78 protein-coding genes and 1 riboswitch are annotated in these 95,322 nt (G+C 73.3%); of the genes, 66 read left to right on the forward strand and 12 right to left on the reverse strand.

The features are described 5' to 3' along the window. Positions 1-83: 83 nt before the first annotated feature. Together hrpA and ABD979_RS16225 are read left to right on the forward strand one after the other, a co-directional pair. Positions 84-4,088 carry an ATP-dependent RNA helicase HrpA gene (gene hrpA, locus ABD979_RS16220; protein WP_345508538.1) on the forward strand — a complete coding sequence of 1,335 codons (4,005 nt, stop codon included), beginning with the start codon at positions 84-86 and terminating at the stop codon, positions 4,086-4,088. A gap of 109 nt (positions 4,089-4,197) precedes the next feature. Beyond that, positions 4,198-5,130 carry a proteasome assembly chaperone family protein gene (locus tag ABD979_RS16225; protein ID WP_345508539.1) on the forward strand — a complete coding sequence of 311 codons (933 nt, stop codon included), beginning with the start codon at positions 4,198-4,200 and terminating at the stop codon, positions 5,128-5,130. 79 nt (positions 5,131-5,209) lie between these two features. Here the strand turns inward: ABD979_RS16225 and ABD979_RS16230 are convergent, their stop codons facing one another. After that, positions 5,210-6,961, reverse strand: a complete 1,752-nt coding sequence (locus tag ABD979_RS16230; RefSeq protein WP_345508540.1) for a DNA polymerase — start codon at positions 6,959-6,961, stop codon at positions 5,210-5,212. Next, entirely contained in the window at positions 6,954-8,117 is a 1,164-nt protein-coding gene (locus ABD979_RS16235) for a MalY/PatB family protein (RefSeq protein WP_345508541.1), read from the reverse strand. Before ABD979_RS16235 ends, ABD979_RS16230 begins: the two co-directional genes overlap by 8 nt. A 144-nt stretch (positions 8,118-8,261) precedes the next feature. Here ABD979_RS16235 and ABD979_RS16240 point away from each other — a divergent pair, with 144 nt between their 5' ends. The 6 genes from ABD979_RS16240 (at position 8,262) to ABD979_RS16265 (ending at position 14,980) form a co-directional block, all read left to right on the forward strand. Beyond that, the gene (locus ABD979_RS16240) at positions 8,262-8,975 is read left to right on the forward strand and encodes an EcsC family protein (protein ID WP_345508542.1); all 714 of its coding nucleotides are present in this window, start codon (positions 8,262-8,264) and stop codon (positions 8,973-8,975) included. Positions 8,976-8,985: 10 nt separating this feature from the next. Next, complete coding sequence (locus tag ABD979_RS16245) at positions 8,986-9,495, forward strand: DUF1232 domain-containing protein (protein WP_345508543.1); 510 nt, start codon at positions 8,986-8,988, stop codon at positions 9,493-9,495. A gap of 88 nt (positions 9,496-9,583) precedes the next feature. After that, on the forward strand, positions 9,584-11,068 hold the full coding sequence (locus tag ABD979_RS16250; RefSeq protein ID WP_345508544.1) for a DUF4192 family protein: 1,485 nt from the start codon (positions 9,584-9,586) through the stop codon (positions 11,066-11,068). 78 nt (positions 11,069-11,146) lie between these two features. Then, a riboswitch (SAM riboswitch) is annotated at positions 11,147-11,262 on the forward strand. 16 nt (positions 11,263-11,278) lie between these two features. Continuing rightward, positions 11,279-12,502, forward strand: a complete 1,224-nt coding sequence (metX, locus tag ABD979_RS16255; protein ID WP_345508545.1) for a homoserine O-acetyltransferase MetX — start codon at positions 11,279-11,281, stop codon at positions 12,500-12,502. Positions 12,503-12,600: 98 nt separating this feature from the next. After that, complete coding sequence (locus ABD979_RS16260) at positions 12,601-12,999, forward strand: universal stress protein (RefSeq protein WP_345508546.1); 399 nt, start codon at positions 12,601-12,603, stop codon at positions 12,997-12,999. 361 nt (positions 13,000-13,360) lie between these two features. Continuing rightward, positions 13,361-14,980, forward strand: a complete 1,620-nt coding sequence (locus tag ABD979_RS16265) for an RNA polymerase sigma factor (protein ID WP_425583995.1) — start codon at positions 13,361-13,363, stop codon at positions 14,978-14,980. 105 nt (positions 14,981-15,085) lie between these two features. On the opposite strand, the gene ABD979_RS16270 is transcribed toward ABD979_RS16265, so the two are convergent. Next, complete coding sequence (locus ABD979_RS16270) at positions 15,086-15,673, reverse strand: helix-turn-helix domain-containing protein (RefSeq protein WP_345508548.1); 588 nt, start codon at positions 15,671-15,673, stop codon at positions 15,086-15,088. A gap of 44 nt (positions 15,674-15,717) precedes the next feature. Continuing rightward, entirely contained in the window at positions 15,718-16,401 is a 684-nt protein-coding gene (locus ABD979_RS16275) for a cyclase family protein (protein WP_345508549.1), read from the reverse strand. Positions 16,402-16,490: 89 nt separating this feature from the next. Between ABD979_RS16275 and ABD979_RS16280 the strand changes: the two genes are divergently transcribed. The 4 genes from ABD979_RS16280 to ABD979_RS16295 are packed head-to-tail and all read left to right on the forward strand — an operon-like array spanning position 16,491 to position 20,833. Further along, a complete protein-coding gene (locus tag ABD979_RS16280) occupies positions 16,491-18,062 on the forward strand; it encodes a purine-cytosine permease family protein (protein WP_345508550.1) in 1,572 nt (523 codons plus the stop codon). A 20-nt stretch (positions 18,063-18,082) separates the two neighbouring features. After that, entirely contained in the window at positions 18,083-19,084 is a 1,002-nt protein-coding gene (gene speB, locus ABD979_RS16285; RefSeq protein WP_345508551.1) for an agmatinase, read from the forward strand. Then, positions 19,081-19,476, forward strand: a complete 396-nt coding sequence (locus tag ABD979_RS16290) for a YybH family protein (protein ID WP_345508552.1) — start codon at positions 19,081-19,083, stop codon at positions 19,474-19,476. Before speB ends, ABD979_RS16290 begins: the two co-directional genes overlap by 4 nt. Positions 19,477-19,492: 16 nt before the next feature. Continuing rightward, positions 19,493-20,833, forward strand: a complete 1,341-nt coding sequence (locus ABD979_RS16295) for an NAD-dependent succinate-semialdehyde dehydrogenase (RefSeq protein ID WP_345508553.1) — start codon at positions 19,493-19,495, stop codon at positions 20,831-20,833. Positions 20,834-20,840: 7 nt separating this feature from the next. Here ABD979_RS16295 and ABD979_RS16300 read toward each other — a convergent pair whose 3' ends face one another. The 3 genes from ABD979_RS16300 to ABD979_RS16310 are packed head-to-tail and all read right to left on the reverse strand — an operon-like array spanning position 20,841 to position 25,402. Beyond that, positions 20,841-23,150 (reverse strand): transglutaminase TgpA family protein, encoded by a 2,310-nt coding sequence (locus ABD979_RS16300; protein WP_345508554.1) that lies wholly within the window; start codon positions 23,148-23,150, stop codon positions 20,841-20,843. After that, the gene (locus ABD979_RS16305) at positions 23,147-24,391 is read right to left on the reverse strand and encodes a DUF58 domain-containing protein (protein WP_345508555.1); all 1,245 of its coding nucleotides are present in this window, start codon (positions 24,389-24,391) and stop codon (positions 23,147-23,149) included. Before ABD979_RS16305 ends, ABD979_RS16300 begins: the two co-directional genes overlap by 4 nt. A gap of 12 nt (positions 24,392-24,403) precedes the next feature. Next, positions 24,404-25,402, reverse strand: coding sequence for an AAA family ATPase (locus ABD979_RS16310; protein ID WP_345508556.1), 999 nt, complete (start codon positions 25,400-25,402; stop codon positions 24,404-24,406). A 451-nt stretch (positions 25,403-25,853) separates the two neighbouring features. Between ABD979_RS16310 and mraZ the strand changes: the two genes are divergently transcribed. The 18 genes from mraZ (at position 25,854) to ABD979_RS16400 (ending at position 46,130) form a co-directional block, all read left to right on the forward strand. Further along, positions 25,854-26,285 (forward strand): division/cell wall cluster transcriptional repressor MraZ, encoded by a 432-nt coding sequence (gene mraZ / locus ABD979_RS16315; RefSeq protein ID WP_345508557.1) that lies wholly within the window; start codon positions 25,854-25,856, stop codon positions 26,283-26,285. A 177-nt stretch (positions 26,286-26,462) separates the two neighbouring features. After that, positions 26,463-27,470 (forward strand): 16S rRNA (cytosine(1402)-N(4))-methyltransferase RsmH, encoded by a 1,008-nt coding sequence (rsmH, locus tag ABD979_RS16320; RefSeq protein ID WP_345508558.1) that lies wholly within the window; start codon positions 26,463-26,465, stop codon positions 27,468-27,470. Beyond that, positions 27,467-28,054: a cell division protein FtsL gene (ftsL, locus tag ABD979_RS16325; RefSeq protein WP_345508559.1), complete on the forward strand. Its 588-nt coding sequence runs from the start codon at positions 27,467-27,469 to the stop codon at positions 28,052-28,054. Before rsmH ends, ftsL begins: the two co-directional genes overlap by 4 nt. Positions 28,055-28,058: 4 nt before the next feature. Next, positions 28,059-30,356 carry a peptidoglycan D,D-transpeptidase FtsI family protein gene (locus ABD979_RS16330; RefSeq protein WP_345508560.1) on the forward strand — a complete coding sequence of 766 codons (2,298 nt, stop codon included), beginning with the start codon at positions 28,059-28,061 and terminating at the stop codon, positions 30,354-30,356. A 47-nt stretch (positions 30,357-30,403) separates the two neighbouring features. Beyond that, positions 30,404-31,993, forward strand: a complete 1,590-nt coding sequence (locus ABD979_RS16335) for a UDP-N-acetylmuramoyl-L-alanyl-D-glutamate--2,6-diaminopimelate ligase (RefSeq protein ID WP_345508561.1) — start codon at positions 30,404-30,406, stop codon at positions 31,991-31,993. After that, a complete protein-coding gene (locus ABD979_RS16340) occupies positions 31,990-33,402 on the forward strand; it encodes a UDP-N-acetylmuramoyl-tripeptide--D-alanyl-D-alanine ligase (RefSeq protein WP_345508562.1) in 1,413 nt (470 codons plus the stop codon). The genes ABD979_RS16335 and ABD979_RS16340 overlap by 4 nt, the downstream gene beginning before the upstream one ends. Further along, entirely contained in the window at positions 33,399-34,484 is a 1,086-nt protein-coding gene (gene mraY, locus ABD979_RS16345; protein ID WP_345508563.1) for a phospho-N-acetylmuramoyl-pentapeptide-transferase, read from the forward strand. Before ABD979_RS16340 ends, mraY begins: the two co-directional genes overlap by 4 nt. After that, the gene (gene murD, locus ABD979_RS16350; RefSeq protein ID WP_345508564.1) at positions 34,481-35,971 is read left to right on the forward strand and encodes a UDP-N-acetylmuramoyl-L-alanine--D-glutamate ligase; all 1,491 of its coding nucleotides are present in this window, start codon (positions 34,481-34,483) and stop codon (positions 35,969-35,971) included. Before mraY ends, murD begins: the two co-directional genes overlap by 4 nt. 19 nt (positions 35,972-35,990) lie before the next feature. Beyond that, positions 35,991-37,262 carry a putative lipid II flippase FtsW gene (gene ftsW / locus ABD979_RS16355; protein WP_345508565.1) on the forward strand — a complete coding sequence of 424 codons (1,272 nt, stop codon included), beginning with the start codon at positions 35,991-35,993 and terminating at the stop codon, positions 37,260-37,262. Further along, the gene (gene murG, locus ABD979_RS16360) at positions 37,259-38,374 is read left to right on the forward strand and encodes an undecaprenyldiphospho-muramoylpentapeptide beta-N-acetylglucosaminyltransferase (RefSeq protein ID WP_345508566.1); all 1,116 of its coding nucleotides are present in this window, start codon (positions 37,259-37,261) and stop codon (positions 38,372-38,374) included. The genes ftsW and murG overlap by 4 nt, the downstream gene beginning before the upstream one ends. Further along, positions 38,371-39,846, forward strand: a complete 1,476-nt coding sequence (gene murC / locus ABD979_RS16365) for a UDP-N-acetylmuramate--L-alanine ligase (protein WP_345508567.1) — start codon at positions 38,371-38,373, stop codon at positions 39,844-39,846. The genes murG and murC overlap by 4 nt, the downstream gene beginning before the upstream one ends. Next, entirely contained in the window at positions 39,843-40,619 is a 777-nt protein-coding gene (locus ABD979_RS16370; RefSeq protein ID WP_345508568.1) for a cell division protein FtsQ/DivIB, read from the forward strand. The genes murC and ABD979_RS16370 overlap by 4 nt, the downstream gene beginning before the upstream one ends. 326 nt (positions 40,620-40,945) lie before the next feature. Next, the gene (gene ftsZ / locus ABD979_RS16375) at positions 40,946-42,181 is read left to right on the forward strand and encodes a cell division protein FtsZ (RefSeq protein ID WP_345508569.1); all 1,236 of its coding nucleotides are present in this window, start codon (positions 40,946-40,948) and stop codon (positions 42,179-42,181) included. Positions 42,182-42,261: 80 nt separating this feature from the next. Further along, entirely contained in the window at positions 42,262-43,002 is a 741-nt protein-coding gene (pgeF, locus tag ABD979_RS16380) for a peptidoglycan editing factor PgeF (RefSeq protein WP_345508570.1), read from the forward strand. Then, positions 42,999-43,751 (forward strand): YggS family pyridoxal phosphate-dependent enzyme, encoded by a 753-nt coding sequence (locus ABD979_RS16385; RefSeq protein WP_425583996.1) that lies wholly within the window; start codon positions 42,999-43,001, stop codon positions 43,749-43,751. Before pgeF ends, ABD979_RS16385 begins: the two co-directional genes overlap by 4 nt. A gap of 40 nt (positions 43,752-43,791) precedes the next feature. Further along, entirely contained in the window at positions 43,792-44,274 is a 483-nt protein-coding gene (locus ABD979_RS16390) for a cell division protein SepF (RefSeq protein WP_345508571.1), read from the forward strand. 117 nt (positions 44,275-44,391) lie between these two features. Further along, positions 44,392-44,676 (forward strand): YggT family protein, encoded by a 285-nt coding sequence (locus ABD979_RS16395; RefSeq protein WP_345508572.1) that lies wholly within the window; start codon positions 44,392-44,394, stop codon positions 44,674-44,676. A 143-nt stretch (positions 44,677-44,819) separates the two neighbouring features. After that, positions 44,820-46,130: a DivIVA domain-containing protein gene (locus tag ABD979_RS16400; protein WP_345508573.1), complete on the forward strand. Its 1,311-nt coding sequence runs from the start codon at positions 44,820-44,822 to the stop codon at positions 46,128-46,130. A 151-nt stretch (positions 46,131-46,281) separates the two neighbouring features. Here the strand turns inward: ABD979_RS16400 and ABD979_RS16405 are convergent, their stop codons facing one another. Next, positions 46,282-46,851, reverse strand: a complete 570-nt coding sequence (locus ABD979_RS16405; RefSeq protein ID WP_345508574.1) for a hypothetical protein — start codon at positions 46,849-46,851, stop codon at positions 46,282-46,284. Between ABD979_RS16405 and ABD979_RS16410 the strand changes: the two genes are divergently transcribed. The 8 genes from ABD979_RS16410 to ABD979_RS16445 all read left to right on the forward strand — a co-directional run bounded on the left by ABD979_RS16410 (position 46,835) and on the right by ABD979_RS16445 (position 60,435). After that, on the forward strand, positions 46,835-47,320 hold the full coding sequence (locus tag ABD979_RS16410; RefSeq protein ID WP_345508575.1) for a TraR/DksA family transcriptional regulator: 486 nt from the start codon (positions 46,835-46,837) through the stop codon (positions 47,318-47,320). The genes ABD979_RS16405 and ABD979_RS16410 overlap by 17 nt on opposite strands. An 89-nt stretch (positions 47,321-47,409) precedes the next feature. Continuing rightward, a complete protein-coding gene (lspA, locus tag ABD979_RS16415) occupies positions 47,410-47,958 on the forward strand; it encodes a signal peptidase II (RefSeq protein WP_345508576.1) in 549 nt (182 codons plus the stop codon). Beyond that, positions 47,951-48,883, forward strand: a complete 933-nt coding sequence (locus ABD979_RS16420; RefSeq protein WP_345508577.1) for an RluA family pseudouridine synthase — start codon at positions 47,951-47,953, stop codon at positions 48,881-48,883. The genes lspA and ABD979_RS16420 overlap by 8 nt, the downstream gene beginning before the upstream one ends. Before the next feature lie 135 nt (positions 48,884-49,018). After that, positions 49,019-52,615, forward strand: a complete 3,597-nt coding sequence (dnaE, locus tag ABD979_RS16425) for a DNA polymerase III subunit alpha (RefSeq protein ID WP_345508578.1) — start codon at positions 49,019-49,021, stop codon at positions 52,613-52,615. Beyond that, a complete protein-coding gene (locus ABD979_RS16430; RefSeq protein ID WP_345508579.1) occupies positions 52,615-53,733 on the forward strand; it encodes a winged helix DNA-binding domain-containing protein in 1,119 nt (372 codons plus the stop codon). The genes dnaE and ABD979_RS16430 overlap by 1 nt, the downstream gene beginning before the upstream one ends. Before the next feature lies 1 nt (position 53,734). Continuing rightward, positions 53,735-54,679, forward strand: coding sequence for a pseudouridine synthase (locus tag ABD979_RS16435; protein WP_345508580.1), 945 nt, complete (start codon positions 53,735-53,737; stop codon positions 54,677-54,679). A gap of 135 nt (positions 54,680-54,814) precedes the next feature. After that, on the forward strand, positions 54,815-58,243 hold the full coding sequence (locus ABD979_RS16440; RefSeq protein ID WP_345508581.1) for an ExeM/NucH family extracellular endonuclease: 3,429 nt from the start codon (positions 54,815-54,817) through the stop codon (positions 58,241-58,243). Between the two features lie 92 nt (positions 58,244-58,335). Beyond that, the gene (locus tag ABD979_RS16445) at positions 58,336-60,435 is read left to right on the forward strand and encodes a S9 family peptidase (protein ID WP_345508582.1); all 2,100 of its coding nucleotides are present in this window, start codon (positions 58,336-58,338) and stop codon (positions 60,433-60,435) included. Between the two features lie 31 nt (positions 60,436-60,466). On the opposite strand, the gene ABD979_RS16450 is transcribed toward ABD979_RS16445, so the two are convergent. Next, positions 60,467-61,729, reverse strand: a complete 1,263-nt coding sequence (locus ABD979_RS16450) for an endonuclease (protein ID WP_345508583.1) — start codon at positions 61,727-61,729, stop codon at positions 60,467-60,469. A gap of 229 nt (positions 61,730-61,958) precedes the next feature. Here ABD979_RS16450 and hisD point away from each other — a divergent pair, with 229 nt between their 5' ends. From hisD to hisH, 4 genes are read left to right on the forward strand one after another with little or no spacing between them, the layout of a single operon-like run. Further along, on the forward strand, positions 61,959-63,326 hold the full coding sequence (hisD, locus tag ABD979_RS16455) for a histidinol dehydrogenase (RefSeq protein ID WP_345508584.1): 1,368 nt from the start codon (positions 61,959-61,961) through the stop codon (positions 63,324-63,326). Further along, positions 63,323-64,483, forward strand: a complete 1,161-nt coding sequence (locus ABD979_RS16460) for a histidinol-phosphate transaminase (protein WP_345508585.1) — start codon at positions 63,323-63,325, stop codon at positions 64,481-64,483. Before hisD ends, ABD979_RS16460 begins: the two co-directional genes overlap by 4 nt. Beyond that, positions 64,480-65,079 (forward strand): imidazoleglycerol-phosphate dehydratase HisB, encoded by a 600-nt coding sequence (gene hisB / locus ABD979_RS16465; RefSeq protein ID WP_345508586.1) that lies wholly within the window; start codon positions 64,480-64,482, stop codon positions 65,077-65,079. Before ABD979_RS16460 ends, hisB begins: the two co-directional genes overlap by 4 nt. Before the next feature lie 33 nt (positions 65,080-65,112). Next, complete coding sequence (gene hisH, locus ABD979_RS16470) at positions 65,113-65,751, forward strand: imidazole glycerol phosphate synthase subunit HisH (RefSeq protein ID WP_345508587.1); 639 nt, start codon at positions 65,113-65,115, stop codon at positions 65,749-65,751. Between the two features lie 26 nt (positions 65,752-65,777). Here hisH and ABD979_RS16475 read toward each other — a convergent pair whose 3' ends face one another. After that, on the reverse strand, positions 65,778-66,677 hold the full coding sequence (locus ABD979_RS16475) for a homocysteine S-methyltransferase family protein (RefSeq protein WP_345508588.1): 900 nt from the start codon (positions 66,675-66,677) through the stop codon (positions 65,778-65,780). A gap of 173 nt (positions 66,678-66,850) precedes the next feature. On the opposite strand from ABD979_RS16475, the gene priA reads away from it, so the two are divergent. From priA to ABD979_RS16490, 3 genes are read left to right on the forward strand one after another with little or no spacing between them, the layout of a single operon-like run. Further along, the gene (gene priA / locus ABD979_RS16480; RefSeq protein WP_345508589.1) at positions 66,851-67,594 is read left to right on the forward strand and encodes a bifunctional 1-(5-phosphoribosyl)-5-((5-phosphoribosylamino)methylideneamino)imidazole-4-carboxamide isomerase/phosphoribosylanthranilate isomerase PriA; all 744 of its coding nucleotides are present in this window, start codon (positions 66,851-66,853) and stop codon (positions 67,592-67,594) included. Beyond that, positions 67,591-68,412 carry an SseB family protein gene (locus ABD979_RS16485; RefSeq protein ID WP_345508590.1) on the forward strand — a complete coding sequence of 274 codons (822 nt, stop codon included), beginning with the start codon at positions 67,591-67,593 and terminating at the stop codon, positions 68,410-68,412. Before priA ends, ABD979_RS16485 begins: the two co-directional genes overlap by 4 nt. Positions 68,413-68,435: 23 nt before the next feature. Further along, positions 68,436-69,839, forward strand: a complete 1,404-nt coding sequence (locus ABD979_RS16490) for a DUF445 domain-containing protein (protein WP_345508591.1) — start codon at positions 68,436-68,438, stop codon at positions 69,837-69,839. Positions 69,840-69,851: 12 nt separating this feature from the next. Here the strand turns inward: ABD979_RS16490 and ABD979_RS16495 are convergent, their stop codons facing one another. Then, on the reverse strand, positions 69,852-70,313 hold the full coding sequence (locus ABD979_RS16495) for a MarR family winged helix-turn-helix transcriptional regulator (RefSeq protein WP_345508592.1): 462 nt from the start codon (positions 70,311-70,313) through the stop codon (positions 69,852-69,854). 64 nt (positions 70,314-70,377) lie between these two features. Here ABD979_RS16495 and ABD979_RS16500 point away from each other — a divergent pair, with 64 nt between their 5' ends. The 4 genes from ABD979_RS16500 to ABD979_RS16515 all read left to right on the forward strand — a co-directional run bounded on the left by ABD979_RS16500 (position 70,378) and on the right by ABD979_RS16515 (position 74,770). Beyond that, complete coding sequence (locus tag ABD979_RS16500) at positions 70,378-70,806, forward strand: organic hydroperoxide resistance protein (protein WP_345508593.1); 429 nt, start codon at positions 70,378-70,380, stop codon at positions 70,804-70,806. A gap of 99 nt (positions 70,807-70,905) precedes the next feature. Then, a complete protein-coding gene (locus tag ABD979_RS16505) occupies positions 70,906-71,907 on the forward strand; it encodes an NADP-dependent oxidoreductase (RefSeq protein WP_345508594.1) in 1,002 nt (333 codons plus the stop codon). A 470-nt stretch (positions 71,908-72,377) separates the two neighbouring features. Then, on the forward strand, positions 72,378-73,415 hold the full coding sequence (locus ABD979_RS16510) for a hypothetical protein (RefSeq protein ID WP_345508595.1): 1,038 nt from the start codon (positions 72,378-72,380) through the stop codon (positions 73,413-73,415). A gap of 29 nt (positions 73,416-73,444) precedes the next feature. Next, positions 73,445-74,770 (forward strand): hypothetical protein, encoded by a 1,326-nt coding sequence (locus ABD979_RS16515; protein WP_345508596.1) that lies wholly within the window; start codon positions 73,445-73,447, stop codon positions 74,768-74,770. Positions 74,771-74,784: 14 nt separating this feature from the next. On the opposite strand, the gene ABD979_RS16520 is transcribed toward ABD979_RS16515, so the two are convergent. Continuing rightward, a complete protein-coding gene (locus ABD979_RS16520; protein WP_345508597.1) occupies positions 74,785-76,860 on the reverse strand; it encodes an elongation factor G-like protein EF-G2 in 2,076 nt (691 codons plus the stop codon). A 126-nt stretch (positions 76,861-76,986) separates the two neighbouring features. Here ABD979_RS16520 and ABD979_RS16525 point away from each other — a divergent pair, with 126 nt between their 5' ends. The 17 genes from ABD979_RS16525 (at position 76,987) to tyrS (ending at position 95,092) form a co-directional block, all read left to right on the forward strand. After that, entirely contained in the window at positions 76,987-78,333 is a 1,347-nt protein-coding gene (locus ABD979_RS16525) for an MFS transporter (protein ID WP_345508598.1), read from the forward strand. A 325-nt stretch (positions 78,334-78,658) separates the two neighbouring features. Beyond that, positions 78,659-79,264 (forward strand): translation initiation factor IF-3, encoded by a 606-nt coding sequence (gene infC, locus ABD979_RS16530; RefSeq protein ID WP_425583997.1) that lies wholly within the window; start codon positions 78,659-78,661, stop codon positions 79,262-79,264. 91 nt (positions 79,265-79,355) lie between these two features. After that, complete coding sequence (rpmI, locus tag ABD979_RS16535) at positions 79,356-79,550, forward strand: 50S ribosomal protein L35 (protein ID WP_020144695.1); 195 nt, start codon at positions 79,356-79,358, stop codon at positions 79,548-79,550. Between the two features lie 96 nt (positions 79,551-79,646). Further along, positions 79,647-80,039 carry a 50S ribosomal protein L20 gene (gene rplT, locus ABD979_RS16540; RefSeq protein WP_345508599.1) on the forward strand — a complete coding sequence of 131 codons (393 nt, stop codon included), beginning with the start codon at positions 79,647-79,649 and terminating at the stop codon, positions 80,037-80,039. 47 nt (positions 80,040-80,086) lie between these two features. Further along, complete coding sequence (locus ABD979_RS16545) at positions 80,087-80,896, forward strand: TrmH family RNA methyltransferase (RefSeq protein ID WP_345508600.1); 810 nt, start codon at positions 80,087-80,089, stop codon at positions 80,894-80,896. Between the two features lie 37 nt (positions 80,897-80,933). Continuing rightward, complete coding sequence (locus tag ABD979_RS16550) at positions 80,934-82,124, forward strand: sensor histidine kinase (protein WP_345508601.1); 1,191 nt, start codon at positions 80,934-80,936, stop codon at positions 82,122-82,124. Positions 82,125-82,271: 147 nt separating this feature from the next. Next, complete coding sequence (gene pheS, locus ABD979_RS16555; RefSeq protein WP_345508602.1) at positions 82,272-83,372, forward strand: phenylalanine--tRNA ligase subunit alpha; 1,101 nt, start codon at positions 82,272-82,274, stop codon at positions 83,370-83,372. A 1-nt stretch (position 83,373) separates the two neighbouring features. Then, entirely contained in the window at positions 83,374-85,932 is a 2,559-nt protein-coding gene (gene pheT / locus ABD979_RS16560; RefSeq protein WP_345508603.1) for a phenylalanine--tRNA ligase subunit beta, read from the forward strand. Positions 85,933-85,971: 39 nt separating this feature from the next. Continuing rightward, positions 85,972-87,018, forward strand: coding sequence for an N-acetyl-gamma-glutamyl-phosphate reductase (argC, locus tag ABD979_RS16565; protein WP_425584000.1), 1,047 nt, complete (start codon positions 85,972-85,974; stop codon positions 87,016-87,018). Next, complete coding sequence (argJ, locus tag ABD979_RS16570) at positions 87,015-88,223, forward strand: bifunctional glutamate N-acetyltransferase/amino-acid acetyltransferase ArgJ (protein ID WP_345508605.1); 1,209 nt, start codon at positions 87,015-87,017, stop codon at positions 88,221-88,223. Before argC ends, argJ begins: the two co-directional genes overlap by 4 nt. After that, a complete protein-coding gene (argB, locus tag ABD979_RS16575) occupies positions 88,220-89,224 on the forward strand; it encodes an acetylglutamate kinase (protein WP_345508606.1) in 1,005 nt (334 codons plus the stop codon). The genes argJ and argB overlap by 4 nt, the downstream gene beginning before the upstream one ends. Next, a complete protein-coding gene (locus ABD979_RS16580; protein WP_345508607.1) occupies positions 89,221-90,417 on the forward strand; it encodes an acetylornithine transaminase in 1,197 nt (398 codons plus the stop codon). Before argB ends, ABD979_RS16580 begins: the two co-directional genes overlap by 4 nt. After that, positions 90,414-90,899, forward strand: a complete 486-nt coding sequence (gene argR, locus ABD979_RS16585) for an arginine repressor (protein ID WP_345508608.1) — start codon at positions 90,414-90,416, stop codon at positions 90,897-90,899. Before ABD979_RS16580 ends, argR begins: the two co-directional genes overlap by 4 nt. Positions 90,900-90,934: 35 nt before the next feature. Further along, entirely contained in the window at positions 90,935-92,416 is a 1,482-nt protein-coding gene (argH, locus tag ABD979_RS16590) for an argininosuccinate lyase (protein WP_345508609.1), read from the forward strand. A gap of 22 nt (positions 92,417-92,438) precedes the next feature. Next, positions 92,439-93,077 carry a DNA-3-methyladenine glycosylase gene (locus ABD979_RS16595; RefSeq protein ID WP_345508610.1) on the forward strand — a complete coding sequence of 213 codons (639 nt, stop codon included), beginning with the start codon at positions 92,439-92,441 and terminating at the stop codon, positions 93,075-93,077. Further along, entirely contained in the window at positions 93,074-93,679 is a 606-nt protein-coding gene (locus ABD979_RS16600; RefSeq protein ID WP_345508611.1) for a DNA-3-methyladenine glycosylase, read from the forward strand. Before ABD979_RS16595 ends, ABD979_RS16600 begins: the two co-directional genes overlap by 4 nt. Before the next feature lie 153 nt (positions 93,680-93,832). Continuing rightward, positions 93,833-95,092 carry a tyrosine--tRNA ligase gene (tyrS, locus tag ABD979_RS16605; RefSeq protein ID WP_345508612.1) on the forward strand — a complete coding sequence of 420 codons (1,260 nt, stop codon included), beginning with the start codon at positions 93,833-93,835 and terminating at the stop codon, positions 95,090-95,092. Positions 95,093-95,322 lie beyond the last annotated feature (230 nt).

The following is a 95,322-nucleotide window of genomic DNA, read 5'->3' on the forward strand; positions in this document are numbered from 1 at the left end:
CCGGCGTCGCGTTCCGGGTCCGCCGCGACCGGGCGGCCGATATCCATTCGGAGCCGCCGGGGGCCCCGCCTATCCTTTGCAGCATGCCCGAAGAGTCCGCGAACGCGCCCGCGCGCTCGCGGACCTCCCGCCGCCCCTCCCGGGGGCGCGGACGCCGGCGTCCCGGCACGGGTGAGCAGCCGGCCACTGGCCCGGCGACAGGCCCGGCCACGGCCACCGACCCGGGAAACCGGGAGCGCGACGCCCGCGCGGCGGCGCGACGAGCCGCCCGTGCCGCTGCGGTCCCGGAGATCACGTATCCCGAGCACCTGCCGGTCGTCGAGCGCCGCGACGACATCGCCGCCGCGATCCGCGACCACCAGGTCGTCGTCATCGCCGGCGAGACGGGCTCGGGCAAGACGACGCAGATCCCCAAGATCTGCCTCGAGCTGGGCCGCGGCGTCGACGGGGTCATCGGCCACACCCAGCCGCGCCGCATCGCGGCCCGGGCCGTGGCCGAGCGGCTCTCCGAGGAGCTCGCCGTCGAGCTCGGCACGGCCGTCGGCTACCAGGTGCGCTTCACCGACCAGAGCAGCCGCGACACGCTCGTCAAGGTGATGACCGACGGCATCCTGCTCGCGGAGATGCAGCGCGACCGCGAGCTGCGCCGCTACGACACGATCATCATCGACGAGGCCCACGAGCGCAGCCTCAACATCGACTTCATCCTCGGCTACCTCAAGCAGCTGCTGCCGCGCCGCCCCGACCTCAAGGTCGTCATCACGTCGGCGACGATCGACCCGCAGCGCTTCGCCGAGCACTTCGCCGACCCGGCCACCGGTGAGCCGGCGCCGATCATCGAGGTGTCGGGTCGCACCTTCCCCGTCGAGATCCGCTACCGCCCGCTCGTCGACCCCGACCGCCCCGACGCGGAGGAGCGCGACATGGTGCAGGGGGTCTGCGAGGCGGTCGAGGAGCTGTGGACCGAGCGGCACTCCGGCACGAGCAGCGACATCCTCGTCTTCTTCTCGGGGGAGCGCGAGATCCGCGACGCGGCCGACGCGCTCAACGGGATGAAACTGCCGGTCACCGAGGTCGTGCCGCTCTACGGCCGGCTGTCGGCGGCCGAGCAGCACCGCGTCTTCTCCTCGCACACCGGACGGCGGATCGTGTTGGCCACCAACGTCGCCGAGACGTCACTGACCGTGCCCGGCATCCGCTACGTCATCGACACCGGGACGGCGCGCATCAGCCGCTACAGCCAGCGCACCAAGGTGCAGCGCCTGCCGATCGAGCCGGTGAGCCAGGCCTCGGCCAACCAGCGCTCCGGCCGCTGCGGCCGCGTGGCCGACGGCATCGCGATCCGGCTCTACTCCGAGGACGACTTCGACAGCCGCCCCGAGTTCACCGACCCCGAGATCCTCCGGACCAACCTCGCCTCGGTCATCCTCCAGATGACGAGCCTCGGCCTCGGCGACATCGCGCGCTTCCCGTTCGTCGACCCGCCCGACAGCCGCCAGATCACCGACGGCGTCCGGCTGCTCGAGGAGCTGCAGGCGTTCTCGCCCGAGGACGCCGAGCCCGCGCCCGCCCGTGGGCGGCGACGTCCGGGACGCCGCCTCACGGCATACGGACGCACCATCGCCACCCTGCCGATCGACCCGCGTCACGCGCGCATGGTCATCGAGGCCGACAAGCGCGGTGTGCTGCGTGAGGTGCTCGTCATCGTGTCGGCGCTCTCGATCCAGGATCCTCGGGAGCGGCCGCAGGAGAAGCAGGAGCTCGCCAACGCCTCGCACAAGCGATTCGCCGACGAGACAAGCGATTTCGTCACCTGGTTGAACCTGTGGGCCTACCTCAAGGAGCAGCAGAGGGAGCTGAGCAGCAGCGCCTTCCGGCGGCTCTGCAAGAACGAGTTCCTCCACTACCTGCGCATCCGCGAGTGGCAGGACCTCCACACCCAGGTGCGGCAGGCGGCCAAGCAGGCGGGTCTCGACGTGAGCCGTGGCACCGTGCAGGTCGGCGAGGGTGAGATCGACGCCGACGCGATCCACCAGTCGCTCCTCGCCGGGCTGCTCTCGCACGTCGGGGTGCGCGACGAGCAGAAGCGTGAGTATGCCGGCGCCCGCGGCACGCGCTTCGGCATCAGTCCCGGCTCGGCGCTGTTCCGCAAGCAGCCGCAGTTCGTCATGGCCGAGGAGCTCGTCGAGACGAGCCGGCTCTGGGCCCGCGTCAACGCCCGCATCGACCCCGTGTGGGCCGAGCAGCTCGGGGAGCACCTCGTCAAGCGCCAGTACTCCGAGCCGCGGTGGTCCGGCAAGCGGGGGTCGGCCGTCGCGACGGAGCGCGTGACCCTCTACGGCGTGCCGCTCGTCGTCGGGCGCGTCGTCGGGCTCGGCAAGGTCGACCCGGAGCTCGCCCGCGACCTCTTCGTGCGGCACGCCCTCGTCGAGGGGGACTGGCAGACGGAGCACGCCTTCCGCACGGAGAACGCGGCCCTCGTCGAGCGTCTCTCGGAGCTCGAGGCGCGCACCCGCCGGCGCGACATCGTCGTCGACGACAGCACCTTGATCGCCTTCTACGACAAGCGCATTCCGGCTGAGGTCGTCTCGGGTCGGCACTTCGACTCGTGGTGGAAGAAGGCGCGCCGGCAGACGCCCGACCTGCTGACGTTCACCGAGGAGCTGCTCCTGCGCGAGAGCGCCGGCAGCATCGCCGACGAGGACCACCCGACGACGTGGACCCAGGGCGAGAACGTGCTCGAGGTGACGTACCAGTTCGAGCCCGGCTCCGCCCAGGACGGTGTCACCGTGCACATCCCCGTCGAGCGCCTCAACCAGGTGACCCCCGACGGCTTCGACTGGCAGGTGCCGGGCTTCCGCGAGGAGCTGCTCACCGCCCTGATCCGCAGCCTCCCCAAGGGCATCCGGCGCCTGCTCGTGCCGGCCCCCGACCACGCGCGGGCCGTGCTGCCCGAGCTCGACCCGAGGTCGGGACCGCTCCTGCCGGAGCTCGCGACGGTGCTGCGCCGCCGCGCCGGGGTGGCCGTCACCGCGGCCGACTTCGACGTCGAGCGCGTGCCGGCGCACCTCACCGTCACCTTCTCCGTCGACGGTCCCGACGGGCGCGCCGTCGCGGTGGGCAAGGACCTCGAGGCGGTGCGCGACGCCGCCGCGCCGCAGCTGAGGCGGCAGGTGAGCCGCGCCGGCTCGGGCATCGAGCGACGCGGGCTCACGGCCTTCCCCGACGCGGGGGTGCCCGAGACGTTCGAGGGCACGCAGGGCATCCAGGGCTTCCCCGCCCTCGTCGACGCCGGCTCGGCGGTCGACCTCCGGGTGCTGCCGACGCGGGCCGAGGCCGACGCCGAGCACCGCCTCGGGGTGCGTCGCCTGCTCCTGCTCGGCATCACCCCGCCGTGGAAGCAGATCCTCGCGCGCCTGACGAACGCGCAGAAGCTCGCGCTCGGCCACAACCCCCACGGCAGCGTGCCGGCCCTGCTCGACGACTGCCTCGCCGCGGCCGTCGACGCCATCCGCGACGACGCGGTCAGCGGACGTGGCTCGGGCGCCGACCACGCGGTGCGCAGCCGCGAGGACTTCGAGTGGGCGCTGTCGGCGGTGCGCACGCACACGACCGCGAAGGTCGTGCAGGTCGTCGGGCTCGTCGAGCCGATCCTCGCCAAGCACCTCGACCTGACGAACCGGCTCGCGGAGCTCGACCGGTCGAGCAGCTCCGCCATCCGGCCGATGCTCGCCGACGTGCGCGCCCAGCTGCGCGAGCTCGTGCGTCCCGGTTTCGTCGCCGACACCGGGATGCGGCGCCTGCCCGACCTCGACCGCTACCTGCGCGCCGTCGCGCACCGTCTCGAGAAGGCGCCGACGAACCTCGCGCGGGACGCGCAGGCGCTGGAGCAGGTCGACCTCGTCGAGGGTCGCTACGCCGACCTGCTCGACACGCTGCGTCCCGCGCAGCGCGGCTCCGCCGACGTCGTCGAGATCGGCTGGATGATCGAGGAGCTGCGGGTCTCGCTCTTCGCGCAGACGGTCGGCACGGCATACAGCGTGTCGCCGCAGCGCGTCCTCAAGGCGATCACCAAGGTCGGCGCCTGACCCGATCGTCGTCCGGACGAGGGTCCCCGCAGGGATGCCGTCGGTGGGGAATCATGGGCCGGGACGGGGCGTTGCACCCTTCGACCCCGGACGACGAAAGGCCAGACCCGTGCAGGACCCGACCGAGCTCTTCCAGTTCGAGAGCGACACGTCACCGAGCCAGCTCCAGGAGCTGCAGGCCTCGGTGCTCGTCGTCGCCCTCGGCGGATTCATCGACGCCGGCCACACCCAGCGACTCATGGCCGACCACCTCCTCGCGACCCACGAGTCGCGCGTCATCGCCTCCTTCGACGTCGACCAGCTGCTCGACTACCGCGGCCGGCGCCCCGTCATGGTCTTCGACCGCGACCACTGGAGCAGCTACGACGACCCGAGCCTGCTGCTCCACCGCGTCGTCGACCGGGAGGGCGTGCCCTTCCTGCTCCTCGTCGGCCCCGAGCCCGACTACCAGTGGAACCGGATGGTCGAGGCCACGACGACCCTGGTCAAGGCGTTCGGCGTCGACCTGACCGTCAGCGTGCACGGCATCCCGATGGCCGTGCCGCACACCCGCCCCCTCGGCGTCACGGCCCACGGCACGAACCCGAGCCTCGTCTCCGGCAACGAACCGGCCTTCGGCACGGTGCAGGTGCCCGCGAGCTTCTCCTCGCTGCTCGAGCTGCGGCTCGGCGAGGCCGGCCGCGACGCCATCGGCTTCGCCGTGCACGTGCCGCACTACCTCGGTCAGAGCGAGTTCGCCGACGCCGCCGTGCTCGGCCTCGAGCGCGTGCGCGCCGCGACCGGTCTCGACCTCGACCTGCGCGACCTCGCCGCGACGGCCGGGCTCAACCGCGCCGAGATCGCCCGCCAGATGGAGGAGTCCGACGAGATCACCGCCGTGGTGCGGGCCCTCGAGCAGCAGTACGACACCTTTCTCGAGGGGCGCAAGCAGCGCAGCCTGCTCGCCACGGATCTCTCGGACCTGCCGACCGCCGACGAGATCGGCGCCGAGTTCGAGGCCTTCCTCAAGGACGTCACCGACGACGAAGACGACCACCACTAACCGTCGAGAGGCCAGAGTTGGTGGCCTCTCGACATGCCGTGACTCGCGAAAACTGGCCTCTCGACGGTTGAGCGGGGGCCTAGGGCTTGGCTTCGCTCCAGCGGCGGATGACCGACGTGTCGGCCACGAAGCGCACCTCGTCCGTCCCGGCCCACGTGCGGGCGGCGGCCGTGAGGGTGTGCTCCACCGCCGCAGCGGCCTCGGCCGCGGCCTCCTGCGGCACGTGCACGAGCAGCTCGTCGTGCAGGCACAGCACGATGTGCCCGCCGAGGGGGCGCACGGCGTGGCGCACCGTCGCGGCCCAGGCCTTGAAGAGCTCGGCGGCCGACCCCTGGATGATCGCGTTGCGCGCGTAGCGACCCCGCGCCCCGTCGGCGCCGGTGGCCGAGAACTCGGCGCTGCCGGACGGCTCGGGAGCGCCCGGCTCGAGGGCCGCCGTCGGCACCCCGCCGAAACGGATGAGCCGACCGCCCCACGTGCGCACCGGGCGCCGGGCCACGCCGTCGGCATACGTCCGGTCGAGCAGGCCCATGGCCACGGGGTAGGCCCGCTCGAGGTCCTTGAGGGCCTCGCCGGCCGCGCCGGAGCGCTGGCCGTACATCGCGGCGAGCACGGCCACCTTGGCCCGGGGGCGGTCGGCCCCCAGCTTGGCCGCGACGGGTGCGTAGAGGTCGTCGGCGCGCGTGGCCTCCGCGAAGGCCCGGTCGCCGCTCACGACGGCGAGCACGCGCGGCTCGATCTGCCCGAGGTCGGCGCGCACGAACACGTGACCGGCCGCCGCGCACACGGCGGGGCGCAGGGGAGCGGGGAGGTTGTGCAGGCCGTTCTGGGCCGTCATCCGGCCGGCCGCACCGTCGCAGGCCGTCCAGCCGCCACGCAGCCGGTCGTCCGGCCCGACGTGCTCGTCGAGCCAGCGGTAGCCGTAGGTCGTCGCGATGCGCTCGTCCTTGCGCCAGCCGAGGAGGGCGTCGACGAGCGGGTGGGTGTGCCGATAGGGCTCGAGCACCCAGGCCCGGGTGTTCGGCACGTCGACGCCGACCGACTGCAGCAGCTCGCGGACCTGACCGGGGTTGCGCAGGTCGGTGCGCTCGCGCCCCGGGGCGTGCCGCAGCACGGCCGCGTCGCGCTCGCTGCGGATGCGGGCCGCGTCGGCCTCGTCGCGCGGGCGCGGGCCCGCCGACCCGCTGATGAGGTCCTCGGCGGCGAGCCGGTCGACCGGCAGCCCGTCGCGCTCGAGCTCGAGGCACAGCACCGCTGCGGCGGACTCCGACCAGACGGTGCGCTCGAGCCGGGCGACGTGCGGGCCACCGAGGCGGTCGAGCGCAGCGCCCTGCGCGTCGCGGCACTCGAGCGCGAGCACGGCCAGCCGGCGCAGCCGGTCGTCGTCGGTCGCCCAGCCCAGGGCGTCGGCGCGCAGGTGCCCCTCGGCGGTGAGCAGGGCCGTGTCGTCGCCGGCGGCGACGTCGAAGAGGTCGCCGTCGAAGCCGTGCAGGCGGTGGGCCCGTGGCGCCGGCACCGCCGCCTCGTCGAGGCCGCGGCACCCGGCGACGACGTGACCCGGCGTCGCCCACCAGCCGCCGTGCACGATGCGGTGGGCCTCGGCGAGGTCCCACGTGCGCGAGACGGGCAGTCGGGCCCCGACGACCTCGCGCAGGGTCGACGCCGCCGACCAGACGACCCAGCGCGGTTGGAGCCGCGCGCTCGTGTCGACGAAACGGCGCACGACGTCGGGGAGCGGCCACGCCTCGTCGACACCCGCGCCGACGGCATACGCCCCCGCGGGGCCGACCACGAGCGCGACGAACGGCGGGCCGGCGGCCTTGTCACTCAAGGGATCTCGCGATGCGCTCGATCGCGGTCCGGAGGACCTCGGGTGACGTGGCGAAGTTGAGCCGCGCGAAGCCCTCGCCGCCCGAGCCGAAGATGGGGCCGGCGGAGAGCGCCACACCGGCCCGGCGGGTGAGCTCGCCCGCCGGGTCGGTCCCGAGTCCCAGTCCGCCGAGGTCGACCCACGCGAGGTAGGTCGCCTCGGGCACGACGAGCTGCGCCCCCGGGAGGCGGGCGGCCACGAGCTCGGCGAGCAGCGTGCGGTTCTCGTCGAGCTCGCCGACGAGCCGGTGGAGCCAGTCGCGCCCGTCGCGGAAGGCGGCGGTCTGGGCGATGACCCCCAGCTGGCTGGCCCCGAAGGTCACGAACTCGTGCAGCCCGGCCACGTCGTCGACGGCATCGGCACCCGGGACGATGATCGCGGCCTTGAGCCCCGCGAGGTTCCACGCCTTGGAGGCCGACGTGACCGTGACCCCCCGTTCGGTGCCCGGCAGGGTCAGGTAGGGCGTGAACGTGCTCGTCGGCATGACGAGCGGCCCGTGGATCTCGTCGGCGACGACGCGCACGCCGTGCTCGTCGGCGAGCGCCGCCAGCGCCTGCAGCTCGGCCGGGGTGTGCACCGTTCCCGTCGGGTTGTGCGGGTTCGAGAGCAGGTATGCCGCCCGCACGCCTCCGCGCGTGACGCGGGCGAAGGTGTCGGCGAGGGCGTCGAGGTCGAGGCGGAGGTCCGCGCCGAGGGGCGCCTCGACGACCTCGCGGTCGCACGCCTCGATCACCTCGTAGAAGGCGTTGTAGACCGGCGGGCTCACGACGATCGGGCCGCCGGCGTCGGTGAGGAGGCGCAACAGGTGCGTGACGCCCGTGAGCACGTCGGCCACGCGCGTCGTCGCCGCGGCGTCGAACGTCCAGTTCCACTCGTCCGCGGCGAAGCCGGCGAAGGCGTCGGCATACTCCTGCGTCATCGCGTAGCCCGTGTCGCCCCGGCTCACGGCCGCCGTGACGGCCTCGACGACGGCCGGGCAGGGGGAGCAGTCCATCTCCGCGATCCACATCGGGATGACGCCGTCGCCGTGCACCCGCCACTTCACCGAGGTGCGGTCGCGGTGCAGCTCGGCCAGCGGCACGTCGAGGATGCGTCCGGAGCGCTCGGTCGGGGGCATGGGCCGACCCTACGAGACGTGACCGACCGCGCGCTCGGGGCGGTGCACCCGCGGGGGCACGCTCCGGCATACGGTGGCGTCCGACGGCCCCACGGGCCGGGTAGGTGCAGGGCGACGGTTTTCGATTGAGCTTCTGGAGTGGACATGGCAGGCAAGGGCAGGAACGCCGACGTGACGACGCGGGGCGGCGCAGCGCCGGACCGGGCGGGGCAGCCCGAGGGCGGGCTCAACGCCGCGGCCACCCGCTTCATCGAGCGCCTCATGGCCGTCGGGATCGACGGCCTGGGCCCCTTCGACTCGGCCCGCACCGTCGCGGCCGGCGCGCTCAAGCACGCCCGCGGCGACGACGAGCAGGCCCTGCGCGTGCTGGTGCGCGACCACCGCCAGCTCGGGGCGGTCGGCGGCTTCGCGACCGGCCTCGGCGGGTTCTTCACCATGCCGGTCTCGCTGCCCGCGAACGTGCTCGAGTTCTACCTGCTGGCCACGCGGCTCACCGCGGCGACCGCCGCGGTGCGCGGCTACGACGTCGACAAGCCGGAGGTGCGCTCCGCGGTGCTGCTCACGCTCGTCGGCGCGGACAGCGACGACCTGCTGAAGAAGGCCGGCCTCAAGACCCCCGGCGGCAAGCTCTCGTCGCTCGCGACCGACCGGCTGCCGGCACCCGCGCTCATGGTGCTCAACAAGGCCGTCGCCTTCCGCCTCGTGGGGCGCGTCGGCCAGAGCGCCTTCTCACGCCTCGGCCGCGCCGTGCCGGTCGTCGGCGGGCTCGTCGGCGCCGGCGTCGACGTCTACATGCTGAGCCGCATCGGTCGCCAGGCCGCGAAGGAGTTCCCGCCCCTCGCGCCGGGCGAGCGCTGACCGGGCTGCCGTGAAGACCGCCTCACGGCTCAAGATCGCGGCGACCGTCGCGTCGGTCGTGCGCGCGTCCACCCGGCCCGGCGCCCCCGCCCTCTCGGAGCGGGTGCAGGCGGTGCCGCGGCTCGTCCGTGCCACCCGCAGCGGGGCGTATGCCGGCACCACCCTCCGGCGCCTCGGGCTCGTCGCCGCTGCGGTGGCCTACGTCGCCTCGCCGGTCGACCTCGTGCCCGAGGCGGTGCTGCCCGTCGTCGGTGCGGCTGACGACGCCGTGGTCGTCGCGTGGGCCGTCCGGGCCTTCGTCGAGGAGACCGACCGCTACCTCGCGTGGGAGCGCGGCCAGGGCCTGAGGGCGGGCGCGCCCGACGGCGCGGGCTCGCCCGGTGACACGCTCGGTGACGCGGGACGGGCGCCGTGGGGTCGCGGTGCCGCGGGGCGCGAGCGTGCGCGGCTGCCGGAGGGGATGCGCCGGGCGGCGACCGACTACGCGATGGAGACCGTGCGCAGGCGCCTCGAGCGCTGAATCCACACCCCCCGCGGGCCAGGCGGGGTCGTCCACAGGTTGGGGACGGGGCCTGTCGCAGAGGCGGCGACGTGACGAGGCTCGTCGCATGCCGAAGATCTCCCTGGCCGGGCCGGCCGAGCTGCTGACCATCCTTCCCTACCACCTCGGGTTCCAGCCGATCCGGAGCGTCGTGGTCGCCTGCTTCCGCGGCGCCCGGCTCGGTCTCGTCGCCCGCCTGGACCTCGTCGGCCCGGAGCTGGCGCCCCTGGCCGCGGCCCGGTTGCTGCCGACGCTGCTGACGGAGGCGCCCACGGCGGTCGCGCTCGTGGCCTTCGAGGACGACCGCGACGAGGCGCTGCCACTGCTCGGCGCCCTCGCCGACGGGCTGGACGCCCACGACGTGGGCCTGCGCGAGCGCCTCGTCGTGCGCGAGGGGCGCTGGTGGGACCTGCACTCCGCACGGTGCCCGGAGCAGGGGTGGCCGGTGCCCGAGCTCGCCGACGTGCCGGCCGTCGCCAGCTACGTCGCGCTGGGGCACGCGGTGCTCCCGGACCGCAGCGAGCTCGCACGGCTCGTCGAGCCGCTCGCGCGCGACGCGCCGCGGCACGACCTCGCGCGCCGGTCCGTCGAGGACTGGCAGCGGCGCTACGCGAACGCGGGCGGGTGGTCGCGCCGCGGGAGGTCCGGTCGGCCGAGGACCGGCCGGCCGGGTGGTGCGCGGGGGAGCGGTCGGGGGCCCGGGGCGGGCCGGGCCCGCGGTGCGGCCCGGGCGGGAGCCCGGTTCGGTGTGCTGGACGACGACCTCACGCCCCTCGAGTTCCTCGTCGACGACGCGCTCGTGGCCTGGGGCGGCGTGCTGCGCGGCGACATCGTCGGCTACGGCATCGAGCACTGGCTGCCGGCTCTCGTGGGGCCGCTGCGCGACGCCTTCGTGCGCGACGCGGTCATCGCGTGGCTCTGCCCCGGCTCGAGCGTCTTCGGGCCGCCGCCGGACGTGCTCGCGCCGGCCCTCGAGCTGTTCCTCGGGCCGGGCCTGCGCCTGCTCGGGGCGGCGTCCCCGCAGGACCGGCTGCTCGGTGACGTCGTCGACCTCTCCGGTCCGGAGCAGCGCGCGGACGGCAGGGACGACGGCTCAGCAACGGAGGACGCCGGTGGTGCCGGTTCGGCCGGCGACGCCGGCGAGGCGGGCGGTGACGACGAGCTCCTCGGTGACGACGGTGGCGGGGGCGACGACCTCGAAGACCTCGAAGAACCGGGCGCCCTCGACGAGCAGGACGCCCTCGACGAGCTGGACGACGTCGACGACCTCGGCCTCCTCGACGACCTCGCCGGGGACGACTGGGACGCCTGGGAGGAGGCGACGCTGCCCCACGTGGTGCAGGCGCGGCTCGAGCAGGTCTGCCGGCTCACGCCCGCCGTCCACGCGGCGCCCCTGCTGTCGCTCGTGGCGGCGGTGGCGTGGTGGTGCGGCGACGGGGCCCGGGCCCGGGTCGCGGTCGACCGCGCGCTCGAGCTGGAGCCCGGGCACGTGCTGGCCGGGCTGCTGCGGGACGCGCTCGACGGCGGCCTGCGGCCGCACCGCTGCACGTGAGTCGCGCGTGGGATCCGGCGTCCACGACGTGGACGAGAGCCTCGGCCATCGGGCCGGGCTCCCGTAGGATCGTGGGCAGGTCATGAGTACCAGCGACAAGCCCCGGCTCGCTGGTCGGCAACCCTCCTTCGCGGTGGGGTGCCCCGGGTGAGGACCCGGCCGCATCCGTCCCCGGATGCGTGCAAGCGCGAGCGAGCAGGAGCAACCCCGATGACCGTCACCCACCGGCAGCACACGACGCGACGCCCGACGCCGGCCGCACGCCCGGGCCGGCCGCAGGCACCCGTGGCCCCGGTCGTCGGCCACGGTCCCGGGGCGTCCGAGGACGGCGCCTGGCGCACCGGCGACCCCGTCGGGCGACGCCGCTTCGCCGAGCTCGGCGAGGTCGAGCTCGAACGCGGGGGCGTGCTGCCCGACGTCCGCATCGCGTACGAGACGTGGGGGCGGCTCAACGAGGCCGGCGACAACGTCATCCTCGTCGAGCACGCGCTGACCGGCGACAGCCACGTCGTCGGCGAGGCCGGCGACGGTCACCCCTCGCCGGGCTGGTGGAACGCCCTCATCGGCGCGGGTCAGCCGGTCGACCCCGACGAGTGGTTCGTCATCGCGGCGAACGTGCTCGGCGGGTGCCAGGGCAGCACGGGCCCCGCGAGCCAGGCGCCGGACGAGCGGCCGTGGGGCAGCCGCTTCCCCTACGTCACCGTGCGCGACCAGGTCGCGGTCGAGCGCGCCCTGCTCGACCGCCTCGGCATCAGCCGGCTGGCCGCGGTGGTCGGCGGCTCGATGGGCGGCATGCGCGCCCTGGAGTGGGCGGTGACGCACCCCGACGACGTCGACCGGTGCGTCGTGCTCGCGTCGACGCCCTACGCCACGGCCGACCAGATCGCCTGGTGCCAGCCCCAGCTGCTCGCCATCCGGAGCGACCCGGACTTCGCGGGCGGCGACTACTACGACACCGACCGCCGCCCCGTCACGGGGCTCGGCCTGGCCCGACGCATCGCGCACGTCACCTACCGCACCGAGCTCGAGCTCGACGACCGCTTCGGCCGTCGCCCGCAGCTCGGCGAGGACCCCCTGCGGGCGGGGGAGCGCGGTCGCTTCGCCGTGGAGTCCTACCTCGACCACCACGCGGGCAAGCTCTCGCGACGCTTCGACGCCAACTCCTACGTCGTGCTCACCGAGGCGATGAACTCCCACGACGTCGGGCGCGACCGCGGCGGCCTCGAGGCGGCGCTCGCGCGCGTCGTCGCCGACTGCACGGTCGTCTCCGTCGACACCGACCGGCTCTACCCGCCGCGGCTCTCCGACCAGCTGCACGCCGCGCTGCCGCGCTCCACCCGGGCGCACATCACCTCGGCCTTCGGTCACGACGGCTTCCTCATCGAGGAGGAGCAGGTCGGGCGCATCCTGCGCGAGGCGCTGTCGCGCGGCTGAGGCCGCCCGGAGGTCGTCGCCGGGCGCCCCTCCCACACCCGGGTTTTCGGGTACGGTTCGACCAGCTGGGTGTTTCCGTCCCAAGGAGGTCCGGGAAAGTGGCCATTGTCGTTGGTTATGTCGCCACCAAAGAAGGTCGTGCGGCGCTCAAGAGAGCAGCGGAGGAATGCCTCCTGCGCGGGAGCAAGCTCGTCGTGATCAGCTCCCACCGGGGCGGCAAGGACTTCGACGCCAACGAGGCCCACCGGTTCGAGACCGAGCTGACGCGCGTGCAGACGCTGCTGGAGGAGAAGGGCCTGGAGCACGAGGTGCGCCAGCTCGTCCGCGGCAACGACCCCGCCGAGGACCTCATCAGCGTGGCCGAGGAGGAGAAGGCCGACTTCATCGTCATCGGCCTGCGCCGCCGCAGCCCCGTCGGCAAGCTCATCCTCGGCTCGAACGCGCAGCGCATCCTGCTCGACGCGAGCTGCCCGGTGCTGGCCGTCAAGGGCGACTGACCCCGCGACCGGTCCGGGCCGTGCCCGGCGGGCACGGCCGCGCACCCCTCTCGCACGGGGTCCGACGCGGGTTCTTCGAGGGGTTCGAGGTGTCGGCGCGCCGCACGCGTTTCGGCGTCCGTTCGCTCGGAGGCCGTGCGGCGTTTTATAATGTCTGTGTACCGGATCGCACCAGGCGCACCGAGAGCTCGATTCAGGGATCGACTCCAACAGACCACGCTGCCGGCACCACCCCCCATTCTCGCTCGTTGTGATGTCGCATGCCCGAACTCGGGCGACCGTCCGACGAGACCCGCGACGAAAGGCGACTGCATCCGTGCCCAAGGCAACAACCGCTGGAACCCCCAAGACCCTGCCTAAGGTGTTCCAGCACGAGGCGATCATGCAGCTCCTCGTGAAGGGCAGCACCGACGGCAGCATCACCGGCACGGAGATCGCGCGCGCCCAGGCCGAGGCCGACCTCGACCTCAAGCAGATGAAGCCGGTCCTCACGACGCTCGAGGCGCACGACATCGAGATCGTCGTCGACGCTCCGCACTCGAGCACGAAGAAGACCCGCACAGGGACCAAGGGAGGCAGTGTGGCCACCGCACGCAAGACGACCGCCGCGGCGACGAAGGCCGCGTCGCGGACGACGACCGCCGCCACGAAGACCGCCACGAAGACCACCGTGAAGAAGGCCGCCCCCGCCGCGGCCGACGAGGCAGCCGCGGAGAAGCCCGCCGCGCGGGCCGCCGTCAAGAAGGCGGCGACGAACGCCGGCGTCGCCAAGGCTGCCGCGAAGCCGGCCGCCAAGAAGGCCGCCACCGCCAAGACGGCGGCGAAGAAGACGGCCAAGATCGCCGCCGCCGGGGCCGACGGCGCCGACGAGACCGGCGACGAGCCCGAGGACGCCCCCGAGGGCGAACTCGAGGAGGTCGTCGTCGAGCCGGTGGACGTCGACGATGACGCGGAGGAGGGCGAGGCCCGCCCGGCCGCCGCGGCCAAGACCGAGGAGACGGAGGAGTCCGGCTTCGTCATCCGCGACGACGACGAGGACGACGCCCCGGCCCAGCAGGTCGTGACGGCCGGAGCGACGGCCGACCCGGTCAAGGACTACCTCAAGCAGATCGGCAGGGTCGCCCTCCTCAACGCCGAGCAGGAGGTCGAGCTCGCCAAGCGCATCGAGGCCGGCCTGTTCGCCGAGGAGAAGCTCAACTCGGGCGACAAGATCGAGATGAAGCTGAAGCGCGAGCTGTGGTGGATCGCCCAGGACGGCAAGAAGGCCAAGAACCACCTGCTCGAGGCCAACCTGCGTCTCGTCGTCTCGCTCGCCAAGCGCTACACGGGTCGCGGCATGCTCTTCCTCGACCTCATCCAGGAGGGCAACCTCGGCCTGATCCGTGCGGTCGAGAAGTTCGACTACACCAAGGGCTACAAGTTCTCGACCTACGCGACGTGGTGGATCCGCCAGGCGATCACCCGTGCCATGGCCGACCAGGCGCGCACCATCCGCATCCCGGTGCACATGGTCGAGGTCATCAACAAGCTCGCCCGCGTGCAGCGCCAGATGCTCCAGGACCTGGGCCGCGAGCCCACCCCGGAGGAGCTCGCCAAGGAGCTCGACATGACGCCCGAGAAGGTCGTCGAGGTGCAGAAGTACGGCCGTGAGCCGATCTCGCTGCACACCCCGCTCGGCGAGGACGGCGACAGCGAGTTCGGCGACCTCATCGAGGACTCCGAGGCGGTCGTCCCGGCCGACGCCGTGAGCTTCACGCTCCTGCAGGAGCAGCTGCACTCGGTGCTCGACACGCTCTCCGAGCGTGAGGCTGGCGTCGTCTCGATGCGCTTCGGCCTGACCGACGGCCAGCCGAAGACCCTCGACGAGATCGGCAAGGTCTACGGGGTGACGCGCGAGCGCATCCGCCAGATCGAGAGCAAGACGATGAGCAAGCTGCGTCACCCGAGCCGCAGCCAGGTGCTGCGCGACTACCTCGACTGACGTCGAGCCCGCAGACGCGTCGCCGCAGGTCAGGTGCCCACCGGGTGCCTGACCTGCGGCGTTCTCGCGTTGCGGGGCAGCGCCGGCCGGCCTTCCCGAGGCGTCTCAGGCGCTGCCGCTCCACGGCGCCGGTGTCAGCACCCAGACGATCTGCGCGCCCTGCGACGCGCTGGGGTTCTCCCAGGTGTGCGGCTCGGTCCCGCGCAGGGTGAGGGCGTCACCGGCGGCGAGCCGCTCGCGCCGGTCGGCGAAGACGACGTCGATGGTGCCCGTGAGGACGTAGGCGATCTCGATCTCGCAGTTGATCGTGTAGAGCTCGGGTCCGCCGGTGGCTCCGGGGTCGGCGCTCGTGTGGATGACCTGTACCCGAGGCTGTCCCCGAGGGGTCATCAGGCGCTCGCGCACGCCGGTGCCGCCGAGGTTGATGGCCGGTGCGGAGTCGCCGCGGACGAGCTCGACGTCGGGCGCGCTGAAGAGCGAGCCCGGGTTGATGCTGATCACCTCGCACAGCGTGACGAGCGAGGCGACGCTGAGCGAGGTCTCGTCCCGCTCCACGCGGCTGAGGAACCCCTTGGTCAGGCCGGCCGCGGTCGCGAGCTGCTCGAGGGTGTAGCCGTGGGCCTTGCGGGCGGCGCGCAGGCGGGCGCCGAGCCGTGCGCCCTCGGTGCTGGGCGAGACGGGTAGCGGTCGCATCGCGCTCCTCTCGGACCTCGGTCGGGTGGGGATCGCGCCCCAGACTAGTTCTCCGCCGACGGCTCGAGCTGCATCGCCACTGCCCGCACGGGGGCGCCGTCGGCCGACTCGAGCGCGATCGGGAAGCACGAGACCACGGGGTCGGGCCAGTCGACCGATCCGAGGTTGCGGAAGTTCTCACCGATGACGCCGCCGGCCCGCGCCACGAGGTGGTGCACGGGGAAGCCGTCCCCGGGATGGTCGTCGTCCGGGGTCTCGTCGAGGTTGATGGCGTCGATGCAGAGGGCGCGCACGCCGGTGTCGAGGATGCGGCGCGCGGCGTCGGCGTCGAGGAAGGGGTGCTCGAAGTAGGCCGGTGTGCCGTAGTGGGCGGACCAGCCGGTGCGCAGCAGCACGATCGTCCCCGGCCGCAGGCGGGCCGCGACGGGTTCGACGTGCGGCTCCCACGTGATGCGCCCGCGCGGGCCGAGGTCGGTGGCGTCGACGACCACCGCCGGGCCGAAGAAGCGCTCGAGGGGCAGCTCGTCGATGCGCGGCGTGGCCTCGTCGAAGTGGTAGGGCGCGTCGACGTGGGTGCCGGTCTGCGAGCCCATCGTCACGGAGAGGAGGTTGAAGCCGTCGCGCTCGATGGTCGAGTGCGGGTCGAGCCGGGGCTCGGGGTCCCCGGGGTAGACCACCGTGCCGGGGCCGACGGGAACCGACAGGTCGACGATGCGAGTGATCCTCATGGGCAACAACTATTGCATCCCATGCAACATCGTCGCTAGCCTCGGGCCCGTCCACGGCGCACCGACGCGCCTCAGGAGAGGAAGACCTCATGAGCGACCTGCACCACGACGCAGCGACGGGCGAGACACCGCCCGCCATCCGCCCCCGCGCCACCGAGGTGGAGCAGCACGGCATCGACACCATCCCGGCCGGGCACCGCCACTCACGCCCGCTCGACCTTTTCCGGATCCAGTTCGGCGGCGCCAACACCTTCGCCACGATCATCCTCGGCACCTTCCCGGTGCTGCTCGGGCTCTCGCTCTGGCAGGCCGTCGCGGCGACCGTCGTCGGCGTCGTCGTCGGGTCGCTGTTCCTCATGCCGATGGGCCTGTTCGGCCCGCTCACGGGGACGAACAACGCCGTGAGCTCCGGTGCCCACTTCGGCGTCCGCGGACGCGTCGTCGGGTCGTTCCTCTCGCTGCTGACCGCGATCGCGTTCTACTCCATCTCCGTGTGGGTCAGCGGTGACGCCGTCGTCGGCGCGCTCGTGCGCCTCACCGGGATCGGGGACTCCGACCTGCTGCGGGGCGTCGTCTACGCGGTCCTCGGCGGCATCGTCATCATCGTCGTCGTCTACGGCTACGCCTTCATGCTGCTCGTCAACAAGGTCGTCGTCTTCGGCAACACCGCGCTCATCCTGCTCGGGGCGCTGGCCTACACCGGCCAGGTGGACCTCGGCTACGACCCCGGGCCCCAGGCGTACGCCCTCGGCTCCTTCTGGCCGACGTTCGTGCTCTCCGCGCTCATCGTCATGGGCAACCCGATCTCGTTCGGTGCGTTCCTCGGCGACTGGTCCCGCTACATCCCCAGGCGCACGTCACCGGGCCGCCTCCTCGGTGCCACGTTCGCGGCCCAGCTCATGACGCTCGTGCCGTTCCTCTTCGGCGTCGTGACGGCCACGCTCGTGGCGGGCGACGCGGACTACGTCGTGGCGCTCATCAACCTCTCGCCCGCCTGGTACGCCGCGCTGCTCATCGTCGTGGCCTTCCTCGGTGGCCTCTCGACGGGCATCACCTCGCTCTACGGCACCGGTCTCGACTTCTCGTCGGTCTTCCCGCGCCTGTCGCGCGTGCAGGCCTCGCTCGTCATCGGCGCGCTCGCCTTCGTCTTCATCCTCGTCGGGCGCCTGGCGTTCGACCTCATCGCGAGCGTCAACGCCTTCATCGGGGCCATCGTCATCTGCACGACGCCCTGGATGGTCATCATGACGATCGGCTACGTCGTTCGACGCGGCTACTACAGCGAGACCGACCTGCAGGTGTTCAACCAGGGCCGGCTCGGTGGTGCCTACTGGTTCGACGCCGGCGTGAACTGGCGGGGCATGGCGGCCTGGATTCCCGCGGCGGTCCTCGGCCTGCTCTTCGCGAACTACCCGCCGCTCATCCAGGGGCCGTTCCGCGACGTCGCCGGCGGGATCGACCTCAGCCTCGTCGTCGCCATCGGCGTGGCGGCCGTCGCCTACGTCGTGCTCCTCCACGTCTTCCCCGAGCCGCGCTACGTGTTCGGGCCCGAGGGGCCGCGCGGCGTGCCCAGCTCGGACGTCCCGATGCCGCCGGTCGAGGACGACCACCGGGCGTCGGGGCACCGTGCCGAGAAGCGCACCACCGCGGTGCGGTCATGAGCGACGAAGGAGCACCGCGCGTGCGCACCCCTGCATCCGACCTGCCCCGGATCACCACCGGCGGACGCGTGGGGCAGGTCGACGCGACCGTCGTCCCACGGTTCGCCGGCCCCGCGACCTTCGCGCGGCTGCCCCGCATCGACGAGGTCTCCGACGTCGACGTCGCGGTCGTCGGGGTGCCGTTCGACTCGGGCGTCTCCTACCGCCCCGGAGCCCGGTTCGGCCCTGCCCACGTGCGTGAGTCCTCGCGCCTGCTCCGGCCCTACAACCCCGCAGCCGACGTCGAGCCGTTCGCGAGCCAGCAGGTCGTCGACGCCGGCGACATCCCCGTGAACTCGTTCGACATCGAGGACGCGATCGCCCAGGTCGAGGCCGGCGCGCGGGAGCTGCTCGAGCGTGCCGGTCGGCTCGTCACCATCGGGGGTGACCACACCATCGCCCTGCCGCTGCTGCGGGCGGTCGCCGCCAAGCACGGGCCGGTGGCCGTCGTCCACTTCGACGCGCACCTCGACACGTGGGACACCTACTTCGGCGCGGCGTACACCCACGGCACCCCGTTCCGGCGGGCCTCGGAGGAGGGGCTCGTCGACCGCAGCGGCTGCCTGCACGTCGGCACGAGGGGCCCGCTCTACTCGCGCCAGGACCTCGTCGACGACCGCGAGCTCGGCTTCCAGGTCGTGCCGAGCGTCGAGATGGACGACCTCGGGGTGCGGGGCGTCGTCGAGCGGATCAGGGACCGCGTCGGCGAGCGGCCGGTCTACCTCTCGGTCGACATCGACGTGCTCGACCCCGCGTTCGCGCCGGGCACCGGCACGCCGGAGGCGGGCGGTCTGACGAGCCGGGAGCTGCTCGCGGTGCTGCGCGGGTTCGCCGAGCTCGACCTCGTGGGGGCCGACCTCGTCGAGGTCGCACCGGTCTACGACCACGCCGAGGTGACCGGCATCGCGGCCTCGCACGTCGCCTACGAGATGCTGTCGGCGATGAGCCCCCGCACCACCCCGGCGCCGGAGGTCCGCCCGTGAGCGTGGCGGACGTGCTCGAGGCGGCGCGAGCGCTCGTGGCCGCCTTCGGGCGGCACGACACGGACGCGTACTTCGACGCCTTCGCCCCGGAGGCGACGTTCCTCTTCCACACCCACGGCACGCCCCTGCGTTCGCGGCTGGCGTACCGTGACCTGTGGACGTCCTGGGAGAGCGAGGGTTTCCACGTCCTCTCGTGTCGTTCGTCCGACCAGCACGTGCAGGGTCTCGGCGACGACACGGCGGTCTTCACCCACCGGGTCGAGACCGTCGTCCGCGCGGGAGGGGCCGAGGAGACGCTCGACGAGCGCGAGACGATCGTCTTCCGGCGCCTGCCCGACGGCCGCTGGGTCGCCGTGCACGAGCACCTCTCTCCCGCCCCGAACACCCCCTGACAGCAGAGGAGCCCAGATGAGCGAGTACGCAGTCGTCAACCCCGCCACCGGAGAGCGGGTCAAGGAGTACCCCACCTTCACCGACGAGCAGGTCGACGACGCCGTCGCCCGGGCCCACGCGACCTATCGCGACTGGTCCCGGGGCGCGAGCACCGCCGAGCGCGCCGCCCTGCTGGGTCGCGTCGCGCAGCTGCACACCGAGCGGCGCGAGGCGCTCGCCGACATCATCGTGCGGGAGATGGGCAAGCCGCTCGAGGACGCGCTGGGCGAGGTGGACTTCAGCGCCGCCATCTACGGCTACTACGCCGAGAACGCCGAGCGCTTCCTCGCCGACGAGCCGGTGGAGGTCCTCGAGGGCGAGGGCACCGCCGTCATCCAGCGGCGACCGGTCGGCGTCCTCCTCGGCATCATGCCGTGGAACTTCCCCTTCTACCAGGTGGCCCGCTTCGCCGGTCCCAACCTGGCTGCGGGCAACACGATCGTGCTCAAGCACGCCCCGCAGTGCCCGGAGTCGGCCGCGGCCCAGGAGCAGATCTTCCTCGACGCCGGCTTCCCCGCCGGGGCCTACGTCAACGTCTACGCGACGAACGAGCAGGTGGCGGACGTCATCGCCGACCCGCGCGTCCAGGGCGTCTCGCTCACCGGGTCGGAGCGGGCCGGTGCGGCCGTCGCCGAGATCGCCGGGCGGCACCTCAAGAAGGTCGTGCTCGAGCTCGGCGGCTCGGACCCGTTCATCGTCCTCAGCACCGACGACCTCGACGCCACGGTCGACGCCGCCGTCGCCGCCCGCCTCGACAACACCGGTCAGGCCTGCAACGCCGGCAAGCGCTTCATCGTCGACCACCGGCTGCACGACGACTTCGTCGCGCGCTTCACCGAGAAGATCCTCCAGACGCCCCCGGCGCCGCTGTCGTCCGTCGCCGCGGCCGAGCGGCTCGAGGGCCAGGTGGCCCAGGCCGTCGCCGACGGGGCCTCGCTCGCGACGAGCGGGGAGCGGAAGGGCGCGTGGTACCCGCCCGGCGTCCTCACCGGCGTGCGTCCGGAGCAGGAGACCTACCGCGAGGAGCTCTTCGGCCCGGTCGCGATGGTCTTCGAGGCCGCCGACGAGGCCGAGGCCGTGCGCATCGCCAACGACACCCCCTACGGTCTCGGCTCGTACGTCTTCACCACCGACCCCGACCAGGCGCGCCGGGTCGCGGACCAGATCGAGGCCGGCATGGTCTTCGTCAACGGCGTCGGCGCCGAGGGCGTCGAGCTGCCGTTCGGCGGGGTCAAGCGCTCCGGCTTCGGTCGCGAGCTCGGCCGCTTCGGCATCGAGGAGTTCGTCAACCGCAAGCTCGTGCGGACGGTGCGCTGAGCCTGCCTCAGCGGCGGCGGCCGGGCCGGGGGAGCCGGCCCGGCAGCCCGCGCCAGAAGCTGACGCCGGCCGCGGGCCAGAGGAACGAGCGCACCCGGGTCTGCCAGTCCCGGGTGCGCCCGACCTGGCGCCGGATCGAGCGGATGTCGTGGTGGAGGCGGATCGCCTCCTGCGGCGAGGTCCGCTCCGGCCGGTCGTAGCGGGCCTTCTCGAGGGTCGCCGTCACCCGGCGCATGGCCGAGGCGTTCTCCTCGTCGAGGTGGCCGTCGCCGACGTAGCGGTCGCGCAGCTGGCGCAGCGTGACCCCCTCGGGGGCCTGCAGTCCGAGGTCGCCCAGGTGCGAGGTGAGGTCGACCCACTCGGCCTCGATGAGGTCGCGCTGGCTCACGGCCGCCCGCCGTCGCCGCACCCGCAGCAGCCACGCGGTGATCGGCATGACGAAGATCGCGAGCAGGAGCACGAGCACGGTGAGAGCCGTGACGACGTGGCGCACCGTGAAGACCGACCCCACGGAGTCGAGGAGCGTCGGCTGCTGCGGCACGGCGACGGCCGTGGGGGTCGCCGAGGTCGACGCGCTCGCCGACGCCGTGCCACCCGTCTCGGAGTCGTCGACCGAGCGGCCACCACCGGTCGCCCCCGCGTCGGAGCCGAGCACGGCATACGGCGGCGGGGTGCCGGCGCGCACGCCGGGCGTCGGCTCGAAGCGCAGCCAGCCGTAGCCCTGGAAGTAGAGCTCGGGCCACGCGTGCGCGTCGCTCGCCCGCACGACGTAGCGCTCGCCGTCGAGGTCGCCCGGGAGGAAGCCGATGGCCATCCTCGCCGGGATGCCCTGCGCACGCGCCAGCATGATCATCGCGGTCGCGAACTGGACGCAGTAGCCGCGGCGGGTCTGGTAGAAGTTCTGGATCGGCTCGAGCAGGCGGCCCTCGGAGTCGCGGAGCGGCTCGCCGAGGTCGAGGGAGTACGTGTAGTCGCTGCCGCGCAGGTGGTCCTGGATCGCGATGGCCTTGTCGAGCGGGTTGTCCTCGCCCCGGGTCACCTCCTCGGACCAGCTGTCGATCAGCTCGCGCGAGCGGTCGGGGATGGAGAGGTCGTCGTCGGTGATGTCGGGGGAGTCGGGCGCGCCCGACTCGCGCAGCTCCGGGGGCGAGGGCGCCACGTCGGCGTACGTGATGCGGTAGTCGCTCACGGCCCGACCGACGCGCACGTCGCGGGTGACCGGGTCGATCGACCACGGCGTGCCCTCCATCGCCACCTTGACGACGGGGTAGGGCGCTGCGATGCGAGGGGCGGCGAGCGTGTTGTCCGACACGGTGATCTCGTACTCGCGCCGGCGCTCGGGCGGTGGCAGCGGGGCCGGGTCGCCGGACCCACTCCCCGAACCGGCGACGAGCCACTGCCCGCGGGAGTAGTAGGACGTGGCGAGCACCCGGAGCGGCGAGCGGGTGAACGCCGTCGTCGTGTAGCTGAGCACCGGCGTCTGGTCCTGATCGTTGAGGCTCCGGGAGAGGTCGAGGGTGTCGTTGAAGCCCACCGTGCCCTCCCCGCCGCCGCCGGTCGTGCGGCCGAGTCCCTCGGTGAGGTAGCGCGGCGGGAAGTGCGGGATCACCGTCGGCACGAGCACCGCGACGACGACGCCGACCGCGCCGAGCTTGAGCGCCCCGGCGGTGAACGAGCGCAGCGCGTCGCGGTCGTGCGCCGCCTCGTCGATCTCGCTGTCCTCGGACGCGCTGGCGGTGCCCCAGCGGCCGAACTGGGCCCGGGCCGTCGTGTGGAGCATGACGAGCCAGAACGCGACGGGCACGAGGAAGTAGCGCAGCTCGAGCGCGGCGTAGCCGTTCGCCGCCGTGATGAGGTAGGCGGTCAGCAGGGGCAGGCCGGCCGCCGCCGGGCTGCGCCACGTCGCGGCGGTCGCGTCGACGCAGATCGCGACCAGCCCGACCGCGACCGTGAGGCAGAAGGCGATGCCCTCGTTGAGCGGCGCCGGCGCCGAGTAGCGCTGCACCGTGTCGAGGGCCTGCAGCCCGAGGGAGTTCGCCGCTTCGAGCGTCGACGGCGTGGGCACGAGGAGCACGAACGAGTCGCCGGTGAAGCGCACCAGCACGACGTATGCCGTGACGAGCACCTGGACGAGCACGACGAGCAGGCGCGAGCGGGTGAGTCCGCGCGCCACGAGCCCGAGCCCGGCCACGAGGGCGATGACGAGCACGGCCTCGCCGAGCCACGACGCGTCGGAGAAGAGGCTCGTGATGGGGAAGACCGCGGCCAGCGTGGCGAGGGCGGCGAGCAGGGTGATCCGCCAACGGCGCCGGGTCATCGGCTGCCTCCCACGGTCGCGGCGGTCAGGACGGCCCAGGCCCGGGCGACCTCGTCGTCGCGGTGCACCGCGACGGCCCGCCAGCCGGAGAGGCGCAGGGCGTCGACGTGCGGCTCGACCTCCTCGGCGTCGCTCGTGCCGAAGCTGCGGGCGTCGAGCACGAGCGCGAGGCCGGTCGTGCCGGGCTGGCGCAGGCTGGCCACGCGCGAGGTGACGTCGCGGTGGTGCGGCCCGACGATCGTGACGAGGAAGCCGCCGGCGGCGGCGAGGGTCTGCCCGGCGCGGAGGATCTCGTCCTCGCCGGTGTCGTCGCGGGTGGCGGCGACGGCGAGCACGTCGAGGATCTCGTCGGGGGTCATCGTCTCGGCCGCCCGCGAGGTCTCGACCGTCTCGGCGCAGACGAGGTGGACGGCATACCCGGAGGAGCTGAGGTGCACGGCGATCGAGGCCGCGGCCGTGACGGCCCACTCGAAGGAGCTGCCGGCGCCGGAACCGCCGTGCGCCGACGGGCGCGGGTCGAGCAGCACGACGGCGCGCCGCTGCGCGGGTCGGTCCTCCTGGCGCACCATGAGGTCGCCGGTGCGGGCGGTGGCGGGCCAGTGGATGCGCCGGAGGTCGTCGCCGTCGCGGTACTCGCGGATCGTCACGTCGTCCTCGCCGTGCAGGGCGATGAGGTGGGCCTGCTCGCCCTCGGAGCCTACGCCCGCGCTGGGCTGGCGGTTCGACGAGAGCGGGTGCACGGCCGGGAGCACGACGAGGTCGGCGGTGCCCTCGAGCACCGCGTTGCGGTTCGCGAGGCCGAACGGGTCCTGCACCTGCACGCCGAGCGGCCCGAGGTGGTGGCGTCCGCGCAGGTGGGAGCGCACGGCATAGTCGATCGCGCGCACGCGCCCCGGGGGGATGCGCCCGACGACGAAGCGCGGCCGGTCGCCGAGCACGTAGTCGAGCCGCTCCTCGGCGAGGAAGATCGGGGTGGTCGACGTCGAGACGTTCTCGAAGGAGAGTGTCACGAACGCGTCCTGGCCCACGCTGATCCGTTCGGGGTGGGTGTGCCGCTCGATCCGCATCCGCGTCCGGCGCGTGCGCACCAGCACGGCACTGATGACCGGGAGCGCCACGAGCAGCACGCCGACCCGCGTGAGGTCGGGGAAGCCGAAGATGATCCCGGCGAGCACGAGGGTGGTGCCGGAGCCGACGAAGGCCCGGCCCCGGGTGGTGAGGACGCTGCGCAGCGCGCGCACGACGGCCGCGCCTCAGCGGGCGGCGGACGGCACCGGCACCTGGCGGAGCAGGTCGGTGACGACGTCGGCGGTGGTGCGGCGGGCGAGCTGGGTCTCGCTCGAGGGCATGAGGCGGTGCGCGAGCACCGGCCCCGCGAGGGTCTGCACGTCGTCGGGGATCACGTGGTCGCGGCCCTCGAGGGCGGCGTGTGCGCGCGAGGCCCGCAGCAGGTGCAGGGCGGCACGGGGCGAGGCGCCGAGCCGCAGCGCGCTCGTCGAGCGGGTGCGCGTGACGAGGTCGACGATGTACTGCCGCACGGCCGGGCTCGTGTGCACCCGGGTGACGGCCTGCACGACGCGGTTGATGGTGTCGGCGTCCGTGACGGCGCCGAGGCCCTCGAGCGGTGAGACGCCGCCGTGCGTCGCGAGCAGGTCGAGCTCGGCCGCGGGGGAGGGGTAGCCCATCGAGATGCGCGCCATGAAGCGGTCGCGCTGGGCCTCGGGCAGCGGGTAGGTGCCCTCCATCTCGATGGGGTTCTGCGTGGCCATGACGATGAACGGCGCCTGGAGCGGGTAGGTCGTGCCGTCGACGGTGACCTGGTGCTCCTCCATCGACTCGAGCAGGGCCGACTGGGTCTTGGGCGAGGCGCGGTTGATCTCGTCGCCGACGACGACGTTGGCGAAGATCGCGCCGGGGCGGAACTCGAAGCGACGCGCGTCCTGGTTGAAGATGCTGACCCCCGTCACGTCGCTCGGCAGCAGGTCGGGAGTGAACTGGATGCGGCGCACGGTGGCGTCGATCGAGCGCGCGAGCGTCTTGGCGAGCATCGTCTTGCCGACGCCGGGGACGTCCTCGATGAGCAGGTGCCCACCGGCGAACAGGACGGTCACGGTCGTGCGCACGACGTCGGGCTTGCCCTCGATGACGCTCGTCATCGCCCCGACGAGGCGGTCGGCCACGCCGTGGATGAGGTCGAGGTCGTCCGTGCCCGGTGCCGTCGTGGGCTCGAGCCCGGTGTCCGTCGTCGTCACACTGTCCTCCGCTGGTCGTCCCCATGTCGTCGCGCAGCCCTCAGGTGGGCGGGTCGCGCGACCCGTCAGGTGATCTTCTCCCAAGAACCGCCATGCCGGTAGGCCCCTCACGGTCGTGACCGGATGGAGACCTCGACGTGGCTGCTGATCGGATCGCACCACTTTCCCCCGCCGCAACGTCCGGGGAGCCCGATCGGTTCGCCCTGCGGTGCACGAACCGTCGGCTGCGTGCGTGGGCCCTCCCCGCCGACGGATGCCGGGTGCCTCGTCCCCGGGCCAGGGTGCGTCAGGCGCCCCACCCTGCTCCACCCGTCCTGACCTGCGAAAACGATGAAAAAGTTCCGACAAAACGGGCGAAACATCGTTGACCGTGGAGGAAAGTGGAGTACGGTGGTGCAACAAGGTAGGGAATGGCTGCACCCACGGGTCGACAAAGGGGAGGTGGCGAGCCATGTTTCTCGGCACGCACACGCCTCGGCTCGACGAGAAGGGCCGCCTCTTCCTGCCCGCCAAGTACCGCGAGCGCATGGCGGGCGGCCTCGTCGTCACGCGCGGCCAGGAGCGCAGCCTGTTCATCTACCCGATGGACGAGTTCGTCAAGGTCGCCGAGTCGATGCGCCAGGCACCGACGACGAGCCGGGCGGCGCGCGACTACATGCGTGTCTTCCTCTCCGGCGCCTCCGACGAGATCCCCGACAAGCAGGGCCGCTTCACCATCCCGGCGAACCTGCGCCAGTACGCCGGCCTCGACCGCGAGGTGACCGTCATCGGTGCCGGCTCGCGCCTCGAGGTCTGGGACAGCGCGGTCTGGAACGCCTACCTCGAGCAGACCGAGCAGAGCTTCGCCGACACGGCCGAGGAGGTCATCCCCGGCCTCTTCTGACCCACCTGGGCGCCGGCCTCCAGCCGCTCCGCTCCCGGAACGACTTCCCCCGTGCCGGGGGACGTGGCGGATGGGGACCAGCCCCCAGGTGGACCAGCAGCACGACCCGAACCACCGAGCACCAGCAGCACCCAGCAGCACGACCACCAGCAGCAGCACGAGCGCGAAGGACGCACCATGACCGACCGGGGACCGGCGCAGGGGAGACACGTCCCCGTCATGCGCGACCGGATCCTCGAGCTGCTGACGCCGGCGCTGGAGAAGCCCGGTGCGGTGCACGTCGACGCGACGCTCGGCATGGGCGGGCACGCCGAGGGCGTGCTCGACCGCTTCCCGGAGTGCACGGTCGTCGGCATCGACCGCGACCGGGAGGCCCTCGCGCTCGCCGGCGAGCGGCTCGCACGGTTCGGTGACCGGTTCCGCCCCGTGCACGCGGTCTACGACGAGATCCGTGACGTCGTGGCGGAGCAGGGCCGCACCGCCGTCGACGGCATCCTCTTCGACCTCGGGGTCAGCTCGCTGCAGCTCGACGAGGCCGACCGCGGCTTCGCCTACCGCGTCGACGCGCCCCTCGACATGCGGATGGACCAGTCCACCGGGCAGACCGCGGCCGACGTGCTCAACACGTATGCCGCCGCCGACCTCACGCGCATCCTGCGGGAGTACGGCGAGGAGCGGTTCGCCCGCAAGATCGCGGCGGCCGTCGTGCGCGAGCGGGAGGTGGAGCCGTTCACCGACTCCGCCCGCTTCGTCGAGCTGCTGCGCCGGGTGATCCCGATGGCCTCGCAGCGCTCGGGCGGCCACCCGGCCAAGCGCACCTTCCAGGCGCTGCGCATCGAGGTCAACGACGAGCTCGCCGTGTGGCAGCGGGCCATCACCGAGGCGATCGACGTCATCGCCGTGGGTGGCCGCCTCGCCGTGCTCTCCTACCACTCGCTGGAGGACCGCGCCGCCAAGCGCGCGTTCGCCGAGGGCGCGACCTCGAGCACCCCGCCCGGGCTGCCCGTCGAGCTGCCCGAGCACGCGGCATACCTGCGCCTCGTCACGCGCGGGGCCGAGGTGCCCCCCGACGACGAGGTGACCACCAACCCACGGGCGGCCTCGGCCCGGCTCCGCGTCGCCGAACGCGTGCGCGACACGACCCCACACCCCGCCAGCAGGACCACGAAGGGACCCACCCGATGAGCCAGATGACTGCCACGGCACGGCCGCTGCGCGCCCCTCGCCGGGTCACGGCGCCGACGCCGCTGCGGGCCATCCCGACGAGCATCGCGCAGAGCGGCAACGGCGTGTTCGCCGCGACGTGCATCGCGCTGCTGACGGCCGGCCTCATCGCCCTCCTCCTGCTCAACACGGCGCTCGCCCAGGGCTCGCTCGCGGTGGGTGACCTCCAGCGCGAGTCGGTGCGCCTCAGCGACACCGCCGGCAACCTGCAGGAGCAGATCGACCGTGCCTCTGCGACCGGCGCGCTCGCCCGCAGCGCCACCGACCTCGGCATGGTGCGGATGAACGCGCGCGGCTACATCGACCTGTCGAAGGGCACCGTCACCGGTGACCCCGAGCCGGCCACGAAGGACAACGCGTTCCCGATCGTCACGAGCCCGGTGCCGCCGGCGGTCGCGGACGAGGCGAAGAAGGTGCTCTCCTCGGCCACGAAGGCCGCCGGGCAGGCCGCCACGCCGAAGGCGCCGGGTGCCACGGCGGGGGACGCCGCAGCACCCACACTGGGCACGACGGGCGACGGCACGTCCCAGCAGACGACGAGGTGATTTCGTGACGCAGAACCGAGGCGCCGATCCAGGGCGGTCCGGTCGCGGCGCTGCGCCCACGAGAAGCCCCCGCCGCACGCCCGGCGGCGCTCCCGCGGCCGGCGGCGTCCCCACACCGGGCACGCCGAAGGCCGGTGCGCCCCGGGCGGGCGCCCCCAGGGCCGGCACGCCCAAGGCCGGCACGCCCAGGGCCGGCGGCACGGCGGCCGGCACGCCCAGGGCCGGCGGCACGGCGGCCCGTCCTTCCGGCGCGCCCCGTTCGTTTGGCGCGCCCCGCACCGGCACGCCCCGCACGGGCACGCCCCGCACCGGAGGTCGCGGACCGGCCCCGGCTCGCGGCACGGCCGCGCGCACGGCCGCGCGCCCGTCCGTGCGCTCGTCGGCGCGCCCGTCACGCCTCGCCCGGGCCACCGGCCCCGGCGACCCCCGTGGTCCGTTCGGGCCCCGCGGCCCGCAGGGCCCGGGCCGGCCGCTGCGCCTCTCGCGCGCCAACCCGCGCCGCCGCGCGCGGGTCATCTTCGTCGCGATCCTCTTCGTCTTCACGATCTTCGCCGGCCAGCTGCTGCGCATCCAGGCGTTCGACGCCTCCGCCACGCAGGAGGCCGCCCTCAGCAAGCGCACGGTGCGCACGCAGACGCCGGCCATGCGCGGCCAGATCCTCGACATGAACGGGCAGGTGCTCGCCGACTCGGTGGAGCGCTTCACCATCGCCGCCGACCCGAAGATCATCCCGGAGTACACGGCCAAGGTCGACGGCGTGCGCCGCAAGGTGGGCGTGACGCGGGCGGCCGCCGACCTCGCGCCGCTGCTCGGCATGAGCAGCTCGGCCCTCACCAAGCTCTTCACGCGCTCCGGCACGCGCTACGTCGTGATCAAGAAGGAGGTCAACCCGGCCGTCTACCGCGAGATCCGGGCCCTCGGCGTGCCCGGCATCACGGGGGAGCGCACCGCGCGGCGGATCTACCCGACCTCGATGGCCCTCGGCCAGCTCGTCGGCTTCGTGCGCCCCGACGACCAGACCGGCGCGGGCGGCATCGAGCAGATGCTCGACAAGACGCTCGCCGGCACGCCCGGCGTCAGCGTCGCGCAGCGCGCCCGTGACGGCTACGTCATCCCGGGCTCCCAGCGCGAGGACAAGCCCGTCGTCAACGGCCGCGACGTCAAGCTGACCATCGACGCCGACCTGCAGTGGTACGCCCAGAACGCCCTCGCCAAGCAGGTCACCGCCGTCGGCGCCGAGTCGGGCACCGCCGTCGTCCTCGAGGTCGCCACCGGCAAGGTGCGCGCGGCCGCGAGCTACCCGACCTTCGACCCCAACGACCTCGCCGACGCGAAGTCCTCCGCCCTCGGCAACTACGCCTTCAACGACGCCTTCGAGCCCGGGTCGACGGGCAAGCTCATGACGATGGCGGCCGCGCTCGAGCAGGGCGTCATCACGCCCGACACGGGGGTCATCGTGCCGTCGCGGCTGCCGCGGGCCGGCACGTCGTTCAAGGACAACGAGCCGCACGGCGTCGAGAACATGACGGCGACCGGTGTGCTCGCCAAGTCCTCGAACATGGGCACCATGCTCATCGGCGAGCGCGTGTCGCCGGCGATCATGGAGGCGTACTACCGCAAGTTCGGCATCGGCACGAAGACGCCCGTCGGCTTCCCCGGTGAGTCCGCAGGCCTGCTCGCGGGCGCCAAGGACTGGGTGTCGACGCGCCGCTACACGATCCTCTTCGGCCAGGGGTATGCCGTCACCGCCATCCAGCAGGCCGGCGTCTTCCAGACGGTCGCCAACAAGGGCGTGCGGGTGCCGCCCTCGCTCATCGAGGGCACCGTCAACGAGAGCGGCACGCTCATCCCGACCGCCCCGACGACGCCGAGCCGCGTCATCAAGACCGACACGGCCGTCAAGCTCTCGCGGATGCTCGAGGAGGTGACGGGCGAGAACGGCACGGCCAGCGCCGCCCGCATCAACGGCTACCGCGTGGCCGGCAAGACCGGCACCGCCGACCGTTACGACGAGAAGCTCGGCCGCTACAACGGCTTCACCGCCTCGTTTATCGGCTTCGCGCCGGCCGAGGCGCCGAAGTACGTCGTCGCCGTCTTCATCCAGAAGCCGAGCGCCGGCATGTTCGGTGGCGCGCTCGCCGGCCCCGTGTTCAACCAGGTCATGACCTACCTGCTCGAGCGCACGGGTGCGCCGCCCAGCACGAAGTCGACCCTGGACTACCACGTCTGGGCCGAGAAGCCCCTGTCGTCCGACGACCCCGCGGTGATCAGCAATGCGCGGGCGAAGCGGGATGGCCTGTAAGTTGGGATGACGTGTCACCTTCCCCCATTCGTCCCGCTCCGTCGGGCGTGCTCCTTCGCGACCTGACGACCCGGATCGGGGCCGGGACGCCCGTCGACGGCCCCGACGTCGTCGTCACCGGCGTGACGCTCGACAGCCGCGCCGTGCTCCCCGGCGACCTGTATGCGGCCCTGCCCGGCTTCAACGCCCATGGCGCCCGCTTCGCCGACCAGGCGGTGGCCGCCGGGGCCGCGGCCGTCCTGACGGATGCCGACGGGCGGGCCCTGCTGGCCGGCGCCGAGACGTCCGAGCCCTTCGAGGTGCCCGTCGTCGTCGTGGACGACCCCCGCGCCGTGCTCGGGACCGTCGCGGCGGAGGTCTACGGGCACCCCTCGGAGCACCTGACCACGGTCGGGATCACCGGCACGAACGGCAAGACGACGACCGCCTACCTCGTCGAGTCGGCCCTGCGCGCCCACGGCCGGCGCACCGGCCTCATCGGCACGGTCGAGACGCGCATCGGCGACGACACCGTCGAGTCCGAGCGCACGACGCCCGAGGCGACCGACCTGCACGCCCTGCTCGCCGTGATGCGCGAGCGCGGCGTCGACGCCTGCGTCATGGAGGTCTCGAGCCACGCGCTCGAGCTGCACCGCGTCGACGGCGTGGTCTACGACGTCGCGCTCTTCACCAACCTCAGCCAGGACCACCTCGACTTCCACGACTCGATGGACGACTACTTCGCGGCCAAGGCCTCGCTCTTCACCCCGGAGCGCTCGCGCGCGGCGGTCGTGTGCGTCGACGACGACTGGGGCCGGCGTCTCGCCGCCGAGGCCACCGTGCCGACGACGACGCTGGCCACGGGCCCCGCGGGAGGCACCGCGGCACCGGCCGCCGACTGGGTCGTCGAGGCCGCGGGGCCCTCCGGGCACGCCGGGCACTCCGAGGCCGGCGCCTTCACGCTGCGCGAGCCCGCCACCGGCGCCGCCCTGGCGCTCGTCTCGCACCTGCCCGGTCACTTCAACGTCGCCAACACGGCCCTCGCGGCCCTCGCCCTGCTGCGCCTCGGACTCGGCCCGCACGAGGTGGAGGCCGCCATGGCCGTGCCGCCGGCCGTGCCGGGCCGCATGGAGGTGGTGGCCCCGGGCGGCCCCGACGGACCGCGCTGCGTCGTCGACTTCGCGCACACCCCGGACGCCGTCGACGCGGCCCTCGCGGCGCTGCGCCCCTCGACGGCGGGCCGGCTCATCGCCGTGCTCGGCGCGGGCGGCGACCGCGACCGCGGCAAGCGGCCCGGCATGGGTGCGGCCGCCGCGCGGCGGGCCGACGTCGTCGTCGTGACGGACGACAACCCGCGCTCCGAGGAGCCGGCCGCCATCCGCGCGGCCGTCGTCGCGGGGGCCCGGGAGGCCGTCGCGGCCGGGTCGGCCGCCGCCACCGAGATCATCGACGGGGGCGCCCGACCGAGCGCCATCGCCGAAGCCATCGCCCTCGCCGTGCTCGGCGCGGGCGCTGGGAGCCCGGTCGACACCGTCGTGGTGCTCGGCAAGGGACACGAGAAGGGTCAGGAGATCCACGGAGTGAAGCATCCGTTCGACGACCGCGACGCCGTGCGCGCCGCCCTCGCAGCCGTCACCGGGGCCGGGGTGGCACCGTGATCGCCCTGACGCTGGCCCGGGTGGCCGAGCTGACCGGTGGGGAGGTGCACGGCGCCGACGCGCCCGAGGCGGTGGTCGTCGACGGCGTCGTCAGCACCGACTCGCGCGAGTGCGGGCCGGGCAGCCTCTACGTCGCCCGCGTCGGCGAGAGCGCCGACGGCCACGACTTCGCCGCCGCCGCGGCGGCCGCCGGTGCGGTGGCCGCGCTCACGTCGCGGGTCGTCGACGACCTGCCGTGCGTCGTCGTCGACGACGTGCAGACCGCCTTCGGCCGGGTCGCCCGGGGCGTCGTCGACGAGGCGCCCGAGCTGCGCGTCGTCGGCATCACGGGCTCGTCGGGCAAGACGAGCGTCAAGGACCTCCTCGCCTCGGTGCTCTCCTCCGTGGCCGAGACGGTCGCCCCGGTCAACTCCCTCAACGGCGAGATCGGCGTGCCGCTCACCGTCTGCCGGGTCACGCCCACGACGCGCTTCCTCGTCGCGGAGATGGGGGCCCGCGGGATCGGCCACATCGACTACCTGACGCACATCGCCCCGCCCCAGGTCGCGATCGTGCTCAACGTCGGCACCGCGCACGTCGGCGAGTTCGGCTCGCGCGAGAACATCGCCCTCGCCAAGTCGGAGCTGCCGCGGGCCGTGCCGGCCGGGGGCCTGTCGATCCTCAACGCCGACGACCCCGTCGTCGCCGCGATGGCCGACGGCCTCGTCTCACGCGTGCAGCTCGTGGGCCTCGCGCCGGAGGCGGACGTGCGCGCCGAGGACGTGCGCCTCGACGCTCGCGGCCGGCCGGCATACACCCTCGTCTGCCCTCAGGGCACGGCGCGGATCTCCCTGCGGCAGAGCGGGGCCCACCACGTCGGCAACTCGCTCGCCGTCGCGGCGGCCGCGCTGGAGCTCGGGCTATCGCTCGACCAGGTCGTCGCCGGGCTCGAGGCCGCCGAGGCCGTGAGCCGCTGGCGCATGGAGATCACCGACCGCCCCGACGGCGTGGTCGTCGTCAACGACGCGTACAACGCCAACCCCGACTCGATGCGGGCCGCGCTCGACGCGGTGGCCGCGATGGAGGTCGCGGGGGAGCGGTGGGCCGTCCTCGGCGGCATGCTCGAGCTCGGGGCCGACAGCGACGCGGAGCACGCGGGCGTGGGGGCGTATGCCGTCCGCCTGGGCTTCGACCACGTCGTGGCCGTCGGCGACGGCGCCCGCCCGCTCGCCGAGGCCGCCGCGGGCGCCGAGTGGGTGCCCGACACCGACGCGGCGCACGAGCTGCTCTCGGCACGCCTGCACCCCGGTGACGTCGTGCTGCTCAAGTCGAGCCGCGACAGCGGGCTGCGCTGGCTCGGCGACCGGCTCGCCGGTGCGTCGGGCGCGCCCGATCCGGTCGGTGCCGACGGAGCGGTGGTGGCGCGATGAAGGGCGTCCTGCTCGCGGCCTCGATCTCGCTGCTCATCTCGCTCTTCGGCACGCCGCTGTTCATCAAGTTCCTCGTCAAGCGCGGCTACGGCCAGTTCATCCGCGACGACGGCCCCACCTCGCACCACACGAAGCGCGGGACGCCGACGATGGGTGGCGCGGTCATCATCGCGGCGATGCTCGGGGCCTACTTCTTCGCCCACCTCTTCACGCTCAACCCACCGACCGCGAGCGGGCTGCTCGTGCTGTTCCTGGCGGCCGGCCTCGGCTTCGTCGGCTTCCTCGACGACTTCATCAAGATCAGCAAGCAGCGCAGCCTCGGGCTGCGCTCGAAGCAGAAGCTGCTCGGCCAGGCGCTCGTCGGCATCATCTTCGCCGGGCTCGCGCTGCAGTTCCCGAACGAGCAGTACCGCACGCCGGCCTCGCTGCTCGTCTCGTTCGTGCGCGACACCAACATCAGCCTGGCGCTCGGCGGCAGCACCGTCGTAGGCGTCATCCTCTTCGTCATCTTCGCCAACGTCATGATCGCCGGCGCCTCCAACGGGGTGAACCTCACCGACGGCCTCGACGGTTTGGCGACCGGTGTCTCGACGATGGTCTTCGGCGCCTACGTGCTCATCAGCATCTGGACGTACAACCAGAACTGCCAGACCAACCCGGGCATCAAGTGCTACGAGGTGCGCGACTCGCACGACCTCGCGCTCGTCGCGGCCGCCGGCATGGGGGCGTGCTTCGGCTTCCTCTGGTGGAACGCGACGCCCGCCAAGATCTTCATGGGCGACACCGGCTCGCTCGCCCTCGGCGGCGCCCTCGCCGGCCTCGCGATCACGACCCACACCGAGCTGCTGCTCGTCATCCTCGGTGGCATGTTCGTCCTCGAGACGCTGTCGGTCGTCGCGCAGGTCGCCTCGTTCAAGACCACCGGTAAACGGGTGCTGAGGATGGCACCGCTCCACCACCACTTCGAGATGGTGGGGTGGAACGAGGTGACGGTCGTGGTCCGCTTCTGGATCATCGCCGGGCTCTTCGTCGCCTTCGGGCTCGGCGTCTTCTACGCCGAGTGGGTGGTGGGCTCGCAATGACCTGGGACCCCGCCTACGAGCCCCGCGAGGGGCTGACCCACCGCGACGCCGACTGGTCGGGCCTGTCGGTGCTCGTCGTCGGCCTCGGCGTCTCCGGCTTCGCCGCCGCCGACGCGCTCTCCGAGCGCGGCGCCCGCGTCGTCGCCGTGTCGCGTGACGCCACCCCGGCCATCACCGAGCGGGCCACGATCCTCGACATCCTCGGCGTCGACGTGCGGCTCGGGCCCGAGCACCTCGTCGAGCCGCCCGCCGGCACCCAGCTCGTCGTGACCTCGCCCGGCGTGCCGCCGCACGACCCGCTCATGCTCGCGGCGGCCACGGCCGGCATCCCGGTCTGGGGCGAGGTCGAGCTCGCGTGGCGCATGCGCGCCCGTGAGGGTGCGGCGCCGTGGCTCACGGTCACCGGCACGAACGGCAAGACGACGACGGTGCAGATGCTCGCCTCGATCCTGCAGCACGCCGGCCTGCGGGCCACCGCCGCCGGCAACATCGGCACCCCGCTGCTCGAGGCCGTGCTGCACCCCGAGCCCTACGACGTGCTCGCCGTCGAGCTCTCGAGCTTCCAGCTGCACTGGCAGCGCTCGATCTCGGCCGTGGCGTCGGCGGTGCTCAACGTCGCGCCCGACCACATCGACTGGCACGGCAGCTACGCGGAGTACCTGCGCGCCAAGGGCAAGATCTACGAGAACACCCACCTCGCGTGCGTCTACAACGTCGGCGACCTCCAGACCGAGCAGCTCGTCATGGAGGCCGACGTCGTCGAGGGGTGCCGCGCGGTCGGCTTCACGACCGGCATCCCGGCTCCCTCGATGCTCGGGGTCGTCGAGGACGTGCTCTGCGACCGCGCCTTCATCGAGCAGCGCCAGCGGTCGGCGGCCGAGCTGTGCACCATCGCCGACCTGCGGGGCGACGCGCCCTCGGTGGCCCCGCACTACGTCGCCAACGCCCTCGCCGCCGCCGCCCTGGCGCGCGCCTACGGCGTCGGCCCGATCGCCGTCCGCGACGGGCTGCGCGCCTTCCGCCCCGACCGGCACCGGGTGGCCGAGATCGCGACGGTGCGCGGCGTCCGGTTCGTCAACGACTCCAAGGCGACGAACCCGCACGCGGCCGCGGCCGCCATCCGCTCGTTCGACTCGGTCGTGTGGATCGCGGGCGGCCTGCTCAAGGGCGCCGACGTCGACGGCCTCGTCGAGGAGATGGCCTCGCGCCTGCGGGGCGTCGTGCTCCTCGGCGCCGACCGCGACCAGATCGCGCAGGCCCTTTCCCGACACGCCCCGGATGTCCCGGTCGTCGACCTCTCCGAGACCGACACTGGGGTCATGGACCGCGTCGTCCGGGAGGCGGCAGGCCTCGCCCAGCCGGGCGACGTCGTGCTCCTCGCGCCGGCCGCCGCGTCGATGGACATGTTCGAGGGCTACGGGGCCCGGGGCGACGCCTTCGAGGAGGCGGTCCGGCGGCACCAGGAGGCACACGGAGGGTTGGAGTGAGGGCTGGAGTGAGGCAGGAGTGAGCACGACCACTGCTGGCGGGACGGCGACCACCGCCACCGAGGGGCGGGCGCTGCCCGTCATCGGCAGGCTCGAGTCGCCGCTCACGACCTACTACCTCATCCTCGGCACGACCTGCACGCTCGTCGTCTTCGGGCTCGTCATGGTCTTCTCCGCCTCGAGCGTCGAGGCGCTCATCGCCGACGAGGCCTCCTACGCCGTCTTCGTGCGCCAGCTGGCCTTCGCCCTCGTCGGCGGGGCCGCGGCGTTCGTGGCGAGCCGGCTCGACGTGCGGTGGTGGAAGCGGCTCGCGTTCCCGACCATCGTCGTGTCGGTGCTGCTGCTCGCCGCCGTCATCCCGTTCGGCCGCAGCGTCAACGGCAACCGCAACTGGCTCGCCATCGGGCCGCTGCAGTTCCAGCCGGCGGAGTTCGCCAAGGTGGGCCTCGTGCTCGTCGGGGCGGTCATCTTCGCCAACAAGTCGGCCCACGTCGCCCACCTGCTGCACGTCGTGCTGCCCTACCTCGTGCCGATCAGCACCATCGTGCTCGGCCTCATCCTCGCCGGCCACGACCTCGGCACCGCCATCGTCGTGCTCGTCATCGTCGCGGCCGTGCTGCTCGTCGCCGGTGCACCGATGAAGATCTTCGCCATGGGCGGGGCGCTCGCGGCGGTCGGGGTGGCGCTCATGGTGACGGGCAGCAGCAACCGCACGAGCCGCATCTCGAACTGGCTCAACCCGGCGTGCAACGCCGACCCCGACGGCTGGTGCGGCCAGTCGGTCCACGGCCTCTACGCCCTCGCCGACGGCGGCTGGTGGGGCGTCGGCCTCGGCGCCTCCAAGGAGAAGTGGGAGTGGCTCTCCGAGGCCCACAACGACTTCATCTTCGCCATCATCGGCGAGGAGCTGGGCCTGCCCGGCACCCTCATGGTGCTGCTCCTCTTCGGCGTGCTCGCCTGGGCCTGCTTCCGGCTCGTCAGCCGCACCCAGGACCGCTTCGTGCGGATCGCGGGCGCGGGCATCATGGCGTGGCTGCTCGGCCAGGCCATCATCAACATCGGCGCGGTCATCGGGCTCTTCCCGGTCATCGGCGTGCCGCTCCCGCTCGTCTCAGCCGGTGGGTCCTCGCTCGTCACGACCCTCGTGGCCCTCGGCATCCTGCTGTCGTTCGCGCGCCACGAGCCGGGCTGCAAGGCCCTGCTCGACGCGCGCCCGAGCATGATCCGTCGGTCGCTGGCCGTGCTGCCCTCACGCGTCCGCTCCGCCCCGCACCCTCGCAGAAGCCGGTGATCGTCCTGTCCGCACCCACCTCCGTCCTGCTCGCCGGAGGAGGCAGTGCCGGCCACGTGTCGCCGCTCCTCTCCCTCGCCGACGCGCTGCGCCGTCGCCACCCCGACCTGCGGGTGACGGCGCTCGGCACGCAGGAGGGCCTCGAGGCGCGCCTCGTGCCCGCCCACGGCCTCGAGCTGCGCGTCGTGCCCAAGGTGCCGCTCCCGCGACGCCCGAGCGCCGACCTGCTGCGCCTCCCGCGACGGCTCAAGGCGGCGATCGACGCAGCCGGCGCCGCGATCGACGAGACGGGCGCCGACGTCGTCGTGGGCTTCGGCGGCTACGTCAGCACGCCCGCCTACCTCGCGGCCCGTCGGCGCGGCGTGCCCGTCGTCATCCACGAGCAGAACGCCCGGCCGGGCCTGGCGAACCGCCTCGGTGCCCGGTGGGCGCAGGCCGTCGCGACGACCTTCTCCAGCACCTCGTTGCGCGGCGCCCAGCGCGTCGGCATGCCGCTGCGCCGCGCCGTGGCCACCCTCGACCGCGCCGCGACGCGCCCCGAGGCGCTGACGCAGCTCGGTCTGCGCGACGGCCTCCCGACCGTGCTCGTGACCGGCGGCTCGCTCGGCGCCCAGCGGCTCAACGAGGCGTTCGCCGCACGCGTGGCGCAGCTGAGCGCCGCCGGCATCCAGGTGCTGCACGTGACGGGCCTCGGCAAGGAGTTCGTCGCCGAGGTGCCGCAGGGCGGCGCGCCCTACGTCGTCGTTCCCTACCTCGACCGCATGGAGCTCGCGTATGCCGCCGCCGACCTCGTCGTCGCCCGCGCCGGTGCCAACACCGTGTGCGAGCTGACGGCGGTCGGTCTGCCGGCCGTCTACGTGCCGCTGCCGATCGGCAACGGCGAGCAGCGGCTCAACGTGGCCGACGTCGTGGCCGTCGGCGGAGGGCTCGTCGTCGACGACGCCGCCCTGACGCCGGAGTGGGTCGACGCCGAGCTGGTGCGGCTCGCGACCGACGCGCCGAGGCTCGCCGAGATGGCCGCCGCCGCCCGGGCCCTCGGGGAGCCGGCGGCCGACGAGCGGCTCGCCGACCTCGTCGACGCCGCAGCCGCGCACGGCAGGGGCCGCTCGTGACCGCGCGCGACCGCACCCCGACCGTGGAGGACCCCTTCGCCGCGGCCCGCTTCGACTTCACCGCACCGGTGCCCGACGTCGCCGACCTCGGGCGGGTGCACTTCCTCGCCATCGGCGGCGCGGGCATGTCGGGCGTGGCCCGCATCATGCTCGCGCGCGGCATCCGCGTCACCGGCAGCGACGCCAAGGACGTGCCCGTCCTCAAGGCCCTCGAGAGCGAGGGGGCCGGCGTCTGGGTCGGCTTCCACGAGGGCCACCAGGAGCGCGCGGACGCCGTCGTCATGAGCAGCTCGATCCGTGACGACAACGTCGAGCTCGTCGCCGCGCGCGAGCGCGGTGTCCCGGTGCTGCACCGGGCCCAGGGTCTGGCCGCGTTGATGCAGGGCCGTCGACCCGTGGCCGTGGCCGGTGCGAACGGCAAGACGACGACGACCTCGATGCTCACCGTGGCGCTGCAGGGCTGTGGCCTCGACCCCTCGTTCGCGGTGGGCGGGGAGCTGGCCAAGCACGGCACGAACGCGCACGACGGCGCCGACGAGATCTTCGTCGTCGAGGCCGACGAGAGCGACGGCTCGTTCGTCGTCTACGCCCCCGAGGTCGCGATCGTCACGAACGTCCAGCCCGACCACCTCGACTTCTACTCGAGCTTTAAGGTTGTGGAGGCGGCGTACGACGCGTTCGTGCGCACGATCCGCCCGGACGGACTGCTCGTGACGTGTGCCGACGACGCCGGCGCCGTCCGCCTCGCCGAGCGCGCGCGGGCCGCCGGCCGGACGGTCCTGACCTACGGCTTCGACGCCGGCGCCGACGTCGTGCTGAGCGGGCACCGGCACGACGGCGTCACCTCGTCGGTGGTGCTCGTCGACGGCGGCCGGTCGCACCGGATGGTGCTGGGCGTCCCGGGCCGGCACAACGCCCTCAACGCCGCCGCCGCCTACGTCGCCGCCGTGCACGGGCTCGGCCAGGCCCCCGAGGGTGTGCTGGCCGGCCTCGCGTCGTTCACCGGCACGCGCCGGCGGTTCGAGCCCAAGGGGGAGGCGGGTGGCGTCGTCGTCGTCGACGACTACGCCCACAACGCCGGCAAGGTGGCGGCCGTCGTCGAGACGGCGAAGGACCTCGTCGGCGACGCCGGACGGCTCGTCGTCGTCTTCCAGCCGCACCTCTACAGCCGCACCCGCGACTTCGCCGTCGAGCTGGGCGCCGGGCTGTCGCCCGCCGACGTCGTGGTCGTCATGGACGTCTACGCCGCCCGCGAGGACCCCGAGCCGGGGGTCTCCGGGCGCCTCGTCGCCGACGCCGTGCTCGCCGCCCGGCCCGAGGTCGACGTGCGCTACGTCCCCTCGTGGTCGGAGGTCGCGCCCGTCGTCGCCGGGATCGCCCGGCCCGGCGACCTCGTCCTGACGGTCGGCGCCGGTGACGTCACGATGGTCGGCCCCGAGATCCTGCGCCTGCTCGGGGGTGGGGCCGCGTGACGATCGAGCGCGGCACGAGCCGGCGCCGCGTGGCCGGCACCGGGCTCGCCTCCTCTCGCGCACGCTTCGAGCGCCGGGCGGCGGCCGTGCGCCGTCGCTCGCGCCTGCTCGCCTGGCTGCTCGTCGGCGTGCTGCTGCTCGCCGGCCTGCTGGCCTGGCTGGGCTGGTTCAGCGGCGTGCTGACCGTCAGCGTCGTCGAGGTGCGCGGGGTCCCGGCGGCCTCGGCGGCCCAGGTGCGCTCGGTCGCCCGGGTGCCGCTGGGCGAGCCGCTCCTGCGCGTCGACACCGACGAGGTGCTCGCCCGACTCGTGGCCGACCGGGCCTGGCACTCGGTCACCGTGACCCGCAGCCTGCCCGACACCGTCGTCATCGAGCTGACGCCACGGGTGGCCGTCCTCGCGGTGCGTAACCCTCGAGGTGAGGTTGACGTCGTGGATCGGGACGGCTTCGCGTTCCGCACCGTCGCGGCCGCGCCGGCCGGCGTGCCCCTCGTCAGCTCGGGGGCCGCGCAGGTCACCGGGGCGGGGGTCGCAGCCGCGCTGTCGGCGCTGGGCTCGCTCGAGCCGTCGCTGCGCGGCGACGTCGCCGACGTGTCGGTGTCGACGGCCGACCAGGTCTCCTTCACCGTCAAGGCGAAGGGGGAGAAGCGCAAGACCGTCGTGTGGGGCGGCGCGGCGGACGGGCAGCGCAAGGCCGACCTCGTCCGCCTGCTGCTGCCCGAGCCCGGCTCCACCATCGACGTCAGCGTGCCCACCTCGCCCGTCACCCGCTGACGCGTCACGGCGGGGTCCCGCGGCATGGGACAGTGGTGCGGGAGCGTGTGACCGGTGGTGCAGGAGAGGCTGCTGGGGCGCTCTCCCACGAAATCGCTCGACCGGGGTGGCGACACGCCGCGTCTTGGGTTGATCGCCCCTGCGCCACGTCATACCGTCAGGGCACCGGTTCGTGACCAAACTGTAACCTTTACGTGGACGTTTAAGGTTGAGGCTTGCGGTCGCGGCGCGGACCGTCCTCCCGGCCCCGGGTCGGACCCACCAGCCAGCTCGTCCCCGCCGAACCTCGGCAGCACCGGCAGCACCAGTCAGGAAGGCCCACACTCGTGGCAGCAGCACCGCAGAACTACTTGGCCGTCATCAAGGTCGTCGGCATCGGCGGCGGCGGCGTCAATGCCATCAACCGCATGATCGAGGTCGGCCTCAAGGGCGTCGAGTTCATCGCCATCAACACCGACGCCCAGGCGCTGCTCATGAGCGACGCGGACGTCAAGCTCGACGTCGGCCGCGAGCTCACGCGTGGCCTCGGCGCGGGCGCGGACCCCGAGGTCGGCAAGAAGGCGGCGGAGGACCACGCCGAGGAGATCGAGGAGGTCCTCAAGGGGGCCGACATGGTCTTCGTCACGGCCGGCGAGGGCGGCGGCACCGGCACGGGCGGCGCGCCCGTCGTCGCGCGGATCGCCCGCCAGCTCGGCGCCCTCACCATCGGCGTCGTCACGCGTCCGTTCACCTTCGAGGGTCGGCGCCGCGCCAACCAGGCCGAGTCGGGCATCGGCAGCCTCCGCGAGGAGGTCGACACCCTGATCGTCATCCCGAACGACCGGCTGCTCTCGATCAGCGACCGCAACGTCTCGATGATGGACGCGTTCCGCTCGGCCGACCAGGTGCTCCTCTCGGGCGTGCAGGGCATCACCGACCTCATCACGACGCCCGGCCTCATCAACCTCGACTTCGCCGACGTCAAGTCGGTCATGCAGGGTGCCGGCTCGGCCCTGATGGGCATCGGCTCGGCCCGTGGCGAGGACCGTGCGGTGCAGGCCGCCGAGCTGGCCATCAGCAGCCCGCTGCTCGAGGCCTCGATCGACGGTGCGCACGGCGTGCTGCTCTCGGTCCAGGGTGGCTCGGACCTCGGCCTCTTCGAGATCAACGAGGCCGCGCGCCTCGTGCAGGAAGCCGCGCACCCCGAGGCGAACATCATCTTCGGCGCGGTCATCGACGACGCCCTCGGCGACGAGGTGCGCGTCACCGTCATCGCCGCCGGCTTCGACGGGGGCGGCCCGAGCCAGCGCCACGACGACCGCGGTCTCGGCACCGTCAGCGGGCGGGCGCAGCAGGCGCAGCAGCGCCCGGCCGCCCCGGCCCCGCAGCCGGCTCAGCAGCAGTCGAACGGCCACGCGCAGGCTCCGGCCGCTCCGCAGGTGCCGCAGCAGCTGCCGACCCAGCAGTCGGCCCCCCAGCCGGCCCAGGCGGCCCAGCCGCAGCAGCCCCCGGCCGCGCAGCCGCCGCGCCAGGTGACCTTCGACGAGGGTGACGACCTCGACGTCCCCGACTTCCTCAAGTAGGAGACGCCCCACGCGCCGCCCCTGCCCGTCCGGGCAGGGGCGGCGCGTGCGTCCGGGGCCGTTCGCCGTAGATTGAGGGCGTGTTCTACTGGCGCTCCACCTCCCCGGCGGGCCCGCCACCCGTCGAGCTCGGCTTCACCGGGCGGTCCGCCGCCCGCGGTCGCGAGCCGTATGCCGGCCTCAACCTCGGCGGTCACGTCGGCGACGACCCCGGTGACGTCGAGGCCAACCGCGAGGCGCTGGCGGGCGAGCTCGGCGTGACCCGCGAGCGACTGCTCTTCATGGACCAGGTGCACGGTGCGGAGGTCGTCGAGGTCACCGGCCCCTGGGCCGGCGAGCCGCCGGCGGCCGACGCCATCGTCACCCGCCGGCCCGGCCTGGCCCTCGCGGTGCTCGTGGCCGACTGCGTGCCGGTGCTGCTGCACGACGACGACGCCGGCGTGGTCGGCGCGGTGCACGCGGGCCGACCGGGCCTGCTGGCGGGCGTCGTGCCCGCGGCCGTCGCCGCGATGCGCGAGCTCGGGGCGCGGACCCTGTCCGCCACGGTCGGGCCGTCGGTGTGCGGCCGGTGCTACGAGGTGCCGGCGGCCATGAGCGCCGCAGCCGCCGCCGCAGCGCCTGCCGCGGCCGCCCGCTCCTGGACCGGCACGCCGGCCATCGACGTCGCGGCCGGCGTCGTCGAGCAGCTCGTGGCCGCCGGTGCCCGGGTCGAGTGGGTGGCGGGCTGCACCCGCGAGAGCGACGACCTCTACTCCTACCGTCGCGACGGGCGCACGGGCCGCTTCGCGGGCGTCGTCGTGCGTCGGGAGGTGGCCGCGTGACCGGCCTGCGGGACGACCCCTCCGACGAGCGCGGGGACGAGCGCGCGCAGCAGCTGCGGGCCGCGCTGTCGGCCGTGCGCGAACGCATCGCGCGGGGCTGCGAGCTGGCCGGTCGCGACCCCGACGAGGTCACCCTCGTCGTCGTGACGAAGTACTTCCCGGCCGCCGACGTGCTGTCGCTGCACGAGCTCGGTGTGCGCGACTTCGGAGAGAACCGCGACCAGGAGGCGGGGGAGAAGTTCGCCGAGGTGCGCCGGGTGCTGGGCGAGCCGGGCGGGGACCCGCTGACCCTCCACTTCATCGGCCAGCTGCAGACGAACAAAGCGTCGCACGTCGCGGCCTACGCCGACGTCGTGCAGTCGGTCGACCGGGTCAAGCTCGTGCGCGCCCTCGACAGGGGTGCGCACCAGGCCGACCGGCGCCTCGACGTGCTGCTGCAGGTCAGCCTCGACGGCGACACCTCGCGCGGCGGCGTGACCGTGGAGCAGGTCGACGACCTCGCCGAGACGGTGGCCGGCGCGGAGCGGCTCACCCTCAGGGGCGTAATGGCCGTCGCGCCGCTCGGGGCCGACCCCGACGCGGCCTTCGCGCGGCTGCGCGAGGTCGCCGACGGCATACGGGCTCGGCACCCCGGCGCGGGCTGGGTGTCGGCCGGCATGAGCGGCGACCTCGAGGCCGCGCTGCGCCACGGGGCGACACACCTGCGTGTCGGCACGGCAATCCTCGGCTCGCGCCCGTCCCTTCTGTAACGTCGCTCGCGAACACAATCAACACGTTTGGGAGTTGGCCATGGCAGGGGCACTGCGCAAGACGATGGTGTACCTCGGACTGAGCGAGGAGGACCAGCGTCATGACCGTTACGACGACTACGACGCCTACGACGAGTCCGAGCGCTTCGACGACGAGTCCGGGCACACCGCTGCCGTGACCCCGCTGCCCACCAAGCGGCCCGTCGCCGCCGTCGTGCGCGACGTCGAGGTCGGCTCGCTCAACCGGATCACGACGATCCACCCGCGGACCTACAACGAGGCCAAGAACATCGGCGAGTGGTTCCGCGACCAGGTTCCGGTCATCATGAACCTCAGCGACATGGACGACGCCGACGCCAAGCGTCTCGTCGACTTCGCCGCGGGCCTCGTGTTCGGCCTGCACGGCACGATCGAGCGCGTCACCTCCAAGGTGTTCCTGCTCTCGCCGGCCCACGTCGAGATCTCCGCCGACGAGCCGGAGGCCCCGGCCGCGGCCGCCCGCGGCTTCTTCAACCAGAGCTGACCACCGAGGGCCCGGTCGCCGGGCTCCTCGACCGCACGCACGGCGCGGGGTCACGGTCGAGCCTCGATCGTGACCCCGATTCCCGTTCGTGCCCGGCCATCAGGGACACTGACCGACATGGACGCGTTCTGGACGATCTACGGCGTGATCGTCTTCACCTTCTTCATCGCCCTCATCGGTCGCTTCGTCATCGACTGGGTGCAGGTGCTGGCGCGCTCGTGGCACCCGACGGGTGTCGTGCTCGTGCTGGCGGAGGCGATCTACACGGTCACCGACCCGCCGCTGCGGGCCCTGCGCAAGGTCATCCCGTCGCCGAACCTCGGCGGGGTGCGCCTGGACCTCAGCTTCCTCGTGCTCATGCTGCTGACCTCGCTCGCGCTCAACGTGCCGAACTACTTCTGACCCGGCCGTCGCCCGGAGCCCTCTCGGGTCGAACCCGGGGGCGAAGGGTGATAGGACCGGTGTCGAGGTGGTGCGCCTTTGTGGCGTGACCGCAACGCCCGATAGCGTTGGGCCCGACCCACTACGTCCGTATGAGGTGACACATGGCGCTTACGCCTGAACAGGTGCTCAACAAGCACTTCCAGACCACGCAGTTCCGTCGTGGCTACGAGGAGCGCGACGTCGACGACTTCCTCGACGAGATCGTGGCGGAGATGCGCTCGCTCATCGAGCAGCGCGACGACTACCTCAAGCAGCTGAACGACTGCCGCGCGAGCAAGAACCAGACGGCGGTGCGCGCCGAGGGCGCCACGGCCGCCATGCCCGCGGTCGGCCGACCCGGCGACGACGCCAAGCTCGGCGGTCTGACGGCCAAGATCCAGGACGCCGAGCGCGCCCTCAAGGCTGCCGCCGACCGCGCCGCCAAGGCCAAGGCCGACGCCGAGAACGCCGAGCGCGCGGCCCAGGAGCGCATCGAGCGCGCCAAGGCCGAGGCCGAGCGCGCGGAGGTGGCCGCGAAGTCCGCCGTCGACTCGCAGGCGCTCGACGACGCGCAGGCCAAGCTCAACGAGCTGAGCACGAAGGTCGCCGACGCCGAGGCGCAGCTGAAGAAGGCGCAGCAGGAGGCGCAGGCCGCGCAGGAGGCCGCCGCCAAGGCGCAGGCCGACGCCGAGGCCGCGACGGCCGAGGCCGAGCGGGCCCGCGACGAGGCCGCCCAGCACCAGGCTGGTGCTGAGCAGGCCGCCAAGGACTCGAAGCGCACGGCCTCCGACGAGCAGGCCGGGCAGCCGGCCGTCGCGGCCGAGCAGCAGGCCGCTGCCGCGCCCGTGGGCCAGATGGACGCCGCCGGCGTCATCGCGCTCGCGCAGCGGCTGCACGACGAGCACGTGGCCGCGGGCGAGGCCCGCCGCGACGAGCTCGTCGCCGAGGCCGAGGCCCGTCACCGCGAGCTCATCGACGCGGCGCAGGCCCGTCACGACGAGCTGCTGAGCACCGGCCAGGCCCGCCACAACGAGGCGAGCGCGCAGGCCGAGCAGCTCTCGGCGGCCGCGGTCGCCGAGCGTGACCAGATGATCGCCGAGGCCAACGCCCAGCGCGACCAGATGATCGCCGAGGCCACCTCGCAGCGCGACCAGATGCTCGCCGAGGCGTCCGCCAAGCGCGACGAGATGCTGACCGAGGCTCGCGAGCGCGCGACCGGCATGGTCGCCGAGGCCCAGCAGAAGAAGGCTGCGGTGCTCGAGGAGCTCGACAAGAGCAAGAGCCTGCTCGACCGGAAGATCGAGGAGCTGCGCGGCTTCGAGAAGAACTACCGCGCCAACCTCAAGTCCTACATCGAGGGCCAGCTGCACGACCTCGACACGAGCGTCCAGGACCCGGCGCACGCCGGTGCGGGCGAGGGCGACCAGGGCTGAGAGGCCGAGCACGACCCACGGGACGGCCGTCCGGGAGAGATCCCGGGCGGCCGTCGCACGTGCTGGGGGGAGGCGGTCGCGTGACACGTTCTCGTGACCTTCGTCCCGGTGTGCGTTTCGCGTTTGTGGAAGGGCGGCTCGGGGCTTATTGTCAGCCCCACTTGTCAGCGTCGACGGCTTGAGCGACGGAGGGTCTGATGGCGGCGAAGAAGACGGCTGCGGCCGCGACGAAGCGGTCCGGTGCGCGCTCGGCCGGGACGGCGACCGCGACGAAGACCGCGACCCGGACCACGGCCCAGGCCCCGGCGAAGAGCGCGGCGAAGGCTGCCACGAAGACGGCGGCGAAGGCTGCGACCAAGACCGCGACCAAGGCCCCCGCGAAGACCGCGACGAAGACCGCGACGAGGGCCGCGACGAAGGCCCCCGCGAAGACCGCGACGAAGGCCCCCGCGAAGACGGCTACGAAGACCGCGACGAAGGCTGCGACCAAGTCCGCGCCCAAGACCGCGACGAAGGCTGCGACCAAGACCGCGCCCAAGACCGCGACGAAGACCGCGACCAAGGCTTCGACGAAGGCTCCGGCGAAGACCGCGACCAAGGCTGCGACGAAGGCTCCGGCGAAGACCGCGACCAAGGCTGCGACGAAGGCTCCGGCGAAGACCGCCGCCCAGACCACGACGGCACGACCCACGAAGAAGGCAGCAGTGACGACGAGCTCCACCGCAGGTCCGCGCAGCACCGCGAAGAAGACGACCGCGCGCACGACCGCCACGAAGACGAGCGCCCGCAAGATCGCGGAGCAGCTGCGGGTCAAGGACGACGAGAGCCCCTGGAACGAGGAGGAGATCCGCGAGGTGCGCGGGGTCCTGCTCGAGGAGATCGAGCAGCACCGCGTGGAGCTCAAGCTCGCCGAGGACGAGCTCGACGACCTGCTGCGCGCCTCCGGCGACGGGGCCGGCGACGACCAGGCCGACGCCGGCGCCAAGACGGCCGAGCGCGAGCACGAGATCTCCGTGGCCGCCAACGCCCGCGCGAGCCTGCGCCAGGCCGAGCACGCCCTCGAGCAGCTCGAGGCCGGCACCTACGGCATCTGCGAGAACTGCGGCAACCCGATCGGCAAACTTCGACTGCAGGCCCGTCCTCGTGCGACCCTGTGCATGACATGCCAAGCCAAGCAGGACCGCCACTGAAGCCCACTCACGCCGCGCCGACGCCCCCAGCGGGCGTCGACGGCGTGTCCACCACCGACACCCCACCTGACCCCCCGATCGACAGCAGCGTGACCGAGAGCCCGAGCAGCGCCGACCGGAGCCGCACGACCCCGCAGCGGCGTCGGCGGCTCTTCGGTCTGCTCGCCGTCGTCGCGGTGCTCGCCTACCTGAGCGACCAGCTGACCAAGCAGGTCGCCCTGGACGTCCTCGCGGACGGCGCCTCCCGCCCCTTCATCGGAGACCTCATCCGGTTCAAGCTCATCGGCAACCCGGGTGCTGCGCTCTCGCTCGGCGCCGGCAACACGTGGATCATGACCGGCATCGCGCTGGCCGTCCTCGTCGCCATCGTCGTCGTCGCCCGCCAGCTCGGGTCGACGGCGTGGGCCATCGCCCTCGGGCTGCTCCTCGGCGCAGCCGTCGGCAACCTCACCGACCGCTTCGTCCGGCCGCCGGGCGGCGGACAGGGCCACGTCGTCGACTTCATCGACTACCAGGTCTTCATCGGCAACGTCGCCGACATCTGGATCGTGTCCGCGGCCGCGCTCATCGTCGTGCTCTCGCTGCGCGGTGTCGGGGTCGACGGTCGCCGCGACGGCAAGGGGGCCGACGATGCCTGACGTCCGCACCGTCCTCGTCCCCGACGGCCTCGAGGGGGAGCGCGTCGACGCCGGCGTGGCCCGCCTCTTCGGCGTCTCGCGCACCAAGGCCGCCGACCTCGCGGCCGACGGGCACGTCGTGCTCGACGGCAGGTCGGTCGGCAAGTCCGAGCGGCTCAACGCCGGCGCGATGCTCGAGGTGTCGCTGCCGCGCGCCGACGAGAGCCCCGGCCTCGCCGTCATCGCCCAGCCGGTCCCCGGCATGACGATCGTGCACGACGACGACGACATCGTCGTCGTCGACAAGCCCGTGGGGGTCGCCGCGCACCCGAGCGTCGGCTGGGTCGGGCCGGACGTCGTGTCAGGTCTCGCAGCCGCGGGCTACCGCATCTCGACCTCCGGCGCGCCCGAGCGCCAGGGCATCGTCAGCCGGCTCGACGTCGGCACGTCGGGCCTCATGGTCGTCGCGAAGAGCGAGTACGCGTACTCCCGCCTCAAGCAGGCCTTCCGCAGCCGCACCGTGGACAAGAAGTACCACGCCCTCGTGCAGGGCCTGCCCGATCCGGTCGTCGGCACCGTCGACGCACCGATCGGCCGCCACCCCGGCCACGACTACAAGTTCGCGGTCATGAAGAGCGGCAAGCCGTCGGTCACGCACTACGAGGTCATCGAGGCGTTCCGCTACGCGAGCCTGCTCGACATCCACCTCGAGACCGGGCGCACCCACCAGATCCGGGTGCACTTCGCGGCCCTGCACCACCCGTGCTGCGGCGACCCCACCTACGGCGCCGACCCCAAGCTCGCGGCCAGGCTCAAGCTGGACCGGCAGTGGTTGCACGCCGTCGGTCTCGGCTTCGAGCACCCGGGGACGGGGGAGTACGTCCACTTCGAGAGCCCCTACCCGGAGGACCTCCAGCGGGCGCTCGACATCATCGGGACCCTCTGACCCCACCTCGCACGCCGACGACGGTCCCCGGCCCCGGCGCCGGGGACCGTCGCGCGCCCGCCGGGGGACCGGGCCCATCGACACCGGCCGCGACACGCGCGGAGGTGTCGTCGGCGAGGCTTAGACTCGTCCACGATGTCGACCTCCACCGCCCCGCGCAACGACCCGAACTTCGTGCACCTCCACGTGCACACGGAGTACTCCATGCTCGACGGCGCGGCGCGCATCGGCGACCTCTTCAGCGAGGCGGCGCGGATGGGGATGCCGGCGCTCGCGACCACCGACCACGGCTACGTCTTCGGCGCCTACGAGTTCTGGAAGAAGGCGCAGGGCACCGGGGTCAAGCCGATCATCGGCGTCGAGGCCTACATCACACCCGGCACCCACCGCACCGACCGCACCAAGGTCAGCTGGGGCGACGGCGGCCGCGACGACGTCTCGGGCAGCGGCGCCTACACGCACATGACGATGCTCGCCGAGAACAACGAGGGGATGCACAACCTCTTCCGGATGAGCTCGATCGCCTCGCTCGACCAGGTGTACACGAAGTGGCCCCGCATCGACCGCGACCTGCTCGGCACCTACGGCAAGGGCCTCATCGTCACGACCGGCTGCCCGTCGAGCGAGATTCAGACCAAGCTGCGCTTCGGGATGTACGACGAGGCCCGCGAGGTGGCCGGCGAGCTGCGCGACATCTTCGGCAACGAGAACGTCTACGTCGAGCTGATGGACCACGGCCTCGACATCGAGCGGCGCACCCAGAAGGACCTCATCCGCCTCGCGCGCGACCTCAAGCTGCCGCTCCTGGCGACGAACGACCTGCACTACACGCGCGCCGAGGACGCCAAGGCGCACGCGGCGCTGCTCTGCGTGCAGTCCGGCTCGACCCTGATGGACCCCAACCGGTTCAAGTTCGACGCCGACGACTTCTACCTCAAGTCCGCCCAGGAGATGCGCCACCTGTGGCGCGAGCTGCCCGAGGCGTGCGACAACACGCTGCTCATCGCCGAGCGCTGCGAGGTCTCCTTCACCGAGGGCGAGGGCCGCTTCATGCCGCGGTTCCCCTGCCCCGAGGGCGAGAACGAGACGTCGTGGTTCATCAAGGAGGTCGAGACCGGCCTGCAGCGGCGCTTCCCCGAGGGGGTGCCGGACTACGCCCGCAAGCAGGCGGCCTTCGAGGAGGACGTCATCGTCTCCAAGGGCTACCCGGGCTACTTCCTCGTCGTCGCCGACTTCATCAACTGGGCCAAGCGCAACGGCATCCGCGTGGGCCCGGGCCGTGGCTCGGGTGCCGGCTCGATGTGCGCCTACGCGATGGGCATCACCGACCTCGACCCGGTGCCGCACGGCCTCATCTTCGAGCGCTTCCTCAACCCGGAGCGCATGTCGATGCCCGACTTCGACGTCGACTTCGACGAGCGCCGCCGCGGTGAGGTGATCCGCTACGTCACGGAGAAGTACGGCGAGGAGCGCGTCGCCCAGATCGTCACCTACGGCACGATCAAGGCCAAGCAGGCCCTCAAGGACGCGAGCCGCGTGCTCGGCCACCCGTTCGCCATGGGCGAGAAGCTGACCAAGGCCATGCCGCCCGACGTCATGGGCAAGGGCATGCCGCTCGCCGACGTCTTCAAGCCGGAGTCGAAGCGCTACAACGAGGCGGTCGACTTCCGTGCGGTCCACGACGAGGACCCGCAGGCCCGCGAGGTCGTCGCGACCGCCCTCGGCCTCGAGGGCCTGAAGCGCCAGTGGGGCGTGCACGCCGCCGGCGTCATCATGAGCAGCGAGCCGCTCGTCGACGTCATCCCGATCATGCGCCGCCTGCAGGACGGCCAGATCATCACGCAGTTCGACTACCCCAGCTGCGAGTCGCTCGGCCTCGTCAAGATGGACTTCCTCGGGCTGCGCAACCTCACGATCCTCGACGACGCCATCGAGAACATCAAGCTCAACCGCGACGAGGACATCGACCTCGACGCCCTGTCGAAGGACATGAGCGACCCGGCCACCTACGCCCTGCTGGGCCGCGGCGACACCCTCGGCGTCTTCCAGCTCGACGGTGGCGGCATGCGGGCGCTGCTGCGGCTCATGCAGCCCGACAACTTCGAGGACATCTCGGCCGCCCTCGCGCTCTACCGCCCGGGCCCGATGGGCGTCAACGCCCACACCAACTTCGCGCTGCGCAAGAACGGCAAGCAGGAGCTCATCCCGCTCGACCCGCAGCTGAAGGGCAAGCTCCAGCAGGAGATGATCGAGGCCCTCGACCCGATCCTCGGGATGACCTACGGCCTGGTCATCTACCAGGAGCAGGTCATGGAGATCGCCCAGAAGCTCGCCGGCTACACGCTCGGCAACGCCGACCTGCTCCGTCGCGCCATGGGCAAGAAGAAGAAGGAGGTGCTCGACGCCGAGTACGTCCCCTTCTCCGAGGGCATGAAGTCGCAGGGCTTCAACGAGGGCTCGATCGCCGCGCTCTGGGGCGTGCTCGTGCCGTTCTCGGACTACGCGTTCAACAAGGCGCACACGGCGGCATACGGCCTCGTGTCCTACTGGACGGCCTACCTCAAGGCCAACTACCCCGCCGAGTACATGGCGGCGCTGCTGACGAGCGTGCGCGACGACAAGGACAAGTCGGCGCTCTACCTCAACGAGTGCCGGCACATGGGCATCAAGGTGCTCCCGCCCGACGTCAACGAGTCGATCGCGAACTTCGCCGCCGTCGGCACCGACATCCGCTTCGGCCTCGCCGCGATCCGCAACGTCGGCCTGCCCGTCGTGCAGGCCATCATCAAGGCCCGCGAGGAGAAGGGCGCCTTCGCCTCGTTCAAGGACTTCCTCTCCAAGGTGCCGGCCGTCGTCTGCAACAAGCGGACCATCGAGTCGCTCATCAAGGGTGGGGCGTTCGACTCCCTCGGTGAGGCGCGCCGCGGCATGGTCGAGGTCCACGAGCGCTACATCGACGCCCTCATCGAGGTGAAGAAGCAGGAGGCGATCGGCCAGGACAGCCTCTTCGGCAGCTTCGGCGACGACGCCGACGGCGGGGACGGCCAGCAGGGTGCGGGCGCGTTCGACGGCCTGCCGCCCGTGCCGACGCTGGAGTGGGACAAGGCGAGCCTGCTCTCCTTCGAGCGCGAGATGCTCGGCCTCTACGTCAGCGACCACCCGCTCTTCGGCATCGAGCACATCCTCGCCACGCACGCCGACACCTCGATCGCCGCGCTCATGGGCGACGACCCGAAGCCCGACGGCACACCGGTCACGGTGGCGGGACTCATCACGAGCCTGCAGCTCAAGCGGACGAAGAAGGGCGACCTCTGGGCCATCGCCACGGTCGAGGACCTCGACGGCGCCGTCGAGTGCCTCTTCTTCCCGTCGGCGTACATGACGTACTCCACGATGCTCGCCCAGGACACCGTGTGCGCCGTCAAGGGTCGGGTCAGCGCGCGCGACGACTCGATCTCGATCTTCGCGCAGGAGCTGACGATCCCCGACATCAAGGAGGGTCCGCGCGGCCCGGTCGTGCTGACCATGCCGCTCGGCCGGGCGACCCCCGCCGTGGCCGAGAGCCTCAAGCGGGTGCTCGGCGAGCACCCGGGCGCGACGGAGGTGCAGGTCAAGTTGACCCAACCCGGTCGGTCGGTGCTCATGTCGCTCGACGACTCGCTCCGGGTCAACGCCACCTCCGCGCTCTTCGGCGACCTCAAGGCCCTCCTCGGCCCCGCCTGCCTCAGCTGATGGTCCCGGCCGACCGTCGGCGCCTGCGCCGGGCGCGGATGGCTGCCCTGGGTCTGCACCCGCGGCTCGGGACGCCGGACGCCCCGGTGCCGGCCGGCGCCGTGGCCCGGGCGCTCGGCGCGCTGCAGGCGCAGGACTACGGCAGCGGCGCCTGGTCGCTCGGGGTGCGCTCCGGCCTGACCCTCGAGCAGGTCGAGCAGTCGGTGCGCGACCGCGAGGTCGTGCGCACCTGGCCGATGCGCGGCACGATCCACTGGGTGCCCGCAGAGGACGCCCGCTGGATGTGCGAGCTGCTCGCCGCACCCCGCAGCACGACCCTCGCCACGCGCTTCGCCCAGCTCGGGCTCACCGAGGCCGACGTCGAGCTCTCCGGCCGGCTCTTCGAGGAGCACCTGCGCACGCCGATGAGCCGGCCCGACGTCGCGGCCCTGCTCGTCGAGCACGGCATCGACCCGACCGGCCAGCGCAGCTACCACCTCATCGGCCACCACTGCATGAGCGGCCTCCTCTGCCAGGGCCCGCTCATCGGCAAGCAGCCGAGCTTCGTCCTCATCGACTCGTGGGTTCCGCACTCGCGCAAGGTGTCCCGCGAGGAAGGCCTGGCGACGGTGGCCGATCGCTACGTGCGCAGCCACGGCCCGGTCACCGAGAAGGACCTCGCCGGCTGGCTGCTCAAGCCCCTCGGGCTGACCCGTGAGGCCCTCGCGCTCGTCGGAGACCGGCTGGTGCGCGAGCAGCTCGACGGTCAGACCTGGCTGACGCACGTCGACGCCCGGGAGGTCCCCGACGGTCCCGGTGGCGTGCACCTGCTGCCGCAGTGGGACGAGATCCTGCTGGGCTACAAGTCCCGTGACGTCTCGCTGCCGCCGGAGCACCTCGCCGACGTCGTGCCCGGCCGCAACATGGTCTTCAAGCCCACCCTCGTCGTCGACGGCGAGGTCGCCGGCACGTGGCGACGCGTGTCCAGGCGCGGCCGCGTGCTCCTCGAGGTGCAGCCCTTCGCCGGGCTGTCGGCCCGACGGTGGCATGAGGTGGAGGCCGCGGCGGGCGACCACGGCAGGTTCCTCGGCGCCGACACCGAGGTCGTCCGCGTCGACCCCGCCGCGGGGACCCCCTGACGTGGCGCGCGGACCGATCCCACCCTCCCCGCTGCCGCCCCGCCACGGGGTCGACGCCCAGCGCTTCCGGATGCCGCAGGCCGGCCCGTGGGCGTCGCTGCGCGACCACCTCGTCGAACGGCTGACGCCGGGCCTCACCGCCGACGACGTCGACCGGATGCTCACGGCGGGCGAGTTCGTCGACGCCGCAGGCTCGCCCGTGCCGGCCGACGCCCCGTTCGTGCCGCAGGCGGCCGTCTGGGCGCACCGGGACCTGCCGGACGAGGTGGCGCACCCGGAGGAGCCCGTCGTGCTGCACCGCGACGAACGCATCGTCGTCGTCGACAAGCCGCACGACATGGCCTCCATGCCGCGGGGCCGGCACGTCGTGCAGAGCGCCCTCGCGCGCACCCGGGTGCTCACCGGCCTCGACCGGCTGGCGCCCGCGCACCGGCTCGACCGGCCCACCGCCGGGGTGCTGATGTTCACGACCGAGCAGCGCTGGCGCGGGGCGTACCAACGGGTATTCGCCGAGGGGCTCGCGACCAAGCAGTACCTCGCGGTGGCCCCGGTGCGCCCGGGCCTCGAGCTGCCGCTCGTGCGGCGCACCCACCTCGTCAAGGAGCACGGCACCCACCAGGCCCGCGAGGTCGAGGGCGTCGAGCCCAACGCCGAGACGCTCGTCGAGCTGCTCGCCACCGGCCCCCAGCAGCTCGGGCTCTACCGGCTGACCCCGCGCACCGGCCGCACCCACCAGCTGCGCTGCCAGCTCGACGGCCTCGGCGTCCCCATCGCCGACGACCCGCTCTACCCCGAGGAGCGCGACGTCCCCCTCGACGACTTCACCCGCCCCCTGCAGCTGCTCGCGGCCGTGCTCGCCTTCGACGACCCCGTCGACGGCACCCCGCGCCGGTTCGTCAGCCGACGCCGGCTCACGCGGTGGACGGGCGCCTGGCCGACCTTCTGAAGGTGCGCCGGGACGGACGGCTCGATGTCACCGCCCGTTCAGCCGGCGGTGGTCGTCTCGACGCGCGAGACGCCGCGCCCGCGTCTAGGGTGACCCGCAGACCGCGCTGAGGAGCCGGTCCCAGGGAGGAAATCCATGCGTCAATCTCGTCCTGCCGCACGTCGGGTCGCAGCGGTCACCACCGCAGCGCTCGCCGTCGGCCTCACCCCCGTCGCCCTGGCCGCCCCGGCCTCGGCGGCGACCCCGACCGAGCTGTTCATCAGCGAGTACGTCGAGCCGGCCACGGGCAACAACAAGGCCATCGAGATCTACAACCCGACGTCGGCTCCGGTGACCCTCACGGGCGCCTACAGCCTGTTCACGTCCGTCAACGGTGGCTCGTCGAGCTCGACGATCGCCCTCCGGGGCACCGTGGCGCCCGGCGACGTCTTCGTCGTCGGCAACGACAACACGGCGAACGACCCCGCGATCCTCGCGGCCGACCAGCTGAGCAGCTCGCTCACCTTCAACGGCGACGACGCGATCGAGCTGCGTAGGGGCTCCACCGTCGTGGACTCCATCGGCCAGGTCGGGGTCGACCCCGGCACCGAGTGGGGCACCTCGCCCGTCACGACGGCCAACCACACCCTGCGGCGCAAGGCGTCGGTCACCGGCGGCGACCGGGTGAGCACCGACGCCTTCGACCCCGCCACCGAGTGGGACTCCTACCCGGCCGACACGTTCGACGGCCTCGGCAGCCACACGACCGACGGCGGACCCGTCGCCGACGCCGCCCCGGCGCTGGTCTCCTCGGAGCCCGCCGACGGCACGACGACCGTGGCGCCCGATGCCAGCCCGACGGTGACCTTCTCCGAGCCCGTGGTCGCCGGCGCCGACGCGTTCTCCCTGACCTGCTCGGTCTCCGGCGCGAAGACCCTCGCCGTGAGCGGCGGTCCGACGACCTTCACGCTCGACCCGTCGGCCGACTTCGCCCGCGGCGACTCGTGCGCCCTGACGGTCACGGCGGCCGCCGTCACCGACACCGATGACGTCGACCCGCCGGACTCGCCCGAGGCCGACGCCACGATCCGCTTCACGGTGCCGAGCGTCGGTCCCTGCGAGGCCCCGACGACGCCGATCCCCGCGATCCAGGGCAGCGGCGACACGGCCGCCGTCACCGGCACCGTCACGACCCGCGGCGTCGTCGTCGGCGACTACGAGGGGGCGTCACCGGCGCTGCGCGGCTTCTACGTGCAGGACCCGACGGGCGACGGCGACCCGGCCACCTCCGATGCGATCTTCGTCTTCGAAGGCAACGGTGCGGACGCCGTCGAGGTCGGCGACCTCGTCACGGTCACCGGCACTGCCGGTGAGAACCAGGGCCAGACCCAGGTCAGCGCGGGCTCGGTCACGGTCTGCGGCACCGGCACGGTCACCCCGACCGAGGTGCGCTTCCCCGTCGCGAGCAGCAGCGACCTCGAGCGCTACGAGGGCATGCTCGTCACCCTCCCGCAGCAGATGTCGGTGACCGAGCACTTCCAGCTCGGCCGCTTCGGCCAGGTCACCCTCGCGCAGGGCGGCCGCCTCGAGCAGCCGACCAACGTCGTCGCCCCCGGCGCCGAGGCGCGGGCCCTGCAGGCCGCGAACAACCTGCGCAAGGTGATCCTCGACGACACCTCCCAGGCCCAGAACGTCGACCCCATCGTCTTCGGGCGCGGCGGTCAGCCCCTCACCGCGGAGAACACCCTTCGTGGGGGTGACACCGTCACCGGCCTCACGGGGGTGCTCACCTACACGTGGGCCGGCAACGTGGCGAGCGGCAACGCCTACCGCATCCGTCCCGTCACGCCAGCGGCCACGGTCGACTTCGAGCCGACGAACGCGCGTCCGTCGGGCCCGCCGGCCGTCGGCGGCACCACCCGCGTCGTCGGGATGAACCTGCTCAACTTCTTCACGACGCTCGACACGAGCGGCAACAACTGCCGCGGCGGGCTCACCGGTGCGGTCATGGACTGCCGCGGTGCGAACACGGCCGCCGAGTTCGACCGGCAGTGGCGCAAGACCGTCGCCGCGGTGTCGGGCACCGGCGCCGACGTCGTGGCGTTCATGGAGATGGAGAACGACGGCTACGGCGCCGACAGCGCGGAGCAGTTCCTCGTCGACCGGCTCAACGACGAGGACGGCGCCGGCACGTGGGCGTTCGTCGACGCCGACGCGCGCACCGGCCAGACCGACGCCCTCGGCAACGACGCGATCAAGGTCGGCATGCTCTACAAGCCGGGTGCCGTCGAGCCCGTCGGCACGACCGCCGCGCTCAACACGACGGAGTTCGTCACCGGCGGAGACCCCGAGCCGCGCAACCGGCCGTCGCTCGCGCAGGCGTTCCGCGACACCACCACGGGCGGCACCTTCGTCGCCGTGGCGAACCACCTGAAGAGCAAGGGCAGCGCGTGCAGCGTGCCGGACGCCGGTGACGGCCAGGGCAACTGCACCGCGGTCCGCGTCCGGTCGGCGCAGCTGCTCGCGAGCTGGCTCGCCGGCGACCCGACGCGCACGGGGGACCCCGACGTCCTCATCCTCGGCGACATGAACTCCTACGCCAAGGAGGACCCGATCACGACGCTCGAGCAGGCCGGCTACGCCAACCTCATCGAGGCGCGCAACGGCCGCGAGGCGTACTCGTACGCCTTCGACGGGCAGTGGGGCTACCTCGACCACGCGCTCGGCTCGGCATCGCTCGCCCGCCAGGTGACGGGGGTCGGTGACTGGCACGTCAACGCCGACGAGCCGTCGATCCTCGACTACAACACCGAGTTCAAGACGGCCGCCCAGGTGTCGAGCCTCTACGCGCCCGACGAGTTCCGGATCTCCGACCACGACCCGGTCGTCGTCGGTCTCGACCTGGCCAACGCGGCGCCGGTCGTCGGCGCGGTCACCGGCCCCACCAGCGCCACGTCGGTGGGTGCGCCCGTGACGGTCGGCACGACGTTCACGGACGTCGACCCGCTCGACACCCACACGGCGAGCATCGCCTGGGGCGACGGGCAGTCGAGCGCCGGCACGGTCGCGGGCGAGGCCGTCAGCGGCAGCCACGTCTACCGCGCGGCCGGCGTCTACACCGTGACCGTCACCGTCACGGACCAGTGGGGTCACGCGGACTCGGGCACGACGACCGTCGTCGTCTACGACCGGGCGGCCGGCGTCGCAGCGGGTGCCGGCACCGTGAAGCTGCCCGCGGGCTCCTTCCCGGTCGACCCGGGACGCGCGGGCAGCGGCGCGTTCGTCCTCGCAGCCGGCTACGGCCGCACCGGGGCCACCCCCGCGGGCGTGCTCGCCTACACCGCGTCCGGGCCCCGCTTCGTCGTGGCCTCCGCGGCATACGACTGGCTCGTCGTCTCGGGCGACTCGGCGCGCACGAGCGGGCCCGTCACGGTCAACGGCCGGTCCGGCTACCGCGCCGCCGTCACCGTGACCGACCGCGGCCGCGTCGACACCTTCCGGATCGTCGTCACCGACGCGGCCGGGACGGTCGTGCACGACTCGGGCAGCCGTCCGGTCACCGGGGCCGTGACCGTGGGTCGCTGACGCGGCGCCCCACGGCCCGCAGACGGCCACCTCGGCGACGGCCCGGAGCACCTGCTCCGGGCCGTCGTCGCGTCCCGACCTAGACTGCGCGGATGCAGCACCCGCACGCCGCCCGCCGTGACCCCGTCGTCCGCGTCCACCACGGCGACCGCTTCGAGGACCCGTACGCGTGGATGGCCGACCGAGACTCCGAGGAGCTGCGCTCGCTGCTCCTCGCCGAGAACGCCCACGCCACCGAGCGCACCGAGCACCTGCGCCCGCTCGCCGAGCAGGTCTTCGAGGAGTTCCGGTCACGGATCGAGGAGACCGACCTCTCGGTGCCGGTGCGCCACGACCGCTGGTGGTACTACTCACGCACCGTCGAGGGGGAGCAGTACGCCGTGGAGGCGCGGGTGCTCGTCGCGGAGCACCCGACACGACCGACCCTCGACGCGGGGCGCCCGCCGGCGGGGGAGCAGGTGCTGCTCGACCAGAACGTCGAGGGCCGCGACCACGAGTTCTTCGCCGTCGGCGCGAGCGAGGTGTCGCCCTCCGGCGACCTGATCGCGTATGCCGTCGACGTCGTCGGCGACGAGCGCTACGACGTGCGCGTGCGCCGGATCGACGACGGCGTCGTGCTCGACGACGTCGTGCGGCAGACCGGCGGGTCCCTGGCGTGGTCGCTCGATGCGCGCCACTTCTTCTACACCCGCGTCGACGACGCCTGGCGCCCGCACCAGGTGTGGCGCCACGAGGTCGGCACGCCGAGCGAGACGGACGTCCTCGTGCACGAGGAGACCGACGAGCGCTTCTTCGTCGGTGTCGGCAGCTCCCGCGACGACTCGCTCGTCATCATCGCCGTCGGTTCCAAGACGACGAGCGAGTTCCGCCTCCTCGACGCGGCCGACCCGCTCGGCACACCTCGCGTCGTCGCACCGCGCCGGCAGGGCGTCGAGTACGACATCGAGCCGTTCGGCGACCAGCTGCTCGTGACGCACAACGCGAACCGCGTCAACTTCGAGCTGGCGACGGCCCCGGTGACGAGCACCTCGGCTGACGACTGGGTGCCGCTCGACGTCACCACCGAGGACGAGTACGTCACGGGCGCCGAGGGATTCGACGACTTCATCGCCGTGTCGCTACGGCGCGAGGGTGGCACCGGGGTACGCGTCGTGCTGCGCGACCCCGAGGCGCAGAACGGCCTGGGGGAGGCGCACGACATCGCCGTCGGTGAGCCGATCGGCACGCTCCACGTCGGCGTCAACCCCGAGGCGGCGACGCCGACCCTCCAGGTCGTGCACGAGTCGCTCGTCACGCCGCGCACCGTCGAGGACTACGACGTGCGTTCCCGCACCTTCACCCTGCTCAAGCGCCAGCACGTCCGTGGCGGCGTCGACCTCGGGCAGTACCGCCAGCGTCGCGAGTGGGCCACCGCGCCCGACGGCACGCGCATCCCCATCTCCGTCGTGCACCGCGGCGACCTCGTCGACGACGGCACGGCTCCCGGCCTGCTCAACGCCTACGGCGCCTACGGCATCTCGAGCGACCCGTGGTTCTCCGTGCTGCGGCTCTCGCTCCTCGACCGCGGCTGGGTGTTCGCCATCGCCCACGTGCGTGGCGGCTCGGAGATGGGCCGGTCGTGGTACGACGACGGCAAGCTCGAGGCGAAGCCCAACACGTTCACCGACTTCGTCGCGTGCGCCGACCACCTCGTCGAGGCCGGTATCGTCGCGCCGGATCGGCTTGCCGCAGAGGGCGGTTCGGCGGGTGGGCTGCTCATGGGTGCGGTGGTCAACCTCGCTCCGGAGCGGTTCCGCTTCGTGCACGCGCAGGTGCCCTTCGTCGACGCGCTGACGACGGTGCTCGACCCGAGCCTGCCGCTCACCGTCGTCGAGTGGGAGGAGTGGGGCAACCCGCTCGAGGACCCCACGGCATACGCCCTCATGAAGTCGTACTCGCCCTACGAGAACGTCGCACCGTCGCGCCACCCGAGCCTGCTCGTGACAGCCGGCCTCGACGACACCCGCGTCTACGTCACCGAGCCGGCCAAGTGGGTGGCCGCGCTGCGCCACGCCGACCTCGAGGTCGACGACCCCGCCCAGATCCTCTTCCGCACCGAGCTCGCGGCCGGCCACGGCGGCCGCTCCGGCCGCTACGACCTGTGGCGCGAATGGGCCTGGGAGACGGCCGTGCTCATCGACCAGACGTCGTGAGCGCGGCCGTCCCCGGTCGGCGTGGGACGCGTCAGGAGCCGTAGATCGCGGTGACCCACTCCGGGTGGTCGACGAACGGGTTCCGGTTGTGCTGCCAGGTGTCGAAGATGACCTGGTTGCGGCGCTTCTCGAAGGCGTCCGGCGGGTCCTGCAGGTTCCACTGCTTGAGCACCGAGAGCTTGCCGATGGCCGGAGCCGAGCCGTTGCCGACCTGGTTGTTGGGCTCGAGGTCGGCGAAGCCGTCGCCGCCGTCCCAGCGCACGGCCATGTAGAAGATCATCCGGGCGACGTCGCCCTTGACGGCGTCGCGCGGCTCGAAGGAGTCGGCGTCGCTGCGACAGCCGGTGCACTGGGAGACCGCCGAGCCACCGAGGTCGAAGTCGAGGTTCCCGCGCGTGCTGTTGACGGTGACGTCCTCGGGGCGCAGGTGGTGCACGTCGGTGCCCGGGCCGTTGCTCGTGCCGAAGTCGCCGTGGCTCTTGGCCCACACGTGCTCGCGGTTCCACTGGTCCACGCCACCGCCGTTGTCGGACTTGGCGATCGAGCGGCCGGAGTAGATCTCGACGACGTTGTTCGCGTTCGCCGGGTCCTGGTCGGTGTCCTTGAGCGCGGTCCACACCTGGTCGTAGGTCAGGGTGGTCACGCCGTTCGAGATGATCCGGTGGAGCTCGGTGTGCAGGGCCGTGCCCGTCTTGCCGATCGCCGACGCGTAGTACGTCGAGTCGTACGGGCCCGAGGTGCCGGTCGGGGCAGGGCTCGTCGGGCTGGTCGTGCTCGTCGTCGGGGGCGGGGTGCTCGTGGACGTGCCGCTGAACGCGAAGGCCGACGCCGAGGTCATGCCCGGGTGCGAGAAGTACGCCGAGAGCGCGCCGGTGACGTCGATCTGCCGGCCGAGGAGGGAGGGGTTGGTCTGCAGGCCCCACGCCGAGCGCGACGCCGCCGGGATCTGCACGTAGAGCATCCGGCTCGTCGAGGTCTCCGCGGCGGAGTCGGCGACGGCCAGGGCGTAGTCGTTGGGGAAGCCCGAGCGCACGACCGTCGAGGTCGCGGTGGGCTGGCCCACGACGTAGCCGCGCACCGTGGCGCTCGCGCCGGTCTGCGCGGCCACGGCCTGGGCGACGGTGAGGGGGGCCGCGGCTGCCGACGTCAGGGCGGCGGGAGCCGCCGCGGGCACGGGCAGCGTGGCGGCGGGTGCGCCCGCGGCCGTGGACAGGGCGAGGCTCGGTGGGACGAGGGCGACGGCGACGCCGGTGACGAGTGCGGCCAGGCGGCGCCGGGAGATGACGACGGGCACGGGGGCTCCTGCGGGGTGGAGGGAGGGGAGTTCGGGCCACCCGGGTGGGCGGCGTGACGAGCGTCGCCGACCGAGCACCGCCACCGGGTCAGCCGCGGGTCAGCCCTTCGTCAGGGCAGGTCAGGATTCGGCAGGTGTGCTCCCGGTCCGCGCTCGGTCCGCGCCCGGTACCCGCCGCACTCCGGGACCGGGTCGGAGCACAGCGGCGCGCCTCCTAGACTGGTGACCCATGATGTCCTCTCTCGACCTGCGCGGCCGCACTCTCGACGTGCGCTTCCTGCGCCGGGAACTGCCCCGAGCCGAGTTCGACGTCACGGCTGCCCTCGAGCAGGTGCGGCCGATCTGCGAGGACGTGGAACATCGCGGCGCCGCGGCGCTGCGTGACCTGGGCGAGCGCTTCGACGGCGTGCGCCCCACCCACCTGCGGGTCCCGCGCGCCGTGCTGCGGTCGGCGCTCGAGCGCCTCGACCCCGACCTGCGCGCCGCCCTCGAGGAGTCGATCCGCCGCGCCCGCGTCGTGCACGCCGACCAGCGGCGCACCGACACGCGCACCGAGGTGGTGCCCGGGGGTGTCGTCACCGAGCGCTGGGTCGCCGTCGACCGCGTCGGGCTCTACGTCCCCGGTGGCCTCGCCGTCTATCCCAGCAGCGTCATCATGAACGTCGTGCCCGCCCAGCTCGCCGAGGTCGGCTCGCTCGCGGTCGCCTCGCCCCCGCAGCGCGAGAACTCCGGCGAGTTCGCCGGGTACCCCAACCCGACGATCCTCGCGGCCTGCGAGCTGCTCGGCGTCGACGAGGTGTATGCCGTCGGCGGCGCCCAGGCGGTCGCGATGTTCGCGCACGGCTTCGTCGACGACGACCCCGACCACGGCGTCGTCGACGGCGAGCAGGTCGTCTGCGACCCCGTCTCGCTCGTCACCGGGCCCGGCAACATCTGGGTCGTCGCGGCCAAGCGCCTGCTCAAGGGCCTCATCGGCATCGACGCCGAGGCCGGCCCGACCGAGATCGCGATCCTCGCCGACGACACGGCGGACCCCGAGCACGTGGCGGCCGACCTCGTCAGCCAAGCCGAGCACGACCCGCTCGCCGCGTCGGTGCTCGTCACCGACAGCGAGGAGCTCGCCGAGCGCACGCGCGAGGCGCTCGCCCGCCGCGTCGCGGCCACGAAGCACTCCGCCCGCGTCACCGAGGCGCTCGAGGGCACCCAGTCGCGCGTCGTGCTCGTCGACGACGTCGACGCCGGTCTCGCGGTCGTCAACGCGTATGCCGCCGAGCACCTCGAGATCCAGACCGCCGACGCGGCCGCCGTCGCGGCGCGGGTGCGCAACGCGGGCGCCGTGTTCGTCGGCCCGCACGCACCGGTCAGCCTCGGCGACTACGCCGCGGGCTCCAACCACGTGCTGCCGACCGCCGGCTGCGCGAGCCACTCGAGCGGGCTCTCCGTGCAGTCGTTCCTCCGGGGCATCCACGTCGTGGAGTACGACGAGGCCGCCCTGCGCGAGATCGCCCGCCACGTCGTCACGCTCGCCCAGTCGGAGGACCTCCCGGCCCACGGCGAGGCCGTGACGGCGCGGTTCGGCGACGAGGTGCCGCAGTGACCGAGTCGGCGAGCGCCGCGGCCGAGGTGCAGCGGCTGCTGCGTCCCGACCTGCGCGGGCGCACGGCATACGGCGCCCCGCAGCTCGACGTGCCGGTGCGCCTCAACACCAACGAGAACAGCTACCCGGTGCCGCAGGCCGTCGTCGACGCGATCCTCGAGGCCCTCGCGGGCGACGTCGCCTCGCTCAACCGCTACCCGGACCGCGACTTCGCCGACCTGCGCGCGGCCCTGACGGCATACGTCGTGCGCCAGTCGGGGGTGCCGGTCACGCCCGAGCAGGTGTGGGCCGGCAACGGCTCGAACGAGGTGCTCTCGCACGTCGTGCAGGCGTTCGGCGGCTCCGGGCGCGTGGCGCTCGGCTTCACGCCGAGCTACTCGATGCACCCGATCATCAGCGAGACGCTCGGCGCGACGTGGGTCGACGGCCTGCGTGGGGCGGGGCGTCCCGGCGCCTTCGATCTCACGGCCGAGGCCGCGGCCGAGCAGGCGCGCAGGCACCACCCGGCCGTCGTCTTCCTCTGCTCGCCGAACAACCCGACGGGCACCGCGCTGCCCTTCGAGGTCATCACCGCGGTGCTCGAGGCCGCACCCGACGCGATCGTCGTCGTCGACGAGGCGTATGCCGAGTTCGCCCGCGCCGGAACGCGATCCGCGCTGACGCTGGTCGCCGACAACCCCCGCCTCGTCGTGACGCGGACGATGAGCAAGGCGTTCGCCTTCGCGGGTGGGCGGCTGGGCTACCTCGTCGCGGCCCCCGAGGTCGTCGACGCGCTGCGCCTCGTGCGCCTGCCCTACCACCTGAGCACGCCGACCCAGACGATCGCGCGCGTCGCCCTCGAGCACGCCGAGCTCATGCTCGGCACGGTCGAGGTCATCAAGGCCCAGCGCGACCGCATCGTCGAGCGGCTGGCGACCCTCGGCGCCGCACCGGTGGCGAGCGACAGCAACTTCGTGCTCTTCGGTGGGCTCGCGGACGAGAAGGCGACGTGGCAGGCGCTGCTCGACCGTGGCGTGCTCGTGCGCGACGTCGGCATCGCCCACCACCTGCGCGTCACCGCGGGCGACCCCGAGGAGACGACCGCCTTCCTCGAGGCCATGGTCGCGCTCGCCCCCACCCACCTGGCAACCACCCACGAGCAGGAGACCGTCGCATGAGCCGCACCGCGAAGATCACCCGCGCGACGTCGGAGTCGTCCGTCGAGCTCTGGCTCGACCTCGACGGCAGCGGCGCCGCCGACGTCTCGACCGGCGTCCCGTTCTACGACCACATGCTCACCTCGCTCGCCAAGCACTCGCTCATCGACCTCACGGTGCGGGCCACGGGCGACGTGCACGTCGACGTGCACCACACCGTCGAGGACACCGCGATCGTGCTCGGCCAGGCCCTGCGCGAGGCGCTGGGCGACAAGAGCGGCATCTCGCGCTTCGGCGACGCGACCGTGCCGCTCGACGAGGCGCTGTGCCACGCGGTCGTCGACGTGGCCGGCCGTCCCTACGTCGTGCACGAGGGGGAGCCGGAGGGTCAGCAGTACGCCCTCATCGGCGGCCACTTCACCGGCTCCATGACGCGCCACGTGCTCGAGTCCCTCGCCTCCAACGCCGGGCTCTGCCTCCACGTGCGCGTGCTCGCGGGCCGCGACCCGCACCACATCGTCGAGGCCCAGTTCAAGGCCGTCGCGCGGGCGCTCCGGGCCGCGATCGCCCCGGACGCGCGGGTCGTCGGCATCCCGAGCGCCAAGGGAGCGCTGTGACGATGGTGGGTCTGTGACGATGGTGGGGCCCCGGTGAGCGCCGACGTCGTCGTCCTCGACTACGGCAGCGGCAACGTCCGCTCCGCCGTGCGCGCCCTCGAGCGCGTCGGGGCGCAGGTCACCCTGACCTCCGACCCGCACCGCGCGCTCGAGTGCGACGGGCTCTTCGTGCCCGGCGTCGGCAACTTCCACGCCTGCATGGCGGGACTCGCAGCCGCCCACGGCCCCCGGATCATCGGCCGCCGGATCAGCGGCGGGCGGGCCGTGCTCGGCGTCTGCGTCGGCATGCAGGTGCTCTTCGACGGTTCGACAGAGCCCTCCGACGCCCCGCTCGAGGGGCTCGCCGAGTGGCCCGGCACCGTCGAGCGCCTCCCGGCCCAGGTCGTCCCGCACATGGGGTGGTCGGAGGTCGAGGCGCCGTCCGGCTCGACGCTCTTCGCCGGGGTCGAGCACGAGCGCTTCTACTTCGTGCACTCGTATGCCGTGCAGGACTGGACGCTCGAGGCGACCGGCGCCTTCGCGCGGGTCGCGCCCCGCGTCACGTGGGCGGAGCACGGCGCCCGCTTCGTCGCCGCGGTCGAGAACGGCCCGCTCGCCGCCACGCAGTTCCACCCCGAGAAGTCCGGCGAGGCGGGACTCCACCTCCTCGAGAACTGGGTCCACAGCCTCTGACGGCGGCGCCCCGGGCCTCTGGGTCGTCAGCCGACGCCCCAGAGGCGCGCCACGTGCGACGCGTCGGTGCCGCAGCAGCCGCCGACGACCGTGAGGCCCGGCAGCCGGGACGCCACGCGGGTGTGCCCGTCGGCGATCCGGTCGAGGTCGCCGGCGTCGAGGTCCTCGGCCTCGTCGAGCTCGGCGTGGCTGCGCGTCGAGGCGTTGTAGCGCACGCCGAGCACCCGGGTGCGCCAGTCGGCCCCCTCCCCGGGGCCGGGCAGCCCTGCGAGCACGTGCTCGGGGTGGGCGCAGTTGACGAGGTAGTGGTCGGGCGCTGCCTGGGCGTCGACCTGCTCGACGGCGTCGGCGAGACCCGTGCCGTCGGGCAGGCGACCGTCGACCTCGACGGTGAACGAGATGGCCACGGGGATGCCGTGCTCACGTGCGGCACGCACCACGCCGATCGCCTCCCCGGGCGTCGTGAGCGTGTAGGCGGCAACGAGGTCCGCGCCCGCCTCGGCGAACGCCGAGACCTGCGCGGCGTGGTAGGCCGCCGCCTCGTCGGGGGAAGGTGACCCGGCGCTGCGGTAGCCGTCGCCGCGCGGCCCGACCGTGCCGCTCACGACGACGTCGCGCAGCCCGAGCTCGGCGGCATACCGGCTCGCCAGGGAGCGCAGCAGGCCGACGGCGTCGGAGTTCGCCCGCCTCAGGTCGTCGGCCGAGTGGCCGAGGCGGGCGCCCCAGTCGGGGTTGGCCCGCCACGTCGGTGCCTCGAGGAGCAGGCCGGCGCCCGCCCGGTCGGCGATCCGCGCATACGCCTCGTAGTAGGCCGTGAGGAGCGCGCGGCCGGTGCCGTCGGCGAGAAGTGGGTAGGCGGCGAACTCGGGCAGGTCGACGCCGTGGTTGAAGATGAGGTCGGTCTCGAGGCCTCCGTCGGTCACCATGGGTCGACCGGACTGCTGGGGCAGGGGGTTCACGTCGGGCTCCCGTCGGCGAGTCGGGTCGGACTCCTTCCGGTGTAGCAGACCCGCTCGCGCGATACGTCTGATCGGCGGATCCGGGCGACACGGCATACTCGGGTGGCGTCACCGTCCACCCCGTGAGGAGCCCGTTCGTCATGACCGACCAGCCGCGCCTGGAGCTGTTGCCCGCCGTCGACATCGCGGGGGGCCGCGCCGTCCAGCTCGTCCAGGGCGTCGCCGGGAGCGGCGGCGAGTTCGGCGACCCGTGGGAGGCGGCCCTGCGGTGGCAGGAGCAGGGCGCGGAGTGGATCCACCTCGTCGACCTCGACGCGGCCTTCGGGCGCGGCAGCAACCGCGAGCTCATCGCCTCGATCGTCGGGCGCCTCGACCTGCAGGTCGAGCTCTCGGGCGGCATCCGCGACACCGAGTCGCTCGAGGCGGCGCTCGCCACCGGCTGCCGGCGGGTCAACATCGGCACCGCGGCCCTCGAGGACCCGGAGTGGACCGCCTCGATCATCGCGGCGCACGGCGACCGCGTCGCCATCGGCCTCGACGTGCGCGGCACGACCCTCGCCGCGCGGGGGTGGACCCGCGAGGGCGGTGACCTGTGGGAGACGCTCGCGCGCCTCGACGCCGAGGGCTGCGCGCGCTACGTCGTCACCGACGTCAACAAGGACGGCATGCTCCAGGGCGCCAACGTCGAGCTCCTCCGCGACGTCTGCGCCCGCACCGACCGCCCGGTCGTGGCGAGCGGCGGGGTGTCGACGCTCGAGGACATCGCGACGATCCGGGGGCTCGTCGGCGACGGCGTCGAGGGCGCCATCGTCGGGTCGGCCCTCTACCGCGGCGCGTTCACGCTGCCCGAGGCGCTCGACGTCGCCGGCCGTCCCGCCTCGTGAGCGGGGCCGATCCCCACGCCGGGGACCACGACCACGGGCACCGCGACCACGGGCACCACGACGAGCACGGGCGCCCTGCCGACTCGGCCGGGCAGGCCTGGGAGGGCAAGTCGATCCCGTCGCACGGCTTCTCGGGCGACGCCGGTGAGGCCGACCCGAGCCTGCTCGCCGCCCTCGCCTCGGCCGGCGCGACGCCGGGGCCGGACGCCGAGACGCACCTGCTCGCGACCGTCGCCCGGGCCCGCTGGCTGGTGCCCGTCGTCGCGGTGGCCGCCGAGGTCGACGACTCCGGCGCGCACGCCGTCGACACCCGCAGCGACATGGCGGCCGTGACGCTGACCGGGCCGGACGGCTCGAGGGCCCTGCCGGTCTTCAGCTCGCTCGCGGCGCTCGCCGACTGGGACCCGACCGCCCGGCCCGTGCCGGTTCGCGCGGCCGCCGCGGCGCAGGCCGCGATCAGCGAGGAGTGCCAGGTGCTCGTCGTCGACGTGGCCTCGACGCACGCCACGGTGCTGCGCCCGAGCATGCTGTGGGCGCTCGCGCAGGAGCGGGACTGGACGCCGAGCCACCTCGACGCGCACGTCGCCGCGGCCGTGGAGGCAGCCGTCCGGGCCGAGCCCGACGTCACGAGCCACCGGCTCGAGGCGGGGGAGCCCGCCGGAGCCGGTGTGCTGCGGGTGGTGCTGGGCCTGCGCCCTGGCCTCGACGCCGACCGGGTGGGCGCCGTCGCCACCCGGATCGGCGAGCGGATCGCGACCGACGGGGAGACCCGTGCGAGGATCGATGCCCTGACGTTCGCGCTGGAAGCGGCGCGCTGAGCACACCCGCGGAGGTGGCGCACGTGGACCCCACACCCCAGGCGACCCGGGAGCGCGATCCCGAGCGCCCCACGGGTCCGGCCGAGCCCGGCACGGCCCCGGTGACCGCGCCGGAGCCCGGGACCGGCGCCGCACGGGCGGGTCGTCGCGGCGGCGGCAGCGGGGGCCCGCTCGGCTTCATCGGCGACCCGACCCTCGACGCCCAGCGCCGGAGCGACCTGCGCCGGATGCGGCTCGTCGCAACGGGGCTGCTCGTCCTCGCCGCGATCGTCTACGTCCTGACCCGCGGCCACGACGACGGCTTCCTCGGCTTCGTCAACGCCGGGGCCGAGGCCTCGATGGTGGGTGCGTGCGCCGATTGGTTCGCCGTGACCGCGCTCTTCCGCCACCCGCTCGGCCTGCCGATCCCGCACACCGCGCTCATCCCGCGCAAGAAGGAGATGATCGGCAAGAGCCTCGAGGAGTTCGTCAGCGAGAACTTCATGCGCGAGGACATCATCCGTGAGCGGGTGCTCGACGCCGAGCCCACCCGGCGGGCCGCCGAGTGGGCGCTCGCCCCGGGCCACGCCAAGCGGCTCGTCGACGAGGTCGCGACCGTCACCGTCCACGCCCTGCACCGCATCCCCGACGACGACGTGCGGGCCGTCATCGAGCAGGCGGTGCTGCCCCGGCTGTCACAGGAGCCGGTGAGCTCGCTGCTCGGCGGGCTGCTCGACCAGGTCGTGCGCGACGAGGCGCACGTGGGCCTCGTCGACCTCGCGCTCGACGAGGTGCGGGTGTGGCTCGTCGACAACGAGGACCTCTTCGAGTCGCTCATCACCCAGCGGGCGCCGTCCTGGGTGCCGACCGCGGTCAACGACCTCGTCGCGCGCAAGATCCACGTCGAGGCCCTCAAGTGGCTGGCCGACATCCGGGGCGACTCGCGCCACGACGTGCGCATCGCCCTCGACAAGCTGCTCATCGACCTCGCCGACGACCTCCAGCACGACCCGGTCACGCAGGCGAAGGCCGAGCGGCTCAAGGAGCGGGTGCTCTCGCACCCGCAGGTCGCCGACACGGCCATGTCGCTGTGGGTCTCGCTGCGCGCGGTCGTCGTCGCCGCCCTCGAGGACGAGGCCGGTCCGGTGCGCGCCCGCGCCGTCAAGGAGGTGACGGCGCTCGCCGACCGGCTGCTCGCCGACGCCGACCTGCGCGACCGCATCGACGCCCGCATCTGCGACGCGACCGTCTACGCCATCGACCGCTACGGCACCGAGCTGACCCGGATCATCAGTGACACCGTCGACCGCTGGGACGGCAAGGAGACCGCCGAGCGCGTCGAGCTTCAGGTCGGCCGCGACCTCCAGTTCATCCGGATCAACGGCACCCTGGTCGGCGGCCTCATCGGCATGCTCATCCACGCCGTCTCGGTCGTGCTGCCCACCTGAGCGGCGGCCGGCTCAGGAGCGGGCGTCGAGCCGTTCGGTGACGGTGCGGAGGGTGTCGTGCAGCGCGAGCATCTCCGAGCGCGAGAGGCCGCTGCGCGCGGCGATCTGCAGCGGCAGGTCGCGCAGGGCCTCGATGCGCTCGCGCCCGGTCGTCGTGGCCGAGACGAGCACCCGCCGCTCGTCCTCCGGGTCACGGGCGCGTCCGACGAGCCCGGCCGCCTCCATCCGCTTGAGCAGGGGGGAGAGGGTGCCGGAGTCGAGCCGCATCAGCTCGCCGAGGCGGCTGACGGTGAGCGGACCGTGCTCGGCGACGGCCATGAGCGCGATGTACTGCGGGTACGACAGGCCGTGCTCCGCGAGCAGCTCGCGGTAGACGCCGTCGAACGCGCGCACGGTCGTGTGCATCGCGTAGCAGATCTGCTGCTCGAGGCTGAGGGGGCTCGGGGCGGCGGCGGTGGGATTGGACGGGCTCATGACTCAAGCGTACTATCAAATTGCGCACAACATAATTGGTCGCAATGAACTTGAGGAGAACCACATGAGCAGCGCCACCCAGACCGCCTCGTACGTCGCGTCGGCCACCGCCTCGGGCCGCGAGGGCCGTGCCGTCACCTCCGACGGCCGCCTCGACGTGACCCTGGCCCCGCCGCGTGAGCTCGGCGGCAGCGGTGAGGGCACCAACCCCGAGCAGCTCTTCGCCGCCGGGTACGCCGCGTGCTTCGCGAGCGCCCTCGGCGTCGTCGCCCGCAAGCGCCGGGTCGAGGACTTCGACGTCGCGGTGACCGCCGACGTCAGCCTCTCCGGGTCCTCGAGCGCCGGCTTCGGCCTGGCCGTCGTGCTCCACGTCGAGCTGCCCGAGGGCATCGACGCCCAGCTCGGCCGCGAGCTCGTCGACACCGCGCACCAGGTCTGCCCCTACTCGAACGCGACGCGCGGCAACATCCCGGTCGAGATCCACGTCGACTGAGGGCCCGGTCGCTCCACGGCCTTCCCCCACCGCGTTCCCACCGCCCACCCCCACCGACGTGCGCCCGTCCCTGCGTGGCCCGTCACCGAAGGAGACCCCATGACCACCGCCCGTGAAGTCCAGCTCAAGAGCCGCCCCGTCGGCTGGCCCACCCACGACGACTTCGACCTCGTCGAGACCGCGTCCGTCCCCCTCGAGGAGGGCCAGGTGCGCGTGCGCAACGAGGTCATGTCGGTCGACCCCTACATGCGTGGCCGCATGAGCGACGCCAAGTCCTACGCCGAGCCGTATGCCCTCGGCGAGGCCATGCAGGGCGGCGCGGTCGGCGTCGTCACCGAGTCGCGCTCCGACGCCGTCGCCGTGGGCGACCACGTGCTCCACGGCCTGGGCTGGCGCGAGGAGGCCGTCGTCGACGGTTCCGCCGTGCGGGTCGTCGACACCGCGGTCGCCCCGGCTTCGGCCTACCTCGGCGTGCTCGGCATGACCGGCCTGACCGCCTACGCCGGACTGACCCGCGTCGCGGGGCTCAAGGAGGGTGACGTCGTCTTCGTCTCCGGCGCCGCGGGTGCCGTCGGCAGCGTCGTCGGCCAGGTGGCCAAGGCGCTCGGCGCGAGCCGGGTCATCGGCAGCGCGGGCTCCGACGAGAAGGTGCGCCACCTGCTCGACGACCTCGGCTTCGACGCCGCCTTCAACTACAAGGAGGGTCGCGTCTCCGACCTGCTGCGCGAGGCCGCCCCGGACGGCATCGACGTCTACTTCGACAACGTCGGCGGCGACCACCTCGAGGCGGCCATCGGCTCGCTGCGCCAGGGCGGTCGCATCGCGATCTGCGGCGCGATCTCCGTGTACAACAACACCGAGGCGGCCCCCGGCCCGCGCAACCTCGCCCGCCTCATCCAGACCCGGGGCACGATCACCGGCTTCCTCGTCGGCGACCACTGGGACCTCTCCGGCGAGTACGCCGAGCGGGCGGCCGGCTGGATCGCCGACGGCTCCCTCGCCTCCCGCGAGACGTTCGTCGACGGGATCGACCATGCGGTCGACGCCTTCCTCGGTGTCCTCCGCGGCGAGAACGTCGGCAAGATGCTCGTGCGCCTCTGACGACGCGCGCGACCGCGCACGCCCTGCGGGTGCGCACCGAGAAGGCCTGTGCCACGGACTACCTCCGCGGCGCAGGCCTTCGTCGTGGGCGGGAGCGGTGGGTCCGTTCGTGCGTGTGTCACCGGGCCGGGGCCCCCGACAGGTTGCGCCGTTTCCCCCTGCGGCACCCCGGGGGTGGCTAGTCTTCGCGCAGGAACAGGGGCCTGGGTCAGGGGTGACGTGGTGCGGCTGAGCGACCGGTCGAGCGGGGCGGCGTCGAGCGCGCCCGGCGTCGAGCGACCGGCTCCCCGCCCCCGCGCGTCCGCTGCAGGCCGGGTTCCTCGCGACGCGACGACCGCCCCGGGCCGATTCCGTGCCCGGCGAGTCACCGTGCGGCAGTGGCGAGCTCGTCACCCGTGGTGCAGGCCTTCGGCGTCCCCTCGTGCTCGGGACGACAGTGCCCGGGACCCTACGATGAAGGGAAACAGGGAATGAAGCGAAGGTTGTTGGGAGGGGCCGCGGTCGCGGCCGGGCTGGTGCTGGCACTCAGCCCCGCGGCGCACGCCGCACCGGCGGCGACGCCGCAGGCCACGTCGCCGGTCAAGGCGTCCGCGACGCGGGGTGGTGCCGCGATCTCGCTCGAGGTCGGTGCGGCGACGATCGCCAAGGCCCGTCTCGGGGCGAAGCAGGCCCGGGTCGGGGCCCGCGAGAAGGCCGACCTCAAGGCCCTGCGCCAGGAGCTCGCCCGCCGCGCCGCGGGCAACGGCCAGACCTACCTCGACGGCGACACCGAGTCGTTCGTGCTCTCCGACGGGGTGTCGATGGCCGTGCCGAAGGGGCTCGACGTCTCGTCGGTCTCCGTCCGCACGGAGGGGGGCAAGGTCGTGGCCGACGTCGTCTCGGAGGACACGTCGACGACGGCCTCCGCGCGCCAGGGCCAGGGCATGGCGAGCTGGACGACGCTGACGTCCGGCACCTACGTCATCAAGATCAGCGGTGCCGGCTTCATGGAGTCCAAGTGGCTCAAGCGCAAGCTGACCGGTGGTGACGGGTCGAGCAAGTACGACTACATCGCCATGCGCCGCACCGGCCTCGGGCAGCCCTACGAGATCGGGGGCATCAACTACTCCGTGACCGGTCTCTACATCTCGGTGCACTCCACCGACGCCACGCGGGCCAACGCGGTCGACCGCATCGACCAGTCGCCGCAGCAGGACTTCACGGGCAACTGCAAGGGCAGCTACAACATCGGGGTCAGCGCCTACGGCGTCTCGGCGGGCGGCACCTTCGCCGACTGCGACAAGAACGACATCTCGTTCAGCACGAGCGACCCCGGCTACTACCGCAACTACATGACCCAGGGCGCCGTCTTCAACGGCGGCAACCGCGCCGTCGGCTTCCAGATCGCGGTCAAGGTCAAGCAGGGCAAGGCGCTCAACTTCACGAGCTACCAGCGGCTCGAGATGGCCCGCTACGTCTACCCCGCCAAGAAGTGCAGCACCTGGGACGCCAGCAAGACCTGCTCGTGACCCGAGGCACCACCTGAGAGGCACCACCCGTGGCACGTCACCCCTCGAACCGCCTCGCCGTGGCGGCGGCAGCGCTGCTGCTCGCCCTCACGACGGCCTGCTCGTCGTCGGGTGACGCCCGACCACCGGGCCCCGGCGCAGCGACGCCCGGCCCCGTGGCCGGGGACGCCACGGTGCCACCGCCCCAGGCCGGTCCGCCGGCCTGGGGCGGTGAGCTCTGCTCCCAGCCGGCCGTCACGTGCGCCGAGCACGCCGGCCTGCCGACGGTGCTCGTCGCGCGGCCCGGCAGCCGGCTCGACGACGTCGTGCTCGTCGACCTCGGCGGCCCCGGCACCTCCGTCGAGCAGACCCTCGAGCGCCTCGCCGACCTCGACCTCTTCGCCGGCCACGACGTGCTCGTCGTGGGGGAGGCGTGGGAGGTCACCCCACCGACCGACGCGTGCCTCTCGGCCGAGGCCGCGCGCGTCGCCTCGTGGGCGGCGATCACCGCACCCGGTTCGAGCACCGGCGCGTCGTGCGACCCCAGCCGGTGGCGGTTCGTCCCCGCGGACTACCGCGCCGCCGTCGCGGACGCCCTCGCGCCCTCTCACGGCCGCGTCACCTCCGGGGTCGGCGTCTCCTTCGGCGCCGTCCGCGTCGCGGCGGCGCTGACCGCCGACGTGCCCCTGCTGCTGCTCAGCCCCGCACCCGTGGCCGGCAGCAGCGGCGCCGTCGACGCGGCGCGTGCCGACGCGGTGCTGCAGCGGGCCCGCGCGCTCTGTGCGGGCCGACCCGCCTGCACCGGCGTCCTCGACCGGCTCGGCGCCGGGCGCTCGCTCGAGGCCCGGGACTACGAGGCGGCCCTCGCCCTGGTCGGCTCGGCCCCCGACCCGGACCTGCTGCGCGAGACCGTCGCCGCCCTCGGCGCGCGGACGGGCACCGGAAGCGCCGACACCCTGACCCGCCAGGCGTACGCCGCCACCTTCCGCTACGGCGACGGCGCCGTGCTGCCCAACCTGCTCTCGTACCGGGCCGGCACGTGCGGGTGGTACTCGGGCACGGGTGCCCCGAGCCCGACGAGCCCGACGAGCGAGGCCGACGCGACGGGCGACACCGGCCTCGCCGCCCTGCTCGACGCCGTGCTCTCCTGCGGCGCCGGGCCGACGACGCCCCCCGCGATCGACCTCGTGGGCCGTCGCGGCTGCGTCGTCACCGCCCGCGACGACGTCGTGACCCCGCCCGCCCTGACGCGACCGTGGACCTCCGGCGGCAGCGCCCTCGTCCTGCGAGCCGGGGGGATGAGCGCCCACGGCGCCCTCGACGGCACGGCCGCGAGCCTGCTCTCGCGGGTGCCCGCGTCGCTGTCGGCCTGCTGACGTCGGGGCGCCGCTCAGCCCAGCAGGTCCTTGGCCTTGTCGGCCGGCAGGAGGTCGTGACGCGCGGGCTCGCGCACGAAGGAGCCGGTGCCGTGCGAGACCGAGCGCAGGTCGATGGGGTAGCGCGAGAGCTCGGCCTGCGGCACCTCGGCGTGCACGACGGTCCACCCGCCCTCGGTCGCGACGCCGTCGTTCATCGAGTCAGCGGGCTCGGTGCCGAGAACCTGCCCGCGCCGGCCGCGCAGGTCGGACATGACGGCACCGAGGTACTCGTCGGCGATGGTGATGTCGACGCGGTCGATCGGCTCGAGCAGGGCCATCGTCGAGGCGTTCGCCGCCTCCTTGAGGGCGAGGGCGGCCGCGGTCTGGAACGCGACGTCGGAGGAGTCGACGGAGTGCGCCTTGCCGTCGGTCAGGGTGACGCGCACGTCGACGACCGGGTGGCCGGTGAGCAGCCCCTTCTCGAGCTGGTGCCGGGCGCCCTTCTCGACGGAGGGGATGAACTGCCGCGGCACGGCACCACCGACGACCTTGTCGACGAACTCGAACCCCGCGCCGCGGGGGAGCGGCTCGATCTCGAGGGAGCACACGGCATACTGCCCGTGCCCGCCCGACTGCTTGACGTGGCGGCCCTGCACGGAGCACCGGCGCACGAACGTCTCGCGCAGGGCGGTGCGGTAGGGCTCCGCCGTCACGGTGACGCCGTAGCGGTCGGCGAGCTGCTCGATGAGGTCGTCGACGTGGGCCTGCCCCATCGTCCACAGCACGACCTGCTCGGTCTCGCTCGAGTGCTCCATCCGCATCGTGACGTCCTCGGCGACGAGGCGGGCCAGGGCGCTGGCGAGCTTGTCCTCGTCGGACTTGGTCGCGGCGCGGATCGCGACGGGCAGCTGGGGCTCGGGCAGCAGCCACGGGGCGACGACGGCGGGGCGGTCGCAGGAGGAGAGCGTGTCGGACGTCTCGGCGCGGGTCAGCTTCGACACGAGCGCGAGGTCCCCGGCGATGGCCGTGCCGCGAGGACGGTGCCCGTCGAGGAAGGGCGAGGCGAGCGGGCCGACGCGCTCGTCGTCGTCGTGGGACGGGTGTCCCGCGACCTCGTGGCCGACGAAGTCGCCGAGGTGGCCGGAGACGTGCACGGGCTCGTCGACGCGCAGCGTGCCCGAGAAGACGCGGACGAGCGACAGGCGCCCGATGTAGGGGTCGGTGGTCGTGCGGACCACCTCGGCGACGAGCGGCTGGGACGGGTCGCACGCGACGCCCTTGACGGCGCCGCCCGCGGGCGTCGTCACGGCGGGCAGGGGGTGGCGCGTCGGGTCGGGGAAGGCCTGCTCGACGAGCCGCAGCAGCTCGTCGACGCCGGCCCCGGTCGTCGGCGACACGGGCACGACGGGGAAGAAGGTGCCCTGCGCGATGGCCGTGCGCAGGTCGGCGAGCAGCGACTCGGTGTCGATGGTCTCGCCCTCGAGGTAGCGGTCGAGCAGGGTCACGTCCTCGGACTCCTCGATGACCGACTCGATGAGGGCGGCCCGGGCGTCCTCGTGCTCGGCGGACGTCTCGCCGGTCAGCAGCCCGACGACGCCACGGACGGCGCCGTCCTCGATGACCGGCCAGTGCGTGGCCCGCACGTCGCCGAAGGTGCGCCGGCAGGTGTCGACGGTCGCGGAGAAGTCGGCACGCGGCTGGTCGAGGTGCGTGACGACGACGGCCCGCGGCATGCCGACGGCCGCGCACTCGCGCCAGAGCAGGCTGACCGGGCGGTCGACGTCGTCGGCACCGGACACCACGAAGACGGCGGCGTCGGCGGCCCGCAGCCCGGCCCGCAGGTCGCCGACGAAGTCGGGGTAGCCGGGGGTGTCGAGCAGGTTGACGGTGAGGCCGCCCGACTCGAACGAGGCGACGGTGAGCCGCGTCGTGCGCACGTGGTCGGTGCCGCCCGTGCGCTGGCCCGGCACCCGGGCCGCCACGAGCGCCTCGAAGAGGGCGGTCTTGCCGGCCCCGCCGGGTCCGACCAGCACGACGTTGCGGATGTCCTGCGGCGAGGCGGGGTTGGGGGCCGCAAGAAGGTCTGATCTGCCGGGCGTCTTTGCCATGGCAACACCTTTCTCCTGTCGTCCGGTCGTCCACAAGCCCCACCGCGTGCCTTCCGCCCGCGGCCGTGTGCCGGGTCCCCGCCGCCCGGGGTGCGCGCTGTCGGTGCGGGGTGACAGGCTGCCGCCATGGATCTCGGGGCGTACCGGCCGGTGCTGGCCGACCGCGACACGCGGTCGGCACTGCTGCTCGGGTTCCTCATCCGCGTGCCGATGTGGGCGGGTGGGGTCATCCTCACCCTGCACGTCGTCACGACGCTGGGGCGCAGCTACGGCGAGGCCGGCCTCGTCACGGCGGCCGCCACGCTGGCCGTCGCCGTCTCGGGACCCTGGCGCGGGCGCCTGCTCGACCGCATCGGGCTGCGCCGCACCGTGGGGCCCTCGCTCGTCGTGCAGGCCGTCTGCTGGTCGGTCGCGCCGTGGGTCGGCTACGCCCCGCTCATCGCGGTGGCGGCGCTCGCAGGCCTGTTCGTCGTGCCGACCTTCTCGATCCTGCGCCAGGTCATCATCCGGTCGGTCCCGCTCGAGCAGCGGCGGACGGCGCTCTCGCTCGACTCGTCGGCGACCGAGCTGTCGTTCATGGCGGGTCCGGCGATCGGCGTCTGGCTCGCCACGTCGTGGCACACGGGCTGGGCCCTGCTCGTCTGCGAGCTGGCCTCCGTCGCCGCGGGCTTCGTGCTGTGGCTCGTCAACCCGCCGCTGACCGCCGGGCCGGGTGCCCTGGCGGGCGCGACCGACGGCGACGTCGAGGGAGCGGGTGACGACACGGACGGGGTCCCGGCCGACCGCACCGGCGGCGCCCCCGCCCGTGCGCCCCGCGCATTCCGGGGGTTCATCACCGTCCCGGTCGCGGCGGTCTACCTCGCCGCCGCGTGCTCCACCCTCGTGCTGAGCGGCACCGACGTGTCGATCGTCGCGGCGCTGCGCTCGTTCGGCGACACCGGTGCGATCGGGTGGGTGCTCGCGCTGTGGGGCGCCGGCTCGCTCGTCGGCGGCCTCCTCTACGGGGCCTGGCACCGCTCCTTCTCCGTCTTCTGGCTGCTCGCGGGCCTCGCCGCCACCACCGTCCCGGTGGCGCTCGCGGTCGGGGTGCCGAGCTTCGCCGTGCTCGTGACGATCTCGGGGTTCCTCTGCGCCCCGACGATCACGGCGACCGTCGAGCAGCTGAGCCGGCAGGTGCCCGAGCGCTTCCGCGGCGAGATGATGGGGTGGCACGGCTCCGCCATGACGGCCGGCTCGGCCATCGGCGCGCCGGTCGCCGGTTTCGCCATCGACCACGGCGGCTGGTCCCGGGGCTTCGTCGTCGTCGGCGGTCTCGGCCTGGTCGTCGCCGTCGGTGGGCTGCTGGCCTCCGGCACGTCGCGGCGCGCCGGACGCCGGCCCGCGGTCCCCGCTGCGGCGGGCGCGGCCGGAGCAGTGGGCACGGTGGGTGCGGATTCGGAGTCGGGGCGCCCGGCTGCTAGCATGGAGCACTGACCAGCCGTCACCACGCGCCCCGCCTCGGCGGACGCCGGTGACGACGTGCAAGAGAAGCTCGCTTCCACCCGCGTCGACCTCACGGTCGCCGGGTCAAGGTCTGCTCGACCGGATGCCTCCACGGCAGCGGTTCGAGCCGTGTGACGCGACGGCGACCGTCCGGCATACGTGACCCTTGGGCTCCTCGTGCACACACGGGGAGCCCTTTTCTCGTTGTGGTCGCAGCAGGACAGGCAGGCACCACCCGTCTGGTCACATCATTTCTCGAACTTAGGAGCACCACATCAGCGAGCCTCGCATCAACGAGCGCATCCGGGTCCCGGAGGTGCGTCTGGTTGGCCCCAACGGCGAGCAGGTCGGCATCGTCCGCGTCGAGGACGCGCTGCGTCTGGCCGAGGAGGCGAACCTCGACCTCGTCGAGGTGGCCCCCATGGCCAAGCCGCCGGTCGCCAAGCTCATGGACTTCGGCAAGTTCAAGTACGAAGCCGCCATGAAGGCACGGGAAGCGCGCAAGAACCAGGTCAACACGGTCATCAAGGAGATCAAGCTCCGTCCGAAGATCGACCCGCACGACTACGGCACCAAGAAGGGCCACGTCGAGCGGTTCCTCAAGGCGGGCGACAAGGTCAAGGTGACGATCATGTTCCGCGGGCGTGAGCAGAGCCGTCCCGAGCTGGGGCGCCGCCTGCTCGAGCGCCTCGCCGAGGACATCGCCGAGCTCGGCTTCGTCGAGTCGGCCCCGAAGCAGGACGGCCGCAACATGATCATGGTGATCGGCCCGACCAAGAAGAAGGCCGAGGCCAAGGCCGAGCAGCGTCGCTCGCGCGAGCAGCACGCCGCTGGCACGGCGACCGGCACGGCCGACGCGCCGGCAGCCGAGGCGCAGGACGCGCCGCAGCAGACCGAAGAGGCCACCGCCGCCGCCGAGTGATCGGCAGCGGTCGACCGGCCGGAGGCGTGAGCCGCCGGCGACAGACCACGTGCGTCCACTGACGCACGCAACACGAAGGAGATCGGCAACCATGCCGAAGATGAAGACGCACAGCGGTGCGAAGAAGCGTTTCCGCCTCACGGGCACCGGCAAGGTCATGCGTGAGCAGGCCGGCGGCCGTCACCTGCTCGAGCACAAGTCGAGCAAGAAGATGCGTTCCATCGCGAACGACGTCGAGCTCGCCAAGCCGGACGCCAAGAAGGCCAAGAAGCTCCTCGGCAAGTGAGCCGGGACCCCCACCCATCAGCACTTCGCTGAGCGACCGGGTCCCCGGTAGGCCAGCAGCAGCAAGCACTGCGACAAGCAGAGAAGGAGTATTCACGTGGCACGCGTGAAGCGGGCGGTCAACGCCCAGAAGAAGCGTCGGGTCGTTCTCGAGCGCGCCAGCGGTTACCGCGGGCAGCGTTCGCGCCTCTACCGCAAGGCCAAGGAGCAGGTCACCCACTCGCTCGGCTACGCCTACCGCGACCGTCGCGCGAAGAAGGGCGACTTCCGTCGCCTGTGGATCCAGCGCATCAACGCCGCGGCCCGCGCCAACGGCATGACCTACAACCGGTTCATGCAGGGCCTCAAGGCCGCCGGTGTCGAGGTCGACCGCAAGATCCTCGCCGACCTCGCCGTCAACGACGCTCCGGCCTTCGCCACGCTCGTCGAGCTCTCCCGCGCCAACGTCCCTGCCCAGGCAGCGGCGAAGGTCGCCGGCGACGCCGCCTGAGCGACGTCGACCGACGCACAGCGCATCTCGAGCGCCGGGACACCCCGTTGCTGACCAACACCCGATCTGATCGGGTCAAGGCGGTGCGGGCGCTGTCCCGGCGCTCGGTGCGTTCCCGCACCGGCGAGTTCCTCGCGGAGGGGCCGCAGGCGGTGCGCGAGGCCGTCGCGTTCCGGCCCGAGCTCGTGCGGGACGTCTACGTCACGCCGGAGGCCGCCGAGCGGCACCCGGCCATCGTCGAGGCCGCCCGCGCGGCGGCCGTCCACGTGCACGAGGTGAGCCCCGAGGTGCTCGCCGCGATGTGCGACACCGAGTCGCCCCAGGGTGTCGCGGCCGTGTGCCGCACCCTGGACCTGCCGCTGGAGGTCGTGCTCGCCGGCCTGCCGGCGGACGCCCTCGTCTGCGTGCTGACGAACGTGCGCGACCCCGGCAACGCCGGCACCGTCATCCGCGGCGCCGACGCCGCCGGCGCCGACGCGGTCGTCGTCAGCGACGCCAGCGTCGACGTCTACAACGCCAAGGTCGTCCGTTCGACGGTCGGCTCGCTCTGGCACCTGCCGATCACCGTCGGTGCGCCGGTGCCCGAGATCCTCGACGCCCTGCGCGAGCGCGGCATCCGGCTGCTCGCCGCCGACGGCGCCGGCACGACCCTGCTGCACGAGGCCGACCTCACGGGCGGCCACGCCTGGGTCATGGGCAACGAGGCGTGGGGCCTGCCGGCGGAGGTCCGCGACGCCTGCGACGACGTCGTGCGGGTGCCGATCCACGGCCACGCCGAGTCGCTCAACCTCGCGATGGCAGCGACGGTCTGCCTCTACGCGTCCGCCGAGGCGCGTCGCACGAGCCGGCCCGACTGAGCGCGCGGCGCCCGGTGGGGCGTGAGTATCCTCAGGCATGACCTCCGTCGACGCGACCGGCGCAGCCACGCCCGGCACGGAGCCCGAGGTGGGGCCCGAGGTGGGGCCCGGGGTGGGGCCCGGGATGGAGCGCGGGGTTTCCGCCGCGGCAGGACTGGGCGAGCTGCTGCCCGACGGTCTCGTCGAGGTCGACGGCGAACGGCGGATCCGCTTCGTCAACCCCGAGGCGCTGCGCATCCTCGAGTGCGAGGAGGCAGACGTCGTCGGCCGCCCGCTCGACGACGGCCTGCCCCTCACCGACAAGTACGGCCGGGACTGGTGGGCGCACACCGACCCGTGGGGCGGCCTGACGAGCCGCACCGGTCACCGCGAGAAGCTGCTCGTCGCGCCGAAGGGCCACGACGTGCTCGTGACCGCGCGCTACGTGCGCGACGCGCCCGGCGGGCCCGTCGCGCGCGTGCTCCTCGGCCTCCGGGACGCCGAGGCGCGCCAGCGTGCCGAGCGCGACCAGGCGACGGTGCTCTCGACCGTCGCCCACGAGCTGCGCGCGCCGCTGACCTCGGTGACCGGATTCACGAGCAGCCTCCTGCGCCGCTGGGACCGCTTCACCGACGAGCAGAAACGCCTCATGATCGAGACGATCGAGGCCGACGCGACCCGCCTGACGCGGCTCATCACCGAGCTGCTCGACATCTCCCGCCTCGACTCCCACAGCCTCAACCTCCGGCTCGGGCCCGTCGACCTGCACGCCCTGCTGACGACCCACGTCGTGCGCTACGAGCTCGGCCGCTCGAGCGGCACCGTTCAGCTGCGCCTGGGCGAGGCGGCGACGGCCCGCGGCCTGCCCGAGATGTGGGCCGACTCCGACCGGCTCGAGCAGATCTTCTTCAACCTCATCGAGAACGGGCTGCTCCACGGGGCCGGAGCCGTGACCGTCACCCTCGACCGTGGCGACGGGGTGGACGACGGCGCGGGCGAGGCCGACGAGTCGGTCGTCGTCGAGGTCGACGACGAGGGTGAGGGGATCCCCGTCGCCGACCGCGAGAAGATCTTCGGCCGGTTCTGGCACGGGCCGTCCAACGCGAGCACCGGCCTCGGCCTCTACGTCGTGCGCGGGCTCGTCGAGGCGCACGGGGGCTCGGTGCACGTCACCGACGCCGAGAACGGCGGAGCCCGGTTCGTCGTCCGCCTGCCCGCCGGCCTGCCGGCCGTCATGGGCGGGAGCTGACCGGGCCGAGGCCTCGGTCGGCCGACGGGGTGCCGCGGCGGCGCCCCTAGACTGGACCCCGCGCACCCGCCCGCCCCTCGCAGGCGGGTCGTCACCGTCTGACCCGTCCCACCCGTGAACCCGAGCGAGAGCAGCGAACGCACGCCGATGTCCGGACCCAACACGAACTACGACCCGGTCGAGGTCTCGGCCCTCGACCCCGCGAACGTCGACGCCGCCGTGCAGGAGGCCCTGGCCGCCGTCGCGGCCGCCGCCTCGCTCGACGAGCTCAAGGCCACGCGCATCGCGCACGCCGGCGAGAAGAGCCCGCTCGCCCTCGCCAACCGCGAGATCGGCGCGCTGCCGCCGAGCGCCAAGGCGGAGGCGGGCAAGCGCGTCGGCCAGGCCCGCGGCCGCGTGTCCGCCGCGCTCGCGGCCCGCCAGGCCGAGCTCGAGGCCGAGCGCGACGAGCGGATCCTCGTCGAGGAGCGGGTCGACGTCACGGTGCCCGCGGTCCGTCGGGCCCCGGGCGCCCGGCACCCGATCGAGCTCGTGTCCCAGCGCCTCGCCGACGCCTTCGTCGGCATGGGCTGGGAGGTCGCCGAGGGCCCGGAGCTCGAGAGCGAGTGGCTCAACTTCGACGCGCTCAACCTCGGCCCCGACCACCCTGCGCGCCAGATGCAGGACACCTTCTTCCTCGACCCCGTCGACTCCGGGCTCGTGCTGCGCACGCAGACCTCCCCGGTGCAGATCCGCACCATGCTCGAGAAGGAGCCGCCGATCTACGTCGTGGCCCCGGGCAAGGTGTTCCGCACCGACGACCTCGACGCGACCCACACGCCGGTCTTCCACCAGATCGAGTGCCTCGCCATCGACAAGGGCCTGACGATGGCCCACCTGCGCGGCGCGCTCGACGCGTTCGTGCGGATCATGTTCGGCGAGGAGACCCGCACCCGCGTGCGGGCCTCGTACTTCCCCTTCACCGAGCCGTCGATGGAGACCGACTTCGTCTGCTTCGTCTGTCACGGCGAGTCCGCGCCGGGGGAGTGCCGCACCTGCGGCGGCTCCGGCTGGATCGAGCTCGGTGGCTCCGGCATGGTCAACCGCAAGGTGCTGCGCGCGTGCGGCATCGATCCCGACGTCTACTCCGGCTTCGCCTTCGGGCTCGGCATCGAAAGGGCGCTCATGCTGCGTCACGGCGTGCAGGGCATGCACGAGATGGTCGAGGGCGACGTGCGCTTCTCGCAGCAGTTCGGGATGGAGGTCTGACATGCGGATGCCACTGCGCTGGCTCGCGGACTACACCGACCTCGCCCCCGGCACCACCGGTGCCGACGTCGCGGCGTCGCTCGTCGCCGTCGGCATCGAGGAGGAGGACCTCCACGGTGGTGACATCAGCGGCCCGCTCGTCGTCGGTCGCGTGCTCGAGTTCGACGAGCAGGTCCAGAAGAACGGCAAGCCGATCCGCTACTGCGTCGTCGACGTCGGCCAGAACGGCCAGATGCTGACCGAGGGCAAGCACCAGGAGATCGTCTGCGGCGCCACCAACTTCGCGGTCGGCGACCTCGTCGTCGTCGTGCTGCCCGGGGCGACGCTGCCGGGGGACTTCCACATCAGTGCGCGCAAGACCTACGGCCGGGTGTCCAACGGCATGATCTGCGCCGAGGACGAGATCGGTCTCGGCACCGACCACGAGGGCATCATCGTTCTCTCCCGCCTGCTCGGCGCGGAGGCGGCCGCGGCCCTGACCCCGGGCGACGACGCCATCGCGCTGCTCGGCCTCGGCGAGGAGACGATCGAGGCCAACGTCACGCCCGACCGCGGCTACTGCTTCTCGGTCCGTGGGCTCGCCCGGGAGTACTGGCACGCGCAGGGCAGCCCGGCCGGCGGGTTCCGTGACCCCGCCCTGCTCGACGTGCCCGCCGCGAACGACGCCGGCTTCCCGGTGCGCCTGACCGACGAGCGCCCGATCGACGGCGCCGACGGCTGCGACCGCTACGTCGCGCGCGTCGTCCGCGGCATCGACCCGACGCGACCGAGCCCCGGCTGGATGCAGCAGCGGCTCACGCAGATGGGGATGCGCCCGATCTCGCTCGCCGTCGACGTGACGAACTACGTCATGCTCGCCGTCGGCCAGCCGCTCCACGCCTTCGACGTCGCCAAGCTCTCCGGCCCGGTCGTGGTGCGCCGGGCCCGCTCGGGCGAGTCGCTCACGACGCTCGACGACGTCAAGCGCGTGCTCTCGCCCGACGACCTGCTCATCACCGACGGCGGGGAGCACCTGCTCGCCCTCGCCGGCGTCATGGGCGGCGCGTCCTCCGAGGTCGACGACGCCACGACGGACGTGCTCGTCGAGGCCGCGCACTTCGACCCGACCTCCGTCGCGCGCACGTCGCGACGGCACAAGCTCGTCACCGAGGCGTCCAAGCGCTTCGAGCGCGGCGTCGACCCGCAGCTGGCCCCAGCGGCGGCGCAGCTGGCCGTCGACCTGCTCGTCGAGCACGGCGGTGGCACCGTCGACCCGGGCGTCACCGACGTCGACCGCACGAGCCCGCGCGGGGCGTACCTGCTCGACGTGACCGAGCCGGGGCGCATCGTGGGCGTCGACTACCCGCGCGACCGGGTCGTCGAGATCCTCCGCGACCTCGGGTGCGGGGTCGAGGAGTCGGGTGCCGGCACGGACGCGACGCACGTCCTCGTGACGCCTCCCTCGTGGCGGCCCGACCTCGTCGACGGCCCGGACTACGCCGAGGAGGTGGCCCGCATCGACGGCTACCACCGCATCCCCTCGGTCACCCCCACGCCCGTCGGGGGCCAGGGCCTGACGCACGGGCAGAAGACGCGCCGGGTCGTCGCCGACGCCCTCGCCGGGGCCGGCCTGACCGAGGTGCTCACCTACCCGTTCGTCGCGGAAGGCCTGGCCGACGACCTGATGCTGCCGGCCGGCGACGACCGCCGCCACGCGGTGCGCGTGGCCAACCCGCTCAACGAGGAGCGGCCGCTGCTGCGCACGACGGTCCTCGCGAGCCTCGTGGACGCCTTGCGCCGCAACGTCTCCCGCGGGCACAAGGACGTCGCGCTCTTCGAGCTCGGCCTCGTGTTCCGTCCCGGTGGCGAGCTCGGCCGCGCGCCGATCCCGAGCGTCCTCGAGCGCCCGTCCGCCGAGACGCTCGAGCAGCTGTATGCCGCCGTGCCCGCCCAGCCGCGCCGCGCCGCCCTCCTGGCGACGGGGCTCGCCGAACGTGCGGGCTGGTGGGGTCCGGGCCGGGCGGCGGACTGGAGCGACGCCGTCGCCGCCGTGCAGGCCGTCGCGACGGCGCTCGCGGTCGAGCTGGTCGTCGCGAACGATCCCGGTCACGCGCCGTGGCACCCCGGGCGCTGCGCGCGGCTCACCCTCGCCGACGGCACGCTCGTCGGCCACGCGGGCGAGCTGCACCCCAAGGTGCTCGCGGCGCTCGACCTGCCGGCGCGCACCGTCGCGGCGGAGTTCGACGTCGACGTCCTCATCGCAGCGAGCGCGGAACCCGTTCAGGCGCAGCCGTTCTCGTCATTCCCGCCGGCCATGACCGACATCGCGCTCCTCGTGGGCTCGGACGTCGCGGCGGCCGACGTGGCCACGGCGCTCCGCGCCGGGGCGGGGGAGTCGCTCGAGTCGGTGGTGCTCTTCGACGTCTACGAGGGGGAGCACGTCGAGGCCGGCCACCGCTCGCTGGCCTACCGGCTCACCTTCCGGGCGGCCGACCGCACGCTGACGACCGACGAGGTCAACGGCTTCCGCGACGCCGCCGTCGCGGCGGCCGCGGCGGCCACGGGAGCCGTCCAGCGCTGACCGTCATGCACGAATATGCATGAACGTGTATAGTCATGCATCGTGATCAGGGCAGCAGTGGCGGGGGCGAGCGGCTACGCCGGAGGAGAGATCCTCCGGCTGCTGCTCGCCCATCCGCAGATCGAGGTCGGGACCGTCACGGCGAGCAGCACGGTGGGTGAGCGACTGGGGAGCATCCACCCGCACCTCGTGCCGCTCGCCGACCGCGTCATCGCCGAGACGACGCCCGAGACGCTGTCCGGCCACGAGCTCGTCTTCCTCGCGCTGCCGCACGGCCACTCGGCCGCCCTCGCCGGGCAGCTACCCGAGTCCGTCGTCGTCGTCGACTGCGGAGCCGACTTCCGCCTCGAGTCCGCGCAGGCATGGACGACCTTCTACGACACGCCGTATGCCGGGTCGTGGCCCTACGGCATGCCCGAGCTGCCCACCGGGGCCGGCTCCCGCCAGCGCGACCGGCTCGCCGGCGCCACCCGCATCGCCGTCCCGGGCTGCTACCCGACGGCCGTCTCGCTCGCGCTCGCCCCGGGCTTCGCGGCCGGCCTGCTCGAGCCCGACGACGTCGTCGTCGTGGCGGCGTCCGGCACGTCCGGCGCCGGCAAGTCGCTCAAGCCGCACCTGCTCGGCGCCGAGGTGATGGGCTCGATGTCGCCCTACGGCGTCGGCGGCGGCCACCGGCACACCCCCGAGATCGAGCAGAACCTCTCGCGCGCCGCGGGGGAGACCGTGCAGGTCTCCTTCACCCCGACCCTCGCCCCGATGCCCCGCGGCATCCTCGCGACGTGCACCGCGCGACTGCGCCCGGGCACCGACGTGACGCGCGTGCGCGCGGCGTGGGTGGCGGCATACGGCGACGAGGCCTTCGTGCACGTGCTCCCCGAGGGCAGCTGGCCCGCGACCGGTGCGGTGACCGGCAGCAACCACGTGCAGCTGCAGGTCGCCGTCGACGACCGGCTCGGCCGGGTCGTCGTCGTGGCCGCCGTCGACAACCTCACCAAGGGCACCGCCGGCGCCGCCGTGCAGTGCGCCAACCTCGCCCTCGGTCTCGACGAGACCCTCGGCCTGCCCGTCGCAGGAGTCGCACCGTGAGTGACCACGCCACCACCCCTCCCACCCCGCCTCCCACCACCCCGACCACCCCTGCGGCCGTCCGCCTCCCGTCGGGCTTCCGAGCGGCCGGCGTCACCGCCGGCCTCAAGGCGAGCGGCACCCCCGACCTCGCGCTCGTGGTCAACGACGGGCCGGACCACCACGCCGCGGCCGTCTTCACGACGAACCGCGTCGAGGCGGCTCCGGTGACGTGGTCGCGCCAGGTCGTCGTCGACGGGCGCGTCGACGCCGTCGTGCTCAACTCCGGCGGGGCGAACGCCTGCACCGGCGCCCAGGGCTTCCTCGACACGCACCGCACGGCCGAGCACGTCGCCGAGGTGCTCGGCGTCTCGGCCGGCGACGTCGTCGTCTGCTCGACCGGCCTCATCGGCGAGCTGCTCCCGATGGACACGCTCCTCGCCGGCGTCGACGCGGCCGCCACGGCCCTCTCGCGCGACGGGCACGAGGCCGCCGCCGTGGCCATCAAGACGACCGACACGGTGCACAAGGTCGCCGACCACCACGGCGACGGCTGGTCGGTGGCGGGCATGGCCAAGGGCGCCGGCATGCTCGCCCCGGCGCTCGCGACGATGCTCGTGGTCGTCACGACCGACGCCGTCGTCGACCGGGCCGACCTCGACGCCGCCCTCCGCGCGGCGACGGCGGTCTCCTTCGACCGCATCGACTCCGACGCGTGCATGTCGACGAACGACACCGTCGTCGCCCTCGCCTCGGGCGCCTCCGGCGTCCCCGTCGACGCGGGCACCCTGACGACGGCCCTGACCGCCGTGTGCGCCGACCTCGCGCGCCAGCTCATCGGCGACGCCGAGGGCGCGGCGCACGACATCGCCATCGAGGTCGTCGGTGCCGCCTCCGTCGACGACGCGCTCGAGGTGGCACGGGCCGTCGCCCGCAACAACCTCTTCAAGTGCGCCGTCTTCGGCAACGACCCCAACTGGGGCCGGGTGCTCGCGGCGGTCGGCACGACGCGGGCGGCCTTCGACCCCACGACGCTCGACGTCGCGATGAACGGGGTGCAGGTGTGCCGCGCGGGAGGCGTCGGCGAGGACCGCTCGCTCGTCGACCTCGCGCCACGCGAGGTGCACGTGCTCATCGACCTCCACGCCGGCGGCGCGAGCGCCACCGTGTGGACCAACGACCTGACCCACGACTACGTCCACGAGAACTCGGCCTACAGCACATGACGCAGCCCACCTCGCCCACCCGTCCGTCCGTCGACGTGCGCGGGCTCATCGATGCCGCGGCGATCCGCGTCGCCGCCGGCAAGGCGTCGACCCTCGTCGAGGCGCTGCCGTGGCTCGAGCGCTTCCGCGGCGCCCTCGTCGTCGTCAAGTACGGCGGCAACGCCATGGTCGACGACGAGCTCAAGGCCGCCTTCGCCGAGGACGTCGCCTTCCTCCGGTATGCCGGCCTGCGCCCCGTCGTCGTGCACGGCGGCGGGCCCCAGATCAAGGCGATGCTCGAGCGCGTCGGGCTCGAGAGCGAGTTCAAGGGGGGCCTGCGGGTCACGACGCCCGAGGTGATGGACGTCGTGCGGATGGTGCTGACGGGCCAGGTCGGGCGTGAGCTCGTCGGTCTGCTCAACCAGCACGGACCCATCGCCGTCGGGCTCTCCGGCGAGGACGCCGCCCTGCTCGGGGCGCGCCGCCGCGGCGCCGTCATCGAGGGTGAGCAGGTCGACCTCGGGCTCGTCGGCGACGTCGAGAGCGTCAACCCCTCGGCGATCCTCGACATCCTCGACGCGGGCCGGGTGCCGGTCGTCAGCACCGTCGCCCCCGACCTCGACGTCGAGGGCCAGGTGCTCAACGTCAACGCCGACACGGCCGCCGCGGCGATCGCCGTCGCCCTCGGCGCCGAGAAGCTCGTCGTGCTCACCGACGTCGAGGGCATCTACGCCGACTGGCCCGACCGGGGCTCGCTGCTCTCGACCATCACCGTGAGCGCGGCCCGGGAGCTGCTGACGCGCGTCGACCACGGCATGGTGCCCAAGCTCGAGGCGTGCATCCGCGCCGTCGACGGCGGCGTGCCGCAGACCCACGTCGTCGACGGGCGCAAGCCGCACTCGATCCTGCTGGAGATCTTCACCGACGAGGGGATCGGCACCATGGTGCTGCCCGACATCACCGGCTCGGAGCCCGCACCGGTGCCGGGGTCGGCGGCTGCCGCCACCGAGGAGACCTCGTGACGACGGGCGACGCGCTGCTGCGCCGCTACGCCGGCGCCATGGTGCAGGTCTTTGGCTCGCCGCAGCTCGTCCTCGCCTCGGGAGAGGGCTGCTGGGTCACCGACGTCGACGGCAAGCGCTACCTCGACCTGCTCGCCGGCATCGCCGTCAACGCCCTCGGCCACGCGCACCCGGCCCTCGTGCAGGCCGTCGCGAAGCAGGCCGAGTCGGCGATCCACATCTCGAACTTCTTCACGTCCGAGCCGGCCATCGCGCTCGCCGAGCGGCTGCTCGAGGTCGCCGGCGCCCCGGCGGGCTCGGGGGTCTTCTTCGCCAACTCCGGCACCGAGGCCACCGAGGCGGCCGTCAAGCTGACCCGGCGCACCGGCCGCAGCCGCATCGTCGCCCTCGAGGGCTCCTTCCACGGCCGCTCGACGGGTGCCCTCGCGCTGACCCACAAGCCCGCCTACCGCGAGCCGTTCGAGCCGCTCATCCCCGGCGTCGTCTTCGTGCCGCCGAACGACGCCGACGCGCTGCGCGCCGCGGTCGACGACACGACCGCAGCGCTCTTCGTCGAGCCGATCCAGGGCGAGGCCGGCGTGCGCGAGCTGTCGGCCGACTACCTCCGCCTCGCCCGCGAGCTGACGAGCGCGCACGGCGCCCTCCTCGTCGTCGACGAGATCCAGACCGGCATCGGCCGCACGGGCGACTGGTTCGCCCACCAGGCCTCCGGCATCGTGCCCGACGCGATGACCCTCGCGAAGGGCCTCGGCGGCGGGGTGCCCGTGGGGGCGCTCGTCACCTTCGGCAGCGCCGTGACGGGACTGCTCGCGGCCGGTCAGCACGGCACGACGTTCGGCGGCAACCCGCTCGCCTGCGCGGCCGGTCTCGCCGTGCTCGACACGATCGAGCACGACCACCTGCTGGCCCACGCGGTGGAGGTCGGCGCGCTGCTGGACGACGTGCGCGTCGACGGGGTGGCGGGCACGCGCGGACGGGGGCTGATGCGGGCCATCGAGCTCGACGGCGTGCCGTCCGCCGCCGTCATGGTCGCCGCTCGCGACGCCGGCTTCGTCGTCAACGCCGTCACCCCGACGGCCCTTCGGCTCACCCCGCCGCTCGTCCTGACCGCCACCGAGCTGCAGGGCTTCCTCGATGCGCTGCCCGCGATCATCGAGGCCGCCCGGCGCGCGACGGACGGGCAGCCGTCGTGAGCCGCACGCAGCGCCAGCGCCGCATCGTCGAGCTCCTCGGCGCGCACGAGGTGCACAGCCAGGGCGAGCTCTCCGACCTGCTCGGCGCCGAGGGCACCGAGGTCACCCAGGCCACCCTGTCGCGCGACCTCGTCGAGCTCGGGGCCGTCAAGGTGCGCCGAGGCCGCGCGCTCGTCTATGCCGTGCCCGGCGAGGGCGGCGAGGTGGCGGCCGTGGGGTCGATCGGCGACTCGGCGTCGGCGCGGCTGCGCCGCACCTGCGAGGAGCTGCTCGTCTCGGCGACGCCCGCGGTCAACCTCGTCGTGCTCCGCACACCGCCCGGCGCGGCCAACTACCTCGCCTCGGCCATCGACCACATGCGCGACCCCGGCGTCGTCGGCACCATCGCCGGCGACGACACGATCCTGCTCGTCACCGGCAGCAGCGAGGCCGCCACCGCCGTGGCCGACCGGCTCCAGGCGCTCGCCGGCGCGCGAGACTGAACCACCCACCCTGTGCAGCACGAGGAGACCACCCCATGACCGAACCCACGCCGACCGGCGGCACCGACACCACCGAGGGCGCCGCGGCAGCCCAGGCCTCCGGAGCGGCTCGGGTCAGCCTGTGGGGTGGCCGCTTCGCGGGTGGGCCCGACCAGGCCCTCGCGGCGCTGTCGAAGAGCACCCACTTCGACTGGCGCCTCGCACCGCACGACATCGCGGGCTCCCGCGCACACGCCCGGGTGCTGCACGCCGCCGGCCTGCTGTCGCAGGAGCACCTCGACGGGATGCTCGAGGGTCTCGACCGCCTCGAGGCCGACGTCGTCTCCGGCGCATTCGGGCCCGCCGAGGACGACGAGGACGTGCACACGGCGCTCGAGCGCGGCCTCATCGAGCGCGTCGGCACCGACCTGGGCGGACGACTGCGAGCCGGTCGCTCGCGCAACGACCAGGTGGCCACGCTCTTCCGGATGTACCTGCGCGAGCACGCTCGCGTCGTCGGCGGCCTGCTCCTCGACGTCGTGGACGCCCTGGTGGCCCAGGCGGACCGGCACCTCGGTGTCGCGATGCCCGGCCGCACGCACCTGCAGCACGCCCAGCCGGTACTGCTCTCGCACCACCTGCTCGCGCACGCCTGGGCCCTGCTGCGCGACGTCGACCGCCTGCGCGACTGGGACGCGCGCACCGACGCGTCGCCCTACGGCTCGGGCGCCCTGGCGGGCTCGTCGCTCGGCCTCGACCCCGAGGCCGTGGCGCGCGACCTCGGCTTCGCACGGGCCGTGGAGAACTCGATCGACGGCACCGCGTCGCGCGACTTCGTCGCCGAGTTCTCGTTCGTCTGCGCCATGGCCGCGGTCGACATCTCGCGCATCGCGGAGGAGGTGGTGCTGTGGGCGACCAAGGAGTTCTCGTTCGTCACGCTGCACGACGCCTACTCCACCGGCTCGAGCATCATGCCGCAGAAGAAGAACCCCGACGTCGCCGAGCTGGCGCGCGGCAAGGCCGGCCGTCTCGTCGGTGACCTCGCCGGCCTGCTCACCACGCTCAAGGCGCTGCCGCTCGCCTACAACCGCGACCTCCAGGAGGACAAGGAGCCGGTGTTCGACGCGGTCGACACCCTCGAGGTGCTGCTGCCGGCCTTCTCGGGCATGGTCGACACGCTGACCTTCAACACCGAGCGCCTCGAGTCGCTGGCCCCTCAGGGTTTCGCGCTCGCCACCGACATCGCGGAATGGCTGGTGCGCCAAGGGGTTCCGTTCCGGGTCGCGCACGAGGTGGCAGGCGCCTGCGTGCGCGAGTGCGAGCCGCGCGGCATCGAGCTGTGGGACCTCACCGACGAGGACTTCGCGCGGATCAGCGAGCACCTGACGCCTGACGTGCGCTCGGTCCTGTCGGTCCCGGGCTCGCTCGCGTCGCGCGACGCCGTCGGCGGCACCGCTCCGGTGCGCGTCGCCGAGCAGCTCGGTGCGGCGCGCACCCGGCTCGGCACGGCCCGGGAGTGGACCGCGGCCGGCCTCTGAGGCAGCGGTTAGCGTGTCGTCGGTGACCACCGACGACACGCGCCTGCCCCGCGAGTTCTTCGCGCGCCCGTCCGTGGAGGTGGCTCCCGCGCTGCTCGGCCGGCACCTCTCCTTCGGTGGGGTCACGCTGCGACTGACCGAGCTCGAGGCCTATGCCGGCGAGGCCGACCCCGGGTCGCACGCCTTCCGTGGCGAGACGCCGCGCACCCGGCCGATGTTCGGCGCGCCCGGCTTCACCTACGTCTACTTCACCTACGGCCACCACTGGTGCGTCAACCTCGTCGTCGGCGAGGTGGGCTCGGCCTCCGCCGTGCTCGTGCGCGCTGGTGAGGTGCTTGCGGGCCAGGACCGCGTCCGGTCCCGTCGCGGGCCGGTGCGCGAGCGGGACTGGGCGCGCGGACCGGGCCGGCTGGGTCAGGCGCTCGCGATGACGAAGGAGCACACCGGCCGCGACTTCTGCCGACCTCCGGTGGGGGAGCCGATCGACCTCGTCGTGTCCGAGGGCGATCCGGTCGCCGGCGGCCGGGTCCGCACGGGCCCGCGCGTCGGGGTCAGCGGCCCGGGCGGCGACGGCGACGCCTTCCCGTGGCGCTACTGGATCGACGGCGACACCCACGTGTCGGACTACCGGCCGGGGGTCGTGCGGAAGCGGCGCCCGTGACCCCGCTGGGGCGCCCGTTCTTCGCCCGCCCGGTGCTCGACGTCGCCCGCGACCTGCTCGGTGCGCGGGTGCAGGTCGGCGGCGTCCGGGTGCGTGTCACCGAGACGGAGGCGTATGCCGGTCTCACCGACCCCGCCTCGCGGGTGCTGAGCCGGCCCACCCGGCACAACGCCCCGGTCTTCGGCCCGGCCGGGCACGCCTTCGTCTACTTCACCTACGGCCACCACTGGATGCTCTGCGTCGTGACGGGGGAGGAGGACGTGCCGGAGGTCGTGCTCCTCCGTGCTGGCGAGGTCGAGCTGGGCCACGACACCGTGGCCGTCCGCCGGGCCGGCGTGCGTGAGCGCGACTGGTGCCGCGGGCCGGGACGGTTGACGCAGGCCCTGGGCGTCACGGGCGAGCTCTCGGGCGCCGACCTCTGCGCGCCCGGTGCACCGGTGCACCTCGGCGGAGCGGGGGCGTCGGTCCGCGGGCCGGTCCGCACCGGCCCCCGTGTCGGGGTGCGCGGTCCGGGCGGCGACGGCGAGGCCTACCCCTGGCGGTTCTGGCTCGAGGGGGAGCCGACGGTGTCCGCCTACCGCCCAGCGGCAGCCCGCCGGTAGAGACGGGCCGCTCGCCGAAGAGCGGCCGACGAGCGCTGGAGACCGCCCGGCATGCGGGACCGCGCGGTACCCGGTGGCCCGCGCGAGCCGGCATACGGCAGGCTGGGCCTCGCTGGGCAGGGAGCCCGGCCGACAGAGAGGACACCGATACCCGTGACGGACATCTTCGACGAGCTGCAGTGGCGCGGCCTGGTGGCTCAGACCACCGACGAGGCGGCGCTGCGCGAGGCACTCGCCGACGGGCCGCTCACGCTGTATTGCGGGTTCGACCCCAGCGCTCCCTCCCTGCACTTCGGCAACTTCGTGCAGCTGTCGGTGATGCGGCGCATGCAGGCGGCCGGCCACCGGGTCATCTGCCTCGTCGGCGGCTCGACCGGGCTCATCGGCGACCCGAAGCCGGACTCGGAACGGGTGCTGCAGGACAAGGACACGATCGCGGCCGCGGTCGCGCGCATCCAGCAGCTCGTCGGTCCGCTGCTCGACTTCGAGGGCGAGAACCCCGCAACCCTCGTCAACAACCTCGACTGGACCGCGCCGATGAGCGCGATCGACTTCCTGCGTGACGTCGGACGCCACTTCCGCGTCAACCAGATGATCCGCAAGGAGGCGGTCGCCCGCCGGCTCGAGAGCGACCAGGGCATCTCCTACACCGAGTTCAGCTACCAGATGCTCCAGGCGCTCGACTACCTCGAGCTGCACCGCAGCCGCGGGTGCACCCTCCAGATCGGCGGGAGCGACCAGTGGGGCAACATCACCGCCGGCGTCGACCTCGTGCACCGTGTGGAGGGGCGGTCGGTGCACGCGCTCGCGACCCCGCTGCTCGTCGACTCGACCGGGCGCAAGTTCGGCAAGTCCGAGGGCAACGCCGTCTGGCTGAGCGCCGACATGACGAGCCCGTATGCCTTCTACCAGTACTTCCTCAACGTCGAGGACGCCTCGGTGGTCCAGATGCTCAAGGCGCTCTCGGACCGCTCCCGTGAGGAGATCGTCGAGCTCGAGCGGCAGACGGCGGAGGAGCCGTTCCGGCGGGCCGGGCAGAAGGCGCTCGCCGCGGACGTGACGACGCTCGTGCACGGAGCCGAAGCGACGCGGGCGGTGCAGGACGCCTCGGAGGCGCTGTTCGGCAAGGGAGACCTCGCCTCGCTCGACGCCGGCACCCTGCGTGACGCCACCTCGGCGCTGCCGGGCGCCGACGTCGCCGTGGGGTCGGCCTTCGTCGACGCCCTCGTGGCCGGGGGACTGGTCGACTCGCGCAACGCCGCCCGGCGGGCGATCAGCGAGGGAGGGGCGTCGCTCAACAACGTCAAGGTGACCGACCCCGACCTCGTGCTCGTGGAGAGCGACTTCCTGCACGGGGAGGTCGCCCTGCTCAAGCGTGGCCGACGCAACCTCGCGGCGGCCCGACGAGCCTGACGCACGCCCGTGAGGGGCGGATCCCGTTGTCCTACAACGGGATCCGCCCCTTCGTGCATCCGGGGGAGCTCCGCGGCCGCACGGATTTGGCGTCCTCCGGGAGCCCATGTAATGTTCTCTTCGTCAGCCCGACAGGGCGGAACGGACGCCACCGCGATCGGGTTTCTCGTGAGCGAAGTTGGCCGGTCCCGGGGCTGGCGTGGATGGGCCTGCTGATCCAAGCGGGTCGA

This window comes from Terrabacter aeriphilus, from assembly GCF_039542985.1.
GTDB lineage: Bacteria > Actinomycetota > Actinomycetes > Actinomycetales > Dermatophilaceae > Terrabacter > Terrabacter aeriphilus.

Excerpts from the sequence above, each read along its gene's own strand:
- hrpA (WP_345508538.1), top strand. The coding sequence starts at position 84 with ATGCCCGAAGAGTCCGCGAACGCGCCCGCGCGCTCGCGGACCTCCCGC.
- ABD979_RS16235 (WP_345508541.1), bottom strand. The coding sequence starts at position 8,117 with ATGCCCCCGACCGAGCGCTCCGGACGCATCCTCGACGTGCCGCTGGCC.
- ABD979_RS16240 (WP_345508542.1), top strand. The coding sequence starts at position 8,262 with ATGGCAGGCAAGGGCAGGAACGCCGACGTGACGACGCGGGGCGGCGCA.
- ABD979_RS16250 (WP_345508544.1), top strand. The coding sequence starts at position 9,584 with ATGCCGAAGATCTCCCTGGCCGGGCCGGCCGAGCTGCTGACCATCCTT.
- metX (WP_345508545.1), top strand. The coding sequence starts at position 11,279 with ATGACCGTCACCCACCGGCAGCACACGACGCGACGCCCGACGCCGGCC.
- ABD979_RS16270 (WP_345508548.1), bottom strand. The coding sequence starts at position 15,673 with ATGCGACCGCTACCCGTCTCGCCCAGCACCGAGGGCGCACGGCTCGGC.
- ABD979_RS16275 (WP_345508549.1), bottom strand. The coding sequence starts at position 16,401 with ATGAGGATCACTCGCATCGTCGACCTGTCGGTTCCCGTCGGCCCCGGC.
- ABD979_RS16280 (WP_345508550.1), top strand. The coding sequence starts at position 16,491 with ATGAGCGACCTGCACCACGACGCAGCGACGGGCGAGACACCGCCCGCC.
- ABD979_RS16295 (WP_345508553.1), top strand. The coding sequence starts at position 19,493 with ATGAGCGAGTACGCAGTCGTCAACCCCGCCACCGGAGAGCGGGTCAAG.
- ABD979_RS16300 (WP_345508554.1), bottom strand. The coding sequence starts at position 23,150 with ATGACCCGGCGCCGTTGGCGGATCACCCTGCTCGCCGCCCTCGCCACG.
- mraZ (WP_345508557.1), top strand. The coding sequence starts at position 25,854 with ATGTTTCTCGGCACGCACACGCCTCGGCTCGACGAGAAGGGCCGCCTC.
- rsmH (WP_345508558.1), top strand. The coding sequence starts at position 26,463 with ATGACCGACCGGGGACCGGCGCAGGGGAGACACGTCCCCGTCATGCGC.
- ftsL (WP_345508559.1), top strand. The coding sequence starts at position 27,467 with ATGAGCCAGATGACTGCCACGGCACGGCCGCTGCGCGCCCCTCGCCGG.
- mraY (WP_345508563.1), top strand. The coding sequence starts at position 33,399 with ATGAAGGGCGTCCTGCTCGCGGCCTCGATCTCGCTGCTCATCTCGCTC.
- murD (WP_345508564.1), top strand. The coding sequence starts at position 34,481 with ATGACCTGGGACCCCGCCTACGAGCCCCGCGAGGGGCTGACCCACCGC.
- ABD979_RS16390 (WP_345508571.1), top strand. The coding sequence starts at position 43,792 with ATGGCAGGGGCACTGCGCAAGACGATGGTGTACCTCGGACTGAGCGAG.
- ABD979_RS16395 (WP_345508572.1), top strand. The coding sequence starts at position 44,392 with ATGGACGCGTTCTGGACGATCTACGGCGTGATCGTCTTCACCTTCTTC.
- ABD979_RS16400 (WP_345508573.1), top strand. The coding sequence starts at position 44,820 with ATGGCGCTTACGCCTGAACAGGTGCTCAACAAGCACTTCCAGACCACG.
- ABD979_RS16420 (WP_345508577.1), top strand. The coding sequence starts at position 47,951 with ATGCCTGACGTCCGCACCGTCCTCGTCCCCGACGGCCTCGAGGGGGAG.
- dnaE (WP_345508578.1), top strand. The coding sequence starts at position 49,019 with ATGTCGACCTCCACCGCCCCGCGCAACGACCCGAACTTCGTGCACCTC.
- ABD979_RS16430 (WP_345508579.1), top strand. The coding sequence starts at position 52,615 with ATGGTCCCGGCCGACCGTCGGCGCCTGCGCCGGGCGCGGATGGCTGCC.
- ABD979_RS16440 (WP_345508581.1), top strand. The coding sequence starts at position 54,815 with ATGCGTCAATCTCGTCCTGCCGCACGTCGGGTCGCAGCGGTCACCACC.
- ABD979_RS16445 (WP_345508582.1), top strand. The coding sequence starts at position 58,336 with ATGCAGCACCCGCACGCCGCCCGCCGTGACCCCGTCGTCCGCGTCCAC.
- hisD (WP_345508584.1), top strand. The coding sequence starts at position 61,959 with ATGATGTCCTCTCTCGACCTGCGCGGCCGCACTCTCGACGTGCGCTTC.
- hisB (WP_345508586.1), top strand. The coding sequence starts at position 64,480 with ATGAGCCGCACCGCGAAGATCACCCGCGCGACGTCGGAGTCGTCCGTC.
- ABD979_RS16475 (WP_345508588.1), bottom strand. The coding sequence starts at position 66,677 with ATGGTGACCGACGGAGGCCTCGAGACCGACCTCATCTTCAACCACGGC.
- priA (WP_345508589.1), top strand. The coding sequence starts at position 66,851 with ATGACCGACCAGCCGCGCCTGGAGCTGTTGCCCGCCGTCGACATCGCG.
- ABD979_RS16495 (WP_345508592.1), bottom strand. The coding sequence starts at position 70,313 with ATGAGCCCGTCCAATCCCACCGCCGCCGCCCCGAGCCCCCTCAGCCTC.
- ABD979_RS16500 (WP_345508593.1), top strand. The coding sequence starts at position 70,378 with ATGAGCAGCGCCACCCAGACCGCCTCGTACGTCGCGTCGGCCACCGCC.
- ABD979_RS16505 (WP_345508594.1), top strand. The coding sequence starts at position 70,906 with ATGACCACCGCCCGTGAAGTCCAGCTCAAGAGCCGCCCCGTCGGCTGG.
- ABD979_RS16510 (WP_345508595.1), top strand. The coding sequence starts at position 72,378 with ATGAAGCGAAGGTTGTTGGGAGGGGCCGCGGTCGCGGCCGGGCTGGTG.
- ABD979_RS16520 (WP_345508597.1), bottom strand. The coding sequence starts at position 76,860 with ATGGCAAAGACGCCCGGCAGATCAGACCTTCTTGCGGCCCCCAACCCC.
- ABD979_RS16525 (WP_345508598.1), top strand. The coding sequence starts at position 76,987 with ATGGATCTCGGGGCGTACCGGCCGGTGCTGGCCGACCGCGACACGCGG.
- rpmI (WP_020144695.1), top strand. The coding sequence starts at position 79,356 with ATGCCGAAGATGAAGACGCACAGCGGTGCGAAGAAGCGTTTCCGCCTC.
- ABD979_RS16550 (WP_345508601.1), top strand. The coding sequence starts at position 80,934 with ATGACCTCCGTCGACGCGACCGGCGCAGCCACGCCCGGCACGGAGCCC.
- pheS (WP_345508602.1), top strand. The coding sequence starts at position 82,272 with ATGTCCGGACCCAACACGAACTACGACCCGGTCGAGGTCTCGGCCCTC.
- pheT (WP_345508603.1), top strand. The coding sequence starts at position 83,374 with ATGCGGATGCCACTGCGCTGGCTCGCGGACTACACCGACCTCGCCCCC.
- argB (WP_345508606.1), top strand. The coding sequence starts at position 88,220 with ATGACGCAGCCCACCTCGCCCACCCGTCCGTCCGTCGACGTGCGCGGG.
- argH (WP_345508609.1), top strand. The coding sequence starts at position 90,935 with ATGACCGAACCCACGCCGACCGGCGGCACCGACACCACCGAGGGCGCC.